The organism is Moorena sp. SIO3A2 (assembly GCF_010672265.1).
In the GTDB taxonomy this organism is placed as follows: Bacteria; Cyanobacteriota; Cyanobacteriia; order Cyanobacteriales; family Coleofasciculaceae; genus Moorena; species Moorena producens.
Map to the genome: position 1 here is coordinate 230,686 of NZ_JAAHHC010000015.1, position 115,343 is coordinate 346,028.

88 protein-coding genes and 5 pseudogenes (1 of these 93 running past the window's edge) are annotated in these 115,343 nt (G+C 43.8%); 40 read left to right on the top strand and 53 right to left on the bottom strand.

Annotation, left to right across the window (positions count from 1 at the left end):
* The 3 genes from F6K64_RS18465 to F6K64_RS18475 all read left to right on the top strand — a co-directional run.
* A protein-coding gene (locus F6K64_RS18465) for a GAF domain-containing protein (protein ID WP_229414716.1) crosses the window boundary here: on the top strand, window positions 1-2,867 show its 3' portion. The gene continues 2,527 nt to the left of window position 1, outside the view; only the last 2,867 of its 5,394 coding nucleotides appear in the window; the start codon falls outside the window, past its left edge; it ends in the stop codon at window positions 2,865-2,867.
* 249 nt (window positions 2,868-3,116) lie between these two features.
* Window positions 3,117-3,266, top strand: coding sequence for a hypothetical protein (locus F6K64_RS18470; RefSeq protein ID WP_287250249.1), 150 nt, complete (start codon window positions 3,117-3,119; stop codon window positions 3,264-3,266).
* Between the two features lie 40 nt (window positions 3,267-3,306).
* Complete coding sequence (locus F6K64_RS18475) at window positions 3,307-6,894, top strand: hybrid sensor histidine kinase/response regulator (protein ID WP_008188414.1); 3,588 nt, start codon at window positions 3,307-3,309, stop codon at window positions 6,892-6,894.
* A 192-nt stretch (window positions 6,895-7,086) separates the two neighbouring features.
* Here F6K64_RS18475 and F6K64_RS18480 read toward each other — a convergent pair whose 3' ends face one another.
* Window positions 7,087-7,260, bottom strand: a complete 174-nt coding sequence (locus tag F6K64_RS18480; protein ID WP_154659919.1) for a hypothetical protein — start codon at window positions 7,258-7,260, stop codon at window positions 7,087-7,089.
* Window positions 7,261-7,488: 228 nt separating this feature from the next.
* Here F6K64_RS18480 and F6K64_RS18485 point away from each other — a divergent pair, with 228 nt between their 5' ends.
* From F6K64_RS18485 to F6K64_RS18495, 3 genes are all read left to right on the top strand, one after another.
* Entirely contained in the window at window positions 7,489-7,947 is a 459-nt protein-coding gene (locus tag F6K64_RS18485) for a chemotaxis protein CheW (protein ID WP_008188412.1), read from the top strand.
* Between the two features lie 195 nt (window positions 7,948-8,142).
* Window positions 8,143-8,739 (top strand): urease accessory protein UreG, encoded by a 597-nt coding sequence (gene ureG / locus F6K64_RS18490; protein ID WP_008188409.1) that lies wholly within the window; start codon window positions 8,143-8,145, stop codon window positions 8,737-8,739.
* A gap of 535 nt (window positions 8,740-9,274) precedes the next feature.
* Complete coding sequence (locus F6K64_RS18495; RefSeq protein WP_008188405.1) at window positions 9,275-10,348, top strand: heterocyst master regulator PatR; 1,074 nt, start codon at window positions 9,275-9,277, stop codon at window positions 10,346-10,348.
* Window positions 10,349-10,775: 427 nt separating this feature from the next.
* On the opposite strand, the pseudogene F6K64_RS38280 reads toward F6K64_RS18495, so the two are convergent.
* The 8 genes and pseudogenes from F6K64_RS38280 to F6K64_RS18540 all read right to left on the bottom strand — a co-directional run bounded on the left by F6K64_RS38280 (window position 10,776) and on the right by F6K64_RS18540 (window position 17,832).
* Window positions 10,776-11,620 (bottom strand): annotated as a pseudogene (locus F6K64_RS38280) (ISAs1 family transposase).
* Window positions 11,541-11,867 carry an ISAs1 family transposase gene (locus F6K64_RS18510; protein WP_008188398.1) on the bottom strand — a complete coding sequence of 109 codons (327 nt, stop codon included), beginning with the start codon at window positions 11,865-11,867 and terminating at the stop codon, window positions 11,541-11,543. Before F6K64_RS18510 ends, F6K64_RS38280 begins: the two are co-directional and overlap by 80 nt.
* A 200-nt stretch (window positions 11,868-12,067) precedes the next feature.
* A complete protein-coding gene (locus F6K64_RS18515) occupies window positions 12,068-12,397 on the bottom strand; it encodes a hypothetical protein (RefSeq protein WP_071986944.1) in 330 nt (109 codons plus the stop codon).
* A 101-nt stretch (window positions 12,398-12,498) separates the two neighbouring features.
* The gene (locus tag F6K64_RS18520; RefSeq protein ID WP_008188395.1) at window positions 12,499-13,236 is read right to left on the bottom strand and encodes an alpha/beta fold hydrolase; all 738 of its coding nucleotides are present in this window, start codon (window positions 13,234-13,236) and stop codon (window positions 12,499-12,501) included.
* 419 nt (window positions 13,237-13,655) lie between these two features.
* Entirely contained in the window at window positions 13,656-14,171 is a 516-nt protein-coding gene (gene fldA / locus F6K64_RS18525) for a flavodoxin FldA (protein WP_008188393.1), read from the bottom strand.
* A 571-nt stretch (window positions 14,172-14,742) separates the two neighbouring features.
* Window positions 14,743-14,883, bottom strand: coding sequence for a hypothetical protein (locus tag F6K64_RS18530; protein ID WP_154659918.1), 141 nt, complete (start codon window positions 14,881-14,883; stop codon window positions 14,743-14,745).
* Window positions 14,884-15,193: 310 nt separating this feature from the next.
* Window positions 15,194-16,696 (bottom strand): chlorophyll a/b binding light-harvesting protein, encoded by a 1,503-nt coding sequence (locus tag F6K64_RS18535; RefSeq protein ID WP_287250770.1) that lies wholly within the window; start codon window positions 16,694-16,696, stop codon window positions 15,194-15,196.
* 95 nt (window positions 16,697-16,791) lie between these two features.
* Window positions 16,792-17,832, bottom strand: a complete 1,041-nt coding sequence (locus tag F6K64_RS18540; RefSeq protein ID WP_008185420.1) for a chlorophyll a/b binding light-harvesting protein — start codon at window positions 17,830-17,832, stop codon at window positions 16,792-16,794.
* Between the two features lie 104 nt (window positions 17,833-17,936).
* Here F6K64_RS18540 and F6K64_RS18545 point away from each other — a divergent pair, with 104 nt between their 5' ends.
* From F6K64_RS18545 to F6K64_RS18560, 4 genes are all read left to right on the top strand, one after another.
* Window positions 17,937-18,134 (top strand): hypothetical protein, encoded by a 198-nt coding sequence (locus F6K64_RS18545; RefSeq protein WP_287265971.1) that lies wholly within the window; start codon window positions 17,937-17,939, stop codon window positions 18,132-18,134.
* 66 nt (window positions 18,135-18,200) lie between these two features.
* Window positions 18,201-19,394: an RNA-guided endonuclease InsQ/TnpB family protein gene (locus F6K64_RS18550; protein ID WP_008185416.1), complete on the top strand. Its 1,194-nt coding sequence runs from the start codon at window positions 18,201-18,203 to the stop codon at window positions 19,392-19,394.
* 58 nt (window positions 19,395-19,452) lie between these two features.
* Window positions 19,453-19,767, top strand: coding sequence for a Crp/Fnr family transcriptional regulator (locus F6K64_RS18555; RefSeq protein WP_052308449.1), 315 nt, complete (start codon window positions 19,453-19,455; stop codon window positions 19,765-19,767).
* A 104-nt stretch (window positions 19,768-19,871) separates the two neighbouring features.
* Entirely contained in the window at window positions 19,872-20,024 is a 153-nt protein-coding gene (locus tag F6K64_RS18560; RefSeq protein ID WP_287265972.1) for a hypothetical protein, read from the top strand.
* Here F6K64_RS18560 and F6K64_RS18565 read toward each other — a convergent pair.
* The 12 genes from F6K64_RS18565 to F6K64_RS18620 all read right to left on the bottom strand — a co-directional run bounded on the left by F6K64_RS18565 (window position 19,990) and on the right by F6K64_RS18620 (window position 32,410).
* Window positions 19,990-20,583 (bottom strand): glutathione S-transferase family protein, encoded by a 594-nt coding sequence (locus F6K64_RS18565; protein ID WP_008185414.1) that lies wholly within the window; start codon window positions 20,581-20,583, stop codon window positions 19,990-19,992. The genes F6K64_RS18560 and F6K64_RS18565 overlap by 35 nt on opposite strands.
* 193 nt (window positions 20,584-20,776) lie before the next feature.
* Window positions 20,777-22,663: an aspartate kinase gene (locus tag F6K64_RS18570; protein WP_081431862.1), complete on the bottom strand. Its 1,887-nt coding sequence runs from the start codon at window positions 22,661-22,663 to the stop codon at window positions 20,777-20,779.
* 268 nt (window positions 22,664-22,931) lie between these two features.
* On the bottom strand, window positions 22,932-23,762 hold the full coding sequence (locus F6K64_RS18575) for a DUF3050 domain-containing protein (RefSeq protein ID WP_008185409.1): 831 nt from the start codon (window positions 23,760-23,762) through the stop codon (window positions 22,932-22,934).
* 370 nt (window positions 23,763-24,132) lie between these two features.
* Window positions 24,133-25,335 (bottom strand): 4-hydroxybenzoate 3-monooxygenase, encoded by a 1,203-nt coding sequence (locus F6K64_RS18580; RefSeq protein ID WP_008185407.1) that lies wholly within the window; start codon window positions 25,333-25,335, stop codon window positions 24,133-24,135.
* 198 nt (window positions 25,336-25,533) lie between these two features.
* The gene (locus F6K64_RS18585; protein WP_008185405.1) at window positions 25,534-25,977 is read right to left on the bottom strand and encodes a carboxymuconolactone decarboxylase family protein; all 444 of its coding nucleotides are present in this window, start codon (window positions 25,975-25,977) and stop codon (window positions 25,534-25,536) included.
* Between the two features lie 57 nt (window positions 25,978-26,034).
* Window positions 26,035-26,661 (bottom strand): FMN-dependent NADH-azoreductase, encoded by a 627-nt coding sequence (locus tag F6K64_RS18590; protein WP_008185403.1) that lies wholly within the window; start codon window positions 26,659-26,661, stop codon window positions 26,035-26,037.
* 312 nt (window positions 26,662-26,973) lie between these two features.
* On the bottom strand, window positions 26,974-27,993 hold the full coding sequence (locus F6K64_RS18595; RefSeq protein ID WP_008185401.1) for a methyltransferase: 1,020 nt from the start codon (window positions 27,991-27,993) through the stop codon (window positions 26,974-26,976).
* A 57-nt stretch (window positions 27,994-28,050) separates the two neighbouring features.
* Window positions 28,051-29,748: a class I adenylate-forming enzyme family protein gene (locus F6K64_RS18600; protein WP_008185399.1), complete on the bottom strand. Its 1,698-nt coding sequence runs from the start codon at window positions 29,746-29,748 to the stop codon at window positions 28,051-28,053.
* A 77-nt stretch (window positions 29,749-29,825) separates the two neighbouring features.
* Window positions 29,826-30,119, bottom strand: a complete 294-nt coding sequence (locus F6K64_RS18605; protein WP_008185397.1) for a hypothetical protein — start codon at window positions 30,117-30,119, stop codon at window positions 29,826-29,828.
* A gap of 390 nt (window positions 30,120-30,509) precedes the next feature.
* Complete coding sequence (locus tag F6K64_RS18610; RefSeq protein ID WP_202799210.1) at window positions 30,510-31,274, bottom strand: 3-dehydroquinate synthase II family protein; 765 nt, start codon at window positions 31,272-31,274, stop codon at window positions 30,510-30,512.
* Window positions 31,275-31,286: 12 nt separating this feature from the next.
* Complete coding sequence (locus F6K64_RS18615) at window positions 31,287-31,622, bottom strand: hypothetical protein (RefSeq protein ID WP_008185393.1); 336 nt, start codon at window positions 31,620-31,622, stop codon at window positions 31,287-31,289.
* Complete coding sequence (locus F6K64_RS18620) at window positions 31,622-32,410, bottom strand: 2-amino-3,7-dideoxy-D-threo-hept-6-ulosonate synthase (protein WP_008185392.1); 789 nt, start codon at window positions 32,408-32,410, stop codon at window positions 31,622-31,624. Before F6K64_RS18620 ends, F6K64_RS18615 begins: the two co-directional genes overlap by 1 nt.
* An 816-nt stretch (window positions 32,411-33,226) precedes the next feature.
* Between F6K64_RS18620 and F6K64_RS18625 the strand changes: the two genes are divergently transcribed.
* The gene (locus F6K64_RS18625) at window positions 33,227-36,778 is read left to right on the top strand and encodes a WD40 domain-containing protein (RefSeq protein ID WP_008185389.1); all 3,552 of its coding nucleotides are present in this window, start codon (window positions 33,227-33,229) and stop codon (window positions 36,776-36,778) included.
* Window positions 36,779-36,918: 140 nt separating this feature from the next.
* Here the strand turns inward: F6K64_RS18625 and F6K64_RS18630 are convergent, their stop codons facing one another.
* The gene (locus F6K64_RS18630; RefSeq protein WP_008185387.1) at window positions 36,919-37,857 is read right to left on the bottom strand and encodes a CBM96 family carbohydrate-binding protein; all 939 of its coding nucleotides are present in this window, start codon (window positions 37,855-37,857) and stop codon (window positions 36,919-36,921) included.
* 227 nt (window positions 37,858-38,084) lie between these two features.
* On the opposite strand from F6K64_RS18630, the gene F6K64_RS18635 reads away from it, so the two are divergent.
* Together F6K64_RS18635 and F6K64_RS38965 are read left to right on the top strand one after the other, a co-directional pair.
* Window positions 38,085-38,852: a DUF4058 family protein gene (locus F6K64_RS18635; protein ID WP_008185385.1), complete on the top strand. Its 768-nt coding sequence runs from the start codon at window positions 38,085-38,087 to the stop codon at window positions 38,850-38,852.
* Between the two features lie 285 nt (window positions 38,853-39,137).
* A pseudogene (locus tag F6K64_RS38965) lies at window positions 39,138-39,416 on the top strand (IS630 transposase-related protein); the annotation flags it as partial.
* A 119-nt stretch (window positions 39,417-39,535) separates the two neighbouring features.
* Here the strand turns inward: F6K64_RS38965 and F6K64_RS18640 are convergent.
* A complete protein-coding gene (locus F6K64_RS18640; protein WP_154659821.1) occupies window positions 39,536-39,703 on the bottom strand; it encodes a hypothetical protein in 168 nt (55 codons plus the stop codon).
* Between the two features lie 71 nt (window positions 39,704-39,774).
* On the opposite strand from F6K64_RS18640, the pseudogene F6K64_RS18645 reads away from it, so the two are divergent.
* Window positions 39,775-39,928 (top strand): annotated as a pseudogene (locus F6K64_RS18645) (IS630 family transposase); the annotation flags it as partial.
* 515 nt (window positions 39,929-40,443) lie between these two features.
* Here the strand turns inward: F6K64_RS18645 and F6K64_RS18650 are convergent.
* Window positions 40,444-41,079: a response regulator gene (locus F6K64_RS18650; protein WP_008185384.1), complete on the bottom strand. Its 636-nt coding sequence runs from the start codon at window positions 41,077-41,079 to the stop codon at window positions 40,444-40,446.
* Window positions 41,076-42,320 (bottom strand): sensor histidine kinase, encoded by a 1,245-nt coding sequence (locus F6K64_RS18655; protein ID WP_044493487.1) that lies wholly within the window; start codon window positions 42,318-42,320, stop codon window positions 41,076-41,078. Before F6K64_RS18655 ends, F6K64_RS18650 begins: the two co-directional genes overlap by 4 nt.
* A gap of 161 nt (window positions 42,321-42,481) precedes the next feature.
* On the opposite strand from F6K64_RS18655, the gene F6K64_RS18660 reads away from it, so the two are divergent.
* The 4 genes and pseudogenes from F6K64_RS18660 to F6K64_RS18675 all read left to right on the top strand — a co-directional run bounded on the left by F6K64_RS18660 (window position 42,482) and on the right by F6K64_RS18675 (window position 46,301).
* Window positions 42,482-44,821, top strand: coding sequence for an alpha/beta fold hydrolase (locus F6K64_RS18660; protein ID WP_008185381.1), 2,340 nt, complete (start codon window positions 42,482-42,484; stop codon window positions 44,819-44,821).
* An 80-nt stretch (window positions 44,822-44,901) separates the two neighbouring features.
* Window positions 44,902-45,150: a hypothetical protein gene (locus F6K64_RS18665; protein WP_008185379.1), complete on the top strand. Its 249-nt coding sequence runs from the start codon at window positions 44,902-44,904 to the stop codon at window positions 45,148-45,150.
* A gap of 108 nt (window positions 45,151-45,258) precedes the next feature.
* Window positions 45,259-45,453, top strand: a pseudogene (locus tag F6K64_RS18670) (DUF4058 family protein); the annotation flags it as partial.
* A gap of 193 nt (window positions 45,454-45,646) precedes the next feature.
* A pseudogene (locus tag F6K64_RS18675) lies at window positions 45,647-46,301 on the top strand (Uma2 family endonuclease).
* 154 nt (window positions 46,302-46,455) lie between these two features.
* Here F6K64_RS18675 and F6K64_RS18680 read toward each other — a convergent pair.
* Complete coding sequence (locus F6K64_RS18680; protein WP_287252222.1) at window positions 46,456-46,908, bottom strand: hypothetical protein; 453 nt, start codon at window positions 46,906-46,908, stop codon at window positions 46,456-46,458.
* A gap of 827 nt (window positions 46,909-47,735) precedes the next feature.
* On the opposite strand from F6K64_RS18680, the gene F6K64_RS18685 reads away from it, so the two are divergent.
* The gene (locus F6K64_RS18685; protein ID WP_131826996.1) at window positions 47,736-47,963 is read left to right on the top strand and encodes a hypothetical protein; all 228 of its coding nucleotides are present in this window, start codon (window positions 47,736-47,738) and stop codon (window positions 47,961-47,963) included.
* Here F6K64_RS18685 and rpiA read toward each other — a convergent pair.
* Entirely contained in the window at window positions 47,916-48,626 is a 711-nt protein-coding gene (gene rpiA / locus F6K64_RS18690; RefSeq protein WP_287263188.1) for a ribose-5-phosphate isomerase RpiA, read from the bottom strand. The genes F6K64_RS18685 and rpiA overlap by 48 nt on opposite strands.
* Window positions 48,627-49,009: 383 nt before the next feature.
* Window positions 49,010-49,492, bottom strand: a complete 483-nt coding sequence (locus F6K64_RS18695; protein WP_287263187.1) for an RNA recognition motif domain-containing protein — start codon at window positions 49,490-49,492, stop codon at window positions 49,010-49,012.
* A 384-nt stretch (window positions 49,493-49,876) separates the two neighbouring features.
* On the opposite strand from F6K64_RS18695, the gene F6K64_RS18700 reads away from it, so the two are divergent.
* Entirely contained in the window at window positions 49,877-51,238 is a 1,362-nt protein-coding gene (locus tag F6K64_RS18700) for a DUF2157 domain-containing protein (protein ID WP_008184419.1), read from the top strand.
* Between the two features lie 24 nt (window positions 51,239-51,262).
* Window positions 51,263-51,931 (top strand): GDYXXLXY domain-containing protein, encoded by a 669-nt coding sequence (locus F6K64_RS18705; RefSeq protein WP_008184416.1) that lies wholly within the window; start codon window positions 51,263-51,265, stop codon window positions 51,929-51,931.
* Here the strand turns inward: F6K64_RS18705 and F6K64_RS18710 are convergent.
* Complete coding sequence (locus tag F6K64_RS18710; RefSeq protein WP_287252230.1) at window positions 51,837-52,112, bottom strand: hypothetical protein; 276 nt, start codon at window positions 52,110-52,112, stop codon at window positions 51,837-51,839. The two genes, F6K64_RS18705 and F6K64_RS18710, sit on opposite strands and share 95 nt — an antisense overlap.
* A gap of 251 nt (window positions 52,113-52,363) precedes the next feature.
* On the opposite strand from F6K64_RS18710, the gene F6K64_RS18715 reads away from it, so the two are divergent.
* Window positions 52,364-53,260 (top strand): hypothetical protein, encoded by an 897-nt coding sequence (locus F6K64_RS18715; RefSeq protein WP_008184414.1) that lies wholly within the window; start codon window positions 52,364-52,366, stop codon window positions 53,258-53,260.
* Window positions 53,260-54,156: an ATP-grasp domain-containing protein gene (locus F6K64_RS18720; protein WP_008184413.1), complete on the top strand. Its 897-nt coding sequence runs from the start codon at window positions 53,260-53,262 to the stop codon at window positions 54,154-54,156. The genes F6K64_RS18715 and F6K64_RS18720 overlap by 1 nt, the downstream gene beginning before the upstream one ends.
* Before the next feature lie 219 nt (window positions 54,157-54,375).
* Here the strand turns inward: F6K64_RS18720 and sppA are convergent, their stop codons facing one another.
* The 5 genes from sppA to F6K64_RS18745 all read right to left on the bottom strand — a co-directional run bounded on the left by sppA (window position 54,376) and on the right by F6K64_RS18745 (window position 60,409).
* Window positions 54,376-56,193 (bottom strand): signal peptide peptidase SppA, encoded by a 1,818-nt coding sequence (sppA, locus tag F6K64_RS18725; RefSeq protein WP_008184412.1) that lies wholly within the window; start codon window positions 56,191-56,193, stop codon window positions 54,376-54,378.
* Between the two features lie 160 nt (window positions 56,194-56,353).
* Complete coding sequence (gene fni, locus F6K64_RS18730) at window positions 56,354-57,382, bottom strand: type 2 isopentenyl-diphosphate Delta-isomerase (protein WP_008184411.1); 1,029 nt, start codon at window positions 57,380-57,382, stop codon at window positions 56,354-56,356.
* 35 nt (window positions 57,383-57,417) lie between these two features.
* Entirely contained in the window at window positions 57,418-57,963 is a 546-nt protein-coding gene (gene pyrR / locus F6K64_RS18735) for a bifunctional pyr operon transcriptional regulator/uracil phosphoribosyltransferase PyrR (protein ID WP_008184410.1), read from the bottom strand.
* A 102-nt stretch (window positions 57,964-58,065) separates the two neighbouring features.
* Window positions 58,066-59,373 carry a peptidoglycan-binding domain-containing protein gene (locus tag F6K64_RS18740; protein WP_008184409.1) on the bottom strand — a complete coding sequence of 436 codons (1,308 nt, stop codon included), beginning with the start codon at window positions 59,371-59,373 and terminating at the stop codon, window positions 58,066-58,068.
* Window positions 59,374-60,235: 862 nt separating this feature from the next.
* Window positions 60,236-60,409: a hypothetical protein gene (locus F6K64_RS18745; RefSeq protein WP_154659792.1), complete on the bottom strand. Its 174-nt coding sequence runs from the start codon at window positions 60,407-60,409 to the stop codon at window positions 60,236-60,238.
* Between the two features lie 323 nt (window positions 60,410-60,732).
* On the opposite strand from F6K64_RS18745, the gene F6K64_RS18750 reads away from it, so the two are divergent.
* Window positions 60,733-61,476 (top strand): DUF2927 domain-containing protein, encoded by a 744-nt coding sequence (locus F6K64_RS18750; protein ID WP_008184401.1) that lies wholly within the window; start codon window positions 60,733-60,735, stop codon window positions 61,474-61,476.
* A gap of 77 nt (window positions 61,477-61,553) precedes the next feature.
* On the opposite strand, the gene F6K64_RS18755 is transcribed toward F6K64_RS18750, so the two are convergent.
* The 4 genes from F6K64_RS18755 to F6K64_RS18770 all read right to left on the bottom strand — a co-directional run bounded on the left by F6K64_RS18755 (window position 61,554) and on the right by F6K64_RS18770 (window position 64,527).
* Window positions 61,554-62,399, bottom strand: coding sequence for a hypothetical protein (locus tag F6K64_RS18755; protein WP_008184400.1), 846 nt, complete (start codon window positions 62,397-62,399; stop codon window positions 61,554-61,556).
* 264 nt (window positions 62,400-62,663) lie between these two features.
* The gene (gene cbiB, locus F6K64_RS18760; RefSeq protein WP_008184399.1) at window positions 62,664-63,677 is read right to left on the bottom strand and encodes an adenosylcobinamide-phosphate synthase CbiB; all 1,014 of its coding nucleotides are present in this window, start codon (window positions 63,675-63,677) and stop codon (window positions 62,664-62,666) included.
* Window positions 63,677-64,066, bottom strand: a complete 390-nt coding sequence (locus F6K64_RS18765) for a GFA family protein (RefSeq protein ID WP_008184398.1) — start codon at window positions 64,064-64,066, stop codon at window positions 63,677-63,679. The genes cbiB and F6K64_RS18765 overlap by 1 nt, the downstream gene beginning before the upstream one ends.
* Window positions 64,067-64,083: 17 nt before the next feature.
* Window positions 64,084-64,527, bottom strand: a complete 444-nt coding sequence (locus F6K64_RS18770) for an Rrf2 family transcriptional regulator (RefSeq protein WP_008184397.1) — start codon at window positions 64,525-64,527, stop codon at window positions 64,084-64,086.
* A gap of 889 nt (window positions 64,528-65,416) precedes the next feature.
* Between F6K64_RS18770 and F6K64_RS18775 the strand changes: the two genes are divergently transcribed.
* On the top strand, window positions 65,417-65,830 hold the full coding sequence (locus F6K64_RS18775) for an AbrB family transcriptional regulator (RefSeq protein ID WP_008184396.1): 414 nt from the start codon (window positions 65,417-65,419) through the stop codon (window positions 65,828-65,830).
* A 474-nt stretch (window positions 65,831-66,304) separates the two neighbouring features.
* Here F6K64_RS18775 and F6K64_RS18780 read toward each other — a convergent pair whose 3' ends face one another.
* Entirely contained in the window at window positions 66,305-67,654 is a 1,350-nt protein-coding gene (locus F6K64_RS18780) for an ArnT family glycosyltransferase (RefSeq protein ID WP_008184393.1), read from the bottom strand.
* 1,033 nt (window positions 67,655-68,687) lie between these two features.
* Here F6K64_RS18780 and F6K64_RS18785 point away from each other — a divergent pair.
* The gene (locus F6K64_RS18785; RefSeq protein WP_008184392.1) at window positions 68,688-70,613 is read left to right on the top strand and encodes a cation:proton antiporter; all 1,926 of its coding nucleotides are present in this window, start codon (window positions 68,688-68,690) and stop codon (window positions 70,611-70,613) included.
* A gap of 406 nt (window positions 70,614-71,019) precedes the next feature.
* Here F6K64_RS18785 and F6K64_RS18790 read toward each other — a convergent pair whose 3' ends face one another.
* The 5 genes from F6K64_RS18790 to F6K64_RS18810 all read right to left on the bottom strand — a co-directional run bounded on the left by F6K64_RS18790 (window position 71,020) and on the right by F6K64_RS18810 (window position 74,115).
* On the bottom strand, window positions 71,020-71,169 hold the full coding sequence (locus F6K64_RS18790) for a hypothetical protein (protein ID WP_154659791.1): 150 nt from the start codon (window positions 71,167-71,169) through the stop codon (window positions 71,020-71,022).
* Window positions 71,170-71,341: 172 nt separating this feature from the next.
* Window positions 71,342-71,617: a hypothetical protein gene (locus tag F6K64_RS18795; protein WP_008184390.1), complete on the bottom strand. Its 276-nt coding sequence runs from the start codon at window positions 71,615-71,617 to the stop codon at window positions 71,342-71,344.
* A gap of 624 nt (window positions 71,618-72,241) precedes the next feature.
* Window positions 72,242-72,406: a hypothetical protein gene (locus F6K64_RS18800; RefSeq protein WP_287251188.1), complete on the bottom strand. Its 165-nt coding sequence runs from the start codon at window positions 72,404-72,406 to the stop codon at window positions 72,242-72,244.
* Window positions 72,407-72,595: 189 nt separating this feature from the next.
* Window positions 72,596-73,171 carry an RNA polymerase sigma factor gene (locus F6K64_RS18805; RefSeq protein WP_287263184.1) on the bottom strand — a complete coding sequence of 192 codons (576 nt, stop codon included), beginning with the start codon at window positions 73,169-73,171 and terminating at the stop codon, window positions 72,596-72,598.
* Window positions 73,172-73,311: 140 nt separating this feature from the next.
* A complete protein-coding gene (locus F6K64_RS18810; RefSeq protein ID WP_287251190.1) occupies window positions 73,312-74,115 on the bottom strand; it encodes a cupin domain-containing protein in 804 nt (267 codons plus the stop codon).
* Window positions 74,116-74,471: 356 nt separating this feature from the next.
* On the opposite strand from F6K64_RS18810, the gene F6K64_RS18815 reads away from it, so the two are divergent.
* Entirely contained in the window at window positions 74,472-74,720 is a 249-nt protein-coding gene (locus F6K64_RS18815) for a hypothetical protein (protein WP_287263183.1), read from the top strand.
* 87 nt (window positions 74,721-74,807) lie between these two features.
* Here F6K64_RS18815 and F6K64_RS18820 read toward each other — a convergent pair whose 3' ends face one another.
* The 6 genes from F6K64_RS18820 to bicA form a co-directional block, all read right to left on the bottom strand.
* Window positions 74,808-75,488: a calcium-binding protein gene (locus F6K64_RS18820; protein WP_287263182.1), complete on the bottom strand. Its 681-nt coding sequence runs from the start codon at window positions 75,486-75,488 to the stop codon at window positions 74,808-74,810.
* Between the two features lie 52 nt (window positions 75,489-75,540).
* Window positions 75,541-75,987 (bottom strand): hypothetical protein, encoded by a 447-nt coding sequence (locus F6K64_RS18825; RefSeq protein ID WP_008182654.1) that lies wholly within the window; start codon window positions 75,985-75,987, stop codon window positions 75,541-75,543.
* A 128-nt stretch (window positions 75,988-76,115) separates the two neighbouring features.
* Entirely contained in the window at window positions 76,116-76,295 is a 180-nt protein-coding gene (locus tag F6K64_RS18830) for a hypothetical protein (protein ID WP_008182657.1), read from the bottom strand.
* A 171-nt stretch (window positions 76,296-76,466) separates the two neighbouring features.
* Complete coding sequence (locus F6K64_RS18835) at window positions 76,467-80,015, bottom strand: WD40 domain-containing protein (RefSeq protein WP_008182660.1); 3,549 nt, start codon at window positions 80,013-80,015, stop codon at window positions 76,467-76,469.
* A 63-nt stretch (window positions 80,016-80,078) separates the two neighbouring features.
* Window positions 80,079-81,458: an AAA-like domain-containing protein gene (locus F6K64_RS18840; RefSeq protein WP_044492734.1), complete on the bottom strand. Its 1,380-nt coding sequence runs from the start codon at window positions 81,456-81,458 to the stop codon at window positions 80,079-80,081.
* Window positions 81,459-82,211: 753 nt separating this feature from the next.
* The gene (bicA, locus tag F6K64_RS18845) at window positions 82,212-83,915 is read right to left on the bottom strand and encodes a bicarbonate transporter BicA (RefSeq protein ID WP_008182665.1); all 1,704 of its coding nucleotides are present in this window, start codon (window positions 83,913-83,915) and stop codon (window positions 82,212-82,214) included.
* A gap of 278 nt (window positions 83,916-84,193) precedes the next feature.
* Here bicA and F6K64_RS18850 point away from each other — a divergent pair, with 278 nt between their 5' ends.
* From F6K64_RS18850 to F6K64_RS18880, 7 genes are all read left to right on the top strand, one after another.
* Window positions 84,194-84,355 (top strand): hypothetical protein, encoded by a 162-nt coding sequence (locus tag F6K64_RS18850; protein WP_287265974.1) that lies wholly within the window; start codon window positions 84,194-84,196, stop codon window positions 84,353-84,355.
* 539 nt (window positions 84,356-84,894) lie between these two features.
* Window positions 84,895-85,107 (top strand): hypothetical protein, encoded by a 213-nt coding sequence (locus F6K64_RS18855; RefSeq protein WP_287252323.1) that lies wholly within the window; start codon window positions 84,895-84,897, stop codon window positions 85,105-85,107.
* A gap of 146 nt (window positions 85,108-85,253) precedes the next feature.
* Entirely contained in the window at window positions 85,254-85,412 is a 159-nt protein-coding gene (locus tag F6K64_RS18860) for a hypothetical protein (protein WP_154659947.1), read from the top strand.
* Window positions 85,413-85,751: 339 nt separating this feature from the next.
* Window positions 85,752-87,020, top strand: a complete 1,269-nt coding sequence (locus tag F6K64_RS18865; RefSeq protein ID WP_008189714.1) for a tetratricopeptide repeat protein — start codon at window positions 85,752-85,754, stop codon at window positions 87,018-87,020.
* Window positions 86,993-88,078: a hypothetical protein gene (locus tag F6K64_RS18870; RefSeq protein ID WP_287265975.1), complete on the top strand. Its 1,086-nt coding sequence runs from the start codon at window positions 86,993-86,995 to the stop codon at window positions 88,076-88,078. The genes F6K64_RS18865 and F6K64_RS18870 overlap by 28 nt, the downstream gene beginning before the upstream one ends.
* Window positions 88,079-88,113: 35 nt before the next feature.
* Window positions 88,114-91,113 (top strand): CHAT domain-containing tetratricopeptide repeat protein, encoded by a 3,000-nt coding sequence (locus F6K64_RS18875; RefSeq protein ID WP_287265977.1) that lies wholly within the window; start codon window positions 88,114-88,116, stop codon window positions 91,111-91,113.
* A gap of 85 nt (window positions 91,114-91,198) precedes the next feature.
* Window positions 91,199-91,348, top strand: coding sequence for a hypothetical protein (locus tag F6K64_RS18880; RefSeq protein WP_287265978.1), 150 nt, complete (start codon window positions 91,199-91,201; stop codon window positions 91,346-91,348).
* A 15-nt stretch (window positions 91,349-91,363) separates the two neighbouring features.
* Here F6K64_RS18880 and F6K64_RS18885 read toward each other — a convergent pair whose 3' ends face one another.
* Both F6K64_RS18885 and F6K64_RS18890 read right to left on the bottom strand, forming a co-directional pair.
* Window positions 91,364-92,149: a Uma2 family endonuclease gene (locus F6K64_RS18885; protein ID WP_287265980.1), complete on the bottom strand. Its 786-nt coding sequence runs from the start codon at window positions 92,147-92,149 to the stop codon at window positions 91,364-91,366.
* A gap of 144 nt (window positions 92,150-92,293) precedes the next feature.
* Entirely contained in the window at window positions 92,294-93,121 is an 828-nt protein-coding gene (locus tag F6K64_RS18890; protein ID WP_287265982.1) for a Uma2 family endonuclease, read from the bottom strand.
* A 146-nt stretch (window positions 93,122-93,267) separates the two neighbouring features.
* Here F6K64_RS18890 and F6K64_RS18895 point away from each other — a divergent pair, with 146 nt between their 5' ends.
* From F6K64_RS18895 to F6K64_RS18905, 3 genes are all read left to right on the top strand, one after another.
* A complete protein-coding gene (locus F6K64_RS18895; RefSeq protein ID WP_008189721.1) occupies window positions 93,268-95,007 on the top strand; it encodes a VWA domain-containing protein in 1,740 nt (579 codons plus the stop codon).
* A 163-nt stretch (window positions 95,008-95,170) separates the two neighbouring features.
* Window positions 95,171-95,896, top strand: coding sequence for a hypothetical protein (locus F6K64_RS18900; RefSeq protein ID WP_008189722.1), 726 nt, complete (start codon window positions 95,171-95,173; stop codon window positions 95,894-95,896).
* Window positions 95,897-96,135: 239 nt separating this feature from the next.
* A complete protein-coding gene (locus F6K64_RS18905; protein ID WP_287265984.1) occupies window positions 96,136-97,242 on the top strand; it encodes a substrate-binding domain-containing protein in 1,107 nt (368 codons plus the stop codon).
* On the opposite strand, the gene F6K64_RS18910 is transcribed toward F6K64_RS18905, so the two are convergent.
* The gene (locus F6K64_RS18910; protein ID WP_271969197.1) at window positions 97,180-97,548 is read right to left on the bottom strand and encodes a hypothetical protein; all 369 of its coding nucleotides are present in this window, start codon (window positions 97,546-97,548) and stop codon (window positions 97,180-97,182) included. The two genes, F6K64_RS18905 and F6K64_RS18910, sit on opposite strands and share 63 nt — an antisense overlap.
* Before the next feature lie 239 nt (window positions 97,549-97,787).
* On the opposite strand from F6K64_RS18910, the gene F6K64_RS18915 reads away from it, so the two are divergent.
* The 3 genes from F6K64_RS18915 (at window position 97,788) to F6K64_RS18925 (ending at window position 115,231) form a co-directional block, all read left to right on the top strand.
* A complete protein-coding gene (locus F6K64_RS18915) occupies window positions 97,788-112,427 on the top strand; it encodes a hemopexin repeat-containing protein (protein ID WP_287265985.1) in 14,640 nt (4,879 codons plus the stop codon).
* Between the two features lie 53 nt (window positions 112,428-112,480).
* A complete protein-coding gene (locus F6K64_RS18920; protein WP_287265986.1) occupies window positions 112,481-114,151 on the top strand; it encodes a coiled-coil domain-containing protein in 1,671 nt (556 codons plus the stop codon).
* Window positions 114,152-114,286: 135 nt separating this feature from the next.
* Complete coding sequence (locus F6K64_RS18925) at window positions 114,287-115,231, top strand: hypothetical protein (RefSeq protein WP_287265987.1); 945 nt, start codon at window positions 114,287-114,289, stop codon at window positions 115,229-115,231.
* Window positions 115,232-115,343 lie beyond the last annotated feature (112 nt).

The following is a 115,343-nucleotide window of genomic DNA, read 5'->3' on the forward strand; positions in this document are numbered from 1 at the left end:
GCAGTAAGCCCCGTCAATGGCAGGAGTATGAGATTGATTTTGCCAAGCAGATTGCCCTACACTTTGAAGTTGCCCTACAACAAACAGAGTACCTGGCCCAAGTAGAGGCAAAATCTACCCAGGTAGCTAAAATCGCACGGATGGAGCGAGCGGTAGTTGGAATCATCAACAAGATCCGTCAGTCTCGAAACCTGGATACCATTTTCAAGACAACCGCTATCGAAATTCGCAAGCTTCTTCAGGTTGACCGGGTGGGTGTATTTCGGTTTTACCCTAACTCTGGCTTTGATGATGGGGAATTGGTATCTGAGGATGTGGCATCAGGCTACGATGCCATGCTAGGAACCAAAGTTACCGACCACTGCTTTGGTGAACAGTATGCCCCTCACTATACCGAAGGACGTGTGCAAGCGGTTGCTGATGTCTACAATGCCGGACTGAGCGATTGCCATATTGAGCTGCTGGCTCAGTTCCAAGTCCGGGCTAATCTGGTTGTGCCCCTACTTCAAGGACCTGATTTGTGGGGATTGTTGTGCATTAACCAATGCAGTCAGCCCCGTCAATGGCAGGAGTATGAGATTGATTTTGCCAAGCAGATTGCCCTGCACTTTGGGGTAGCCCTACAGCAATTGAGCTACCTGAATCAAGTAGAAGCCAAATCCCACCAGCTTGGCCAAGCTGCTGTGCGGGAGCGAGTAGTAGCAAGCCTTAGCAACCATTTGTCCCAGTCTGTAGATGTTTACAGTGTCTTCCAGAGCATTACCAAAGAGTTGCGGCAAGTGTTGGGAGCTGACCGGGTAGTGATCTATCGCTTCAACTCCGACTGGAGTGGTGAGTTTGTGGCGGAATCCGTTGCCCCTGGCTGGCTTTCCCTAATCACTGAACAAGAAAGAGACGACCGCCTGAAGGTGGATACAACGGCTTCTGAGCGCTGCACAGTTACAGTCCTGAGTGTTAATTCTCTGTCTAATGTTGATACCTGCTTGCAAGAAACCCAGGGTGGGGACTTCGCCCGAGGTGACCGCTTCAAGCAGGTTGATGACATCTATGCCATTGGTTTCTCTCCTTGCTACATCAACACTCTGGAACAATACCAAGCCAGGGCATATCTGATTATGCCGATTTTCCAAGGTGAAAAGCTCTGGGGGCTGCTGGCGGCTTACCAAAATACGGGACCCCGTCAGTGGCAAGATACTGATGTCACCCTCATGCTCCAGATTAGTAATTCCCTGGGATTAGCCTTGCAGCGATCCCATTACCTAGATCAGTTGCGAGCCCAATCTAGCCAACTCACCAAAGCGGCTTTTATTGCTCAGGGGGTAACCAAAATAGTCGGTAAGCTATTCCAGTCTCGGGAGGTAACTAAAATCTATGGTATCACAACCCAAGAAGTCCGGCAGTTGCTCAAATGCGATCGCGTAGCCCTCTATCAATTCAATCCTGATTGGACTGGTGAGTTTGTGGCTGAGGCAGTTGCCACCGGTTGGTTACCATGGGTGGGAGCGGATATCCAAGCCTTCTGGCCCGATACTTATCTACAAGACACCCAGGGAGGTCGGTATCGCAATCGTGAAAGCGTGGCAGTTGATGACATTTACACCTTTGGTTATTCTGACGGTTACCTGGAAACCTTGGAGCAATATGAGGTTAAGGCTTATATGCTGGCACCAATTTTTCTAGAAGGAACCTTATGGGGTTTACTGGCTACCTACCAAAATACTGGTGCTCGTAACTGGCAAGAGTTTGAACTCAACGCCCTGGCTCAGATTGGGGTGCAAGTGGGGGCAGCCCTGCAACAGGCTGAGTATCTGGCACAAATCCAGAACCAGTCCCAGCAGCTGACCAATGCCGCACAACGGGAGAAAGCCGACAAAGAAGCGGTACAGCGGGAGGTAATGCAGTTGCTCTCAGCAGTGCGGCCAGCTCTAGAAGGAGACCTCACTGTCCGAGCTCCGGTAACCAACAATGAAGTAGGTACCATTGCTGATGCCTACAACAACACCTTACAAAGCCTGCGCCGGATCGTGACTCAAGTCCAGCAAGCCTCCAGGAAAGTTGCCCAAACGTCTGTTGACAGGGAATCCTCCATTGCTTTGCTCACAGCCCAAGCCCAGCAACAATTTATGGCTCTCGGTGAAGTCTTAGAGCACATCCAGACCATGGTTAATTCTACAGAAGCTGTAGGTCAGAGTGCTCAACAGGTAGAAGTGGCAGTCCAAACCGCTAACCAAACCCTCCAAGCAGGGGATGCCGCCATGAACCGTACCGTAGATGGAATTCTGGAAATCCGGGAGACAGTGGCAGAAACCAGCAAACGGCTCAAGCGCCTGAGCGAATCCTCCCAGAAGGTTTCGAGGGTAGTGAACCTGATTAGCAACTTTACTAATCAGACCCAATTGCTAGCGTTGAATGCAGCCATTGAAGCCACAAGAGCCGGTGAGTATGGACGGGGTTTTGTAGTTGTTGCCGATGAGGTGCGTTCTCTAGCCCGTCAGTCAGCGGAAGCCACCACTGAGATCGAGCAGTTGGTGCAGGAGATCCAGAAGAGTACTGCTGAGGTATCTACAGCCATGGATAAAGGTATTCAACAGGTTGCCCAAGGAACCGCAATGGTACAAGATACCCGTCTAACTCTCAATGCCATTGTTGAAGCCACCAGCCAAATCAGCCAGCTCGTAGACGGTATTACCCAAGCAACCCAGGTACAGACCGAAGAGTTCCAATCAGTGACCCAAACCATGACTGAGGTTGCAGGAATTGCCAACAAGACTTCTGAGGATGCCATAGAAATTTCTACCTCTTTCCAAGAACTCCTCGCCATGGCTCAGAATCTTCAAGCCAGTGCTGACCAGTTCAAGGTTGAGTAGTTATTTGCCTTGCTAAGATTAATTTTAGCAAGGCAAAAGGCAAAAGGCAAAAGGCAAAAGGCAAAAGGCAAAAATAGACTAGAATATATATTTTTGATTGGATTTTATGATGATAACTAACTTTTAAACAAAAACTTAGTTAATATTGGCAATTATTGTTTAAACAAAAACCAATTAAATAGAGGGTTTAATTAAAACACTAATCACTAATGATCCGAGCATTTTTTAGTCTAATCCGGTAGAGATATTTTGTTTTATACCGATTCCCGATTCCCGATTCCCGATTCCCGATTCCCGATTCCCGATTCCCGATTCCCGATTCCCGATTCCCGATTCCCGATTCCCGATTCCCGATTCCCGATTCCCGATTCCCGATTCCCGATTCCCTACTCCGATTAACCATTGACAAAAATACGTCACCCACTTGACAACTTCTCTAATGACTAATGACCCAAAAATTCGTGAGCAAAGCTATCGCTACTTTCTCCAGGAAGCACCGGAACTGCTGCAAGTCTTGGAAAACGATTTGCTGAGTTTGTCAGAACACTATAGCATCAATAAAGTCAACAACTTGATGCGCACTACCCATACCCTCAAAGGCGCAGCAGCTAGCATTGGCTTGGAAACAATTGCCACGGTAGCTCACTCCTTGGAGGATGTTTTTAAAGCTCTGTTTAACCCGGACTTGTCCATTAATCCAGAAATTGAAGCCTTACTGTTTCAAGCTTATGAGTGTCTCCGCCTACCTCTGACCGCTGAACTCACAGGGGGGCAAATCGATGACACCGAAATCAAGAATCGAACTGCTGCTGTTGTTGCCCAACTCCAAGAGAAGCTGGGGGACTGTTTTGGTCTCGAATCCTATCTGCCCACCTCAGTAGAATTGGGCTTCGACGTCACCCAGTCCATTTTTGAAGTGGGGGTTAGCCAAGGATTAGACTTAATCCAAGCTGCCCTAAATAGTGACAATCCCACTGAAATCAGCATCACAGTTCGCAACCAAGCAGACATTTTCTTGGGGTTAGGGCAATCTCTTAATTTACCAGGGTTTGCCGCTATTGCCAAAAATGCGATCGCAGCCCTAGACAACCATCCCGAACAGGTGGTAACTATTGCCAAGACGGCTTTGTGTGATTTCGTTGCAGCACAAGCAGCAGTGCTAGAAGGGGATAGGACTCAAGGTGGTCAACCTTCTATGGCTCTGCAACAACTAGCTGACCTGAGGTCTTCAATTCCAAATTCACAATTGATAATTCACAATCAATCTTCTGTCTTGGACAACGGAAAAGAACAAGACCTTAATCCGGTTGAGCCGGGAGTAAAACAAGAAGAAGGTATTGTTAATAATTCTTCCGTTACTCATCCAGAATCTAAAACAAGCAAACAGTCCCAGCTTGTGGAAATGATCTGGGGAGGGTCAACTACACTAGATGACCAAACCTCTGATCAAAGTAAAGAATTGCAGAGGTCGGAGCAAACAGAAATAGATGTCTTGGATGGAGAGATAGCCTCCCCTGAGCAAGAAGTTGGCACAGAAAAAAATTTTGTTTTGCACAACATGGGGATGATTGATGGAGATAATGAAAACAAAGAAGAAGCACAAGAGCCCGAAGTGATCACAGACGAGATCATCCCGCCCATAGGCAACACTATAAATTCTCCTCTAAACTCTTCCCATCTCGCCATAACTCCCTCCAACCAACATCCAAGCACGCCATCATCTAGGGATAAATCTGGTACTGTGCGGATAAATATTGAGCATCTAGAATACCTGAATTACACAATTGGGGAATTACTAACCAACCAAAACCGCCAGTTGCTTGAAAATGAACAACTGCTGGCGGCAGTGCGAGTACTCCAAGATCGTGTCCACCAACATCAGCAAGTGCTCGACCAACTGCAAGATTGGTACGACCGCCTGTTTATTTTGATGCAACAAAAGCAGATTAGGCAAAGGTTGCAGGTTAGCAAGTTTCAGGTTGAAGGTTTAAACAAAAACTTTGCTACCGACTCAAATCCTAGCTTTTCCTCCTACCCTTGGGCAGAAAAAACCTTGCAGGTTAGCAAGTTTCATGTTGAAGGTTTAAAGGAAAACTTTGCTACCAACCCCAATCCTACTGCCAACCTTGACCAAAAGGCCACGCTACGCTCTCAACCCACTAACCTTCAACCCACTAACCTTCAACCCACTAACCTTCAACCCACTAACCTTCAACCCACTAACCTTCAACCCACTAACCTTCAACCCACTAACCTTCAACCCACTAACCTTCTTGATACAGACTATTTCGATGACCTGGAACTAAAGCGTTATAGTACACCCGAGCTTCTGATTCAGTCAGTTCTAGAAGACGCTATACAATTAACAGAAGCTGCCTATGACATTGAGCTGTTCACCACCCAATCCAGTAAGACTCTCGAACAACAACGTCGGTTGTTAACCAACCATCGTGATGTCTTGATGGAGGCTCGGATGTTGCCTTTAGGGGAAATATTTAGTCGTTTCCCCCCTGTCCTCAAGCAGTTGTCAGCCTCCCACCATAAGCTGGTAGAGCTAAAAATCTCTGGTAATGATGTTTTAGTGGATAAAGTTGTTGCCCAGAAACTGTACGACCCCCTGCTGCATCTTGTGCGTAATGCTTTTGACCACGGCATTGAGACTCCTGCTCTACGGCAACAACAGGGCAAACCAGAAAACGGATTAATTGAAATCACTGCTTGCCATCGGGGCAGACATTTGGTGATTGAAGTCAAAGATGATGGGCCAGGGTTGAATTTTAAACGGATTCGCCAACTAGCCGTAGAACGTGAACTGATCGACCTCGAACAGAGTAATAGTCTCAGTGAGGCTCAGCTGAGGAATTTGTTGTTTGAACCAGGCTTTTCCACTGTCTCTGGGGTGAATAACCTCTCTGGACGAGGTGTTGGTCTTGATGTTGTCCTAAACCAGGTCAAAGCTCTGAGGGGTTCCGTCCAGGTTGATTCTTCTCCCGACCTTGGCACCAGATTTAGACTACAAATTCCCCTGAGTTTAACCATAGGTAAGTTACTCCTGTGCCAGGCTGGGAAGCAAGTTTATGGGTTGATCACTGATCAAGTCAAGCAAATTATTATTCCTCAGGAACACCAGCTCCGAAGTTGGGAAGATGGTAAAGTGCTTCACTTGGGTACCGGGAGTGATCAGCAACTGGTTAAAGTCTACCAACTTGGGCAAATCCTAGATTATTCCTCTCTGGCTTCTCCATTCTCAGTAACCCATCCCCATCAGCCTGTTGTTCCTAAACAGACGATTAGACCAATCATTCTGATCCATTACCAGGATCAGCTTGTCGGTCTGGAAGTAGAGCAACTGCTCGGAGACCAGGAGTTGGTGATTCGTCCTTTGGGGACAATGATTGTGCCACCCCCCTATGTCAATGGGGGCAGTATTCTAGCGGATGGTCGGTTAACACTGGTGCTGGATGGGACTGAATTGATCCAGTACCTATCTGACCAGCGGACCGATGGCAGTCAAAGGTTAAAGGTTAGCACATTGAAGGTTGAAAGCAAAAGCGATGACCAAGCCACCCAAGCAATGGAAACCCTTTCACGAAAGCAGCTTCCACCTTCATTGGTTGAACCGTTCTGGGTCAGACATAAGCCAAAGGTACTCCTGGTAGATGACTCGATCACCCTGCGCCAAACTCTAGCCATGACCTTGGGAAAGAATGGCTATCAAGTGTTTCAAGCCCAGGATGGTTATGAAGCCATTGAGCAACTACAGCATCAGAAAGATATACAGTTAGTGATCTGTGATATTGAGATGCCTCGCATGAATGGGTTTGAATTTCTCAAACACTGCCAGCAAGACCCGGCTTTGGTAGATATTCCTGTAGTCATCCTCACCTCCCGCAGTAACGATAAACACCGCTTGATTGCTGCACAGTTGGGGGCAAAGGCTTATATCACTAAGCCCTATTTGGAACACAAATTGTTGACAACAGTAACCGATGTTGTTGAGCCCATTTCACCCTCAATAACGGAGTAGGGAGTAGGGAGTAGGGAGTAGGGAGTAGGGGGAATAAAGACTATAGCAATTCTCATAGCTATGAGGTACACAATTTCGGGATTTTAGGTAATAGGTAATAGCTAATAGCTAATAGGTAATAGCTAATAGGTAATAGCTAATAGGTAATATAGCAGTCGCCAGGGCAGTTAGTACATGACAAAAGTCTCAAACCTAAGTAAGCGCAAGAGTTTGACTTCTGACTTCTGACTTCTGACTTCTGACTTCTGCTATAGCTAATAGGTAATAGCTAATAGGTAATAGGTAATAGCTAATAGGTAATAGTTCATGTAGGGTGGGCAGTGCATCAGACAGATAATGAAGCTTGCAAACCACGTTGGTAGGCACTGCCCACCCTACGATTAATGACAATGGTGCAAGATATCAGATAAACGCTATATACTGCCTAAGTATTATCAACAGTATATTCAACCCTATATCCTGGAATGATTTGGTAATTTTTAATTATTAATTTATCATTAATACGTAAAATTTTTTAGCCTAACAAATTATCAAAAAAATAAAAGTTTCCCTTTTCCTAAATATTAATAGCTATAATAAGGTTAAATAAAGGCGATGTTAGACAATAATTCAAAGCCAGACAAATTCATGGTTTTTAAGATTGCTGACTATTCCCTATGTCTTGGGATTAGGGATGTCCTGAAAGTGGTAAATTTTACCACTGAAATCAGCCGGGAGATGAAAACCATGGGATTAGTTCAGCTAGGCAAGCATACGATTAAAGTTTGGGATTTACATCAGCAGTTGGGCGATGGTAGTTTACCTCACCGAAGCCCTAACCAAAGGTTCTTAGTAATTATTCGTCCTAGGGACTCCGAACTTTGGGGAATTTTTGTGGATGATCTGCCCAATTTGGTGGAGTTACCCCAAGACATGATGCGACCTATCCCGAAGTCTTACCGTCAGGCCAGTGTTCTGGAGATGATATCTCATGCAGCTGTTATATCAAACGAAGCATCTACTCAGAAAATTTTTCTTTTGGATTTACAGCAAGTCGGTGCCTTGACCCCTTAATCGTCAATAGTTATAGCGCTGCGCGCTTCATCCCTTAAATTTGCCAACACCATTACAGCCATTGCTATAATAAAAATCTAAAATTGCCAATTGCCAATTGTTAATTGTTAATTTATCATTAGCAATTAACAATTTTTTTATGGCTAATGACCATAAATAAACTACACTATTAAAATTAACTCTAAGTTAGTTAACATGAGTACTTTTCGTGTTGGGATTGCTGGTCCAGTTGGTTCAGGGAAAACTGCTCTATTAGATGCATTGTGTAAAGCGCTGCGAGACTCTTATCAAATCGCTGTGGTCACCAATGATATATATACTCAGGAAGATGCCCAGTTTTTAGTTAGGAGTCAGGCCCTAGAAAGCGATCGCATTCTGGGTGTGGAAACAGGGGGTTGTCCCCATACTGCCATTCGGGAAGATGCCTCAATGAACTTGGCAGCCATTGAACAGCTGGAAAATCGGTTTACTGATTTAGACTTGGTGTTCCTAGAAAGTGGAGGGGATAACCTAGCAGCAACCTTCAGTCCAGAACTAGTAGATTTCACTATTTACGTTATTGATGTGGCTGCTGGGGATAAGATTCCTCGTAAAGGAGGACCAGGAATCACCAAGTCTGACTTGCTGGTGATTAACAAAATTGATCTGGCACCTCAGGTGGGAGCAGATTTGGGGGTGATGGAACGGGATGCTAAAAAGATGCGAGGAGATAAACCCTTTGTGTTTGCGAATTTGAAAACTAAAGAGGGAATCTCTACGGTGATTGAGGTGATAAAACTTGACATGGGCTAGATTAAGTCGGTTGAGAAGGGAGTAATAAAAGTGTGGGAATCAAACCTAATCTGATCATGGGAGCATGGGTGGTGATGATAATGTTTTTTTTGTTTGTGTTATAGCATTTATCACTTAGTTGAAAAATGCTATATAATTAATTATTATTCCATAGTTTAGCAATTTTAATCTACTCAACTATAGGACTAAACCAGAAATAGTTATTGAAAAGTGCTGTAAGTTTTGCTTCCATGGCAAAAAATGTATCAAATTATACATAAACCTAGCAGAGCTGGTAGAGCCAACGTTATCCTGGTTGAATACCAAAAAGGCGATCGCACACCCTCGTCACCCCCATTCCTAGACAGATTCAATCACTGGGACCCCTTGCTTTCCAGGGTTTCCCTTTCCTGCTGAAAACAGGGAGTAAGCTCTTCTTCCTCAACAATATCCACAGCCTTAGTAAATTATCGGAAGTAAAACTCAACCAGTTAAGTCCATCTGATTGCTGTGATTTGATAGTCTAAAATATAATGGCTCCTTAATTACCAATCCAATGGAAGTTGTTGTCCCCTTTACCCCTCCTAGTCGTCCAACCGAGTTTTCGGCTCTGGGCTATCTGTTTGGGCGATTTGACCCAAACCCATCTCAAGAGCCTAATAGGTCAGTTAAAGGAACTCTTGTTCTCAAACAAGGAATCAGCTTCAGTGCCTATATGCACCAACCCTTGTGGAAGAAATTAAGTACCAACCCCTCTTTTGGTGAGAAAAAAGTCTATCTCTGGCGAGTATATTTCCGCATCACCAAGGCAGGAAAACTGGCTCAAATTCAAATCAAAAAATTTATTCCCCTAGAGGGGAAAACTACTCTACGTCATTCTCCCAGTGATGAAAGAGTCGATCAGTTTCGAGTTCGTGGTTTAATTCACGATGTCAAGCCAGAAGCAGTGGTGATGTATGTAGAACGCAATCACCTGCCTCCTAGAGGAAAAGCCAAAAGTTATCCATGGCAGCCTTTTTTGTTAAGTCTCCAGGGGTCTTTGCCACAACCAGCAGAAAAGGATGATTTCTGGGAATTATTTTGTAGACGAGTAGGAGAGCAACTCTACATAGAAGAAGCTCATCCAGTTAACGTAAATCTAGAAGACTCAAATTTCTATTCCCATTACTCCGAAGAAAAAACTGACTATCAACCTCAACCAAGCCCTAAAACTAAACCCAATGAAGTTATCATGATTCAAGGAAGAAAACCCGAAATCACCATCAAGTTTACCGAAAGACCCAATTTACCGGAGCAAGGCAAGAAAGTTACCTTACTCCTGACTGGGGACAATGGCATAACCGTTCAGGCAGAACTCAATCGCAAGACCCTTAAAAAGCAAGTAGAAAAGATGGATAGCTTTGCTGATTGGGTAGCCGCTTTGAGTGGAAAGATTGCCAGGGTCTCTCCAGAAGGGGTAATTGAGTTAGAAGGTGCAGGAGTTAATGTATTTGAGAAAAAACCAAAAGTTAGCGAATCAACTGAGCCAAAAGAGTCTCAGAAGCCCTCTAGCAACCCAGAAACAATTAAGCAAGAACAATCACAACAACCTGCTCAAAAGCAGAAGAAAGTGTTTCGTCTGATTGATTAGGATAGGTGTTGGTTTTAGGGAGCAGGGAGTAGCCCACAGGGGTAGGTTTTTTACCTGAGGGTCAAACGGGTAGTGTGGGAGGTGTGGGACGTGTGGGGAGATCGGGAGATCGGGCGATGGGGAGATCGGGCGATGGGGAGATGGGGAGATGGGGAGATCGGGCGATGGGGAGATCGGGAGATGGGGAGATTAAATTGATGGGTAGCCGTAGTTTCCAGAATTGGGATCAGTAACACTAGTGTGACTTGCCACTTTTTTTTTGGGCGTTGCTGAATTAAGGAATGAATGCGCGATCATCTGGTGAAAGTTAAAGCCCCCCTAGCCCCCCAAGCGAGGGATTGCTCGCTTGGGGGGCTAGGGCGTGTTTTCAAAGTTTTCCGCAAGATATTAGATCCCCCCCAGCCCCAGGGCTGTTTCATTCCCAAAATTATTGCAAAAGTGCCAAAAGTGTGGGGATGTTGTTGCTAATTAATCTTTGAGCAATAGTCACAGATGAAAAACCGTTACTACGTAGGAGATTAATAACAATGCTACGAATAATGGACATATTGGCAGGAGCGTGGGCTGCTTTGATGGAGGAACGGTCTTCTTTAAAAACCACATCTTTTGACCAATGCAAGCGATTTTCAATTCCCCAATGTCCACGAATGCCTTGTGCGAAAATCTCAGCATCAGCGACCAAACTACTGATGTAGTAAGCAACCATTACATATGCTTGTCTACCTCGCTGTCCTGTTCTTTCAACCTTAATTAGGGTTTTCAAGCCAATCCATTGGTTAGTGATACCAGTCAAATCATCAAACACACTGATACGTCTTTTGGTGAGGCGACCATGTTTTTTCTCGATGCTAGTATGAGTTGTCAGGGGCACTGCTGATTGTGTATTGACTTGAATCTGTTGATAGAGCTTGGGCTGATTATTTTTTACCGCGATGGCATAATGATTCCCACTGTTGATAATTAAGTCGCAGGTTTTTTTTGGCAGTGTAGAGAATCCAAGCTCAATACTGCTTGTTCTAAGTGAAGTGTCTTAATCAAAGCTTGAACTGTACTGATTTCACTGCCATGTTTGTTCTCGAACTGATTTTGAGTTAATACTAAACCCTGATCATGAGTGAATACCGACACCACGCAAATAAAATTCTGATATTTGGTGTTGCTATTGCTCACTGTGCCTCTGATCCTTTTGCCATCAATGCTTAACCATTCTCCAGGACTGATTTGGATATACTCTGATGCCCAACGCAAGAAAGACCTTGGCAAAGTTATCAAAATCTATACCCATCATGACACGACGTATGGTGGAGTAAGATGGCACACGCCCTTTTGGTATTTTCAAGGCTTCGATTAAATCTTCTCGGTGACGTTGTGCAAAATCTCCCAGGGCACGGTAACCCAAGTATCCACTCATTGTTCCCATGATGACTATTAGCAGTACCACCCACAACGGATGTCGTCTGCCGTCAGTAGTACGAAAATCCCTTACTTCACCGAGTCTTTCAATCAAAGAAGAGCTCATTGTTTTGATTATCTTACAACATTCTCTTAGTATATGGGCTTAATGAGGGAATGAAACAGCCCTGGGGCTAGGGGGGCGAAATCAACTTAACGACGTAAATCCTGTGATAACTGATAGCTGATAGCTTACCGAACTTGCACCTCAAGTAGCGTGGCCTACGGCCAATCGCCTTTGGCGCGCCAGAGCCGAACGCATTATCGTCACACAACTTTAGACGTAGCTTGATGACTACACTTACACCGTCGTGAGTTAACTCTAGCAGGATTGAGAGTTGCCTCATAGTCATAACAATTGATTGCTTCTTCTGTTAGCGCCTTTGAGGGATGTACTGTACATTTGAGGCGATAATCTCCAGTAAAAAAGGCGCAGCGACTACAGGGAATTTGATGCAATTGTCTCAGATGAGCGACACCGTCTCGAAACGTCGCCCGAATTCGCCATAAAGCTATTCCGATTAATGTCCAAGCAGCTATGCAGCACAGAAACGTTGCCAAATGTTGAATAACCTGAGAAATAAGTATCTGGAACATGGTTAACTACTAACTAATAGGATTTCAATTTATGGATGCTACAGATAGTTTAAGTATTCAGCCATCAGCTATCAGCTGATGGCTGATAGCTGAATGCTTACCTAAGTACTAATTGCTAATGGCTCAGGGACTGGTGATGATAGGGATTCCCAAAACCGGATGATTTGCCGTCCTACTCGATTGGGATGGAAATAGTGGCAAAAGTGACCTCCTTCCGGATATTCCCATAAGCGATCGCATTCTTTTAACCAAGGTTTCCATCCTTGCAAAGCATTAGAATCAACAATAATGTCATCCTTGCAACCACATACCATTAATGGCACTTGCACTGCTGTTGGTGGTACACTAACCCGTTTATATAGGGAGTGAGGAGAGGGAGAATAAGCTAAATCTTGCTCTAGGATGGTTACTAAACCTTTAGTGATATGGTGATTGTGATGACCAAAGAGGCTCTTAACCATTTGGGTAAGCAACACTTGGCGAGTGCAGGGTAAAAGTTGGAGCTGCACATAGTAGTGGGCTTGCCAGTCAACTGCGGGATTAACACCTACTGATAATAGAGTTAAAGACTGGACTTTTTCAGGATATTTACGGCTATAGAGTAGTCCTACCAAACCAGCAGTGCTGTGGCCCACCAGATGGATAGGATGATCGCAGGTTTTGAGATAGTCATGAAGTAAGGTAAGGGCGATATCAAGAGAAGTTGGTTCATCTTGGTTTTGGCGATACTCCCACTGGCCAACTCGCTTTTGTTTAGACAAATAACGAATTAAAGGCTGATCAAAACGTAGAAAACTTGGACTAACATTCAACCAAAGGATATCAGGCAGAGTAGACATATAGCAAAGGGAGTAGGGAGTAGGGAGTAGGTATCAAAAATTATCACAATTACTAAACGGATACCTATAGCAATTTTTTAATCACAAATCTTCAATAGGGGTGAAGCAATTTTTTATCTGTTGGCAAGTCATTAATGTTGACCGTTAACGATCAACTGTCAGTGGTCAATAGTCAACGATCAACGTAGCTAGCTTTATAAAAGAGAGACGGTTTTCAGGTGTAAGCATTCAGCTATCAGCTATCAGCTATCAGCTATGAGCCAAAGGCCTATGGCCAGGCTACGGTAACAGTTTATGCCCATAGCGCACACTACTTGAGCTGCTTTTGAATAAAATAAGCACCTCAAGCAGCGTGAGCCAAAAGCTCACGGCTGACGGCTGATGGCTGAATGCTTACCAGCTTACAACGGTTGTAAAAACTAAACTCCAAACTCTTGTTTGAGTTGCGCTACCCAAGTTTTTATCCGTTTTTCAGTCAGTTCAGACTGGTTATCGTCATCCAGGGCAAGACCAATAAACTTACCATTTTTGAGAGCTTTTGATTCATTAAAGTCGTACTCTTCAGTCTTCGGCCACTGTCCAACGGTGGTACCCCCCAATTCGGAAATTTTGGCTTCTAGAATACCAATGGCATCCATAAAATTATCAGGATAGCCCTCCTGGTCTCCAGTCCCAAAATAGGCAACTTTCTTACCACTGAAGTTGATATTATCTAACTCTTCAAAGTAGCCATCCCAGTCAGCTTGTAATTCCCCAATATCCCAAGTAGGACAGCCGATGATGAGATTTTCGTACTTTTCAAAATCGCTATTTTCAGCCTCTTCTATTTTATGTATAGTGACGACATCATCACCGCCAAGTCCTGTTTGAATTTCCTCAGCTGCCGCCTCGGTTTTACCGGTTTGAGAGCCGACGAAAAGACCAATTTTTGACATTTTTATTTACTCCTGATTGATTAGGTGCGCTTTCCGTTTGCGAATTAAATTCGCCACGGGTCGCACCTGTTGATTAGATGGTGTAAGAGGAGCATATCAATTTTGTTAATTCCTGATTTCGATCCCCCTAAATCCCCCTTAATAAGGGGGACTTTTGAATCTAATTCCCCCCTTTTTTAAGGGGGGCTAGGGGGGATCTATGTACAGAATTACAAAGATGACATGCTCCTTGGTGTAAGCAATCAGCGATAAGGTATTTTTAATCAGCCTTTAGTTAAAGACAAAGTACTCTTTAACTAAATGCCTAAGTTTGATTTGATTAAAAATCTTGCTTAGTGCTGATCGCTGAATACTTACTAGATGGTTGAGAAACTGGGGTTGCTTAATAATGGAATGATTGTAAGAGTTTTTTAGAATGGGCATCAGGCGTGGAACTGGCATCTTGTGTAGAACTGGTATCTTGCCAGTTTCATGCTTATTTTCGCGCGGGCAGGATGCCCACTCTACTTATATTCATTCGAAGATTCAGCAACGCCGAGAAACTAAGTAGTATGCTTGCTGTGCTTAGTGGTTAGCCAGGTAGTACAGAAGCAGTTACGTCTTCGATATCCCCACAGGATACTGACTCAGTCAGTATGGTTTCCTCCAGCATTGGCATCTGTTGCCGACAGTGGCAGCAATACCAGTAAATGCTAGTGGCAGGTGGAGACATCCATCTAGGTTATGGCATCCATCTTTATGAACGCCCTCTAGGTCGTTTCAAGTTTATCACTAAAATTTATCAATAAACTGAGACCAAAAGGAGGGCATATTGTCTGTTCCAATAGTTTCGGTCAAGGTTGCATTTAACCTGGCTGTCACTATGGGACGGATGAACCGTTAGTTATATCTAAGCTAGGGAAAAGAAATAATGGGGTTAGGGTTGACATGGCTTCCTAGCCCCAGACAGCTCCTGTTTTAAGAAGCCTATAGAATGCTCCATCAATTACCTTAGCATTTGTTGAAACTTTTTAGCAACTAATTTAACCCATCAATCCCTGAATCATACTGAAGTTATTGACCAGCAGATAGGCAAAAATCGCTCCTCCAGCGCCACCAACTAGAAAAGCTCCAGCAAACTGACTCCATCCGTCAGCAGTTTGGATAGTTTCTGGTACCTCGGGTACCCTAGTAACGAATGTGGGTCGAGGTACAGTTTGTAGCTCTTTCTTAAAGGTGACTGTACCGTAGATTGATAGGCCGATGGTCGCGATGACAATCAGAGCAATGGCTGCTGTTACACCAGCTAAGTTTGCCGTCTGTGAATCCCGCAACGGTCCTAATTTGGCAAACGGACCAAAGATAAAATACCCATGAGCCATGCCAATTTCTAGACCCCTGGACAGGGGAGAAAGACCGGGACGGTAAATAGGTAGGTTTTTGAGGAAGTTAAGGCTAATATCTGAGGAGTTTATTGGGGTTGCCAAGTCACCAACTTGGGGATTACTCCGAGGGATAATCAGCTCACCTTTTTTGAAGTCAAAACCAGCTTCTGCTCCTCGCGCCCGGATAGCATGCCAGATATGACCGAACAGAAACAACACGGCAAAGACAAAGTGGAATGCTGCCAACCAACCGCGAGCAGACACGATGCCATCACTGGCTTCTAAAGTCCCTACTGGACCATAGAACACTTCCGGATAAACGGTGTCATTGACCATGACAAAGTAGGCGGCAAAAATTCCCATGTAGGCGAGCGCCCCTAAGCTATAGGAGAGATAAGCTTCCCCGGAATAAACCAAAACCTCACGTGCCCAGTTAAATGGCTTAGTCAAGATGTGCCAGAAACCACCAGCAATGCAGATCGAACCAATCCAGATGTGACCGCCAACCACATCTTCTAAATTATTCACGGCTGCCATGCCTTCTGAACCGGATGCACCAATTAAGTAGCCAAAAATTTTGACAGGGCTAAGGGTGGGATCGGTAATCACTCGTACATTGCCACCGCCACTCGCCCAGGGGTCAAATAGTCCACCCCAAAACATGGCTTTAGCTACCAAGAGCCAAGCACCAACCCCCAAAAGGATTAGGTGAATCCCGATAATGGTGGTCATCTTGTCGGAGTCTTCCCAGTCATAGCCAAAGAAACCAGCAAAGGTGCTATCTTTGGTTAATTTATCTGGGGTAAGCAGGGAATGGTAAAGTCCTCCAGCTGCCAGCACTGCTGAGGAAATCAAATGCAAGACCCCAACCACAAAATAGGGATAGGTGTCGATAATTTGACCACCAGACCCAACACCCAACCCTAAGGAAGCCAGGTGGGGCAACAAGATTAATCCCTGGTCATACATCGGCACGTCAGGGGTGTAGCGAGATAGTTCAAACAGGGTCATTGCTCCCGCCCACAGGACTATCAAACCAGCATGGGCAATATGAGCGCCTAGCAACTTACCGGATAATTCAATAAAACGAGCATTACCAGCCCACCAGCCTACTTTTGAGATTTGGCCTTGCTTGGGACTATCAGCAATTACTGCTGTCATTGATGTACCTCTTTGAGAATTATTTGCATTTTGATTTGGTCAATAAAATGCCATTATATCGACACTTTATTAGAATTAATTGCATTAAGCTGAATTTAGGTAGTAGCTTCTGAAGCTACTACCTTACCCCGGCCAAAATCAAAGCCAGCTGCTCGCAAAGCATGCCAAATATGACCTTGGAGGAAGAAAAACCCAAGGAAGAAGTGAGCATTAGCTAACCAACTCCGGCAAGAAGGGAAGCTAGAGTTAGGATCGGCAAAGTAGGGGAAAACACCCAGCTTAATTGATAAGGCAGGACCATAGAAAACTTCTGGGTAGACTACGGTGTTAACAGCGCAGAAGTACGCGGCGATAAACCCCATCAGCGCTAAAGCGCCCAAGCTGTAAGAAAGATAGGCTTCTCCAGACCAAATAAAAAGACCGCGCGTCCATTCAGATGGCTGAGTCTTGATGTGCCAAAAGCCACCGCCAATACACAGCAAACCAACCCAAATATGACCACCAACTACATCTTCTAGGTTACTCACTCCAGCAATCCAGTTCTTGCCCACAGTACCAAACAGATAGCCGAAAATCACTGCTGGATTGAGAGTAGGGTTATTAATCACTCGCACATTCTCCACTGCTGGATCGTACAACCCCCCAAAAGCGATCGCTTTAGCCACCAGTAGAAAAGCTCCAAATCCCAGTAGAATCAGGTGAATGCCGATGATAGTGGTCATTTTGTCACCATCTGCCCAGCTATACCCAAAGAAGCCAGACTGTTCTTCCAAAGTTTCCGGACCACGGAGGGCGTGGAAGATACCACCAAAGCCGAGAAATGCTGAAGAGATCAGGTGCAAAACACCAATCACAAAGTAGGGGTAAGTATCGACTATAGCTCCCCCAGCACCAACGCCCCAGCCTTGAGCTGCTAAGTGGGGCAGCAGGATTAAGCCTTGTTCGTACATGGGTTTGGCAGGATTGAAGCAGGATAGTTCAAACAGGGTTATTGCTCCAGCCCAGAAGACGATTAGACCAGCATGGGCAACATGAGCCCCCAATAATTTCCCGGATAACTCCGTCAGGCGAGCGTTACCTGCCCACCAACCATACTCTCCCTCTACTAATCGGGAACTCTCAGCAGTGTTTGCCACTATCTACACCTCCTAGGCTCAGTATTGCAAAATATATTCAATAGCTACTTGGAATAGCTTACACTACTGCTTAAGTGAAATGAAAGCTATTTTTATTAAGAATCATGACAATTCCCAGATTTGGTAAGGCATCAGAGCAATCGTTAGTGAATCAGAACCCTGTCACCACTAGGTTCAAGCCATCTGTTCATCTCTTTAAGCGCCGTGACTTGATTGCTCTAGAACCTGATCAACTATGGGTAGTTCAACAGGGTGTGGTTAAAAGCTTGACCAAAAATTTTGGGTCAATAGCCCCGTCCTAGAAGGACGGGGCTATTGACAGTCTTTTTATTTTGAGTTATAGTTTACGTAGAGTTTTTTCACGTCAAATGATCGTCTTAGAGTTCAAAGTCAAAGGGAATAAAACTCAATATACCGCCATCGACGATGCGATAAGGACGGGTCAATTTGTACGCAATAAGTGTCTCCGATACTGGATGGACAATAAAGGCGTAGGACAAAAAGACCTATATCGCTATAACACATGGCTCAGAGCTGAGTTTTCTTTTGTCAAAGACTTGAACTCCCATGCCTGCCAGGCTTCCGTGGAACGAGCTTATAATTCGATTTCGAGGTTCTATAGTAACTGCAATAAGCAAATTCCTGGAAAGAAAGGTTATCCCAAGTTCAAGAAGTTTTCCAGATCAGTTGAATACAAAACATCTGGCTGGAAGCTTTCCCCTGATGCCAAGTCAATTTCATTTATTGATAAAAAAGGTATAGGAAAACTAAAACTCAAGGGAACTTGGGACTTGTGGCGTTACGACCAAAAGCTGATTAAGCGAGTTAGGCTAGTTCGTCGCGCGGATGGTTATTATGTTCAATTCTGCGTAAAAGTCAATGTAGAAGAACCTTTAGAACCCTCTCATTCCAATATTGGTTTAGATGTGGGATTAAAGGAATTTTACACCGATTCTAGAGGCGGTACAGAACCTAACCCAAGATTTTATCGTAAGGGAGAGAAGCGTTTAAAGTTTTATCAACGCAGAGTTTCTCGCAAAAAGAAAGGCTCTTCCAATCGCAAAAAAGCCATTAATAGACTAGGTAGGACACACCTCAAAATAAGTAGGCAGCGTGAAGAACACGCCAAGAGACTGGCGGGTTGCGTAATCCACTCTAACGATGTGGTCGCTTACGAAGACTTGAGGGTTAAAAACCTAGTTAAAAACCATTGTCTTGCCAAATCTATTAATGATGCAGGTTGGTATCAATTTAGAAAGTGGCTAGAGCATTTTGGGCAAAAGTTTGGCAGGCAAACAGTAGCTGTCAATCCTGCCTATACCAGTCAAAAATGCTCTAATTGTGGCGAAGTTGTCAAAAAATCTTTATCAACCAGAACCCACGTCTGTGAGTGTGGCTGTGAATTAGACCGCGACCACAATGCTGCGATCAATATTCTAAAAAGAGCCTTAGGTACGGTGGGGCACACCGGAACTTGGGTCATAGACCCCAACGCTCATGGAGAATCGACCTCTACTCTTCCTGATTCCGGTCTGGTTGAGCAAGTTGGCTCGTTGAAGTGAGAATCCCCGTTCTTATAGGACGGGGAGTGTCAATAGGGTTAAAGCGCAATGTCTGTCTTTGTCTCAGTCTTACCGCTTATCCGAGGCTATTGTTTGCCATCTGCGACAGACAGAAGAGTTGCTGTCTATCATTAGAACACCAAGAGTCTCTCAGCGTTTGCAACAGTTTTTGAGTTGGTTAGCCCGGAAGTTTGGTCGTCCCGTATGTAGTGGGCAACTGATTGATATACCAGTGACCCATCAAGAACTAGCTGAGATGATTGGTACCACACGAGTAACCATCACCAGGCTGATCAAGCAGTTTGAGGAAGAAGGGATAATCAGTCGTCCTCGTCGATACTGTATTGTGTTGCGCGATTGTTCTGAAATATAAATGAAAATGCTATCAATGGCGCTAGATTCATCATACTACCTGAAAAGGATACCGCTAGCGCCAGTGACGTGATTCAGTTAGGGGCTGATGGTGGGGACGAAATTATGGGATTGACCGTAGGCCACACTAAGGGATTGACCGTAGGTAACGCTAAGGGATTGACTGTAGGTCACGCTACGGGATTGACTGTAGGTCACGCTATGGGATTGACCGTAGGCCACGCTACGCGATCGCAATGTAGCCTGGTAATTGTTTAATCCGCTCCATCCAAGACACCACATTGGGGTAAGCATCTAGAGAAATCTTAGCGTCTGGTGAGAGACTAACATAGGGGAAGCAAGCAATATCGGCAATTGTGGGGTGATCCAGTTCCAGCCATGCCCGATCACTGAGGTGGTTGTCGAGCAATGTCAGGATAGTTGCCGACTTTTGTGTTGCTACCTCGATGTTAACGGTTTTTACATTAAACTTGTAATAAAGTCTGGCAAACTCTGGACCCTGGCGAATCTCTCCTGCAGTTGTAGATAGCCAGCGCATCACTCGACTCATGGCTTCAGCTTCCAAAGGCAGCCAGTCTTCGCTACCATAGCGCCGTGCTAGATAGACTAAAATAGCTTGGGCATCCTGAAAGACTAAATCTCCATCGGTGAGAACTGGCACTTGTCCGAAGGAATTCAATTCCAGAAACTCGGGAGATTTGTGTTCACCATTGTCCAGGTCAACCCAGACAGTCTCATGTTCTAACCCAAGTAGTGAAAGCATTAGCCGCACTTTGTAGCAATTGCCAGATAGCTGGTAATCATAAAGTTTGATCATGATTTTATTGTCCTAATTTTTGCCTAATTTTTGCCTAATTTTTGCCTGATTTTTTGAAGTATAGCACTACCAATTAAGGTGTTTGACATTGATAAAAGCTGAAACGCTGTTTTATTGAACTTTTGCCTTTTGCCTCTTGCCTAAAGCCCTTGCGCGTAGCGCTATAATTGTGTCCGACTAATTAGCGTGCTGATTAACCTGCGTAGGTCGGCTTTGCTGGTGTAGCCAAACCCTTGGGGGTTTGGGCATAGTTTTTAACCACCGGGATGCTCCCCTTATGCACTGCATTTAAAGCCTTAACTCCTTCTTCTTGAGCAACCACACAACTAATTTTAGTGTCCGAACTTGTAATCATCTGAATAGTTATTTGCTGTTGTGCTAATGCCTCAAAAAACTGAGCCACAACCAGGGGTTGTGCCACCATACCACCCCCAACTAGACTAACTTTAGCGATGTCTGTATCCACTATAATCTCCCCACAAGCAATACTTAGTGCTAAAGCTTTTAAAGCCATGGATGCTGCTTCAGCATCAGCTTGGGCCACCGTAAACGCAATATCACAAGTGGGGATACCATTAAGCCTCTGACAGCGTTGAGACTGAATAATCATATCAACACTAATATTTTCCTGTGCCAGTTGTCCAAAGAGTTTTGCTGCCATTCCCGGTTGATCTCGGACATGGCGAATTGTGATACAAGCTTGGTTGAGATCAAGAACAGCACCGCATACTGGGGATGGGCTTGAATCGGTAGAAAACTCCTGAATTGAATCAGGTCCGAGCACTACAGAACGATCAATCTCAAAAGCCTGACACAGAGCAGCAACAGCGCGATCGCATACCTCAGCATTAATCACACAGGTGATCTTCAACTCAGAGGTAGAAATCATCTCAATATTAACTCCCGCCTCTGCTAGAGTAGAGAACATTTTAGCTGCAACCCCAGGACGCCCAATCATACCAGTCCCAGTAATTGCCACTGTTGCCATGTTCTGCTCTACCATCATTTCTACCTCTTCTGACCCTTGCCAAGTCGCCCCGTATAAAGCAGAAGTAATCAACTCTTTGAGTTTAGTTTCACTCACTGCAGCTCCTAAAGTCTCACCTTGTTCAAAACCTCTGTTCACTACCGTCAACGCAATATCCTTAGCATCGTCCTCCTGAATTGACTGAATAATCAGATTAACATCCAGATTGTCACGAGCAATCTCACCAAATAACTTTGCCACTACCCCTAAACGATCCCGCCCTTGCCATCGGGCTACTTTTACCTGATTTGTCTCCAATTCCACCCCATATACTGCCTTGTTAATCTCCAAGCCTTTCAGAGAACGAGGTTTAGCTATCGGAGAAATTATCCTAGTTCCTGGTGCATTGTTCCAGCTTGAACGTACAACCAAAGGTACGCCATAATTGCGAGCAATCTCTACCGCCCTAGGATGTAGCACCTTTGCCCCTAAACTGGCTAACTCTAGCATTTCATCACAAGTAATTTCTGGGATTAATTGTGCCTCTGGTACAATCCGAGGATCAGTTGTAAAAATGCCTGGAACATCAGTATAAATTTCACACAAATTTGCTTTTAAAGCAGCCCCTAACGCCACAGCTGATATATCTGAACCGCCACGTCCTAGAGTAGTAATTTCAAAATTATCACCACTGCTCATACCCTGAAATCCAGCTACAACTACCACTGTTCCTTGATTGAGATAGTGCTGAATTCGCTTTGGCTGAATTTCCAAAATCCTGGCACGACCGTGTTCAGCATCAGTGATAATTCCTACTTGTGCCCCAGTTAAAGAAATAGCCGGTTGTCCCAATTCCTGCAATGCCATACTCAGCAAAGCAATTGATACTTGTTCTCCAGTAGACAGAAGCATATCCATCTCCCGAGCACTGGGATTCGTCGAGACTGCCTTCGATAAACTGAGCAAGTCATCAGTGGTTTTACCCATCGCCGAAACCACTACCACCACAGTATTATTATTTTGGACTGTTTGCTTCACCCGCTGGGCAACTGCTTTAATTCTTTCAACTGATCCAACCGAAGTACCACCATACTTTTGGATAATTAGCATTATCTAGCCTCAGATAAAGTATTAATTTTAAATTGAAGTTAATTAAAAATTAAATAGTGATCATTTTTGTTGCTTTAGCAATGGCTAATCGAAGGATTTAATCTGAAAATAGGATTAAGATAAACAAGTAACAGGAAACTTCTGGGGAACAGTATGAAAGAGCGATTGAGCCCTATAATACCACGGAATTTCGATGACCCTTCCCTGTTCCCTGTTCCCTGTTCCCTAAAAACCCAGAACTTTGTACCTCACTAAATTGCAAACCGCCGTATTACATCTCAAGCAGCGCTATATCATTCTCTTTGTTGAGCTGAATCAACTCAGCTACACCATCCCATAGAGCATAGCGTGCTTTGAGAGCATTCTCAGCAGAATTGAAAGCTTGCTCCCATTTCACAGGATCATCACCACAAAGATTTTTTAAGAGTTTTTTACCCATCGGAACATGCTGATCCTCATCCAGAAAATTATGCCTGTCTAGATAGAGACGCAAAGAATCCCAAGTAAATCCATAGAGACTATCTAAAGTAGCAATAACCTGTCTGAACATAGCAGGAATGATATCTTCTCGACCTAGTAGAAAAGCGGCAGCTACTTCATGGGTTGACTTAGTCGTAGTTTCCAACGTGAATTTAACAAACGTTTTGGTTAATTCAGGTATCGAAATAGAAGCTAGAGTTTGGTTAGCTGGAATACCTTTTCTAAGAGAAGAGATAAACGTTTTAATTGGATTAGTATCAGCACCTATCTCTGTCATAGCCACCAGATAGAGATCATAGTGACTGATGTAATTTCCTGGTGAGACTTCATCAGTCTCTTCAGCTAAAACAATCTCATTCACCATCCTGGCAGAATTAATATCTGTTGGTGGCACCCAAGGTACATCCAAGCAAGTGACTCGGTGTTGAAGAGTCTTAATCAGAGACATAAAATCCCAAACAGCAAACACGTGAGACTCCATAAATATCTGTAGAGATACCAAGTCATTTAACTGTTGGTAAAGGGGGTGGTTTATCAGAGCCATACGGCTTGGTTTAAGTTGTTCTTCCAGCTGAGTGTAATAGTCGAAACTCTTATAATTTTGCATTTCGATAATCTTCATGATTTGTCTCCTTAATAACCTATAGAGTTGTTTAATTTTGTGAGGCACAAAGTCCTCGGTTTTAGGGAACAGGAAACAGGGAGGTGTATCTCACTTTTGTAAATTTTGCGTAGGGTGCGTTAGGGGTGGGCTCGCCCTGATTTTCTGCCTCTTCGCCACCATTGAAATAGCCCACCCCGTAACGCACCACCGAGTCAAACAGCTTTTAGGAGATGCACCCGAACAGGGAAGATAGAAGAGGGAATAGCAAGGAAATTGCATCAAGACAGGAAAAAAATTCTGTGTACCTCTCAGATAGGGCTCTTTAATGAATTGTGATAATTTTGTTCCCTAATCCCTACTCCCTACTCCCTACTCCCTATTCCCTTTCCTAGATAATACCGACATAATTTCTGGCAAAATCCCTAGCAAATGTCACCGATGTAGACAATTGCTTCAATTTCGATTCACTCAACTTATTGAAGAAACGGACATTGTCTACATCCTTCTCTTCAGACTTATGGAGCATATGCAACATCGAACAAGAGAATTCTTGAGCACGCCAAATATAGGGCAAACGAACTTCCGAGTAGCGTTTTAGGTAAGACATATCCCGTTTTTCCTGGTAGTAACTTACCAATACTTCTCCGAGAACACCCGCATCCTGTACCGCCAGATTTAAACCTTTCCCACCGCAAGGTGTAATAATGTGACCCGCATCACCAGCTATCAATAACCGTTGGTACTGTAAAGGTTCCATAACATAACTGCGCATGGATAAAATCCGCTTGTCAAAGATTTCCCCTTCTTTCAACCTCCATTCTTTTTTCGCCAGACGCTTTGCCAAGGTACTCCAGATCCGTTGATCAGGCCAATTTTTAAGCTCATCATCAAGTGAAACTTGTAAGTAATAACGAGAAATCTTGGCATTGCGCGGCATGTGAGCTCCAAAGCCATCATGATCCAAGCCATAGATGACATGTTTTGCAGAAGGTGGTGCGTAAGCTAAAATTGCCAGCCAGCCGTAGGGATGCTGTTTTGTGTAGATGTCTACCGCTCCGTCTGGAATTGATTGGCGCGAGAGTCCATGATACCCATCACACCCTGCTACAAAATCAGCATGAATCGTGATCGTGGTGTCACCATCCTTGTCGTAACACTCAACAATGACGCCGTCATCGGTTTGAGTAATTTTTTTCCCCTCATGGCGTAACAGTAACTTACCACCTGCATCCAGATATCTTTGGATCAGATCGTCATTGAGATCGCTTTGGGGATAAATGTAATGGACATCCCCATCAGCTAACTTTCCGTAATCAAAGACAACGCTGTAATCAGGGTAACGAAATTCACAGGTATCATGGGTATACCCCTTTTGGAAAATTGTATCCGCTAGACCATGTTTTTTGAGTAGGTCAACTGTCGTGCTTTCCAGGACACCTGCACGCGCCCTCGTATATATTTCCTCGCGGTTGTATCTATCCGCAATGATACAATCAATCCCATTTTGTAGCAGGATATTACCAACTACAATGCCAGCTGGACCTGAACCTAAAATACAAACTGATGTTTTCAATGCTGTACTATTAGTCATGGTTTAAGCTACCTCTTTAGTTAGATTTGAATAAAAGGAAAGCAAATTTTATTAACAAACACCTTCTGTAAGCAGTCAGCGGTCAGCATTCAGCAGTCAGCATTAAGCAGTCAGCGGTCAGCTTAAAATAAACTTCTTTGGCCATAGGCTGATAGCTGTTCGCGTAGCGTGCGCGTAGCGCTTAAGCTTACACATCCTCTAATAGGTACCTGGAATCATTTTTGTAGTAATAGCAATACGATTCCAAGCATTGATCGTTACAATAGCCATCAAAAGTTTAGCTATTTCAGTTTCCGAAAAATAGCGACTTACCTCTTCATAAACTGAATTCGGTACCTGATTCTCTGAAATCAGAGTCACTGCTTCAGTTAGCTCTAATACAGCTCGATCTTCCGGACTAAAAAACGGCGTTTCTCGCCAAGCATTTAGAACATAAATTCGTTGTTCTGTTTCTCCATTACTTCTGGCTTCTTTTGTATGCATATCGATACAAAACGCACATTTATTCAGTTGAGAAGCACGAATTTTAATTAACTTTATCAGTGTTTTGTCTAACCCACTTTTATTCACATAATTTTCCAAGGAATTCATGGCTAAATAAGCTGCTGGTTCAACTTTTTTTAATTCCAATCTTGCTTCCATTTAAATACCTCAATTGGTTGGTAAAATTACAAATTTAACTTTTGACGTTTTACGTGATTACCACATTCCTACTGCTTGATCAAGCTCAGCACGGGCATTGGCCAAAGATTCCTGACGGGCTTCTTCCCCTAAATCTAGTTTCTCGGCATGAATAAAGGTGATATCTGTAATGCCAATAACTCCAAAGATAGCCCTTAAAAAAGGTTCCTGATAATCGTAATCAGCACTAGGGTTTCCTGGAGAGAAACTACCACCACGAGCTGTAAAAATTAGCATTTTCTTTCCCTTAGGAACTAAACCCCGATATTGACCAGCTTCGTCAAAGGTAAAGGTGCGATTAAATCGGACAATTTGATCGATATAAGCTTTGAAGGTAGATGGAACATTGAAGTTGTACATGGGAATGCCAAAAACATAGCGATCGGCTGCTATAAATTCATCCACCAAAGTATCTGATACTTTAATTGCGTCTACCAATTCAGGATTGCGTTTTTCGGGAGGACAAAATGCTGCAGCAATCCACTTTTCATCCACATGGGGGACAGGATTATGACCTAAATCTCGATAGGTTACAGTGTCGTCTGGATAGAAAGACTTCCAAGTTTGAATAAACCGATTAGACAATTGCCGAGAAATAGAGCGATCGCCACGGGGACTAGCATCAATGTGAAGAATATGGGTCATAATTAAGTTGAAGGTTGTTCGCGAAGCGTGGCCAATAGGCCAAGGTGGTTTAGTTGTTCGCGAAGCGTGGCCGAAAGGCCAAGGTTGTTCGCGAAGCGTGGCCAATAGGCCAAGGTGGTTTGGTTGAAGGTGGTTTGGTTTAAGGGTTAAGGTGGTTTGCTTTAAGGTTCAGAATATAACCTGTAACCTGGTAACCTAGTAACCTAGTAAGCTGTAACCTGTAAACTCTAACCTGTAACCTTCAACCTGCTAACCTTCAACCTGCTAACCTCCTAACCTGTAACCGCGTCACCGCGTCACCTGTAATTGGGATTATTTGATGCCTACTGCCATTGAGTAAGCTCCTACAAGAGGTTTAGTGTAAGTATCTTTGAATCCTACTTTGTCCATCCAAGCACAGCAGTCTGCTCCTGTATAGTCGAAACCCCCAAAGGTTTCGATCAGCATATTTAGGCTCATCAGTAACCCAAACCTGTTCTGGCAGCGCTGATCGTCGATTAGTGCGTCGTAGACAATCAATGCACCACCGGTCGGGAGTGCTTCGTAGGCTTTGGCAATTAACAGGTGCTTTTGTTCTAGATTCCAGTCATGCAGGATGTGTCCCATTACCAAAACATCAGCACTAGGCAGCATATCCTGGAAAAAGTCACCACCATGGAAGTCTAATCGCTGGCTAAGTCCTCTGGAAGCAACATATTCCTCGTAAATTGGGCGAACCACTGGCAAGTCGAACCCACCTCCATGTAAATGGTCGTGACTTAGGGCAACTGTTACTGGTAACTGCCCTTGAGCCGTACCGATATCGATAAAGGTCTGAAACTTCTCCCATGGAAATTTCTCAGCGATCGCCTTAGCTACTCCCATACTGATCCCAGACATCGCTTCCAGAAAGATTTTTAGGCGGGCGGGGTCCCCGTAAAGGGTGCCGAAGAAGTCTTCTCCATTTTTGGCTTCATTCTGGGGTTGACCGGTTCGTAACCCTTCTGTTAATGAACCCCAAAATCCATAGAGACGGCTGTTGCACATCTCTAGGCAACCACCGATATAGGAAGGCTTGGAGCGGTCAAGAAACAAATCACTTTCAGGCGTGTTACTGTAACGGTCATTACAACGCTCTAAAACGTTTAAAGCAACTAGTGCATCCAAAAAATCTCGCGCACTACGGGGATGAAGTGCTAGTTTTTCAGTCAATTCAGCAGCAGTCATAGAACTCTGAGCCAGTTCAGTAAACACTCCCAGTTCGACTGCACTTAAGAATGTCTTAGATGCTGAGAAAGCAAACCCCAATTCCAGTAGTTTGTCTGGTACCAGCTGTTTAGTAATTTCTTGCATTGACTAGTATCCTTCTAGTTTAATTTAGTAAAAAATGTTCAGTTAATTATCAACAATCTAAGACCTAACTTGAACTTTACTTTGCTGTGCATAAGCAAAATCATGAAGCCCTTTACCCTCTAAGTTATGCTCAGCACAAATTAGGATGTCCTGATATTGCTCGCGAAGCTTCCTTTTCAGTACTTTTCCTGTTGATCCTACAGGAAGATTAATGACAATTTTTAAAAAAGATAAGGGTTCAAACTTATTATCCAATAGCTGCTTATTGATAGCAGTAATCAGAGCTGATGGTGTAATATTTTCTGGCGCTTTCAGCTTGATAAAAGCAACCAAACCATCCAAGCCTTTTTCCTTAGGTACACCAATTATTGTACAATCAGCAACAGCTGAGTTGTTCTTCAAAATTAATTCCTCGATTGGTAAGGTATTGACTAAGCCGCTAGCGCACTGAATAGCATCAACGGCACGATCCACGTGAAAAAATTTATTCTCCTGATCATAATAAGCCAAATCCCCACTAATCCAGTACCCTTGTTTATAACTTTTGAGGGTGCGGTTAGAATCATTCCAATAGCCTGGTGTAATAGTTGGAGATTTAATACCCAGGAAACCTACCTGATAGGGTGGCAGTAGATTTCCCTCCTCATCTAATACTACAGCTTTTACAAAACTGCGTGGCTTACCCATATATCGATTATACAAGCTCGTCTGGCGACTAGAGACTTTATTAAACAAAGCCATTCCGAGTTCAGAAGCACCTAGACCATCAATAAAGACTGATTTAGAATTCCCGGCATTTACCAGAGTCCTAATATGAGCTTCATGGGCAGCATCTCCGGTATTAATCCACATTTTTACAGAACTCAATTGGTCTTTTTCTAAAGCCTGGGAAGCCATGTCGGCATAGGTTTGTGGAAAAGCTGCTACTATAGTCGCTTTAAGTTCTTTAGCTTGAGTAATAGCATTATTTCCAGATAAATCTGACAAAACCATAGTGGGTAACCCCAGTAATGTTACTGTCATAAAGTAGCTAATTCCAGCCGAATGTGAACTAGGTAAGGCAAACAAAAACTTATCGGATTGACTAGCTGGAAAATTTAGCAGCCGAATGCGTTTGCCAAAGAAAAACTGTTGATGCCCAAATATTACTGGCTTAGGCTTTCCAGTAGTACCAGAGGAATGACAGATCATAATTGGATGAGAATCTGTAGGAGAATATGGATACCACTGGGGAAGCTGTATCTCTGAGCTCTGAACAGCTGTATTGTTGATATCTGTGGCAATAAACTTTAATAAGTCATTAGTTTTGAGGTAGCCACTAATAGTATCCAGGTGCTTCTGATCAGAATATAAACCAATGGCACCAACACGACTGATAAAGTCAGCAGCAATATCAGCATCCATACGACCGTTTACCAAAACTGGAATAGCACCGAGGTTGTTTAGTGCTAAGTAATGGATAAAGTAACCGATTCCATCGTCTAAATAGATAGCAACAGGATCATTCTCACGAACGCCAGATTTCCTGTACCAAGAGGCATAGTTATCCACAACATCTTTTAAGGAAGATAAACTAAACCTGTTGATGGTCTCCCCTGTGAATGTTTGAAAAGGTTTTTCTAAAAACAAAAAATCATTGTTTCGATAAGGGTTATTAGCAACAGAGTACTGGAGAAAGTTACCACATCCTAATGGCTTGGTAAGGAATAACTTAAGTCTTTGGTACAATGGCAAAATAGTTGGGTTAATGTTCATGAGGTTAAATCCAAGTTCGTGTTGCAAGATAATTGATAATACCTAACAGATAATATAATGCCGATTTTTTTGACAATTTAAATCAAATTTGCAAGTTCACTATCAGACAAGATAATCTCCCCATAATCGGGAATCCAAGCTAGCCAGGTATTCTCAGATTCCCGACCTAAAATAAGAGCTTCTTCACAATGAATCGAGTTAGGGATATCAGGGGCTTTAACCCAAACTTGAGAGTCGGATTCTGCCTCAAGGTTACTTGAGTTAATCTCAATGGATTTGTCTTTAAAACCTAAGGTCGATTCAGTCTGCCTATTTTGTTTGGGCTTATAGTCTTTTGGCTTATAGCCATTTAAGCTAAGTAATTTACTCATTCTTAAATCCCCTCTTACTTGCTAATACATGTTGACTGTTTCCAAGGAAAGGAAATGATATCGTGTCCGGTTGTGCGCGATAGTGGTAAGCATTCAGCCGTCAGCTGTCAGCTGTCAGCTTAAAATAAACCTTTTTAGGGAGAATTTAATAGTTCGAGATTAATGAGAATTGAAAGTCTGGGGATTTGCCCATTAGCTTTGTGGCACAGGCTTTGGCCTTTGGCCACGCTGTGCGAACGACGCTGTGACGTAACTCAGATTAATCGAATGCTTACCTCTTTTATTCAAAAGCTGTTCGCAAAGCGTGCGCGTAGCGCATAGGCTGATGGCTGATAGCTGAATACTGACCGTTGTTTCTTTGGTAATCGATACTCCCGGACATGATATTATTTACTTTTCCAGACAAGACTCTTTAACTGGAAGCCCAACATGGCGTCCACTGGGCGCAGTATGACCAAGCAGCTTATCTCCAGGCTTTAATTCTGTGACATTCAGGACTTTACCACCAGGTCCAAGAACTCTTACATGCCAATCGTCTTGGACAATCACATTTACCGGAATTCCAGATTGAGACACTGCATCGATACTGAGTAGGGGACGAACTTCTATCTTCATCCTGCCTACAACTATTTCTCGTGCCTTGCCATCACAATTTACTCCTAATACTTTGTGTCCTGAACTGAGCTCACTAAGATAATTAGTTTGGCTAACACTAGACACTAAATAAGAATGTATAGCACCAGCATTGACTCGGAAAGGACGAGTTGGCATGTAGGGGAGTGGATGGGTTTCGCTGCTAACTAAAATCATTCCTTGGGAATAAGAACCAATGAGTATACCTTCATCTTTGGCAAAGTTAGAACAAGTATCTACACAAGCCCGCTCTCCCATTCCAATATGAGAAATTTTTGTTACTTCAAGTTCTTCCAGTGAAACTTCCAAATTGTTGGCCTTACGACACAGTTGCCCAAGCTCCCTGGCATCGATAATCCCGTTAGGGGTTAGCATGACCCCATGTGACCCTTTTTCTAAGACCCCCAGGACAATTTCTGCTTCCTGAATATCTTTGACAACGGTAATTATTTGGCCATCCGTGTTGTCCGCTGATGCTAAAACAATCTCCAGAGGAATTTTTGTGGGGTCTTTAAAATAGATGACAGCCCATTTTTACTGTCTAGCTATCTTACAAGCAGTTTGTAAGGTTTCGTCGTCGATAACATGAATAAAAAATCCAATTTCTGCTTTAGATTTGTAGGTTTCTGGTTGAGTAGTTATTTCAGAATACCAGGAATGATCAAACAGTAATATATCGGCGTTATCGATACATCCTTCTGCTTCTTCTGGGCTGTCTACAAAAGCAATGCGAGAGACAGAATCATGACAATCCATGACTGGACTTGATGAATCAACTACCACTCCATTGATATCAGAATTTAGAGACCCACACAGTGCTTTATAGTCAACATCATTAAAGCTTCTTAGGTCTAACCAAGATAATTTCATTACGCTACCTCCTTGATGGCAAACTGATAGGGATTACTGATAACTTTGGCAATTTCTTGAGAAATGAATGAGGGATTACTGTGTTGAAATATATTTCTACCAACAGCAACGCCTTTACCGCCAGCCTTGATGGCATCTTTGATCATCGATAAGATCGAGCTATCTGCATTGCTCTTTGCTCCTCCGGCAACGATAACAGGGATGTCAACGGCATTAACAACTTGTTTAAACGATTGAACATCGCCAGTGTAGTTAACCTTGACAATATCTGCTCCTAGCTCCCAGGCCAATCGGGTTGAGTGAGCGATCGCATCTGCATCGTACTCATTTTTAATCTTCTCTCCTCGTGCATAAACCATTGCTAGCAATGGCATACCCCATTGATGACAGGCGGCTGAGATTTGGCTGAAATCTTTGAGCATACGGTATTCATCGTTTGCCCCAAGATTAACGTGAATTGAAACTCCATCTGCACCAAGCTTAATGGCTTGTTCAACACTACTGACTAGATGTTTGGAAGATGGATCGGGAGATAGGTTCGTTGACCCAGAAAGATGCAAAATTAACGATATATCTTTCTGAATTAAACCTGGATGAATTGCCCGAGCTATCCCTTGATGAGCAACAATTGCACTAATGGTTTTCTCCGGTAACGATCTGATAAATTGATGAACTTTTGCCAGACCACTAACCGGACCCAGTGTAAACCCATGGTCAATTGGGACTATAAAATAGTTGTCTAATCCTTTGAGAATTCTTGCCAAACGATAATTTTTACCAAGAGACATAACAGACTCCTTTTGAATCGATTACAGGATGTTGTGTTTTCCAAAATCGTCAGCTGTCAGCCGTTGGCCGTTGGCCACGCTACGCGAACAGCTGTCAGCCGTTAGCTTAAAATAAACCTGTTTGGCCTATGGCCACGCTACGCGAATAGCTTTCCGTAACAGAGATTAAACGAATGCTTACCTCTTTTATTCAAAACAGTTTCCTCCTCAATAACCGTGCGCATAAGCTGATAGCTGATAGCTGATAGCTGATAGCTGCATGCTTACTGGAAAACTAACTTTTAGTGTTTCATGGCACTTAGCTCAATCTCGATATTTCTATCGTGCCTGACACTGACAAACCGAAAGTCTCAGTTTTTGCCTCAGTTTTTGTCTTAGTAACTGAAACTCAGGTGAGCTGCCTGGTTTTTTTTTGAGTAATCTCAGGAATTTCTTAGATTTGGCTCAGGTTTAACTTAACAGGATAACTTATATAGCCAAGGGAATAGGGAGTCGGGAGTCAAGGGCACCGAGGGAGTAGGGAGTGGGGAACTGTATTTTTACAACCAGCTCTGCTAGTCTAGAACTTAAACCGGTTTGTCTCAGTTTTTGTCTCAGTGGTTTCAGTTATGCTGTGTTTCTGAGATTTTTCTCATGTTTCCCTCAGATTTCCTCTTCCCTAACTAATTCCATAACTTTCCATAACATTTCTACATTGCGCGGCTTTTTGGTCACCCATACATTAAAGAGTTAGGTATAGTGATGGCTGGATTAGGGATGGTGCCATAGCGATCGACCCCATGGATTGGGGGTTAAGCAAAGCAAGATAGTGGAGTTATGATGAATTCCGTGCGAGCATCTGAATCAGGACTTAAATTAGTAGACCAAGCTAGACGTCAGAAAAGATGGAACAAAACAGCGGTAGCTTGGTATACCAGTGCATTTACCTCTAGGGCAACCTTAAACCGATTTTGGGGCAGACAGTCAATTCGTACTGACACCTTCATGGCCATTTGTAGTGCTGTAGGTCTTGATTGGGAAAAGGTAGTTGAGCCGGATGAGATTGAGATAGATCAGATGGAGCTAACAGCGCTATCGACAACTGCTCTGGCTGGAATTGGACATCTTGATTGGGGTGGAGCTCCAGAACCGAGGAGTTTCTACGGTCGGATGCAGGAACTGAATACCCTACAGGAATGGATTCTACAGGACAACTGCTGCCTGGTGGCACTTCTAGGGATGGGGGGAATTGGCAAAACCACCTTGGCTGTGAAGTTAGCCCATCTGCTACAGGATAAATTTGAGTTTGTGATGTGGCGCAGTCTACGGAATGCTCCGCCCCTAGAGGAAGTCCTGGCAGACATGATTCAATTTCTGTCTGTGCAGCAGGAAACGAATTTACCATCGTCTGTGGATGGCAAAATTTTGCGATTGATTCAGTATTTACAGACGGCGCGTTGCCTGCTGGTTCTTGATAATACCGAATCGATCCTCGAAAGTGGTTCTCGCACCGGTGGCTATCGAGAGGGATATGCTGGATACGGTGAGCTACTCAGAACTATTGGGGAAACTTCCCACAATAGCTGCCTAGTGATGACCTCCCGGGAGCCACCTCAAGACTTGAACATTCTGGAGGGGGAAGCCTTACCGGTTCGCTGCTTCCCACTCAAAGGTTTACCAGAAACCCACGGACAGGAAATCTTTAAGGAAAAAGGACATTTTATTGGGGATGACACCCAATGGATGACCCTAATTGAGCGTTATGCCGGAAATCCTTTAGCCTTAAAGATGGTAGCCTGTGCAGTCAGAGACTTTTTTGATAGCAATATTGCTCAGTTTCTGGATTTTTTAAAGGAAGGCTCATTCATTTTTGATGATATTCGGGATTTACTAGATCGGCACTTTCAGCGCCTTACCTCCACAGAAAAGGAACTGATGTACTGGCTAGCTATCAATCGGGAACCCATTTCTCTTGAAGAACTGCAAGAAGACTTTGTATGCTACCTATGCGCTACGGATATTTTAGAAGCTGTAGGGTCTCTACAACGGCGGTCATTGATTGAGAAAACCTCAACTGGGTTTACCCAACAACCTGTAGTCATGGAATACATGATTAATCGACTGATCGAGCAGATTCCTGAAGAGATTATTAGTCAAAATATCACTATCTTCCGCACTCACTCCCTACTCAAAGCCAGCGCCCCTGACTATGTTCGGGATGCTCAAGTCTGTCTGATTCTCGAACCGATTATTGAGAAATTACTCTCTAGTTTTGGTTCTACAAAACAGCTGGAAAACCATCTCCTGGAAATCCTATCAATGCTGCGCGCCCCGACTCCTGGGGTTAAAAAATCTACTCTCCAGATGGGATATGTCAGTGGTAATACTATTAATTTACTTAGTCAATTACAGATTGATTTAAACGGCTATGACTTTTATGGTCTGACAGTTTGGCAAGCCAACCTACAGGGACTGAAATTACACAATGTCAATTTCGCTGGCTGTGACTTGGCTGGCTCAGTGTTTACTGAAACCCTAGGGAATATGTTATCAGCAGCATTTAGTCCAGATGGGAGGATGTTGGCAATTTGTGATACAGATTTTCAGATTCGCCTATGGCATGTGCAAACTGGTAAACTACTGGTAATCTGTGAGGGTCACACTAATTGGGTACGCTCTGTTGCGTTTAGTCGGGATGGTAAAACCTTAGCCAGTGGTAGTGCTGACCATACCGTCAAGTTATGGCAAGTCAGTGATGGCAGCTGCTTGCAAACTTGTACTGGACATACTGATGAAGTGTTCTCAGTTGCTTTTAATCCTCAAGGTAATACCCTGATTAGTGGTAGTAGCGACCACACCGTAATACTCTGGGATGGTGACACGGGTCAATGCCTCAACAGGTTTACTGGACATACCGGTTGTGTGAGATCAGTTGCGTTTAGTACTGATGGCAAAACCCTAGCCAGTGGCAGTGATGACCACACTGTAATACTCTGGGATGCTAGCACTGGTAGTTGGGTTAGAACTTGTACTGGACATACCAGTGGAGTACGCTCAGTGGCTTTTAGCACTGACGGCAACACCCTAGCCAGTGGCAGTAATGACCACACTGTCAGACTTTGGGATGCTAGGACTGGTAGCTGTGTTAGTACTCACACCGGACATAGTAGTGGAGTCTACTCAGTGGCTTTTAGCACTGATGGCAAAACCCTAGCTACTGGTAGTGGTGACCATACTGTCAGGCTATGGGATTACCACACTGGTATTTGCCTGAAAACCTTGCATGGACATACTAATCAGATCTTTTCTGTGGCGTTTAGTCCTGAAGGTAACACCCTAGTCTGTGTGAGTTTAGATCAAACTGTCAGACTTTGGGATTGGGGCACTGGTCAATGCTTGAAAACTTGGCAGGGACATACTGATTGGGTATTTCCAGTGGCTTTCAGTCCTGATGGTAAAACCTTGGCAAGTGGCAGTAACGACAATACAGTCAGACTATGGGATTATCATAGCGATCGCTGTATCAGTATTTTGCACGGACATACTGCTCACGTGTGTTCAGTGGCCTTTAGTACTGACGGTAAAACCGTAGCTAGTAGCAGTAGAGACGAAACTATCAGGCTTTGGGATATCAAGACGGGAAAATGCTTAAGGATTTTGCACGGACATACTGATTGGATCTATTCCGTCACTTTCAGCGGTGATGGGAAAACCCTAGCCAGTGGCAGTGCTGACCAAACGGTGAGGCTTTGGGATCAGCGTACTGGTGACTGCGTCAGCACTTTGGAAGGACATACTAATCAGATCTGGTCAGTGGCTTTCAGTAGTGATGGTAAAACCTTGGCCAGTAGCAATACTGACCAAACGGTGAGGCTGTGGGATGTTAGCACAGGGGAATGCTTGAAAACGTTACAGGGACATGGTAATCGGGTCAAATCCGTCGCTTTCAGTCCTAAGGATAATATCCTGGCCAGTTGTAGTACAGACGAAACGATACGCCTCTGGGATTTGAGTACGGGTGAATGCTCTAAACTATTACGGGGACACAACAATTGGGTCTTTTCCGTGGCATTCAGTCCCGATGGCAACACTATCGCTAGCGGCTCTCACGACCAAACTGTCAAGGTGTGGGATGTTTCGACAGGGGAGTGCCGCCACACTTGCACCGGACATACCCATCTAATCTCTTCTGTTGCCTTTAGTGGGGATGGTCAAATTGTAGCTAGTGGCTCTCAAGACCAAACGGTGAGGCTTTGGGACACTAAGACGGGCAAGTGCCTGAAAATTCTCAGAGCTCCCAGACTCTACGAAGCGATGAATATCACTGGAGTGACAGGATTAACTGAGGCACAGAAAGCAACTCTGAAACAGTTGGGTGCGATCGCATAAGTCGGCAATGCCATTAATTGTGCCTAGGTACTTACTTTGAAATGGGGAATGTGAGCCGAAACCCAATCCTCCTGCTGAGAATTGGGATTGGTTTCAATAAGAGCGATCTAGAACATTGGTAAGTCGTGGAGGACTAAAGGTTATGGAGCTTTGGCATGGGGCAGACTTGTGCAAGCAAGACCATCTTTGTTCCCATCTAGACGGAAACGATCATCCCCAAAGTAGTTAAACACAGCCTGTGCCTCTTCCTGAGTCTTAAAATCCGAGCAGTTACAATCGGAATTCACACAATCGGGAAGCTCAAAAAGATTGGCTGTATCAGTTTCAGGCTTGCTTTGAACAGCAGGTTTCAGAGTAGCCATTAGTGTAGGAGGGCTATACTCAGTGCTTTCTTTAGACGCAAAAACGATATAGGCATCTGGGGCTTTATATTCTGCACGATTAATCAGAATAGTCACTATGTCATCAGTATCACCTTTGATGAAATCTAGTAACTCAGGTGAGTTAAAGCTAAAAGAATCTCCTGTCGCTATAGAAGCTGCAGGGAGTTTCCCTAAGTAAGTTGTTTGGTTTGAGATAAATAAATTGGTAGAGTAAGTATCATTACCCGGCGCGTTATTCCAAGTGGTTTTGGTTTCAGACCAATTTTCGTCTACTCCATCATTCAAGCCATAAAACTCAATAGATCCTTTGGTGTTGGGAAGGTTGATCGTACTCAAATTCAGGCTCACATCATCAATACCATCATTCAGCTCACTGAGATCAAATCGGAGGTAAGTTTTGCGGCTATAAGAGACGGTGTTATCAAGCTTGACGACTAATTTACCGTTTGTTCCATTATTCTTACTAGAGTAGGAACCACCTCGGATAAAGGTGTCTGCTCCATTGCCCGCTGCTGTAGTAATTAGTTGAAGATTGCCAGTGATTGGTGCTACTTGGGGGTTTTCTACATTTTGTATGCTCCCGCTTTCAGCGTTAACCATGGCTTGGCTTGGAGCGGGGAAGAGCATCACGGCAGGAATTATCAAAACCGCGCTCAGCAGAAAAGCCCATAGACTTCTGAGAGATAATGGTACCATGTTACGTTGTTGTAATTGCGTTAACAATAATGGTGCATCTATACTATAGAGCAATCCTGGGGGGCGACATGTAAGCTGAAATCCTTAGAGCTAATTTATAGCGTAAATCTTAAGAGCTCAAATCCTTACCCAAAATCCCTCTGTACTTGATTAACTCTTGCCTCTAGCATGCATGCCTCTTGCCTTTCCTTAAGGAAGTATGTTCACAACTCAAATCAAAATGCTATATGCCTAACCCATTTCCAGGGATGAATCCCTACCTTGAACAACCGGAATATTGGTCGGATTTCCACAACCAATTGCTGGCAGCTTTGGCTAGAGCATTAATTCCTAAACTGCTACCTAAATATCGGGTGGTTACCGATAAGTGGGTTTATAAGATTGCTGGCTCAACGAAGATTGCCATTGGTAGACCAGATGTTACGGTTCAACAAAGCCGAGATGCTTCAGTCGCAATGGCTACAGCAGTTGCGGTATCTGAACCGTCAGTTCAACCGATTAAGGTAGCTGTTCCTTTACGAGAAGAAGTGCGACAATCCTACATCGAGGTTAAAGATGTAGCCACCAAGGAAGTGGTAACAGCGATTGAAGTGATCTCCCCTGCCAATAAACGAGGAGAAGGGCGTCTTAAATACGAAGCCAAACGCCAGCAGATTTTGGAGAGTATGACTCATCTGGTAGAAATTGACCTGTTGCGAGATGGGGAACCCTTGCCTGTTTCTAACAGCAGTAATCCGAGTCATTATCGGATATTAGTCAGTCGTTCTAATACCCGTCCCACTGCTGACTTGTACCTTTTTAATTTAAGCGATCGCATTCCCTCTTTTCGGCTTCCCCTGCTTCCTGGGGATAGGGAACCAATGGTAGAATTACAGACATTGGTGGATCAGCTGTATGACCAGTTAGGCTACGAGTATTTTATTGACTATAGCACCAGTCCGCCATTCCCTTGGTCGGAGGATGATGTGGCATCTTGGGCAAGAGATCGTCGATAAAATTTGTGAATCAGGACAAAAATAAGTTCTCGACTGTATCAAGCCATAGCTCATTAGCCTCAAAATATAGTAAGCTTTTTAGAGCCCATGTCGCCCCTAAAGCTATCTAAGTCTTAAAAGCGCTTCCCCAACATAAGAATCTGTTGGGTATTTCTTGCTAGTTCAGTGGCATCACCATTACGCCAGTATAGATCTTCTCCAACATATGATATAGCAGTCGAAGCAAAGCTTAGGACATAATAGTCAAAAAGCCAAATAGCCAGGACTTGTTAATAAATTAATAAAATGGCAGTTCCTTACAGTTACGATTTAAGAAAAAAAGTGATTAGTGCTATCGACGATGGCATGGTAAAAACTCAAGCTAGTCGTTTATTGAAAATTAGCCGAAATACAATTGATATCTGGTTAAAAAAGAGAAATTAAACAGGAGATTATAGGCCAAAAGAGGGTTATCAAAAGGGATATAATCCGAAAATAGCTGATTTGGAGAGATTTAGTAAATTTGTCCAATCTCATGGTAGCTCAACTCAGAATGAAATGGCAGAAGCATGGTCAGAAAAGATGTAAGTATTCAGCTATCAGCTATCAGCTATCAGCTATCAGCTAATGCGCACGCTACTTGAGGTGCTACAGATGGTGCTTTTGAATAAGCGATGCAGAGGTGCGACCCGTGGCGAATTTAATTACGGGTCAAACGCACCATTACGGTCTTGGGGAGGCAGAGGTGCGACCCGTGGCGAATTAAATTCGCCTACGGAAAACGCACCATTACGGTCTTGGGGGTTCCCCCCATGACCGCGCTGCCGTGGTTTCCCCCACTCGCGCTTGGGATCAAGACAACAGGTAAGCATTGGAATAATGCTGAGTTACTTTAGCTGACGGCTGACGGCTGACGGCTGACGGCTGACGGCTGAATGCTTACGAAAAGATTAGTGATAGGACTTTTGGTATTGCCTTAAAAAAAATCGGTTATACCCGAAAAAAAAACTTACGGTTATCGAGAAAGGGATGAATAAAAAAGGCAAGAGTTTCTAGAAAAAATTTCTAAAAAGAAGCCAGACAAGCTAGTTTACATAGCGGTGCGACCGTGAGGTTTCCAACTCCTAGGTCGCCGCTCCGCGAACGCCTAGGTCACGCGCACCAAGAGAGGATAAAAAATTCGATAATTAGTTGAATCAGCCGGTTGTTAACTTCAGGTGCTACCCAAGGGCGCGAGGAATTGCTCGCGCCCTTGGAGGCGCGCACCTTACTATTTGCCCCCCTATTCTCCTGATTTAAAGAAAATAGAACATTATTGATTTTCGATTAAAAATCGAGTGATAAAATAAATAATTACTATCGAAAAATTTCGTATTAAGAGTTGATTTGGCTGTTTATTTAACGTCCTAATCTATACTTATACGGCTATAAAATATGATAGTTTAATTCAGAAAATATTTGTCCAAATTCCGGAATTATTGCTATTTTTATTACGTCAAACTCAGGTAATCATCCCGTGGGTTGGTTGTTGCAGTTTAGTTTTTACCAAAAAAGCTCTGCTATGATGATTTTCCAGATAAAATAGTGATAAAATAGTTTAATTTAATGCACATTAAAGATGCTGATGAGCCCAGAGGGCAGCCTGAGTGCGATCGCGAACATCCAACTCACAGAAAATATTAGTTAGATGATTTTTAATCGTGCCTTCGGTCAGATTAAGGGCGGCTGCAATTTCTCGATTGCTTTTACCTTGTCCCAACAGCTTCAGGATCTGTAGTTCCCTCTGATTGAATTGAGCATGATAATCTGTTTTTTCCCGTTCAGGTTGGGTATTATTCAGTTGAGAAAACACCTTTGGAGCGATGGTAGGACCTAATTGGCTGTATCCCTGATGCAAACTACGAATGGCCGCTGCCACCTTAGGTGCTGGAGTACTTTTAAGCAAATATCCCAACGCCCCAGCCTGAAGAGACTGGAACACATAGTCATCATTGTCAAAGGTGGTTAAGACCAGAATCCGAATCCAGGGGTAGCGGGTATGGATTTCTCGGGTTGCTTGCACGCCATCGCAGATGGGCATCCGCACATCCATCAAGATAATGTCAGGCTGTAACCTCTCCGTGAGGGCAATGGCCTCTTCACCGTGATTGGCTTCACCCACCACCTCGAGATCATCCTCCAGGGACAACAGTGCCGCCAGTCCCTGACGAAAGATGGGTTGATCATCAGCCAATAGAAGTCGAATCATCGTGGTATCCTAATCTGAATACAGCTGCCTTGTCCCGGTGTGCTATCTAATTGTATCGATCCGCCTATCAGCTGAACTCTCTCCTGCATACCCCTGAGGCCAAAACCCTGGGTGGGTTTAGCAATATCAAAGCCAATACCGTCGTCCTTTAGCTCAAGGATAACCGCATCAGCCGAAGCATATCCCTTGAGGTGAATAACCTGGGCTTGACTGTGTTTGCGGATATTTTCCAATCCTTCCTTAACCACACAGTAAAGCTGATGATTGGTTTGTAACGGCAGCTGGGGCAAATCTATTTTGCTTTTAACCGTTATGGATGGGTTGGATGTAAAAGATTCCAGCAGCTGTGGCAGGGCCTTATTGAGATCAAAGGTCTCTTCTCGCATGGTGGTCACTGCCCGACGCACTTCTTGTAAGGATTGGCTGGCCAGCAGTTTGGCCGTGTCTAACGCTGGTTGAAGCTGATTAGAGTTTCGTTCGTAGAGTCGTTGTGCTAATTCTAGCTGCACATCAAGGGAGGTCAAAGTATGCCCCAATGAATCATGAATATCGCGAGCAATGCGGGTGCGTTCTAAATCTGCGGCTAGCAATTCAACTTCCTGAGTTAAAGCGATTGCTTGCTGACGACTCCTGTACTCAGCCACTAAGCTTAAACAAAGCAGCGTAATTAGCACACTCAGAGAAATATAGACTACAAGTTCAGTGAAAATCAGTTGCGCAATAAATACTTGGGGAGTCTCTTGAAGGGTTTGTAGGTTTTTTTCAAAGCGAGCTTGCTGCTCTGCAATCGGTTTTGAGAGATCAGTTAGTAAATCATTCGTTAACCGCCACGCAAAACCTACATGCCAGGTAATGCCGACTAAAACAACCGTGATGATCACGTCCCGACGACGCAACAGAAAACAGCTTTTGGCTAAGTATAGAAAGACAAAGAGACCGAGACCGGCATCACTAAAGATTATTGTCACCAACACACAGGAAATTCCGGCAAAGACATAAACTCGTCGCTGCCACATGGGGCGACGGATTGGAAAGAAAAAGCTCAGAATGGCCAAAACTCCCAATACACAAAAGCTTATTAGGTAGTCACTGCCCTTGGTCTCGTTGGACAATGATTTATTCAGGATGAGGAACAGCAATAGCAGGATGGTCATGATCAAACATGCCCATTCCAGATAGCGCAGGATTTTAGGAATTGAAGGATTAATGGTGGAAACCTGAGGAGTTGTCCGAGCTGACATCAGCTTACCTAATGCTTATGACTGCTTCTACAGCTTATGAAACTTATGGATAAATTTCCATGACAAACGTCATGTATCCATATGACCTTTCGCTATAGTCAGTTTGAAATGGCCTGTTTAATATTGAATTATAAGCAACTCTTCAGAGGATACGGTTTGTCATGAAACAATTTCAATTTGGTGCAGGTTTGATGATGTCTATTAGTTTGATGGGTTTTAGCCTTGGCAATCCACCGCTGCCCCTAACGGCAAAAACTGCTAGCGCTGCTGAAAGTCAGACCGCTGTAGCACCGTTACTTCAGCGGGAACTATTCTTTGGCGATCCAGAGATTACGGGTGCCCAGCTTTCCCCCGACGGTCAGTTTCTGGCCTTTCAAAAACCTCTAGACGGCGTGATCAATGTGTGGGTTAAGGGCATCAATGAACCGATGGAAGCTGCTCGTCCAGTCACGGCTGATGCTGAAAGCCCAATTATAATTTACTTTTGGAGCGCCGATGGTCGTTACATTCTCTACGGCCAGGATAAAGGGGGCAATGAGAATTTTCACATTTATGCGGTTGAAGCTAAATCTTTAGGTGAGACTAGCCCGGTAACCCGCGATTTAACCCCTGTAGAGGGGATTACGGCCAGTATATATAGCGTTCCTAAACGGACTCCCAACCACATCATTATCGGTCTTAACGAGCGCAATCCCCAGTTTCATGATGTCTATCGTTTGGATTTGACAACAGGCGAGCGGACGCTGTTGATTCAAAATGACGATAATATTGCCCTCTGGACAACGGATTTAGACGGTAATGTGCGCATCGGCTATCGCCAAACCCTGGAAGGGGGGCATGAGATTCTGGCGGTGCAAAAAGATGGATTAACACCTGTTTACACCTGTCGAATTGAAGAAACCTGTGTCCCCATTCGCTTTCATAAAGATGGCCAACGGGTGTATCTGATCAGCAATCGGGATGGGAATTTAATCCAGTTAGAGCTGCTTAATCTCGAAAGCCAACAGAGTCAGGTCGTGGAAGTTGATCCTGAAAACCAGGTGGATTTTGGGGGTGCAGTGTTTTCACAAGCGACTGATGAGTTGATTGCTACCTCCTATATTGGCGATCGCATCCGCATCTATCCTCAAAACGACAAGATAGCGGCTGATCTAGCCTTTCTGAAACAACAACTGCCCGACGTTGATATTGTGTTGCAATCCCTTACCCTGGATGATCGCTTTGCGTTGATTGGAACCCGGAGCGATGTGAATCCCGGGTCTACTTATCTATTTGATCGTAGTACTCAAACCCTGGAAAAACTCTACGATGATCGGCCAGAGCTGCCCAGGGAACATTTGGCCACCATGCAGCCGATCCGCTATACAGCCCGTGATGGTCTAGAGATTCCAGCCTATCTGACCCTGCCCCAGGGGGTAGACCCAGTGAACTTACCGGTGATTGTCATGCCCCACGGTGGACCTTGGGGACGAGATATGTGGGGGTACAAGCGGTTTACCCAGTTTCTGGCTAATCGCGGTTACGCCGTTCTCCAACCCAACTTTCGAGGGTCTACTGGCTATGGTAAAGCTTTTCTCAATGCCGGTAACAACGAATGGGGCACGGGTGCGATGCAGCATGACCTGACGGATGGCGTGCAGTATCTGATTGATGCAGGGATTGCCGATCCCGAGCGTGTGGGAATTTTTGGTGTCTCCTATGGAGGCTATGCCACCCTAGCTGGTTTGGCATTTACACCAGATATCTATGCCGTTGGCGTATCCTATGTGGGGCCATCGAATCTGATTACCTTGCTCAAGTCAATTCCCCCCTATTGGGAATCGATGAAGGCTACCTTTGCTCTGCGGCTGGGAGATCCGGATGATCCGAGCGATCGCTCCCGTCTAAAAGCCCAGTCACCCCTGTTTTCCGCCGACCAAATTCAGGCCCCACTAATGGTAATTCAAGGAGCCAAGGATCCCCGGGTTAAGCAAGCGGAATCGGACCAAATTGTGGCCGCATTGCGAGATTTAGGCCGACCGGTGGAATATTTGATTGCCCCCGATGAAGGCCATGGTTTCCGTAAGGAGATCAACTCGCTGGCCATGACAGCTGCATTAGAGAAGTTTTTAGCTGAACACCTGGGCGGACGTTACCAGGCTGAGATGTCTGAAGACGTACAAGCTCAACTAGAAAAATTAACTGTTGATATTGACACTGTCACAGTTAATGAATCCGGTGAGCCTGAGATTGTTGAGCTTGACCCAGCAATTTACAACCGCTATGTGGGAACCTACCAGTTACTCCCTAATATGCAGATCGCTATTCGAGTCGAGGAAGAACAACTACTCGCCCAAGCCACAGGGCAGGAAGCGTTTAGCCTTTATGCTGTTTCAGAAACTAAATTCTTGGCTCAGGTTGCAGATATCACGATTCAATTCAATTTGTCAGCAGATGAAACGGTTGACGGATTAACACTTTATCAAGGGGGTCAGGAATTGATTGCATCCAAGGTGAAGTAATTGAATAGATTGAGATTGGGGGCACACTCCTGTGTGTCCCGTGCAGGATTGCTGACGATACTAACGAGGAGCCTCTAGTTATGGAAACAGAAACGATTCAACGTACTACAAGACAAGTATTAACTCAGGCGGCAGCAGGTGCGGCTGCCGGATTACTGGCGGGCATCGCTATCATGTCTATCTATCGATGGCTTTGGCATGTAGAGATATCTTTGAATACAATAATGCTTTTAAGCATAGGCTTCTCCATTTACTGTGGAGTTTTATCTGCTTGGCTAGGGAAAAGATTCTGGAATTTACTCGGTACCTTTATCAGCTCTATCAGCTGATATTTGGTGTGAGGCAAGGCTCCCTTAGAGGAAACGGTTAAGGGACTCACCCTTGATCAGGCGGGTCAGGAATTGATTGCCCCTAAGGTGAATTAGTGCTATCCATTTAGTTTAAGCGATCGCATTCCCTCTTTTCCGCTTCCCCTGCTTCCTGGGGATACCGAACCAATGGTACAATTACAGACATTGGTGGATCAGCTTTATGACCAGTTAGGCTACGACTATTTTATTGACTATAGCAGCAATCCACCATTGCCTTGGTCGGAGGATGATGTAGAATCTTGGGCAGGATGTCGCCGATAAAATTTTTGAATCAGGACAAAAATTAACAGAAAGATAAATGTTCGCAGATTGCCCAACCTTTTTTATCCTTACTCAATTATCCATTAAGCGATCGCGACTTATATAAACTCCCCAAAATCCCAATGTAATTACCCGAAGTGACTTCTTTATCTTCTGCTCCCTCGTTATATCTCAATTGCCAGGATTAACGGTTATGTCAAGTCAACTAGACCCCCTACTGAAGCTAATAGTTCCACCATCTTTGGACCTCAAAGTAAATCACCAACAGTTTGAACAATTAGCCACTGCTAACCGAGACCTGAGATTAGAAAGAACTGCCCAAGGAAAATTGATTGTGAATCCACCAACAGGATGGGAAACCGGTAAAAGAAATCTTAGTATTACCAGGCAATTAGGAAATTGGTATGAGGAAAACCCAGAAAAAGGAGAAGCATTTGACTCTTCTACCGGATTTGAACTTCCCAGTGGCTCGAATCGTTCCCCTGATAGCTCTTGGGTGTCACGTCACCGCTGGGATGCACTCACCGAGGAACAAAAACAAACGTTGTCTTGATGCAGTCGCTCATGGGGGAAACCCCCAAGACCGCGCTGCATCGCTCCCTAAAGTTTGTCCTGATTTCGTAATTGAGTTGCGATCAAAGTCTGACAGTCTCAAGGAGCTACAAGCAAAAATGCAAGAATACATTGACAATGGCTTGCGCTTAGGTTGGCTGATTGACCCTCAGAATCGACGGGTTGAAATCTATCGGTCAGGACAAAAAACTGAGGTTATAGATAATCCCAACGAGTTATCTGGAGAAGCGGTGCTTCCCGGTTTCAAACTTAAATTACAAGGAATTATAACCTGATTTGTTGGGAGCATGTCCTGGAGGTGCGCCAAAGGCGATCGCAGCAGTTTGATTAGGTGCGATTCTCCTAGGAGAATCGCAAACCAAAATCGTTTTATAATGTAGAATTATACATTCTAAATTCTAAATTCTAAATTCTACATTCTGCCCTCCTTCAAGCACAATCGTTGTCTTGATGCAGTCGCTCCAATAACTCCTTCGGAATAGTCTCAAAATCCTCCAACAAAAAATCCATAATCGCCAGATGGCGCAAGTGACCAGCAGTGGGAGGGTAACAGCGACGACTGGTGGAAAACCAGCCATTAACCGTGTGAACGGAACAAGAGCAGATCAAAGCTATATCTTCGTGAGTCAAGTCCCACTTTTGGTAAAACCGTTGGGGTGTCATACCCAATTGGCAGTAACTGTACAGTAGAATCAAGATTTGCTCTCGCTTCTTGATGCAGTCGCTCATGGGGGAAACCCCCAAGACCGCGCTGCATCGCTCCGTGATCGGATAGGGATAGATATTTTCATCCCTCGGCTCCGTCTGTTGTCGAAGCTGTTCAAGACGCTCCATCGCTTCGTGATAATCGATGGGATGATGAACGAATTGTTTTTTTGGCATTATTATAGAATTACCTAAACTGTGGTTTGGGAAAGAGCCGCGCTTGTCGTTGACACCCGCAAAGCGCGGCTCTTTTTGGTATGTTTATATTATAAACATTGGCTATGGTTGTTGTCAAGTATAAAATAAAAAAAATCAGGATAATTTATATTTTTTTAATAAATATTTACAATTTTATAGTTATAATAGTAACAAGTTTAGCTAATAGCTGAAATCGGTAATAAAGCAAAAGTAAAGGTAAGCTATCAACTATTATTTATCAGTTATAAGCTAATGCGCTAGGCGCACGCTACGCGAACAGCTTTTGAATCAAAGAGGTAAGCATTCGTTTAATGCTGAGTTAAATCCCAGCGTCGTTCGCACAGCGTGGCCATTCGCGTAGCGTGGCCGTTCGCGTAGCGTGGCCAAAAGGCCAAAAGGCCAAGGCCAAAGCCTGTGCCACACGCGAACGAGGTTTTTTTGAAGCTGACCGCTGACCGCTGACCGCTGACCGCTGACCGCTGACCGCTGACCGCTTACGAATTCTTGATAAATTCTTGATTTTCCGGGATTAGCATTTCTCCCAGGTTAGGGTAGTAAAGAAGCAGTTAGGAGAGTTTACGATTATGGAATCCCATGATTTTTTGATGTTAGTTCTGTTACTAAGTCCTGGTATGTTGCTTTCAGCAGTTATTATGCTCACCTTTGCCGCTGGTGGCTAAGCTCGACAAAGTCTAATCAACGACTCTCTAGCTCAAATAGCTAAAAAATTGGCGTTGCTGAATCTTTGAATCAATAGGAGTAGAGTGGGCATCCTGCCCGCCCCAAAAGATCGCCGAACAGGCAAGATGCCTATTCCACAAAACTCTTACAATCCTTCTATTATTAAGCAACATCCAAAAATGAGTCAAGCCGTGGGAGATACAGTTAATTGCCTTGGCTTGGGAGAAATATCTGAGTATTTCTATCAAGAGTATTCCTATCAAGCAATAATCCCACGGCACCTTCAAGCTTTAGTGCTGGAGTTGTTAAATTTCCCGGATCACGGTCTGACCATCCTTAACTTCTCCAACTAGAACCAGATCGGTAACCCCAACAAATAAACCATTTTCCAGAACACCAGGAATATTATTGATAGTTTTTTCTAGCTCAGCTGGGTTATCAATGGCGTCAAATTTAACATCAACGACCATATTCCCTTGATCCGTAATCACTGGTCCAGCTTTTTTGACCCCCATGCGCAGTTCCGGTTTACCCCCTAGCTTTTGAATAGCATTCATAACTGGTGTGATTGCCATCGGGATAACTTCTACAGGCAATAGGAAGGTAGACCCCAAGTTTTCAACTATTTTAGTGCTATCCACCACTACGATAAATTGTTTGGCCAGGGAATCTACAATTTTCTCACGGGTGTGGGCAGCGCCACCCCCCTTAATCAAATTTTTCTGGGGATCAACTTCGTCAGCACCATCAATCGCTACATCAATGTGATCCACTGCATCGAGGGTAGTCAAAGGAATGCCGTACTGTTTCGCCAAGACTTCTGCCTGGAAAGAGGTGGGGATCCCTACAATATCCTTAATTTCTCCAGAGTTTAAGCGATCGCCTAAAAACTGAATTGCATAGGCAGTCGTTGAACCAGTGCCTAGCCCCACAATCATTCCCGACTGCACCCGCTTGGCAGCTGCTTTGCCAACTTCCTGTTTCATTAGCTTAATGGGGTCAATTTCTGCACTCATAACAACGTTAGTGGTTAGTGGTTAGTGGTTGTTAGTGGTTAAAACTTAAGTTTTAGTTCACAACTGATAATTGTAAATCGATTGGGTAACAGACGATCCAAAATTACCTGATCTCCCTTTTAAATGACCATAAACCTATCGGGATTTGGCACTGATCATGAACCAAAAAAAATAAAAGACTCTCTGTCTGCCAGAATGAGTCAGATATCGAACTATTGAAGTAGTATTATCAGCAGTACTATCAGCAGACTGGTCAAACCCAGGCACTTGGTGATTAGATCTTTTATTGAGAAATTATAATAAGCCCACGCCTCCCTGACGGGTAGGACGTAGGGCTAATCTTACCAGAATTGGTAATGGAAATCAGTTAGATGTATCCCAACTTAAGAGTTAGTGGTTTGAGCCGATAACAGTTCTTTCAGCTTTGCCAATTCCTTAGCCCAACGGGGATCGGGTTGAATTCCACCGGGGTCAGATGTAGTCTGTTGATGCTTACGCTTATTAGACTTATTCTTGTTGTTGTTACGGCGAGGGGGAGGATTGTTGCTGGTAGATGAGGTTGATGCCTGATTGGGTTTTTCTTTCTCCTTAGATGGTTCTTTCTCTTGATTCTTAGATCGTGGCAGGGCTTTTTCAATTTTCAAGGCAGTATCCTTGAACATAAGACCATTGAACTTTTCAATGAATTGATCAGCCTCCTCATCCGTTGACACTGTGACGAAGCCAAAGCCCCGACATTTACCAGTTTTACGATCTTTAATCACTTTTGTGCTAAAGTTGTCACCGGCTTCAGCAAAAATAGCTTGCAGCTCATCACGGTTTACTTCTTCTTTAGGTAAGTTACCTATGTACAGACGAATAGACATTTAGAGATACCTCCGGGCTATAACAAAAAAAAAGGAAAAAATTGTTGACACCAGTCACTAGGGTGGATAAGGAGAAATTTGAGCGACGAACACTTACCACGTCTAGACAATCTTCTGACGTACCTTACCAACCTCAACTGAACAGACGGATGCAGTAAAATCAAAACTCCTATATACCACATGTTCGGAGCTACTACGACCCACACGTTGACCTCTGGTTTACCATTAGCTCCGATTCTAGTTAACAGTTTTTTACTTACTCTAATCTAATTATTACAGAATGTTTACACCATATCATGGACATAATCAAACATTCAGTCGGTTAGTGATTATAACATTGTATATTCCCAGATGAAAGTCTTAAGCTCTAAAAAATAGGTTGTGATGCCTTCCGATAAATTTCGTCACCAGTTACGTCTTGAAGCACAACAATGGCAAACAGAAGGGTTGATTGATGCTGGCCTATACGCTCAATTAGCGGAACGCTATCAATTTAGTGACCTGGAAGTAGCGGCCCGTAATCGATTCGTCGTAATTTTGCTAGTACTAGGCAGTCTTCTCTTAGGCTTGGGCATGATCACCTTTGTGGCAGCCAACTGGCAAGCCTGGTCTCGGTGGTTGAAAGTGACCTTGCTTCTGAGTGTCTTCTTCGGGATCAACATTGCTGGCTTTTATCTATGGCGAGACCCAACCCAAGGTAGGCATTGCCGTTTGGGACAGGGTTTATTACTTTTAGGAGCCCTGACTTTAGGAGCCAATATAGCACTGATGTCCCAAATGTTCCACCACAGTGGACCACTCTATCAGTTATACCTGATTTGGGGATTAGGAGTCTTAGCCATGGCTTATAGCCTACGCTTGACCCGATTAGGGATGCTGGCAATGGTCTTGATTGGGTTAGGGTATGTGCGAGGAATCTCCCAGCCAGAATTTCTAGCAATCACAGAGTTGTCTTGGCTAAGGCTAATCATACAACATATGCCAGTGTTTGCGGGTTTACTGTTTATTCCCCTGGCTTACTGGTGCCGTTCACGATGGATGTTTCGCTTAAGTGCGATCGCAGTAGTTGCTGGCCTGGAATGGAACTTGATCAACTTCGAGCTATGGCCTTATCCCGGTTGGATTGCTGCGATCGCATGCGCCCTACCACCAGCCTTGTTATGGTCATACGGGGATTTCCTGGGAACAATTCAGCCCAACCTCCAGGAATTTAATTGCACAGCCCGCACCCTTGGGATCACTTTCCTCAGCCTATCATTTTATTTTTTGTCTTTCCACGTGTTATGGGATAGTTCACCATCAGTCAAACCCCTAGTTGACGTCACCTCAATACTCTTGGAACCTGCGGTGATTGATAGTGTCATTTTAGGTAGCTTAACGATCTGGGCGTGGATAAAACTGTTGCGTCGAGTGGACTCAACAACTAAGGTTGTGGCTACTATGATTGTGATCAGCGCCCTAGTTCCCTATTGGCATCTCAGTATTGGTATTCTACCCATATTAGCCGTATTCATCTTCAATCTGCTTTTATTCCTAATCGTCATCGGTTTAATCCGCGCCGGACTAGCAGAGGGGAAACGAGGTTTATTCTGGGGTGGCATGGTGCTACTGACGCTGCAAATTTTGACCCGGATGCTGGAGTACGATACTGGTTTATTAGTCAAATCCATAGTCTTATTCCTCTGTGGGCTAGGTATTATTGGTGCTGGACTATGGTTTGAGCGCTATTTGAAGTCTGAATTATGATTTATGAATTATAAATTATGACTTATGAGCATTAATTCTGAGTATTCCCGTCCTATACCAAGCTGGCGATTCTGGGTACCTCTTTTATTTCAAACCGCACTAATTATTACTGTTCCCACCCAGGCAATTTACACTACACTAACTGGCATTACTGTCATTCTCCAGACAGCGCCAGTAGACCCTTACGAACTTTTGCGAGGCTATTCCCAAACTCTAAGATACGATATCTCTAATCAGGACAACTTACGCAATCTTCCTGGCTGGCAAAAATTACCTAAGCAACAACCTAATGGCAACAAGGTAACCTTTATCAAGCCTGGTACCCGTTTTTACGTAATTTTAGAAGCACCAGACTCATCCAACTCCACTGAACTACCAATAGCCTGGAAACCAGTAGCCTTAAGTGCCAAATTCCCTTCCCGACTACCAGCTAATCAGATTCCCCTCAAAGGTGTTGCTAAATATGGCTCGATTGAATACGGATTGGAAACTTATTATATGCCAGAAGACCAACGGGAACAAATTAATGAAGAATTAAATAGTGCTAGGCAAGAGAACTCTAACCTACCGATATCACCACCACCAATTGTGATGGAAATTAAGGTGGATGCTCAAGGGAATGCTTTACCAATCGGAATCTGGGCGCTAGTAAGTAAAGATTCTCAACAGCAGATTCGCAAGTATCGGTTTTAAGAGGGAATCGGGAATCGGGAATCGGGAATCGGGAATCGGGAATCGGGAATCGGAAACAGGGAATCGGGAACAGGGAATCGGGAACGGGGGAAAGAGTGTAATTCACATTTAACCCTACCCTACACCGAATCGCTTTGGGCAAACAACCTTCACCCCTGACTGCCTGACACAAGTGCTTCAAAGCTAGATTATGCCGAGGTTATGGGATGCAGGTTGTGAGGGGACGGCTCCAGACAAGTAGTGGAAAAGAGCGATCGCAAGATTTGAGTATAATGCTTAAATTTTTATAACGCCTCATCTTATTTAGAAACAAAAAGGATATAAATTCCTATGGATACTTGAGTCAAATGTACTTTGCATCAAACGATATAAGGTTACTTATGACTCATGATCAATAATTTTTAGATATATCTGGATAAAATAGGTAGCAGGATGAAAGTTTTCCGTGTTTCGCAAGTTTCTGTAATTAAGGTAAGTGAGTCTCCCCTTGTACTCAGTATTCAAGCAGATGGGCTTGCTGCCACTTCTGGCTGGACAAATCCCCGGTTAGACAACTCAGCAGACCCCAATCCAGATGATTCTGTCCTAGAATTCAGTTTTGATGCTGATAAACCGTCAGGTATTAGTCTTCCAAGACTGACGCCAATCACGGCTTGTGTTGACTTTAAACCTACCAATGGTGCAGATGCGGTAATTGTTTCTGCCCGAATCAATGGTATTACGGTTCACGCTGCTGAGTTCCTCAAGCCTGGCGAGTCAAGCCCTCGACCGACGACATTGGCAGTAGGAGAAGAGGAACCTACGACACTAGCATTGGGAGAGGAAAACCCTCAAGTTACTACACAGGCACTAGGAGAGGAAGAACCTCAACCGACTACACGGGCATACGGAGAGGAAGATCCTCGATTTACTACACAAGCTCAACCAACTACACAGGCACTAGGAGAGGAAGAACCTCAACCAACTACACGGGCATACGGAGAGGAAGACCCTCGATTTACTACACAGGCAATAGGAGAGGAAGGACCAACAACTCTAGCATTGGGTGAGGAAGATCCTCGATTTACTACACAAGCTCAACCGACTACACAGGCAGTAGGAGAGGAAGACCCTCAAGTTACGACACTAGCAGTAGGAGAGGAAGTTCAACCGACTACACAGGCATTAGGAGAGGAAGCTCAACCGACTACACAGGCAGTAGGAGAGGAAGCTCAACCGACTACAAAGGCAGTAGGAGAGGAAGCTCAACCGACTACACAGGCAATAGGAGAGGAAGGACCAACAACTCTAGCACTGGGTGAAGAGAGTAGTCCATTTGGTTGGTACTAATGATTAAATCAGCAGATGGTGGATGTTTGCTTGTTGCAGGTGGGGAGTTAGATCCAAATCTGACTCGGTTGATTGAAGTTGCTCAAGGTCAACAAGTCCCGATTTGCGATTTACGCCATGGGCAAGAAGAAAGTCCGAAATTTTCATGGCATCTTACCCAAAGGCATCCCAGAGTTGAGGCTCCAGTTCTGTCTGTAACCGGAGCTTTTATTCGGTATGACGTTTTTGGTAATATTAACGCTCCGAAGTCTGGGGCATCACAACGGGCATCGGGTTGGTATCAAACCTTCTATGGTTGGTTGCTATCCCAAAACCATATCCGGTTGTTCAATCGTCACCATGTTCCTGCAGTTGGCAATAAGCCAGCAATGCTGATCCTAGCGCAACAGTTAGGTTTGCAAACCCCTGATACTTGGATCACTAACGAAGCTGAGGAATTGGGAAAATATTCTGCGGGGAGTGCGATTGCTAAACCCGTTGCTGGGGGTGATTTTTGTTATTCCCTAGAGCAATTGTACTCCTCTATCCAGTTTCGTAATGGTTGTGCTGCGATGCCAGCCATTGTCCAAAATCGTTTAGTAGCGCCAGAAGTACGGATCTATGTGGTAGGGAATCATGCCTTTGCTTTTGAAATCCGTAGTCAGCATCTAGATTATCGGGTTAAACCAGATGCTGAGGTGATTCCACTCGAAACAGTTCCCCAAGAAGTAGAGTTGCTACGCAAATTAATGGTCGCTTTACAGATGGATTTTGGGGCGGCTGACTTCAAAACCGATCCACACACCAAACAACTTGTATTTTTGGAACTCAATAGTTCTCCAATGTTTGTTAGGTTCGATCAAGTTTTGAATGGAGCGCTATGTGAAGCAATGATTGAGACTTTAGTAGTTTCTTGACGATTAGGTCAGCGAAGTTTTGCTTTCGATTTCTAGCTGAATCTTAAAAAACTTTAAAGAAGCTCAATTTCCAATAGTTTTGAATTAAGAATGTAGAATGCAGAATGTAGAATTTGGAATTCTACATTCTTAATTCTACATTCTGCATTCTGACAGACAACCTTGGCCTAAAGGCCACGCGTTCGCTGAAAGCGGGACTTCGTCCATCGCGTTCAACCCTTAATCTACCCGCCAGTTAAACGGTAAAATAGAATAAATCCCCTTCGGGTCATTCAAGGTTGTTAAAATTGCCAAATCCTCTTTTAGCTTCAGCAATTCTGTAGTTAGTGGCTCAGGTAATTGTCGGCTTGTGAGCCTAACATCATTACTCAGGGTCTTCAGAATCATTTCCTCGAAACTAGGAATTTTTGGATACTCTTCTACTTTCCAATCATCCTTTAACTTAGCTTGCTTAGCTGCATGCTTAATAGCATCATTAATACCCCCAATCTCATCAACTAAACCGATCTGCTTGGCGTCTATACCTGACCAAACCCGTCCCTGAGCAATGTCTTTAACCTTGCCCTTAGGCAATTTACGTGACTCTGCTACCTTGTCAATGAACTGGTCATAAATCTGATTAACCATGGTTTGGTAGATTGCCAACTCTTGGTCTGTTTTGGGACGGACAGTACTTTGAATATCGGCTAAAGAACCTGTTTGTACAATATCCCAGGTCAGACCATTGTTGTTAGCTAATTCTTGGATATTAAAAAGTACACCAAAGACACCAATAGAACCAGTGATAGTATTTGGCTCAGCAAAAATTCGGTCGCTATAGGTAGAAATCCAGTAGCCACCAGAAGCTGCCACATTGCCCATCGACACAATCACTGGCTTTTCCTCACGGATAAGCCGCACTTCCCGTTGAATAATCTCAGAGGCTGTAGCACTGCCACCAGGACTATTAACCCTTAGCACTACTGCTTTAATATCTTTATCCAGCCGTAGCTCGCGCAGCTGTTTAGCAAAGCGTTCACCCCCCACTTGCTCAAAGTTTCCCTGACCGTCAACAATGCTACCCTCGGCATAAATTATGGCAATTTTATGCTTAGACTTGCGATTTTTAGAGTAAGGACTTTTCGCTCTAGCGTAAGTAGCCAGCTTAATTTTCCGGAACGATTTATCCTTTTTCTTTTCTCCAGTAAGCTCCTTGAGAGTAGCAATCACCTCATCGAAGTATCCAACTTGATCCACCAAACCTTGAGTTTTGGCCTCTGATGCGATCAACATCCCTTTAGTATTAGCGATCGCTTGCAAGGTCTTGGGAGTAATCTCACGACTTTTCCCCACTGTTGTCAAAAATTCATCCCAAAGATCATCTAACAATTCTCGAGTCTGTTCCCGACTTTCAGGACTCAGCTGTTTGAGCAAGAACGGTTCAACTGCGGACTTGTACTTGCCAACTCGAACCACCTGAACACCAATACCATACTTCTGGAGAGCTCCGGTCAGAAAAAGTTGGGCAGAGTTCAAGCCATTGATTTCTACAACTCCCATCGGGTTAAGAATTATCGTATCCGCAACCGAGCTAAGATAGTATTCCCGTTCTCCCAAATCTACGTCATAGGCAATAATTTTTTTCCCAGCAGCTCGGAAACGCTCCAGAGCCTCCCTTACCTCCTTGAGATTTGCCAAGCCAGTGTTACCAACAGTTTTAGATGCGGATCCATCCAGGTAGAGGGCAACAATGCGCTTATCCTTAGTTGCCTTATCCAGAGTATCGAGCACCTTGCGCAAAGGGATGATATTGGTTTGTTGACCCGATAACACCTCTTCAATCACTTCACTGGTGCTTGAGGTAGGATTGGTATCGCTGATATTGACCGATAAATCAAACACCAGCACTGATTTATCTTGAACCTGTGGCCCTGTATCTTTGGATGCTACTGCAATTAGTAGAAACAGGAATCCACTAGTAGCTAAACTAAAAAATAGAATTAAACCGGCAAGACTTCCTACTAGGCTCGCAAAAGTTTGTTGGAGAAATTGACGCATTTGGTAAAGGATTCAGGATTCAGGATAAAGTATTAAGGATTAGGGATAAAGTATTAAGGATTAGGGATAAAGTATTAAGGATTAAGGGCGTTGAGCCATTCCCTATTCCCTATTCCCTATTCCCTACTCCCTACTCCCTATTCCCTATTCCCTATTACGACTATCCTAACTTTTTCAAAGTGTCGGATTGCTTGAGATCAGACAACGTAGCATTACCGGTGCAGAATAGAGCGGTAGTGATTTCTGCCATCAACAGTTGCACTAAGGCATCAACGGCATCTACTGACTCAGCGGCTGCTTGCAGGAATGGTAATGCTAGACCAGCAATATCGGCTCCTAATGCGATCGCTTTTGCCACATCCAAACCATTGCGCAATCCCCCAGATGCAATTAGGGGAATGTCGGGGGCAATGGCTCGAATACTGGTAATGCACTCAGCGGTTGGTAAACCCCAGTCACCAAAGGTCTGTCCTAACCGACGCTGATGAGCGGTTAATCCTCGCTCACTTTCTACCTTTGCCCAAGAGGTGCCCCCCGCACCAGCGACATCAATAGCGGTAACACCAGCCTCCAGCAACCTTTGGGCCATACCGGCTGAGATGCCATTACCCACTTCTTTAGCAATCACTGGTACCGTTAACTTACTGCATAAACCATTAATTTTGTCAAGTAAACCCTTGAAATTAGTATCCCCGTTAGCTTGAATGCACTCCTGCAAGGGATTGATGTGCAAAATCAGCCCATCTGCTGTTAACAGGTCAACCACCTTTTGGCATTCTTCTAGTCCATAACTGTAGTTCAGCTGAACCGCACCGATGTTGGCAAATAGGATAATATCTGGAGCTTGGGAGCGCACCGCAAAGGTATGACCAACCTCGGGTTTTTCCACAGCTACTCGCTGAGAACCAACCCCCATGGCTAGTTTGTAATGTTGGGCAACCTCAGCCAGACGAAAATTAATCGTTTTTGCCTGTTCAGTACCACCAGTCATAGAGGAAATCAACAATGGTGCTCCCAAGGATTTCCCGAGAAATGTGGTAGATATGTCAATCTCACTGCGGTTTAGTTCTGGTAAGCAACAGTGAGTGAAGCGGTACCTTTCAAGTCCATTGGTATTGGCACGAAATTGAACATCTTCATCGAGACAAATCCTGATGTGGTCAGCCTTTCGCTGTTGGGTTTGGGTCATAATAATTTGGAAAATAAGAGCAATCTGATCATGATTCAGGCGCTAATTACTTTAATTAATTCCACTCCATCCCGACCATCATTATCGTTTAGATAAACCTTTACCTGTTCTTCGGCGGATGTGGGGAGTAGCTTGCCGGTAAAATCTGGACTAATCGGCAGTTCCCGATGTCCTCGGTCTACTAGCACTAATAATTTAATCGTTTGGGGTCTACCATACTCAAGCACCGCATTTAGAGCAGCACGAATGGTACGTCCTCTATAAATGACATCATCCACCAACACCACTATCTTACGATCAAGATCGAAGGGAATATCTGTTTTTGCTGGGGTGCGAATGCCAATTCGATCGAGATCATCCCGATAAAAGGTGATATCCAACGCTCCCACTGGCACACTGACCTGCTCTAGGGTTTCAATCTGACGTCCTAGCAACTGAGCTAAAGGAACACCTCTGGTATATATACCAACCAGTGCTAGTTTGGACAAATCACTCACTTGTTCGATCACTTGAGATGCCAAACGATTGACTGTACGGCGCAGTTCTTCAGCTGATAGGATTTCAATGGTTTGAGTAGGCATCCTGGTTAATTAAAAATTTCAGCAGGATACCCTGCCCACACTCCTATAGTTAGGCGGGGACAGGGCTGTCAAGGTTTTGAGATTATACCAGACGTTCAGCGATTACCGTGGAGCAAGAGATGAAAAGGTTCTAGCATCAGCAATTCCATTGGGAAATAAGCCTTTGTCCTGTTGATATCGCTTCAGGGCTGCCTCTGTGGCTGGTCCAAATACGCCATCTTTTAATCCTTTATAGTAGCCTAGGTAAATCAAGCGATTCTGAAGGCTATTCACTCTTGTGCCACGACTACCTCGTTTTAATGGAGTAATGATGGCAGCAGCAACAGCAATACCAGAATTGCCCCGTAGTGCTGATAAGGTACGAGAGTCAGCAATGCCATTTGCTGGCAGTTCCCGAGAAAGCTGATAATCTTTGACTGCGGTCTCAGTTAGTTTACCATAGTATCCTGTGACTGGCCCTTTGTAGAATCCCAACTGTGCAAGGCGATTTTGCAGTTTTGTCACCGATTCGCCATTGCTGCCTGGTCGCAACTCAGTGACGTTGGTAAGATTATCCTTATCATTAGGATTTTTGGCTAGGTCTGACAATGTACGAGAGTCAGCAATACCAGTGACTGGTAGTCCCCTCAATCGCTGAAATTTTACGACCCCTGCCTCAGTCAAACGACCGTAGAATCCAGTTACTGGACCGTTGTAGACTTTCAACTCCCTCATGCGCTGTTGCAGTTTGGTCACAGCAGTTCCTCTGTTACCTCGCCGTAACTGAGTGGCGTTCTTGATCGAACCACCATTGATTACGAACAATGTGTTTGGTCCAGCCACACCATCCACAGGTAATCCCTTGGCTTGCTGAAATTTAATTACCGCTGCTTGGGTGATGCGCCCGTAATAGCCAGTGATCGGACCATTAAAAAATCCCAAGGTTGTCAACTTCTTTTGTAGATCGCTGACTACCGTTCCTCTACTACCGCGTTTGAGCTGTGTGTTTGTTGGTAGACGAATATCAGTACCAGCAGTTTTATATAAGGCTGCTAGGGTTTTTGGTCCAGCCACACCATCTATTGGTAGTCCCTTCTTTTGCTGAAAGATAGCAACATAAGACTGGGTTAACATGTCATAGTTGCCAGTAATCCGACCTTTATAAAAGCCAGCCGCTGCCAACTCTTTCTGAAGAGAAGTCACCTGTGATCCACGGCTGCCTTTTTGAAGCACTTTAGCACTGGCATTAGCAGCGGTACTGAGGATGGTTAGGGCAATTGCGATCGCACTAATCTTGATCCAAGCTGAACTAGGAATAGTGGGACTGTTTAGCCCATCCAACCATCGAATTAAACCATTATCATCTTGCCACTGAAAATTATCCGCGTCTTCATAGGACTCGGCAAGATTAACGCAGACTAAGCTTTCCATCGCTTTCCTACCAAATTTTTTTTTATGATAGCCAGTTATCTAGCAATATTTGTATTGTGTTCATAACACTACCATCTTAATAGACATCACTCTTGCCCAAGTCATCCCCAGTTGCCTTCATCGGTCATAACTGCTGATCCGATCATCCCTTTACCCGATCACCCCTTGAGATGATCACTCCTTCACCAATTCCCAGGTAATATCTTTGATCCCAACAATGATCAATCTTTAAGGAGCAATCTTTTAGCAATTTTTCCGGATGTAGTCAATTTCATCCTGGATTTAAGAGTTATAACGGATGTGGTAAAGGTAAATATCCAGGAGAATTACCTTCAAAAGGTAAATCTCCTGGATATTTCCCCCAGCAGTAAGCTGGGGGTTTTTATTGTAATCGCGTCGCACAGTGATCGGATCGCCTCAGAAGTTTTAAACAAGGAATAGGTAAAAAGTAGTTTTCGAGGCTTAAGAGTATTATTAACTACATTTTTTAGCCTGGTCTTGATGCAGGCGTGAGCGACTGCATCAAGACCGGAAGAGAAAAGCAAAGTTTGACAAAGCTTTTAGGAATTTATCCCTCACCATTATTTGTAAATACCCGCGCGCTTATTGCTATAGAGCAACCCAATTCTCTAGATTAATTCCAAAGGGGATGACCATGCCTAATTGTTGTTGGCCCATCCTCAAGTCTGTTATTTTGAGTCTCTTCGGTTTTTTGAGCCCAACCATGAAATCTTTCCGGAGCTAGTCAATTTCCTGCTGGATTTAAGAGTTATAACGGATGTGATCAAAGTAAATCTACTCGATAATTACCCTAAAAAGGTAAATCTCCTGGATATTGCCCCCAGCTGACTGCTGGGGGTTTTTATTGTGATCGCGTCGCACAGTGATGCGATCGCGGATCATAACTGTGCCAAAACCGCCTCTGAGCAACCTGACTCTCTAGATTAATTCCAAAGGGGATGACCATGCCTAATTTTTGTTTGCCAATCCTCAAATCATATATTCTGAGTTTCTTCGGTTTTTTGAGCCCAACCATGACCAATCTTTCCGGATGTAGTCAATTTCGGGCTGGATTTAAGAGTTATAACGGATGTGATCAAAGTAAATCTCCTGGATAATTGCCCCCAGCTGACTGCTGGGGTTTTTTTTGTGATCGGCGCTCCACAGTGATGCGATCGCTGATCATCACTGTGCCAAAACCCCCTCGCTTATGAACCTAAGGATACAAGCCCCTGAATTCATTTATGGAAAAAGACTATTTGAATTGGAGCGAAGCGATGTTTCAATGCCTCGAATTAATTCCTGGGGTATTTTTGAATTTTGAATTGATAATTTTGAATTGGAGCGAAGCGAGTGACCATGCGTAATTTTTGTTTGCCAATCGTCAAGTCTGTTATTCTGAGTTTCTTAGGTTTTTTGATCCCATCTACCTATCAACCACCCACTTATGGGAATAATTATGAGCTAAGTAGCACACAACCGACTCTCCAATCAATTGACAACCGAAACTATACTCAAGCTCAAATTGATTATTTTTTAGAAATTGCCTTAGGCTCGGAATACGGCTCCTCCAATCCTACTATCAAAAAATGGGACAAAAATCTGAGGATTAAGGTTATCGGCTTGCCAACCCCTGAAGATTGGCAGACTTTGTCAACCGTTATTGATGAAATAAATACGATTACCCAAGGTTCAATTCAAATAAATTTTGATGATAATAATCCCAATCTCAAGATTTATTTTGTTCCCGAATACGAGTTTCGTCGCTATGAGCCATACTATCGACCGGTCAATTTTGGGTTTGTTCGCACTTGGTGGAATAACCAAGTTATTTATAAGTCAAGAATTATGATTTCTACAACTAGTATTACCCAAAAGGCACGGTCTCACCTAATCCGAGAAGAGCTCACCCAATCTATAGGACTGATGAGGGATTCCTATAAATACAGAAATAGTGTATTTTTCCAAGGCTGGACTGATACGACCGAATATGCTGAGATTGATCAAGCTGTCATAGAAATGCTATATAGACCAGAAATTCGTCCCGGAATGACTAAAGCAGAAGTGATCAATGTTCTCAATAGCCTCCGGTTTGAGAGGTAATTATACTTGTAAGGTGCGTTAATAACGCACCTTACAAGTAGAGTTACTGGGTAGGTTCTGTGGTATCAAGATTAAGATTAAAAGAATTTAGAGGTAGTGTAAGGACCATAGACCCAATTGCCGCTGCTCAGCTGTAGCCAATTCCCATTTTTAGCAACCACAGGTTTGAGTACAGAGCCACTGCTTACACAGGTAACAGCCTGACCAGTACCAGGACCAGGGAGTGCTTTTAAACAGCCACCATTGGGAGTCTTGACTTTGATTCCTGATTCCAAAGTCGGACTACCGCCACCCCCTTCACTACTTTCATCAAATAATTTAGAGGTAGTGTAAGGACCATAAACCCAATTGCCACTGCTGAGCTGCAACCAATTCCCATTTGTAGCAACCACAGGTTTGAGTGCAGATCCACTGCGGACACAAGCAACAAGCTGACCAGTGCCAGGACCAGTGAGTGCTTTCAAACACCCACCATTGGGAGTCTTGACTTTGATTCCTGATTCCAAAATCGGACTACCGCCACCCCCTTGATCACTGCCATTAAAGTATCGAGAGGTAGTGTAAGGACCATAAACCCAATTGCCACTGCTGAGCTGCAACCAATTCCCATTTGTAGCAACCACAGGTTTGAGTACAGCTCCATTGCTAACACAGACAACAGCTGCGGAAGTATCGCTAGGACCTTTGCGTGCAGTCAAGCAACCACCACTTGTCTTGACTTTGATCCCTGTTTCCAAAGCCGCAAACACTGGAGCCGTTACACTCAGACTCGCTAACCAGACCGCACATCCTACCAAACCGAGCCAAGCAGTGTTGGGAATTTTAAACCAGTTGAGGTTGAGTTCTCTTAGATCTAGATCACAATCAATACCTACTGCTTCTTCATAGGATTCATAGGAATGAGTGTAAGCAAGTACTTCCACGTTTTTCTCCTTTTTTAAGTTTTATTAAGTTTTGAGGCAATTATGATCACAATTCCCCCTAAAGTTGGGGGAAAACTGATGGCTTTGCTATCAGCTGGAAGACCCAAGGGTAATCAGTAATCGGTAATCGGTAATCGGTAACTGACCCAACTATACTTGATGTCATTCTTTTGTTCAGCAACGCCAAATAGATGGCTGGAAAAAGGTTATAATACAATTTCCTACCATAGGGGAAAATTTAAGCAAAAAAAAATAATTGCCTGATTAAACGATCAGGTTGTGTAAAGCGATCGCATATTGGACTAGACAAAAAACCAACCCTATCCCCAGCCAAATTAAAAAGCAATAACGTGTCAGCTCTAAGGCTTGGTCAATTTTGCCTGGTGTGATCTCGTAGGTAGGTTTCCCTAATAAGGGTTTTTGCTTGACAACACCACTGTAAAAATTAGTCCCCCCCAGCTGAACCTCCAAAATCACAGCAAAAGCCGATTCACTCCAGCCAGAGTTAGGACTGGGATCAGCAATAGCATCACGGCGACACAGATGCCAGACCTGCTGAGGTTTTCCAGACATCAAGGCTAGGGTCAATACGGTTAATCGACAGGGTATCCAGGTTAGTAAATCTTCAAATTTAGCACTAAACCAACCTAAATTCGTGTAAGGCTCTCGCCGGTAACCGACCATCGAATCTAAAGTACTGGCAGCTTTATAAGCTAAGGCAAGAGGAACACTACCAACCCCAGGAATCAACGCTCCAACAATGGCATAAAACAGAGGGGCTGTGACCCCATCGGTAGTGTTTTCCGCCACCGTTTCTAGGACAGCTCGTAGGATTTCCGACTCACAAAGATTTTCTGTATCACGACCAACATATTGACTTAATCGAGAACGGGCTAATTTTAATTCTCCAGCAGTTAAAGGCTGTAATACATCCATTGCTGCTGCTCGAAGAGAGCGACCCGCAAAACAACTGGCTAGCAAGATAGTTCCTATGCCTATACCCAAAAAGGGATTGAGCCAGATTCCTAGGAGGACAATAAACCATCCAGCTACTCCACTCCCAATAATTAGTCCAATACCCAACCCAATTCCTGCTAAGCGTCGTTGCCAAGGCTGCTGCCAGAGGTGAATTGCTAACTGAGTGAAGTGAGAGATTACCCAGCCCATAACCTGCACTGGATGGACCCAACCCCAAGGATCACCGATCAGATAATCCAGACTAGCCGCCAGCAGCAAAATGACACCATTAGTATGGTTATTACCCAGGATTTGAACCACTACTTTCTAATTTTATCGACATTCTCTTCCCAGTTAGCCCCATCGAAAGGGACAATGCTAAATTGAGATAGAACATCACCGTCAAGGCAACGTAGGTTGACAGAAATCCCATTGGGATGAGAACGGGGTCGATAGAAAGGATGAATCCCACAGATTTGGCAGAATGTGTGCTTCGCTGTGTGAGTGTTGAAGGTATAACTAGTCAACACTTGATATCCCTTAAGTAAGCTAAATTGCTCAGGGGAGACAATCAGGTGTAAGATGCCCTTTTTTTTACACATCGAACAATTGCAATCAATTGCCTCATGCTTGTTGACAATTACCCGGAAGCGGACAGCGCCACAATGACAGCCTCCCTCATAAGTAATCGGTTCGTTACTCTTTTTCATGCTGACGAAAAATTGATTCAAACAACGAAACTGGTTTCTTCTCCCATAGCGGCTTGCCAACTACGGGCATCATAATAAAGATCGGCAAGAGTTATAGTGTACAATGCTTCTTTAAGCTTTTGATGCAAACGATGCCAAAGTGTAAATGTAACCCAGTCTTCGGCTTGACCAGCGTCTGGGGTATGGTGGGGTAGTGGTTCGATGGTTTCACCCACTGCTTCTAGGATTTTGCCGAGGGAAATTTGTGTGGGTTCATGGGCTAATTGATAGCCTCCTTGAGCTCCACGAACTGACTTGACTAAGCCAGCACGGCGCATCTCAATCAGTAGTTTTTCTAGATATGGAGCTGGTAGACCTTGCCGTTTAGCGATCGCTCTAACCGATGTCGGTCCATACCCTGGTCTTAGGCTCAGATCTAGTAGTGCCTTAACACTGTAGTGTCCACGAGTGGTGAGCTTCATAATAAAATAGCAATCCAATCGGAAAGTGGACGTGGGAGTTAACGGGACAATTTCTTTGAAAGACTAAAGTCGGAGTAAGCATTCAGCGGTCAGCTAATGCGCTACGCGCACGCGTGCGCGTTCAGCTATCAGCTATTAGCATTAAGCTAAGGTGCTTTTGAATAGGCGTTGCAGCACCGCCAAAGGGGGTTCTCCCCATGAGCAACTGCATCAATAAAACAGGTAACCATGTGTTAAATCTGAGTTACATCTGCTGACGGCTGACGGCTGACCGCTGATAGCTGAATGCTTACAAGTCGGAAACGATTTTATGACCTGTTTAAAGATCACGCTCGTTTAAAGATCACGCTCGTTTAATGCACTCAGCTATCAGCATCAAGAGCAGGGGGAACCAAGGAACCCTCTCATCCTGAAGACTATACTTTGAGCGGTATGCTTTTAGCTATCGGCTTCAAGCCAGAAGCTTATATCTTAGACTATCAATGGCTGATAGCTGATAGCCTGTTGGCTGAATGCAACAGCTCAAAGAAACTATAAAATAGTGTCACCCAATGGAGATAGCCATTGACTTGTGACAGGGATGGAAAGTACAGGTGGCTGGTGGGAAAATTGCCTACAAGAGTAGCCCATACTCTTTTAGCAAATTTTCCCGTGACCCTAGGCAATTTTCCTGTGACCCAGATGATCGGAGTTGTTCACGACCTATTCACAACCTATTGCTGTAGTTGAACGGTAGTTAAAAACTGACTATTAACGAACACAGTTGACACTCTGGGTGTAAGATAGTCTCATATACTGATATTAAACTAAGATTTTGTTATCTTAGTTGACAGTCAGTCCAGTAGAAATGCTGGATACCACTTAAGTCCTTAGTATTAGATTCAAGTTGATGGCTAAAAAGAAAAACATGGCTGCTCCGATCGTTCCTCTGCAGGGTCAAGCATTGGTGGCGAAAGTCAAAGACCTAGGTAGCCTGAGCAAAGAACAAAAAGCTAGAGCCTGTGGCTACTACACCGTGACAAAAAACGGAGTAGAGCGAGTCAATATGATGAAGTTCCTCAATGCCCTTATTGATGCCGAGGGGATTGAATTAGACAGCAAAACCAATGGCAATGGTCGTGGCGGACGCAGTGCCAGCTATCGGATTAGTGTGCAGTCTAACGGCAATCTTCTGATTGGCTCGGCTTACACGAAACAAATGGGTTTACAACCAGGGGACGAGTTTGAAATCACCCTGGGACGCAAGCACATTCACCTTAAACAACTTGATCCAACAGAAGAAGAAGCACTTGAGGCATCCTGAGCCGAATAGACAAGGCTTAGAACGCCGTAACCGGTAAATGTGCTGTCGCTCAAAATGTCAGCATTCCGCCGTCAGTTATCAGCATTAGCGCTACTTGAAACGCTGTGCTTGCCAGCCATTCATGATGCCCTCAAGAGAACCAATCCACGAGGCTTTAAACGGTAAGCCTGGTTTGAAAAGGAGCCCATAAGCTTACTCTCTTGATAAACCCAGGCTCCCAAAACATTAGCTGTTTGCAAAGCCGGAAAGTAGCGCGTCAGCTGACTGCTGATAGCTCAATGCCAACCCGATCACTGTCTGTTAAGAAAGCGGTGTATCAATTTCCATCCCCATTTATGGAAACTTCCCAATCTAGCTTTTAATCACTCAATTGGGATATTGTTTAAATAACATCCAGTCAGGGGCATCATCAATTCTTCTGGCTGGCTTCAATTTCCATTACTCAAGGAGACCAGTATTAAGCAATAAGTTGAACTAGATCGGAAATTGCCAAATCTCATGGTCAGAAGACATCAAAATCAGTAGTGAAATATAGGTTCCCCAGAATAAAATTACCATAAATTGTCTATCCCGTCGGGCAACCAGCATCCCTGCTATAACCATGGTTAAAGGGACACAAGCGAAGAACAGCCAGGAGCTGAGGTCAAAAGCTTTTCTAATCCCTAAGTGAAGCATCACAGTAATGGTAGCAACACCTAGCAGACTTAAACCAATACTCCAAAAACGGGGATAAGATTTGCCAGAAGGCCAATGCCAAATGTCTGTGAGTTGGGCTCCACCAGCAAGGGCTAATGCTGGGTAAACTGGCAACACATACCCAGGCAATTTAGTGGCAAGAAGGGAAATGGCGATCAAGTAACCGCCAGCCCATACCAGTACCAATTTAGCCCAGCCCCAATGGCGATTCTGCCAAGCCTGCTGTAACCAGTAGGAAAAGAACAGTAACCAAGGTGCGGAAAATTTTAAGATTTCCCCCAGGTAATACCAAGGCAGGCGATTTTGCCCATCCACTGCTGTCCAGATCGGGCGTAGGGACTGGTAGATAATGGCTGTAGTTGTAGTAACGGCTCTTTGATCCTGTAGCAGCAATGGCACAGTGTACCAAGCAAGAGCAGGACTATAGCCTAGGAGCAATCCCAACCACCAATAAGTAGACGTCAGGAGTCTGGGCGTATCCCATGCTAGAAACAACAGAGCGATCGCTGTGATCAACAATGCCACCAGGATCCCCTTAGTGAGGAAAATCAAGCTTAATCCGATCCCCGCTGCCAGTGACCAGCGTGAGTCCCGACGCGATCGCAACACACACCACATCATCAACACCACAAAGCACAGATTAGCTCCATCCAGGATTGCCATACGCCCATAATGGGCTATTGGTAAGAAAGTTAGGTAAATCAAGCTAGAGAAAATACCCTTCTGACGGCAGGGGAAGATTTCTGTAGCAAGACCATAGACTAGCAGTACCGACAGCACACTGAGCATGGCACTAGGTAAGCGCGTAGTCCACTCGTTGACACCACCAAACTGATAAGCCACCGCAATTAGCCAGGCTAGTAGGGGGGGGTATTCAATTAGGGTTAGGGTTTCACCTTCGAGAGTTGGGTAAAGCCACTGCCCAAATTCCCCCTTTGCTGAAAGTAGTTGAGTCGCAAGATGACTTATGCTTTGCTCTACCCCTTGCAACGAGCCACTGCCCAAATTGATGCTAAACAACAATAGTGCTGCCAGGAATAACCCTAACAGCGACAATCTCTCAATCCAGCGTTGAGTTCTACGTATCCGGTTTCCCGAGCCACCCCAAGTAAACGTTTTATGATCCATAAATTTACCTTTACCTTTACCTTTACCAATAATTCATAATTAAAGCTAGAAGTTTAACAAAAAACCATGAACGAAGCTAATTTTACCGTTCCCCACCAGACCACGAGCCATCATCCAATTTTTCGGTTCTACTTGGGGGATTATCCCAATGCTGCTAGCCATCTTATCTACTCTACTAACCCCGTTGTCTGGTGTTCTTAACCACAGCAGTATACTTTTTACCTTTAACCTTTCAATTATGTCGGAAAACTAATCGTCTCTAACTAATCGTCTCGCGCGAGCGTGAACAGGCAATTCTGTTGAAGCTGTTTACGGTCAGTGATGGAATGTCCGTTGTTGAAGTGACGGTGCTAAACTATCCAGCATGAATTAAAACTGAATTTTTTTTGAAATTACCAATCAACGTATAAAAACCTTTGAGCTATCATTAGTGTGAGCTATGAGTCCAATTAATAATTAGATTGGTGACCAATGGCAAAGTCTGACAACTATACACAATATCAACACAATATAAACAAAACTAATTAGACAAATAGGAGGATGACATGGTAACAGACACTCTCAAACCTCCCCATGACTATTTACAGTGGCTCAATCTTATCTCCGGGAGGAACTGTTGCTCAGCAATCGTTTAAGTAAGGCACAACAGCAAACAGCTTTGCTTATAGTCTTGAGTAATTCAAACTTGAGTTTTTTTCAAGACCTGTTGCCAAAGTTCACGCACTAATCTCCAGAATCCTTACCTGTTCACTGTTCCGAAGTTCCGAAGTTGCCTACTTCTGTAATAAGTCCTATGAAAGTGATACACTACCAGGACACAAAGGGCATGCTTAAGATAGGCTATAGACGGTTTTATTACTGTGACCTATAGCTCAGTCATTGACCATCGACTGCTACGAGCAATGTTCTAGAACTTACCTCAAGTTCAGATTCACTGCTAACCGATCACTTGTTGACCAAGCCAGCCCATGGAGTTGAACACAGAATAATGAGGAATTTCTACCTAAGTTGATCACTTGCGACACTTACGCATATGGAAAGCTCATTTGAACTAACCCTACAGATGGTTATCGCCATCTTCGCTGGGATCAGTGCCCAGGTAATGGGTGAGTATTTAAAAATTCCCAGCATTGTCTTTTTGCTGATGTTTGGCACTCTACTCGGACCAGATGGCTTCGGTCTTTTGCACCCACAGAAGCTAGGGGTTGGTCTAGAGGTAATTGTTGCCCTCTCAGTGGCAGTTATTCTGTTTGAAGGAGGGCTCAACCTAGATCTGCGGGATCTGGGCAAAGTTTCTGGTAGCCTGAGAAATCTAGTTACCATAGGAACACTGATTACCCTGTTAGGAGGTGGCATGGCGGCTCACTGGCTAGGGGAGTTTCCTTGGCCAATTGCTTTTCTCTATGCCTCTCTAGTGGTGGTCACCGGACCAACGGTGATTAGTCCTCTGCTAAAACAGGTGAAAGTGGATCGACGTGTAGAAACCCTTCTAGAAGGGGAAGGGGTTCTCATTGATCCAGTCGGGGCAATTCTGGCAGTGGTTGTCCTGGACACAATTTTAAATAGTGATGCTGGTGCAAATGCAGCATTTGTCGGTCTAGGTCTTCGTTTGAGCATCGGTGCTGTGATTGGGGGCTTAGGGGGCTGGTTAATGGGGTTTCTTCTCAAGCAAGCACGCTTCATCTCAGAAGAACTCAAAAACTTAGTCGTACTGGCTGGCATGTGGGGTTTGTTTGGCTTGGCTCAGATGGTTCGCTCTGAATCCGGTTTGATGGCAACTGTAGTCGCTGGAGTAGTTTTGGGAGCCTCTGACCTGCCTGAAGAGCGCTTGTTGCGACGCTTCAAGGGACAATTAACTGTCCTTGGGGTTTCCATGTTATTCGTACTGCTCTCCGCTGACCTCTCCATCGCCAGTGTGTTTGCCCTAGGCTGGGGCAGTATCTTTACCGTCTTGGTGTTGATGTTGGTGGTGCGCCCCATCAGTGTGGTGGTTTGTACTTGGAATAGTGATCTCAATTGGCGGCAAAAGTTATTTGTGTCCTGGATTGGTCCTAAGGGAATTGTCAGTGCTTCTGTGGCTTCCTTGTTTGCGATTCTCCTAACGGAACGGGGGGTTAATGGTGGTGACTCGATTAAAGCCTTGGTATTCCTGACAATTATGTTGACGGTAGTTTTACAGGGTTTGACCGCTCGCTGGGTCGCCAAATGGCTAAAACTTAACCCAGAGGAGGAGGCAACTGGTGCTGTAATCATCGGTTGTAATCCGATGAGCCGTCTGATTGCTCGTTTGTTTCAAGAGCGAGGAGAGTCTGTTGTCCTTATTGATACAGACCCAGAAGCGTGCCAAAAAGCAAGGGACGAAAATCTGCGGGTTTTCCAAAGCAGTGGTTTGGATGTGGATGTTCTAGAAGAAGCTGGCATCGAATCGGTGGGAACGTTCCTAGCAATGACCAAGAATGGTGAGATTAACTTGGTATTGGCTCAACGAGCAGTGGAGGAGTTTAATCCACCGCGAGTCTTAGCTGTGTTTCCTCGTGACCCCCAAGTCAATAGCAACAACAATAAAACTAAGGTTAATCAGGCGTTCATGCCACAACTACCTATCAAAACTTGGATCCAGTACATTAATGATGGGCAAATCAAGTTGGGCAAAACCACTCTCAAGGAAGCTGGATTTGGTTTTCAGCGAGCTCATCTACAAGCCTTAATTCGCTCTGGAGAACTGGTACCCTTGCTAGTGGAGAGGGAAAAGAGTTTTCAAGTGGCGAGTGGGAATGAAGATTTGCAAGCGGGAGATAATATTATTTACTTGCTCCATGACCCTAGACCAAAACTTCTGAAGCGTTTATCCGGTGGGACTTCTTCCTCTCGTCTGGCTCTGGAGAAGCTACCCAAAGTCGAGGAATTGCCAATTTCTACAGGGGCATCGAATTCAACAGTAGATGAAAGTGTGAATTAGCTGTATAGCAAAGGGAACAGGGAACAGCGGATCTGGGACTAAGCAATATGGCATAACAAATTATCACAATTCCTACACGGATACCTGTTGCACCTAGAAGCCAAATAATGGTATTAAAGGATAATGGTATTATTTGGTTGATAATCCAATAAAATTCCCAAAATATATCAGGTTAAGTCCGTTGCAAGTTAATTTCATAACTTGCTTTTTTTTTGCCATAAAAGAGATTGACTTTACTAGAAATGGAGACGGGTTTAGTCCTAAATCCCAAGACTTGAGGTTTTGGTGCTTTTTCTAAAAAGTTAACTCCAATTACCCTAGACCAATGATCACGTAAAACTTTAATCAATTTCTACCCTTTTGAAGAGTTTTTATCTAAGTTGCTAGTCTACCTTCTGGTAAGTTTTTAACGATTATAAATGCGATGCTCCTTTTGAGCCGCTACGCGATTGGCCGTAGGCCACGCTAAAAGCGATGCTCCTTTTGAGCCGCTACGCGATCGCAAAAAATCCCCACCAGATTCTGGTAATCTCAGAACCATGGATGAAAATTGCATCGCTACTATAGCACTAGTTATAGTAGCGATGCTGTCCCTAATGGGGAGGGGCTGTGTGCGGAACACCGCGACGCACCTCGTAAGCCCCGTGGAAACCACAACCGTTCTTCCCCACACTTCCCACACTTCCCACCCTCCCTGTTCCCAGAGCCCTGGGAATTTTGCAGAGGTACTAGAGGTTAGCCGTCGGCGACAAGTCCCGGTATCGGACTTGATTTTTTCGACCCATCTCTATTTGAGTTGCTCGGTGTTGATTTTCTGGATGTTGAATCTCGCCATCATTGCTGAGCAGAGCAATAACTATGAAAGCTATTGCTACGCAAACAAAGATTACTGATCCAGGACGACTTTCGTTGATATAGCGTTCACGATTGCACTTTAGGCAGACGTAATGATCTGCGTTTTGAGAATCCTGAATCCAGGCACAATAAATCTGATCGCATTTCATGATTATAACCCTGCACTCCAGACTAGAATAAAGAGAATATCTCGCAAAGTTAACCAAAGCTTGACAGTAACCTATCAGCTATCAGCCGTCAGCCGTGAGCTAAAGGCTCACGCTACTTGAGGTGCTTATTTTATTCAAAACCACCTCAAGTAGCACCTCAAGTAGCGCATAAACTGTTCGCGTAGAGTGGCCTACGGCCAATGGCTGATAGCTGATAGCTTACGTCACAATTGCCAGATTTTATGTCAGGTTATTGTTGACTTTGCGCTGCTGAATATGCACCCTTTAATAATGATAAAATCAGAACGTAAAATCAGTAGCAAATCGAAAAAAGTAAACTTAATGCACTTTTTTCGCTTCTAATAGTTAGATGCGTATATCTTGATTATGTGACAAAAAGTTTGGCTGTAAGCATTCAGCCGTCAGCGGTCAGCTGACGGCTGAATGCTTATTTTATTCAAAAGCACCTCAAGTAGGGTGGCAAAGACTTCGACGCTGGGACGTAAGGCATAAGCTGATAGCTGTTCGCGCAGCACCTCAAGTAGCGCATTAGCACCTCAAGTAGCACCTCAAGTAGCGCATTAGCTGTTCGCGAAGCGTGCGCGTAGCGCATTAGCTGATAGCTTAGCTGATGGCTGTTCGCGAAGCGTGCGCGTAGCGCATTAGCTGATGGCTGATAGCTGATGGCTGTTCGCGTAGCGTGCGCGTAGCGCTTAAGCTAATAGCTGAATGCTTACGTTTTGCTTCCAAAGATAAGTTTGACGTACTTATAGCAATTCTAAGACTCATGAGGTACACAGGATTTTTTCTCACTCCCCCCGTTACCCGCGCCCTGGTTAAGCACTCCCCACACTCTTAACCCTACTCCGATTAACCCAGGACGAAGTACCTCACCCAATTGATAACTTGATAACTGCTATATTTGCCTTTAATGTGCCCCCAAAAATAGCCTTATTTCGGGTCGCTACATCCAGAAAATTATAACGTCTCAAGGTTTCTAAAGAAAATTTTCCTCAGTTTTTTCAAAGCGCGACTTCCCCTCTGACGCACCCTGTTAATAGTTTTTCTGCTAATGGCAGTGTCTGGGTACAACTCTAACGATATCTGCTCCCAGCTCATATCACCAAAGAAGCGCATCACCACTAGTTGGTGAAAGTCCGGCTTGGTTTGCTTGAGTTCCTTGAGGGCTAAAGCTAGCATCTGTCCTAGTGTGCCATCACAGTCAAGGTCGTCCCTTGGGCTAGCAAAAATTTGGCTTTGCATCATGTACCTGAGATTCTGAATAAACTTTTTTTCCGATAGTTCCCTCCTTTTCTTTTGCAAAATAATGCGCTCCCCAACTTTCTTCGCCCACGCCTCGGGGTTTTCAATCCGGCGTTCTAAGCGCTCGACTTCCGCTGCCTTCTCCCATACCTGGCTGAGGATGTCGTCCGAGTCACACCGATGCTGCAATTTGCACCTGCACAAGAGGTTGTAATAGTAGCCTTTGAGATACTGGACTTGTTGAGGACCTAAGGGCGTTAATCCCCAGTTTTTTGGTGTTAGAGGACTCATGCATTTACCTCAGTATTACATAGTGTTGATTGGGTGCATCTTTTTGTTGTAAATTTATAACGAGGACGATGCAGCCCCTCCCCATGAGCGACTGCATCAAGACAGTGAGATGCACCCTGTTTATTTGGCTTGTCTAGACTCTAAGCAATCATTAAGCGACAGATCTCTTCCATGTGCGCGTTTGAATTGCTCCAAATAGCTGCTGGCTTGCACTCACTGATCTTGGTTACCCAATTAATATTGTCTGGTGGGGTACCAAATCTAAAGTGCAGGGTGACCAGATCTTTGGAGGAATTATTAGCCATTAGGTGACGTTGCTTGCGGTCAATGCAAACCAGTTGATTCTCCCCAAACAGCTCGCCAGGTCTGGAGGGCATTTTGTCAGGCTCTAGGCACTCGTCCTGGTTAGGGAAGCGATGGGTCATTTCTCCTTTGTAGACGAGGATGGCATCTAGGGACTGACCGTGGTGGTGGGCAATGGTACCTTGCCCCGGTCTCCAGCCAATCATATAAATGGTCAGGGCTGTGGTTTGAAAAATGGCTTTGCGCGAGAAGTGTTGTTCATCAAAGCTGATATATTGGTCGAGAAATCTGTGCTTCAGTTTGGTTTGGGTTACTAGTTCCTTAAAAGTTTCAAACGTCACTTGATGGGAGGGAACCCGCGTAAGATTATAAGCAAGATTCTTGATGGAAAGGGAACTCACCACCAAGTCGTAATCAGGTATTGCCCCGGTGCTGAGTTGGTAGTCAATTAACTGATCTGCTTGGCATAGCCAATAGTTTAGTTCTTGGTCGTACCTGCTATAGCTTAGGATCTCTGTGATGCTTTGAGCATCTTCTGATGACAACTCAGGTTGGGTCACTAGGCGACAGTACTCTTTGAGCAGCTTGGCTAGCTGTTGGTCGCAGCTGCCAAAAAGGTTTACGTGGTAGTTAGTTTCCATAAGTTTTCAATTTGTCATTTTCTTTCCCTCCATAAACTAAAGATGCACAAACAGGCAATGTGTGACACCAGCCTCTGAATGCAGATCGCCAGGGTGCATCTCATATTTGTAAAAAAGAAGGTAACTGTAGAGAGTGTGGGGCCCGGGCGCGGGGAGTGTGGGGAGCGTGGGGCCCGGGCGCGGGAAGTGTGGGGTGCATCTGACACTGATTACAAGCTGATTTTATCGGTCTAAATCACTGCCCACCCTACGATTAATTTTCTTAAAAATCTAGACAAATAAAAACTAGTTGATAGTAATTTGATGTCGGTGGGCAGGGGTGCATCTCATTAAAGCTTTTTGACCCAGTGGGTGCCATGGGCATCTTGGTGGAATGGGCATCTTGGTGGAACGGGCATCTTGGTGGAACGGGCATCTTGGTGGAACGGGCATCTTGCTGTGGAATGGGCATCTTGCTGTGGAATGGGCATCTTGGTGGAACGGGCATCTTGGTGGAACGGGCATCTTGCCCGTTTCATTCCCAGTCGGGCTGTCCTTACACTGCCAAAGAAGCGGAAAATGAGTGCGAGCCCTTGGGTGGTGCGTTACGGGGCGGGCTGTCCTAACACTGGCGCTCGGTGTTGAACATGAGGCCAATCCCGCCCCTAACCCACCCTACGCAACTCCCCCAAAACCCCTCATTTTGATAAAAACTAAACGAAATTAAATACAGAATCGTTCAAATCCAGACCCATGGGCGAGTTTTCTATCAAACCAATCAAATCATTTGAACCGGAACTTTCCTGGATAGCGTAAATTCCTAGTCCCTGAACCACATCCCCAGAATCAAGGGTGACAAGGGTTTCTTCCAACTCATAGCCAGCAGGATTTGCGTTGAGTTGAATACTATCCTGAAAGAGATTCAAATCTGTGATGATAGCAAAATCACTCTCGCCTAGATCGTCATAGTATGCTTGATTAGCATCACCAAGCACAAATAGATCTCCTCCAGAACCACCAGTTAACGAGTCAATTTCGTCCAAACCGGGTCTTATCGCAAGGGGATTAACACCAACGAGAATATCATTGCCATCACCCCCAAGGAGAGTATCATTACCTATGCCACCCTCAAGGGAGTCATCGTCATTGCCACCATCTAGTAAGTCATTACCAGCATCGCCAAACAGTTCGTCAGTGCCGCCACCCCCCCAAAGGGTGTCATTTCCGGGGATAATAATTATAGGCTGCTCTCCTGGAGCATTGCGATCGCCAAATAGCCGATCGTATCCACCTCCACCACGCAGTTGATCATCATCACCCAAACCAAAGATTCTGTCGCTGTTGTTTGTGCCAGGTAGCACATTAGGATTGCTATTACCAAAAATATCTGCCATTTTATTGTCCTCCAAATTTAATTTGATTGTTTAGTTCATCAAGGGTTTAGGGTCACATCAAGTAGATGACACCAAACTGGTTGTCAGTAACTTCTCCCTCTGCACCGACGGTAAAGTTAGAAGTAATAAAGCCCCTAGCGTTTTCAAACACACCAGTTCCCTTCATAAGACGCCAACTCACGACTCCATGACTCACCCCTTCCTCTGGGCTAGGGCCAATAGCTCCCTGACCCACTGTTCCAAATCTGAGGCTATTTCCCTGACCGAAGGTAATCGTTCCACTCTCGGTGAAAGTGTTGTCAGTGAGAAACTCCACTGTGGAAGAGAATTGTGCAACACCTCCTTCCACAGTCTGGATCTGTGCATCAACACCTTGCTTAACGACAGATGTGATCTTGGAACTGGGTGCGTGGGTTGTAGCTTTGAGAACTGTTCCTTGATCGTTCTGGGGGACAGCTTGCCCAGAGAACTGAAGTGCATAGATAATTTGTTGTGGCATTTTTGGTTACCTTGATAAGTGATTAATTGGTCGAAAAAGTTGAGTTACTACTTAGGAAATTCTGGGTTGCCTAAGTCATGTAGATCTTGGGAAATATTGAGCAATCAGTAATTGGTAAGATTTGGGAATTACAAACTACCAATCTGACCATCAGGCCTGTCACCTGGATTGCTAGGATTATTGCTCGGTAAATTGTTGTTACCACCACTAATATTTGCTAGTAATTTTTCAGGAATTTTCTGCAAAATTTGTTCAGTTTTTTGTGACTTTTGGCTAGATGGATTAGTATTTTTTGTGTTGCGTTTCATGATGGAAATACTCCTGTTTGCTTTCACTGCAATTACTTACTCATTCAGTATGGCGTTGCCCTCAAACTATTGACCATAGGAAAAAATCAGGTATTTCAACACCTGATAAAAATCTTGCGGATAATAATTTATAGTAAAAAGTCAGCTTAAATCAGGTCTCGGGACATCAATTTAGCTATCCCTATCTCCCTGCCTAGGATGGTTGCAAATCTCGCGTATTTCCTCTTGTTCGGGATGAATCGCCAGATAATCCCCCAGCCACTCACAACCTAGTTGCATCAAATCATCTAATTCTAAATCTAGGTTCCAAAGCTTGACTGTGCCATCCCTACTAGCAGAAGCCAGGAGTTTTCCATCTGCGCTAAAACTAACATCCTCTACCCGACCAAGATGACCTTCTAGAATTCTCAATAAAGAACCATCTTCCACACGCCAAAGTTTTACTGTGCGGTCAAAACTACCAGAAGCCAGCAATTTGCCATTGGGGCTGAAACGCAAACTTCTGATCCAAATGCCATGACCGGGAAGTTCCTTAACGATAGTACCATCTGAGTTATTCCACAGCTTAATTCCCCTATAGCCACCCCCAGAAGCTAACAATTTGCCATTGGGACTAATACTGATAGTGGCTAACCAACTGTCAATATTATCAAAAACTTTGACCATCCTACCATCTTCTACTTGCCAAAATAGGATGCGACCATCAAAACTAGCAGTGGCAATATTTTGACCATCGGGGGTGAAACTCAAATCCCGAATGGAATGAAGATGACCTTTAAACGTTCGCAATAATTCCCCATCTTGCACGCGCCAGAGTTTGATGGTTCTGTCGTCACTACCGGAAGCTAAAATCCTACCATCGGAGCGAAAGGTAATACTTCTGACATTACTAGTATGACCAGTCAACGTGTATATTTCTTTACCATTGTCAACATCCCAAAGCTTTACCGTATTGTCTAAACTGGCAGAAGCAAGAAGCTTACCATCGGCACTGAATTTAACTCGCCAGACATCGTCGGTATGACCTGTTAGGGTTTTGTTTAAACTGCCATCTGAGGTGTTCCACAGTTTTATCCTATGGTCATCGTGACCCGAAGCTAGTAATTGATTATCAGGACTAATAGTTACTCCCCATACTTTGGTGCTACCAAAACCAAAACGTTTGGGTTCAAGGCCATCTATATTCCAGAGAGTGATTGTACTAGGGTAGCTACCAGAAACAAGTATTTTTTGATTATTAGGGTGGAAACTTACGGTGGTAACACGACCTTGTGGACCAACAAACGTTTGGGGTTCTGCCTCCAAGTTTTCCAGATTCCAAAGTTTGATTGTACCATCATCAGCACAAGAGACTAGCAGCTTACCATCTCGACTGAAATTTACTCCCCAAGTTGTTCCTTTGTGTCCCTTAAGAGTAGTGATTTCTGTGCCATCTTCTAGATTCCAGAGTTTGATCGTAGTGTCCTCACTGCTAGAGGCAAGGGTTTTACCATCCGCATTAAAATCAACGTTTCTGACACCAGACTGATGACCTGTTAGGGTTCTAATTAAGCTACCATCTTCTACATTCCAAAGCTTAATGGTGTTATCTGAATTCGTGGAAGCTAGTATGGTTCCATCAGGACTAAATTTCACCGAGGTAACCCAGGAATTATGAGCCCGAATACTGGTTACTAGGGCTTTTGTTTCTACATCCCAAAACTTAACCCAACCCCTAGAATCAGAGGAAGCAAGCAGTTTACTATCGGGACTAAAACTAAGACCCCTAACCCAGGTGTTATTGTGGGCAAGGATGGTTTTAGCTAAGCTTCCCGTTGCTACGTTCCATAATTTGACCGTACCGTCTTTACTGCCAGAAGCAACTAATTTTCCATCGGGGCTAAACTGGACATTGACGATCTGTTCGCTATGACCCCTAAGAGTATGCATTAATTGACCTTGGGAATTCCAAAGTTTGACCAGTGTATCTCCCCCTCCAGAAACCAGTAGTTGACCATCGGGACTCCAACTGACCATGGAAATTGGACCATTATGGGCTTCCCAGCGATTATATGCTTTTACCTTTGTGATTGCTTGTCGCAAGGTATCTATAACCTGTGCTTGTGCTGGTTTAGTAACTGGAGCTAATTTATGGAATTGTTGTAACTCTTTTAATTGTTGTCCTGCTTTGATCGCTTCAATTAGCCCATCTAGAGGGCTTGATACTAGGGAAATTTGGGCTTTGGCACTGGTTAGTAACACTTGTGCTTCTAAGCGATCGCGTCTTGCTTTCCCCAATTGTAATCCGGCAATTCCTGCTGCTACTAAAGAAATTGCTAAAATTGCTCCCCCAATACCTATTGTTTTCTTGGCTTTCTTTTGGGCTAACGTTAAAGTATCATTGGCTTTAGCTAAGATGCGACTTTCTTCTGCTTTAACCGCTAAACTAGCTTCTACTTCTCGTTTCTCGAAATCCTGAGAAGCAGCGAGGAAACGATAATCAAGGGGACTCAAATTTTGGCGTTCTGCCCAGCCTAGGGCATCTTGCAGGGCTTGACCTTGCAGTAAGCGGGATTCATCCTGATAATCAGACTTCACCCAAGCCTTGAAGTCTTCAGAGTAGGGGCGCAGTTTCTCTAATTGTTTCTCAACCCACTCTCTATTAAAAATATGCTGATAAATACGGTTGTAACCTTTTAATTGTCCCTGCTGCTGAACCACTAACCCCGACAGTCGCAACTCGGTTTGCTCGGAACTGCCATCAGCAACAATTTCTCCTTGCTGTAAAATTTGCTGATATACTCCCAAAAGCTGACCAACACGCTGCTGGTTACGGAGAATGCGATCGCGTATAGTTCGCAAATGCTCTGGTTCGTCCTGGGCTTCCCAATTTTCAATGATGCGCCTTTGAACGATCTGCTCAATGGATTGGGAACTGAGAATACTCCTACTGTTGGTACTTTGAGCCACCAGCTGACATAACTTTTGGGTCAGAAATGGTTGCCCTCCTGTCCAGTTCAATAGTTCCTGAACCACTGCTTGGGGATTATCTACCTTACCCTCTAATCCTTGAGCTAATGGCTGTGTTTCGGGGAGTTCAAATCCACGCAGTTCAATCGCCTTACCAATATTAAAGGGGGTTTGAGTTTTATCAGTAATTAAATCACTAGGAGTTGCCACCCCTAACAGGGCAAATGTGAGCCGTTGGTAGGCGAGATTATCTACTCGTTGATTGTAGAAGAATCGAATCAGAGCAAAAAAATCATCTACGGAAAAATTCTGGCTCAGAACTCGGTCAATTTCATCGACGAAAATGACAATTTTGTGCTCAACCAGAACCAGCAGCACTTCCTCAATGAATAGATTCAACCGTTGCACAGGGGAAAGCAAATCCCGCTGCTCCCGCCACCAGCTGCGCCATTTAAATTGTTTGCTGAGCTGGCAACTACTCACGATAGAATTGACAATCCCAGCATACCACTTTTCTGGGGTTACATCCTCTTTGCCAATCCCGGTCAGGTCAATAAAACCACAGAGGATTCCTTCTGCTTGCAGCCTTTTCATTGTCCGCACCCGCAAGCTGGATTTACCCATCTGTCGCGAGTTGAGTACATAACAAAACTGACCCGCTTTCAAGCTTTGGTAAAAGTCTTCGTCGGCTTGTCGCGTTACGTAGCTGGTGGCATTAACTGGGAGACTGCCACCAACTTGATAGTTAGAGTTTGATTTTGCTTCTGTCATGTTTGCTGTTTCATTAGCTGATAGCTGACAGCTGTTCGCGCAGCGTGCGCGTAGCGCAGATGCTTACCTAAAAGCTAGAACTTGGTAGAAATATTCCCGGTACAAATTGCAGCGAGGCACAACATAGTTACCCTGTCGCTCTACCAAGCCCATACTGTGTAGTTTGTAAATCTCGATCGGATTGAGTTCCACTGGCTCAGATGAGGTGACAACTTTCTTGAGGGCCTGAAGCAACTCTGGTGATTGTTGCAGTGTTTCTAAATGTCGCCGCAAATGGTTGCTATAAATACCTGCTTCTGTGGGTGCATCTTGCCACAACTGCTGGAATGTTACCTTGCCAGAGCCAATTTCATACATCGCCAACCGTACCAGATAGGGATGACCAGATCCCATTGTCATTAATTTTTCTATCTGGGTATCATTCCAATTTAGTCCATGGAGCTGAGCCAAATTTTTTACCTGCTGTTGGTCAAACTCTCGCAACTCCACTGGAATTCCGGCGTTAAAGGGAGATTGATTTAAGTCTAAGGGAATATAAACTTCTGTAGAATGTGCTATCACTAGCCGCAGTTGCTTCCAGATATCTGAAATCTTGGCTTTTTCATGCCAGCTGCGCAGCATCCCTAAAAAGTCTTCTATCACTTCGGGGTAGGGAAAAACTCGATCGACTTCATCCAATGCTAAGACTAGGGGACAATCTATTTCTGCCAGTAAATACTCCTCAAAATAGACTGTGCAGTTATCATTACTACCCAAAATTTCTGTATCCCAATAATCATTTAATTGATTTTCTAACTTTAACTGCCGACCAACTTTCAAACAGAGCCAGCGGAGGAATTTATCTAAATCGGTTAAAATTGCTCGGTCTACACTGCTCAAATCTAAATACACCGTTTGACAATCCTGGGATTGAGCATGAGCTAGAATCCTCATCATTAAGGAGGTTTTTCCCATTAGCTTTGGTGCTTTAATCCGAATCAGGGAACCAGGCATAATCACCGTATCGTAACCGAGAGATTCGATGCTGTCTCGCTCCACATAAAGAGGTGAATCCAGCGCCACCCAACCCGACGGAAATGGTAGCTTTGTTAGGGGCTCAGATGCTTGCTGCTCTCCATTGGTGCTAAGTGATCTACCTTGACACTTTTTCCATGCTCTTTTCAGTGCTTGTTTGAAACTCTTTTTGGTAACCCTTTCTCCTAATGCTTCTGAGAGCTTATTCCATAATTTGTTGCCGATATCTTTGTTAAGATACTCAGCACTGTAGCCATACATATTGGCGATCTGATCATAGGTTTTCCCTTCCCAGGAACCCTGAAGTACTGTGGTTTCAATGTCACTGAGATGTTTGCCTGTATTTTTGAAGACAACTTGATCAGCAGACTCTTTTGCTTGTATCCAAGCTAACTCTGATTCTGAGTCTACTCCAGAGACTACACTCATAACTGGATGGGAGGGGTAAAACTCATCAAATGCTTGAGCAATCATGTAACTAACAATTTTGTAGATGTATACTTAGCTACCAACTACAGCCCCAGCATTCCAGATTTTTGGAGAAACTGATATAGCGCTACGGGCAAGGCAAGAAGCAAAAGTTGAGGTAGGGTGGGCAGTGCTTAGCAAAACGATTGTCAGCTTTTCAATTGGTCTGATCCACTGCCCACCCTACGGCTCACTACGGCTCACTGATAGAGGTAGGGTGGGCAGTGGCTAGCAAAACGATTGTCAGCTTTTCAATTGGTCTGATCCACTGCCCACCCTACGGCTCACTACGGCTCACTGATAGAGGTAGGGTGGGCAGTGGCTAGCAAAACGATTGTCAGCTTTTCAATTGGTCTGATCCACTGCCCACCCTACGGCTGATAGCTGATGGCTGAATGCTTACGTTTTTGCGATGTAGTTATAGTACTTATCACCCTGTTGTTGGCTATTTATGCAAGACGTCGAGATTTTAAGTTAGTTTAAATTAATTTAATTTTTTTTAACTCAACAACTATCAAAAGGTATCAAAAAGTCAGAAGCGTTGAACGTTTTAAACATTCAACGCTTCTATGCTATATAGCAAAGGGAACAGCGGATCTGGGAGGCTTATTAAAAATCTAGAAGTAGATGTAGGGTGGGCAGTGCGTACCAAAAGGATTGTCAGCTTTTAAATTGGTATTAGGCACTGCCCACCCTACGGCTCTTAAATAAAACTTATATATCAGCTGACAAATCAAAATTAGCTTTTCCCTGACTTGGTGCATAATTTTGATAGTTATTCACCATGGTACGAGACAACCGCAGTGCTTCTAAACGAGTCAATTCTAGGTTTTGGGGTGGAATCTGCTGCCAGATATCCAAGGTTTGTAACCGCTTTCTGGTTTTGCCTGTTGCCCCTACAATAAATACTTCACGACCTTTATCTAAGGCTTCTTGAATGGCATTTTCCAAAGCTAGGGAAGCGGTAACACCTAAAATAGGTACATCACTGAAATCCAGAATCAGCACATCAAAACCTTCAATGGCATTGTGTTGACGGGAAATTGCTTTTGCAACCCCAAAAATCATCGGTCCACTGAGATGAAAGAGTACAATACGACCGTCACCTTGATCCAATAGTACTTTTTCCTCCTGGGAAAGCTGAATTTCCTCATCGTCATAGGTAATCGCCTTAACACTGTCTGCTCTATGAGCACTAAGACGCTCAATGGTGAGGATATTGGCAATAAATACTCCTACTCCCACCGCCACAATCAAGTCAACAAAAACAGTCAGTAAAATCACCCCGTACATAATCAGGGATGCTTTCCAAGAAATTTTATGGGCACGCTTGAGGAAACCCCAGTCAATAATATCAATACCTACCTTGAGGGCGATACCAGCCAAAACAGCAAGGGGAATCGTTTTGGTGAGGGGGGCGGCCCAAAGCACAACTACTAGTAATGCTAAAGCACGGGCGATTCCAGAAAGGGCACTCCTACCCCCGGATTGGATATTAACCACAGTTCCCATGGTTGCGCCAGCTCCAGGAATACCGCCAAATAAACCGGATACTAAATTACCTAAACCCTGGCCCATTAACTCTTTGTTAGAATCATGTTCGGTACGGGTTAAACTATCAGCAACCAGGGAGGTTAGTAATGCATCAATGCAGCCCAATGTAGCTAGCACCAAAGCATCAACCACCATTAACTGTAACTGTTCAGTGCTAAACACCGGTAGACGCAAACTAGGCAAACCAACAGCAATTTCCCCAATACGGCGAATATCTACCCCAGAGAAAAATACCAAAGACAAAACTGTTCCCAGAATTAATGCTAGCAACTGGGGTGGTAAGATGCGTTTCCATTTGCGGGGCATTAAAACAATAATTGCTACGGTCAAAACAGCTAAAACAGTTTCAACCGGGTTGATGTTTGCTATCAGTGTGGGCAAACTAGTAACTGTGCCAATGACGCCACCCTTAGGGCTACCTTGACCCAAAAAAGGAGCCGTTTGCAAAATAATTAGTATGATTCCAATACCCGACATAAAACCGGAAATGACGGTGTAGGGCATCAAAGTAATGTATTTGCCTAGGCGCAGAAAACCAAACAGAATTTGAAAAATTCCGGCTAACATGACCACGGTAAAAGCCATAGCCATGCCGTTTTCTGGATTAGCAGCCGTAAGGTTAGCAATTACCGCTGTCATCACCACTGTCATGGGGCCAGTGGGTTCAGAAATTAGGGTGGGAGTACCTCCAAATACCGCAGCAAAAAAGCCAATTAATACAGCACCCCACAAACCAGCTTCTGCTCCAGCACCGGAGGCGACACCGAAGGTAAGAGCCATGGGGAGGGCGATAACGGCGGCGGTTAGTCCACCAAAAATATCCCCCCTAATGTTACGAAAGTGAATTTGGTTAGTTAGTTGCACAGTTAAATTAGATGTAGGTAATTGTTACATTACATGTAGGTAATTACTTTTTACTGTACTGCAAATACATCCATTATATTTATTGAAGTATTTTACTAAAATCATTTACTTTACTCTATGGTAAAGGCACAAGCCCCAGAAACATAAGCCGTTAACTTAATATTAATAATTTATTAATAAGTACCTTAACTTAAGAAAAACTCATGGCAATTATCGATTTGCTTTATGGCCAGGGGAGATAGGGAGATGGGGAGATAGGGAGATGGGGAGATAGGGAGATGGGGAGATGGGGGAGATGGGGAGATGGGGAGAGATGTAGGGTGGGCAGTGCTTACCAAAAGCATTGTCAGGTTTTGCATTGGTCTGAAGCACTGCCCACCAGATCAGTATATGTAGATGTAGGGTGGGCAGTGCTTACCAACAGGATTGTGAGGTTTTGAATTGGTATTAGGCACTGCCCACCAGATCAGTATATGTAGATGTAGGGTGGGCAGTGGATACCAACAGGATTGTGAGGTTTTGAATTGGTATTAGGCACTGCCCACCAGACCAGTAATTTTATTAAAAATCTAGACAAATAAATTCTATTTTATAGTTGATTTGATGTCGGTGGGCAGTGTTGAAAACCGATTAAAAACTGATTTATCCGTCTAAACCACTGCCCACCCTACGATTAATATAGGTGGGCAGTGTTGAAAACCGATTAAAAACTGATTTATCCGTCTAAACCACTGCCCACCCTACGAGTAATATAGTTGATTTGATGTCGGTGGGCAGTGCTTAAAATACCGATTATAAGCTAATATTATCGCTCTGAAACACTGCCCACCCTACGAGTAATTTTATTACTATTCCCGATTCCCGATTCCCGATTCCCGATTCCCGATTTCCTAATAAAAAAAAATTTCTAAAATCCCTTGACAATATATTGATTTATTGATAAATTAATAGTGTCAACAAACTCAAGAGATAATTTCAGATGAGTAACAATTTTCCTCCTTCCGACAACCAAGGTGCCTTACCCAAGAAAGCCAAGCTCTTTTTGATCGGTTCTCCTGAAAAGGTTCGGAATACAATTAATGCCATTTATTCCCTTAAGTATGCGGAGCCGGACGAGTGGAGCACTCCGGAGCCTACGGGAAATCCTGGTGAGGTTATGACCTTTTTGATTCGATACTTTTACGTAGATTAAGATAGGAGTTTGCCAGGGTTGCCCCCTGGCAAATCAGGAATTGTGAAGGATGTTTGGTGAAGGAGGATGAAGCAACATGAAGCAAAATGAGTTGGAATGTTATTGCTTTTCAGCAGTTGCTGACTAACTCGGGAATCATGCCATAATTGAGATCTGAAATTATCCATTTTGAGCTGTACTTGTGGAACCTTCAAGTACAGATTCGGTCAAGGATTGGGGTTAACCCAAACTTGACCGATTTTTTTTTAGGGAGTCGGGAGTCGGGAGTCGGGAGCGGTGCGACCCGTGGCGAATTTAATTCTTAATGGGTCAAGGGCACCGAGGGAGTCGGGAGTGTGGGGAGGGTGGGAAGTGTAACGTCTATGTTAACGGTTGTTATTACTTAGCCTGCGCCCTACAATAAAAAGCGGGAACAAAAAAATGTGAGCCAGCTGCAATTACCCCTAGATCAGGTAATCAGCTATCAGCTATCAGCGTGTCGCGTATCAGCTGATGCCCTTGGCTGACGGCTGACGGCTGACTGCTGAATGCTTACAGTCAAGCTTTTCGAGCTTAGTAGTACAAATCTATAAAATCAACTATATAACTATATAAGCTGCAATAACAATTAAGTTTAATTTTTGCTTCTTTGACCCACAAAGTAAATGACTAATCCTCCCTTAGATGAGGCTCTCAAGACTTACGAAATAGCCCTTGAACACCTTGAAGATTCAGCATCACCGATGTCTGAAAAGCAAATTATCGTGGTTTTAAATGCTAGGGATTTTGTTCAGGCTGTTGGTCAGGCACAAGTTTACCCTTCTTATCACCAACAAAAAAAGCTTGTTGCCTTGGATGTGCGCCTCAAACAAAATGCTTGGCAGATCAGCAAAGTTATTGATTTTGCCAGCTGGCGAACTAGTTTGGAACCCCCAGACACAGCTTGGTGGTGGCATTTAGAAACAGAAGCGGAGCTTGCCCGCTGGCAATGGTGGGATTGGTTATGGCGAGGATTGAGCATTGCTGGCTGGACGGCGAATCTTGGCTTGTTAATCGACCTTCTGCCTCGTTTTTTGATAGCAGGCACTGGATTTGCGGGAGCAGTAGCAATTGCTTTTCCCAGTCTTTTGACCGTATTACAAGGGATCAGCGAACTAACGGAAACCGGACAAGAAGGATTTGATAAATTATTAATCCGACTGGGTATTCCCAAGCATTTTCATGCGGAAGCCCAGCTCGGGGCGACGGAGTTATTACTGGTAATCTTACTAGGTTTTCACTTTTATCTGCCCAATTTTTCTAATTTCTCCAATAAAAGAGGTTTTGAAAAGTATAACCAAGGTCAACTAGCCAGTGCTGAAGCCCACTATCAGCAAGCGTTAGCCCTTAATCCTGATAATGTCAAAGCTCACTACAACTTAGCTTTTGTTTACGAAGATTTACAACAGTTTGATAAAGCCAGAACTCAATACCAATTCGCCGTAAAAGGCGGTTTTGTCAAAGCCTATAACAACTTAGGTCGCTTGCATATTCTGAACAACAAACCATCTTTAGCTATACCCCTACTCTTAAAAGGTTTAGCCAAGGCTGAGCAAGCCAGTATCAAAGTTAAATACGACCTGATGAAAAACTTGGGTTGGGCAAGGCTTAAGCAACAGCGCTGGTATGAAGCGGAGAAATTTATCCTGGGTGCTGTTTCTCTAGGAAGTAGTCAAGAAGGTAGTAAACGAATCTCTAATCGCGGTTCAGCCCACTGCTTATTAGCTCAGGTTTATCAAGGACAAAACCAGAAAACCAAAGCCCTGAACCAGTGGCAAAAATGTTGTCAATTCGGCTCAAGTGCTAATCCTGATGAGGATCTGTGGCTGGGCTTAGCTCATAAAAAATTAAAGGAGGACAATCAATCATGTGGTCAAAACAATCGAAAACCTTAATTGCCTTTGCACTGGGGCTAGGTGTGGCAGTTACTTTCATCAAACCTGCCCTGCCTCAAATACCAAGGTTTAACCTAATTATCGCCTTGGGTCCTCCAGGTGAAGTCAAATTCCAGAAGCCCAATTGGTCAAATTTTCAACCAGCTTCTATTGGTTCTGTACTCAGGGGGGATTATCAGCTGTTGGTAGGCTCAAATGCTACGGTTGAAGTGCTGTGTTCCAACTGGACAACCTGGAAACCTGAACCGGGAAGAACTTCCACCGTTAATGAAGGCTGTCCTGCCACCAGAGATAATAGAATAATTCACTCAGAGGATGATACCCCTCCTACTAGGGCAGCAAATAATCAAAACATTCCTTATCTATTAAGTCCGAGGAACACATCCTTACTCGACAACCGACCCACCCTACGCTGGCATCAGGTTGAAGGTGCAGAAAGTTACTCTGTTAGGATTCGTGGACAAGGATTAGATCTAGACTGGAAAACCCACAGTAGGGAGACAGAAATTCTTTATTCAGGGGAACAACCTCTACCACCTGGTTATTATTGGTTAATTGTTGAGACTGACAACGGTCAACGTTCTATAGACGAAGGGGTATTTGGTTTTCGGGTACTTGATAAAAAGAAAGCTACCACCCTATTAAAAGAAGTAGAGGAACTCCAGCAAAAACAGTTAAGTGAAGAAGCAAAAACCTTAGCCATAGCCCATTTTTACCTCAGCGAAGATTTGAAATATGATGCGATTGATATCCTCGAACAAAGCATCAAAGATGGGAATACTTTGGTAGCAACCTATCAACTGCTAGGGAATACCTACACACAAGTGGGGTTAAATCGACTGGCAAAGGAGCGTTACCTCAAAGGTTTAGAACTGGCTAAAGCAGCATCAGATTTAAACAGTCAAGCGGAAATACAAAAGAGTTTAGTAACTATCAGCTTAATTATTGACAGTAAAGAAGAAGCGTTACAATGGTTGGAAAAAGCCCAAGTTAGTTATCGGGCTTTAGGGGATGAATCAGAGGTGCGTCAACTAGAAGCGAAGAAAAGTAAAATTTGACAGGCGGTTCTGGATTTAAGGTATGGGGTATCGGTATGGTTTCAACTAAATCAAAAAGGCCAACAATTTGGGCAACAGCTCTAGTTAGTTTGATCTCAGTAGGGGTAATTACGCCCCTGACCACGGTGGGACAAACTACCATTGCCCAACAACAGGAGTCAGGACAAGAACAACTAGCGAAAGCTAAGCAACTGAATCAACAAGTCATTGAGCTTTATAAGCAAGGGAAATACTCCGAAGCGATTCCCCTCGCCCAGGACGCTTTGAGAATTCGAAAGCAACTGCTGGGGGAGGAACACCCAGATATAGCTACCAGCCTGAATGATCTGGGGTTACTCTACGATGCAATGGGAAGGTACGAACAGGCGGAACCCTTGTTAAATCAAGCTTTGGAGATGAGGAGACGGTTGCTGGGAAAAGAACACCCATCTGTAGCATTAAGCCTCAATAATCTGGCGGGACTCTACTATTCAATGGCAAGGTACTCAGAAGCAGAACCGTTGTATACCCAAGCCTTAGAGATGAGGAGACGGTTGCTAGGGGACGAACACCCTGATGTGGCGATCAGCCTCAATAATCTGGCGGGACTCTACTATTCAATGGGAAGGTACGAACAGGCGGAACCCTTGTATACCCAAGCCTTGAAGATGTATAGACAGTTGCTGAGGGACGAACACCCATTGGTGGCTACCAGCCTCAGTAATCTGGCTTTACTCTACAAATCCATGGGAAGGTACGAACAGGCGGAACCCTTGTATACCCAAGCTCTAGAGATGAGCAAACGCTTGCTGGGAGACGAACACCCTGATGTAGCAACTAGACTGAATAATCTGGCGGGACTCTATCGTGCCATGGGAAGGTACCAACAGGCGGAACCCTTGTATACCAAAGCTTTGGAGATGAGGAAACGGTTGCTGGGGGATGACCACCCATTGGTGGCTACCAGCCTCAATAATCTGGCTTTATTCTACGATTCAATGGGAAGGTACTCAGAAGCGGAACCATATTATAACCAAGCTCTAGAGATGAGCAAACGCTTGCTGGGAGACGAACACCCTGATGTAGCAACTAGCCGGAATAATTTGGCAGCACTCTATTATTCAATGGGAAGGTATGAAAAGGCGGAACCCTTGTTAAAGGAAGCCTTGGAGATGGACAGAAAGTTGCTGGGGGACGAACACCCATATGTGGCAACCAGTCTGAATAATCTGGCGGGACTCTACAAATCCATGGGAAGGTACGAACAGGCGGAACCTAAATATACCCAAGCTTTGGAGATGAGGAGACGGTTGCTGGGTAACGAACACCCATATGTGGCTACCAGTCTGGATAATCTGGCTGTTTTACATCACAGTCAAGGAAACATTGACCAAGCCCTAGAGTTTCTGGAAGCAGGATTAGACATCCAAGAAGTTAATCTAGAACGTAATCTCGTTTCTGGTGCTGAAAAGCAAAAACGAGACTACATGAAAACTATCTCTGGCACAAGAAATAGAGCTATTTCTCTACACCTAAACTCAGCTCCCGATAATGAAAGAGCAGCTCGTCTGGCTTTAACAACCATCCTGCATCGCAAAGGTCGTTTACTTGATTTCTTGACCCATAGTCAGCAACTGTTGCGTCAACGCTTAGATTTCCAAAGCCAAAAATTACTAGACCAACTAAACAATACTCGCACCCAACTCGCTAACCTCACCTACAACCGATCCGATAAGCTTTCCCTTGAAGAATATCGTGCTCAAGTCAAGAAACTAACTAATAAAGAACAGGAACTAGTCGTAAAAATTAGTCGGCGCAGTCGTGAATTTGCCCAAATCAATCAACCAGTCACCATCGAAACTATTCAACAACTGATTCCTGAGGATACGGCACTGGTAGAATTTGTAGAGTACAAACCCTACAATCCCGAAGAGGATAGTTTTGGTAATCCCCGTTATGGGGTCTATGTACTCCGTTCTCAAGGCGCACCCCAAGGCATTGATTTAGGGGAGGTAGATGCTTTGAAATCTCTATGGGAGATACTTGAATTATCCCTTAAAACCGAGGCTCTTACCATCCCTGAGGTAAAACAAGCAGCCCGCAAGGTGGATGAGAAGCTGATGGCGAAAGTCCGTCCTTTGTTGGGAGATAGCCGCAGGATTTTACTGTCTCCAGACAGCGACCTCAACCTCATCCCTTTTGAAGCTTTAGTGGATGAAGACAACCGTTATTTAGTAGAAAGCTATGGTTTTACCTACCTCACCTCCGGTAGGGATTTACTGAGATTATCGAATCCTGATTCCAAGCTCACCCAACCAGTACTTTTGGGAGCACCAGATTTTGAGAATTCGGCTCAAATTAGTGCCCTTGGGGAGGAAAACCAGATAGTAGCAACCCGCAGCTTACGTTACTCGCATCCTTCTGAGTTGGGCTTACCGCCTTTACCAGGTACTGCTGATGAAGTAAACGCGATCGCCCAGATGCTTGGTGTGGAGCCGTTGTTGGGTGCTCAAGCTAATGAAGCAGTATTAAAACAGGTTACTCGTCCGAGAATACTACATATTGCTACCCATGGTTTTTTCCAACAGAAACCGAATTCCGAAGATGAGGTAATTTTAGGGGATAATTTCCTACTTTGGTCAGGGTTAGCATTAGCAGGAATTAAGACTGATAAGCCAGAAAATGATCTAGAAGATGGCATCTTTACAGCTTTAGAAGCAACTGGATTAAATTTATCAGGTACAAAACTGGTGGTATTATCAGCCTGTGATACAGGCTTAGGCAATATCAGTGCTGGGGAGGGAATCTATGGGTTGCGTCGAGCGTTGGTGATTGCCGGGTCAGAAAGCCAGGTGATTAGTTTGTGGAAAGTAAATGATGAGGCTACCAAGGATTTAATGGTTTCTTATTATCAAGGATTGCAGGATAACCAAGGGCGTTCTGAGGCTTTGCGAAGGATTCAGTTGCAAATGTTAGGGGGTGGAGATTATCACCATCCCTATTATTGGGCGAGTTTTATTCCTTCTGGGAATTGGGGTTCTATGGGTGGGGAGTAGGGAGTAGGGAGTAGGGAACAGGGGTAAGTATTCAGCCGTCAGCTGTCAGCCGTCAGCTTTATGAATGGCGTTGCTGAAGAATGGAATGATTTTAAGAGTGTTGTGGAACGGGCATCTTGCTGTGGAATGGGCATCTTGCCCGTTATCAATATTTTCGGGCGGGCAGGATGCCCATCCCACTCATATTCATCCGAAGATTCAGCAATACCAAAAACCCTGTCTACCTGATTACTAGGATAATGGCTAGAGATTATAGGTTAAAATCATCGGGATTTATCCCTTTCGCTCTTAATTGCTCTAGCAATGCCTTCATGCGAATTCGTTCAAGCTCTAAAGCTTGCTGTGCTTGCTCTGCTCGTTTTGATGCCTGTTGTTTTTCGAGCCTTTCAAGCTCTAAAGCTTCCTGTGTTTGTTCTAAAGCTTCTTCGGCTTGCTCTGCCCGTTGACGTTGTTGTTCTCTCTGCTCACTAATTTCCAAATAGCTAGCAAAAGGCTCACCATTGGGATAATAGAGCACCAATTGAGATGCTACTAACTCAAAGGTAATTCCTAAACGGGGACTAACCCAACCAAGCATCTGAGGGATTGGTTCTAGTTTTTCGGCTGAACGCAACCAGCCTTTTAGTTTGGCTCTATTTGGATCATAGAGATAGTACTCTTCTACTCCATGGGTCCGGTAAAACTTGAGTTTATCGTCTTCTAATTCTTTGATGGTGTTGGTTAATGATGCAATTTCAAAGGTGACTTGGGGATTAAGGTTATCTTCAACCCAGGTTTTATAAGAACGCCGATGCCCTTTGGGTCTACCGATAACTACCATCACATCCGGGGCTTGATTGATTTTGGGTTGTCCTTGTATTGGATACCACAACAAATCCCCAGCAACGAATACATTGGGGTCATCTTTGAAGTGGACTTCCAGGCCATACTTAATGGTGGTAATTAGTTCAAATTGAAGGGTATTGTCGGCCATTGGTTTGCCGTCACTTTCGGGATAGAAGATGTCATCGGTTGTGGGAGTAATTTGCTGAACCATAGGAAAAATTGTTTGGGTTGTAGGGAGTAGGGAGGATCCCCCCTAGCCCCCCTTAATAAGGGGGGAACCTTAATAAGGGGGGAATGGAGTAGGGAAGAGGGAAAAAATTATTTGTATCTCACTCGTGATCAGAATTGCTAGAGATTATAGGTTAAAATCCTCGGGATTTATCCCTTTGGCTTTTAATTGTTCCAGTAATGCTTTCATACGAGTTCGTTCAAGCTCTAAAGCTTGCTGTGCTTGCTCTGCTCGTTGTGATGCCTGTTGTTTTTCCAGCCTTTCAAGCTCTAAAGCTTGCTCCGTTTGCTCTAAAGCTTCCTGCGCTTGCTCTGCCCGTTGGCGTTCTTGTTCTTTTGCCAGCCTTTCGAGCTCTGCCTGTTGTTGAGCCATATCTCTTTGCTCACTAATTTCCAAATAGCTAGCAAAAGGCTCACCATTGGGATAATAGAGCACCAATTGAGATGCTACTAACTCAAAGGTAATTCCTAAAAGGGGACTAACCCAACCTCGCATCTGAGGGATGGGTTCTAGTTTTTTTCCTGAACGCAACCAGCCTTTCAGTTTTGTCCGATCTGGGTCATAGAGATAGTACTCTTCTACCCCATGGGTCTGATAAAACTTGAGTTTCTTTTCTTCTAATTCTTTGATGGTATTGGTTTCGGAGGCAATCTCAAAGGTGACTTGGGGATTAAGGTTATCTTCAACCCAAGTTTTATAAGAACGCCGATGCCCTTTCGGTCTACCGATAACTACCATTACATCGGGGGCTTGGTTGATTTTGGGTTGTCCTTGTATTGGATACCACAACAAATCCCCAGCAACGAATACATTGGGTTCATCTTTGAAGTGGACTTCCAGGCCATACTTAATGGTGGTAATTAGTTCAAATTGAAGGGTATTGTCGGCCATGGGTTTCCCGTCACTTTCGGGATAGAAGATATCATCGGTGGTGGGAGTAATTTGCTGAATCATAGGAAAAATTTTCACCAAATACTGGAAGCCTATTCTATCTTATCACACCCTATAAAAAACTACCATTTTAACAGATTTTTTGTAAAGCAAACGTGTTATTATTTAATTGGTGCTTGATCTTAGATTCAACAACTAAGGGATGTGTGATGTTTAATTATAGCAATCTCCCCAAGATTTTCTCTTCAATCTCTTGGAAACTATCTTTGGTACCGGTCTCTTCTGTTCTCTTGCTCCTTGGTGCTTGTCAGAATAGTCAAACGATCAACCAAACAGTCAACCGAGGTTTAGAAATTCGCTTTCTGGCAGGGAGTGACTTAAAAGATTTTTGCGATCGCGCTGCGACCAAACTCAATAACTCCCAGCCTAAACTAGAGGATGGTACTCCCTTTTATCTAACCTGCGATACTAAAGGAAGTGGGGATGTGGTCGATGAAGTTCTTAATCTTACGCAACAATTGCAATCCGGTGCGATCGCTCCTGAAGATTCCCAATTTCCTACTTTAATTTCTGTGGATGGGGAAATTTACCAGAGTCAGCTGATCTTCCAGATTAATAAAATTTTTCCAGGACAGAACTATATCCCAGATTTAACTGAATCACCTCTGCTTGCTTACAGTCCGATGGTTTTTATGACCCAAGCTGATTTAGCCGGAGGTTTAGCAGCAGTGGACGATCTCTATGTTTCCTTGGTAGAGGCGAAAAATCACCAGGATCTAGACTCCAAAGCGGCTCCTTTACCAATAACTTACGTTCACACTGCTCCAACCCGTTCCAATTCTGGCTTGCAAACCCTAGTGGCTCAATTTGCTTCGGTTTCCGGTAAGCGTCCTCAAGAACTCACCATAGCCGATGTTAAAAAATACCAAGATCGGGTTCAGAAAATCCAAAACAAAATCACCCGTTACGGCAAATCCACCGGATCTTTAGCGAAATCGATGGTAAAAAACGGTCCGTTTTGGGCTTCTGTGGGCTCTGTCTATGAATCTTTAGTGATTTCTGCCAACAGCCAAGGTAATAATACGGTTAACTATCAAGCGGTTTATCCTTCCGCTACCTTCAGTTCCAACATCCGCGCCATCCTCCCCAATGCCCCATGGGTGAGTGAAAAAGAGAAAGCAGCAGGGGAAAAAGTTATTGAATTCCTACGGCAACCAGAAACCCAAAAAATTGCGGTAGACTTGGGCTTACGTCCGGGGATTCCAGGGGTGCCCCTTGGCAGTAAGTTTTCCCCTCAATTTGGGGTACAAGCTAATCCTCAATACGATTCCTACCGTCCTCCTAAACCGGAAGTGGTAGAAGCGATGTTGCAAAGTTGGCAAAGCTACGCCAAAAAACCTTCCCAAGTTGCTTTAGTCGTAGATGTTTCCGGTTCTATGAGAGGTGAGAAACTCTCGGGTGTGCAGAATACGTTACTGAACTACGTGCAGAATCTCGGTTCAAGGGAAAAGATAGCAATTATTCCTTTCAGTAATGAGATTAAGCAGCCATTTATGGTGGAAGGAACACCCCAAGGAAAAGCTGAGGGGATAAAATTTATCGGTAGTCTGAAAGCTGGGGGAGGAACTCGATTATATGATAGTGCTATTTTTGCTCGGAACTGGTTAAAACAAAATTTTAAAACAGACGCGATTAATGCGGTGTTGATTTTGACCGATGGTCAGGATTCTGGCTCAGAAATCACTCTCGATAACCTCTCAAAACAATTACAAAGCAGTAACTTTGAAGCGGAGGAAAGTATTGCTTTTTTCACCGTCGGTTACGGCAAACAAGGAGAATTTAGTCCTAAAGTCCTGCAAACAATTGCTGAACTAAATGGGGGCTATTATCGTCAGGGCAATCCCGAAACAATTTCTAATTTAATCGCAGATTTACAAGTTGAGTTTTAAGTACAGCAGTTTTCAATTGGGTGAGGTACAGATTCTTGGGTTTTAGGGAACAGGGAACAGGGAACAGGGAACAGGGAAAAAAATTTAGATGTACCTCATTAAAATAGTTAACCATATATAGTTAAAGTAAATTATCAGTCGCTGATTACCGATTACTAAACCCATGTTAACCTTTGCAAATCCTCTTCATTATCCCCTAGCGGTCTTAGCAGGAGGTGTAGTCCTGGCGATCGCAGTACGAGTTGCTCGACTTCCGAGCCCCATTGCTATTCCCCTAGCAGGAGTGGTCACGGTGGCTAGTGCCACTGTTCTTAAGCAAAAGGAAAGTCAACCACGCCCGACCCTACAAAACCCTGCTTTGGAAAGGGAATTACAACAGGTACGACAACAGGCTCAACTGATTGCTCAAAAAGCAGAAAGCCTGCGCTCAGAATCGGAAAAACTTGCCCTTGCTACCACCGAAATGGAGCTACTTTCTACTATTCAATTCGCATGCGATCGCGCTTTGGAATTACCCAGCAAAATTGATCAATTCTCCCAACGTCTCCATGGTACAGACTCCCTGCTTTCAGTAACCGATTTACAGCAGCAGTTGCAAGAGGTAGAAGCCAAACAAAATAATAGTTCTGGAGTCGCTAGGCAACAATTACAACAATTAGCGACCAGCTTAAACCACAACATTACCCTTGCCCGACAAGGGGAAGATGCCAGACAAGCCCAGGTGATTGCTCTAGCTACTTTGATTACCGATACAGCAGGAGTTCTACAACAGTTGCAGAATAGCCTGCGGACAAGCAATTTACAAGATGCCCAAACAGTGGAAGAATTGCGCTCCCTCAGTACGGAATTGGCAGGTTTTCAAGACAATATGGCTCTTTTCCTATCTTAACTTGATAGTAAGCTATCAGCTATCAGCTATCAGCTATTAGCTATCAGCTATCAGCTATAGCGGTTTTCAATACCCAATTGCAAACTGCTTTAAATAACTTAAGTTTAATACCAACTGATCTATTCCCTGTTCCCTGTTCTCTGTTCCCTATTCCCTCTTCCCTCTTCTCTGTTCCCTATTCCCTGTTCCCTAAAAAACCAGAAATATGTACTCAATAAAGTCGCAAATCGTTATAAATCATGGATAATAAAACCACTAAAACAATTACCTCCCTGGGGATTATCGCTGTTTCCCTAGGCATTGCCTACGCTCCTTTACCAGGGGGAAATCAAACCCTTTATGTGGTAAGTGGAACAGAATTGCAAGAACCCCTGGCTGTTCTCGAACAACGTTTTGAAGAAACCCATTCTACTATTAACATCGAATTGAAATTCCAAGGCTCCCAGGAATTAGTCAATCGCTATCTCGATGAAAAGAATGATTTTAAACCCACAATTTTAATTCCCGCTAATGGGGTTTTGTTGAATGAGTTAAGCGTCCGCTGGCAAGCCCAAAACACTACTACCCCCTTTTATGATAACCCCCAACCCATTGCCAAAACCCTATTAGTAGGTATTGCTTGGCCAGAACGGGGACAAGTTCTGTTTCCCGATGGTCGTTTTCAATGGTTAAGACTGGAAAATGCCATGAAAAAGCGCAATTGGCAGGAGATTGGAGGCAATCCTAACTGGGGTAGTTTTGACTTTGTCACTACGGATCCTAATCGTTCCAATAGCGGACAACTGACCTTAAGTCTTTGGACACAGAGTAATTCTGGGGGCGCAACCTTATCCCCAAGTAATTTTAATGGCCCGGAAATTCAATCTCTGTTCGGTTTAGTAAAGCGGTCTATCTATCAACCGCCACGGTCAACGGACACTCTATTGCAAGAGTTTATTACCCGTGGCCCCAATGAGGCAGATGTTGCTACTGTCTATGAAAGCATTGCCCTGTACCGTTGGCAACAGGCAGCCCAGACTCAAAGCAAGCCCTATCAGATTTATTATTTTAATCCCACCATTGAAACGGTTTCCACCGCAGCCATTGTGCGCAGAGATGTAAACTCGCAACAGGTAAAAGCAGCACGGAAATTCATCCAATTCCTGACAGCTCCAGAACAACAAAAAACCTTTGTGCAATACGGTTTTCGTCCTGTGCTTGGGGGTATTGATTTGCAATCTGTCTCCGGCAGTCCTTGGACAAAAGGTATACCCGGTGCAAAAACTGACCCTAATTTAAAAACCTTAGCACCACCAAATTCTGAGGTGATTGGGGAAATTCAACGGATGTGGAATCGGGTGGAGTAGGGAGTCGGGAGTAGGGAGTCGGCAAGAGGCAAGAGGCAAGAGGCAAGAGGAACCCACCCCTAACCCCTCCCAGGAGGGGAAGGCAAAAGGCAAGAGGCAAGAGGAACCCACCCCTAACCCCTCCCAGGAGGGGAAGGCAAGAGGCAAGAGGCAAGAGGAACCCACCCCTAACCCCTCCCAGGAGGGGAAGGCAAGAGGCAAGAGGCAAGAGGAACCCACCCCTAACCCCTCCCAGGAGGGGAAGGCAAGAGGCAAGAGGCAAGAGGCAAGAGGGGTGTGGGAAACCCCCTGATGAAGGCGCTGCATCGCTATTCCCTATTCCCTGTTCCCTATTCCCTGTTCCCTGTTCCCTGTTCCCTGCTCCCTGCTCCCTGTTCCCTGTTCCCTATTCCCTGTTCCCTGTTCCCTTTCCTATATATCGATTAATCTTTCTTAACAAAAAAGGTACCCGCAAGGGTACTGTGAAACCTGTATCAGGTCCAATAGTATATAAAGACGCACCAGTACAGAGTTGGTATAAATGCTCTGAATAAGTAGAGGGAAATATGGCTAAACAATTACCAAGCTATGAACGGATTTTTGGAGAAATTGATTTCAAAAAAGGCGATGAAGCCCGTTCAGTTTATTCTCCTGCTGCTTATTTAGCTGATTTATTACAACTGTTGGATGATGAGTTTAAGGAACACGGGTTTGACCAGCGTCGCAGTGATATCAAGGAAATACTGCTGGATGCTAAAAATACCTTTGAGATGCTACCTTACCTGGATCGAGTCAATGAGATCCTAGCCTCTAAAATCAAGAACAATGGAAATGGTGAGGCTTTTGAACAGATCCGTAAAGCGATTTATCCCTTTAACCTGCCCCAAGATATTGACTACGCAACAGTCAAGGTCTATCTTCAGCATCTTGGTGTAAAAGCAGAGGAACTTTATAGATTACTTGATGAGATGCCACAGCAAGAGCTGTTGGCAAAAGCCTATTTAGGGATCTTAGAACAAGAGTGGGCGACTCTGATCGAAACCGCCCGAACAGGCAATGCGATCGCACTGTGTTACGGTGTTACTAATTTATCAGACCTCAAGGTAAAGTCAAAGGATGATCAAGGTAAAGAGGTAATCGAAAATCATCTTGTAAGTGTAGATAAGTTTCTTACAGCTACCGGCATCAGTGAACTAGAACTTCGAGAAGTTTTATTTCAAAATCTTAATAAAAGTCAAGAAATTAAGAACGATAATTTAGCTAAATTTTTCTGTAATAGCTCTCAAATAGGGGCTGCTGATCTAACTGAGGATGAACAAGCCATTGGGTGGAAAATTCAAGATTCTAGATCACAGGGTGAAGAAATTGATTTCTGGCTAGACCGTGCCAACCGCTTCATCCGTCTCGCTAAGAAAACCGGGTTCACGTTTACCGAACTGGATATTATCCTACGTACCTGCTGTAACAATCAGTTAAACGCAAAAGCTATTACCCGTATCGCAGTTGTTCACTGGCTAAAGGCTAAGCTGGAACTGGAAGTTGATGAGATTTGTGCCTTGTTTGCTCCGATGAATATCCTCGGGCAAGGTAATGAGGAGATGCCGATTGACCTGTTTAACCGCGTTTACAATAACCCCTGTGCGATCGCTGATAAACAGTATATCTGGAATCACGCCAATATTCCTGAACAATTTTCTGAGCTAGGACTTTCCAAGATTGAATTCAAACTAGATATTCTCGATACATCCAATGATGGTTATCGAAAAAGGGTTGCCCACTCTTTGGATTTACCTACCAAGCAACTGACCTACTTAATTAAAAAGTTTCGTAGCCACTTGGATAACGATGAGCTTTGGAGCAAGGCGGATGAAGAAAGGTCAATGCTTACCACTTTCTACCGTGTAAGTAAGCTAGCCAATATCTGTGAGATTTCCCTGGAAGAGCTATTTATTATTTTCGATATCTTAGAAAAAGACCCCGCTGTTCGGCAATTTCAAAATTGCAACGTTTTAATAGACTTTAAGATAGATGAGCGGGATTGTTACCAAATCATCTCCAAGGATAATGTTGAAAACTCCATGTGGTTGATTCAAGTCGTTTATGGATTGACCCAATGGATGCAAAAGAACGACTTTTCTGCCCATGACTTGTTAAAAATAACCAGTGGTGCTTATGTCGATAAAATCGAATTGAAGAAAATTGATGACACCATGCCGGTTAAGAAAGTCAAAACCCAAAAGGAGATTGACGAGGAAGAGCAACTGGCGTTATTCAATAGTTGGCATCAAGCTTTTAAACCCTTACATTTTAAAGAATCATTACTAAAAGAAGCTGGGCTGGACAGCCGGACATCACGGCTGGTTTACGAAACCTTAAGCGATCGCAACTATCATCTGACGAAGAAAGAGCCTAGGCTGATTTCCTTTGATGCGAATCTTGTCAAAAAAGCAGCCATCGACGCTGTTAATAAAATTGACACCATTACCGAGAAAGATTTCTTGGGCTTGGGGATTGGGGAAAAAATAGCCGATAAAATCTATGACAATTTGATTCATAAAGGTCACTTGACTACTCAAGGCAGGCTGATTGAAGACCAACTCACTACCGATGTCAATAAATTCCACATTGATACAGATTTTATCCCTATTCGGTCTGAGCTGTTCAATCAAATTAGCAAGCTCCATCAAGACCATGATGATGTTTCTATTTATCCTTCTGATCTCAAACCCTTGGGGTTACAAGAATTTGAATCTAGAGAGCTCTACCATAATCTAATTTTTAACGGTTATATCGATGATCAAGGTGCCCTAGTTGAAAAGTCATTCTTCGAAGATTCTGATAATGAAGATAATTTTGAAGTTAATGCCAATATCGGTACCCAGTCAAAAGATGTATTCGAGATTCTGTCTAAGCGTAGTCAGGAGATAAAACTACACAAGATTGCGGTTAACAAAGGGATATTTTCTGAGTTAGGACTAACCGAGCTCGAAGTGGATGATTTGATTGAAAATCTCAAGTTTAACGACTATATCGATGAAAACGGGCATTTTGTCCATAACCTTAAACTAACTCAGCTCCCACTAAACGATTTTTCCCTGGCGTTGCAATTCTATCCCCATAGAACAGCCATATTATCAGCGTTAAAGCAACATATTGAAAAAAATCTGTCTAGTTATCTTCAGTTTAGCCGAGAGCATTTTATTGAAGTTGCCGATAAAATTGTGGCCAGATGGTGTTTCCAGGCGGTAAACTACCACTTTCTAGAAGGGGGTAAAATAGCCGAAAAACATAAAGCATTTTTCAGAGAAGAAGAAAATTCCGATAACTTCGATATTTGGTGGTCATTCGAGCCCACTGATAACCGGGTTGTGTTTAATACTTTGCGCAACATCGTACTGCTATCAGACAAGCTACAGTTAGTAGACCATCCACTAGATCAGCTGGGCTTCAGTAGCAGCGAAAAAGAGGAATTATTTGACCTTCTGATCAGTTTAGAGCACATCACCGATGACCGGAAAATCCCAGAGGATAAGCTTGACTATTTCCTAAATATCGACAATGCCCTGGCCATATCCCTAGAAGCATTTGAAGATTACCATAAAGATGTATTCTTTTTATTGCATGCCATTGCTAAAGAGCAATCGGCGATGGTTAATAAGGTGGTTGGCCTGGTTAAAACCCTAGCTGAGAAACAAGAAACCTTTATCTATAAACAGTTAAAGCAGACGTTTAACCTGAATGTGGATAGTATGCGAGTGATCTCTGCTGAGATGTTTAAAGGCAGTGATCATATTGCATCTGAATGGTTGTTACCCTTATTAAAGGCTGAAGATATTCTGGGCAATATTACCAAACTGCCCAAAGAACAACGGTTCAATACTGCCTATCGCCGAACTCAACAGTTTGCCTTGCTGGCCAATAAACTCAAACTGACGAAAGAAGATATTGAGCTGGTCTTTCATGATCAGAGTTTAGTCGAGAAGTTTCCTGAAAAGCTGGAACTTCCCCAAAAATCTAAACAAGAATCTACACCCATTACCACATTTGATGCCCTCCTGGAGAGCACCGATGGCAAGATCTACTTGTTCGCAGGTGACCGATATTGGATTTATGATGGCGTAACCTATGAATTAGAAGAAGAAGACGGAAAGGAACTTAAAGAACTTTCAGTTCACTTTGCCGGTAAAACCATTGATGCGGCTTTTGTGGACAATGAAGGTCGAAACGTGATTATCGCAGGCGGAAAATACTATCAGCAAGCCAAAGATAGTAAAGTTTGGGAACTAAAAGAACGAGAATGGGGTAAGCTCCATAATAACTTCCAGAACCTTGATAAAATCGATGCCGCTTATACCGATAGTAGTGGATACACCTATCTCTTTTCAGGGGAAGAATATGTTCGCAAATCAAATGGCAGCGAATATATCGACGAAGGCTATCCTAAAACTATTGCCCAAGACTGGAAAAATGAACCAGGCAACGAACAACTACCAAAACCATTTCAAGAATCCATAGATGCTGCCTTTGTCGGACATGATGGTAAGACCTACTTATTTAAGCAAGATCAATTTGTTAGTTCAGAGGACCTGACTAAAGCCGAGAGTATTATGGCTAAGTGGGGGCGGACGCAAAATAATCTGAAAACTACTGGCAAAGTGGATGCAGCTTATATCGATGGTAGTCAGATCATGATCTTCTGCGGCGATCAGATATTTAGCTTTAAGGATTGCCTGGAAAATGATGGGGTGATGCCCACGGAAGGGTTCCCTAAACTCATTAAAGAACACTTTAACAATCTTCCTGCTGAGTTCCACCAAGATATTGATGCGGCTTTTAAAGATAACAATCAAGTAGTTTACCTATTTAAAGACAAAAAATATATAACTATTGATTCAAGCAATAGTCAGATTACCCCCCATGAAATTAAAGAGCATTGGGGTAAAACCTTAAACCCCCTGACCGATGGTTCCGTAGATGCCGCCTTTGTTGGTCTTGATGGCAAAACCTATCTCTTCAGCGGCAATCAGTATTTCCGTTATTCCAGTGATGACTATTCCGAAGTCGATGCAGGGTATCCGAGAACGATCGCATCTGACTGGGGGGGATTAGAACAAGTTAATGCAGCCTTTGTCTTGGATGGAAAGACTTATTTATTCGATAAGTCTACTTCAAAACCGAAGTATGTTCGCTATTCAACTAATGACTACAAAGAAGCAGATGAAGGGTATCGGGAGCCAAAACTTGTCAATGATAACTGGTGGAATCTGCCTCAGCATTTAATTAATGCTGGTTTTGCAGCAGTTGATGCGGTTTTCACAGATTATAATGGCAGCCACTATCTATTTTCTGGCAACCAATTTATCCACTCTGATGCTATGCACCGTTGGTGGTCAGAGCCGCAAACTATTTCCGAAAAATGGGACGACATCCCCTTTACTAAAATACATGCAGCCTTTACTGGCAAAGATGGAAAAACCTATTTCTTTTCTGGCAATGAGTATGTTCGTTTTTCAGACAAAGAGTTTTGTCATTTGGACAACGGCTATCCCAGAAAAACTGAGAAATTCTGGGGCAACATCAAAAATAATATTTTAGAAACTGGAAAAATTGATGCGGCGGTGCGACTGCATTCTGAATGGGAGGAGGAAGTTAAAGGTCAAACTGAGACTCAGAAGCAAAGCGCAATTCATACTTATCTATTTTCCGGTTCACAATTCTTCCGATACACAGATGACAATTACGAGAATGTTGAATCTGGTTATCCGAAGTCAATCAAAGATGCTTTAGCCGATGAGCCTCGCTTTAAACAGCTAAAGGAAGATAAAGAGAGTCTCGCCTTAGTCGAAAAATTGACTGCCGCGTTTGCTGATCAGCGTAATGTTTATCTTTTTGCTGATCAACAGCTTCGCGTCATTTCCAATAGCAGATCAAAAACCTACAAAGACTACACTAATGCAACCTATGTAATTCAATGTGCCTTTATTCAAGACGGCTCGGTTTACATTGAGAGCCAAAACAGAGGTTGGGAGCATAGTACTAGCTTAGAAGGCGTAAAGTGGGACCGACTTAACAAACAGCCTGAATGGTTCACTAAACTCCCTAATGATTTCAAATCGGGTATAGACGCTGTACTCAAAGGCACAGATGGCAATACCTATCTATTCAAAGACAAGCATGTTTACAACCTATTGTTAGATGAAACCAGGGATATAGAACAGGAATGGGGTCGCGTAGCCAACCGCATCTATGAATCTGGACAGCTTGATGCTGGACTCGTGGGCCGGGATGGAAAAACTTATCTGTTTTCACAGGATCAGTTTTTTACCTATGAAAATAATAAACCCATGGATAACCCAGCGTCGGAACTACCGGAAATGATCAAAGATCATTGGGGTGGGTTAACTCGTGTGGCTCATGCTTATGTTCTCGATGGTAAGACCTATCTACTAGAACCCCCTAATGAAGATGGCGAGTTCCGATATGTTTGTTACTCATCCAACGACTACACAAAACCTGATAACGAAAACCCGATGCAGGCCGACCAGAGTTTTTGGAAAATTCCCCAGGAACATCAAGAAGAGGGTTTTGACCAGGTTGATGCTGTATATGTTGATGGTGACAATCTGATCTTGATCCATGATGGTAAATTCCTGGAACATCATCCCGATCCCGATCCCGAAAAGGATTATTGGTCTTATCCGAAGTCCCTAGAGCAGTTGTGGAAGGGGATTGCTTGTGATAATCACGTCATTGAAGAGTTAACCACTGTCTTCGTTGATAAAACCGGTGCTATGCACTGTTTCAACCCTGAGTGTTTCTTAACCATTACCCCTGATTCAAGTAATCCAGGGTCGTTTAAGATCGGTGATATCCACAGAACACGCTATCATTGGGGACTGGTTAAGAATATTTTAACCGAAAAAGTAGATGCTGCGGTTGTTGATACTAAAGGGATAACGTATCTATTCTCAGGTGACCAATACGTCCGTTATTCCAGTGATGACTATCGACAGATTGATAAAGATTACCCCAAATCTATCGCTATCAACTTACGGAAAGAAGCCAGCTTTAAACATCTACCGGATGAATTTGAAGAGAAGATAGCCAAAGACAAAGCCAAGCTAGCAGCAGTGGTGATCAATCAACGGAATGTGTATCTCGTGATCGATACCACCTTGTTTGTTGCCTCCATGGAACTGGCGGCTAATTACGACCTGACTAAACTGGCTTGCGGTGAACAACCCTTTTTAGCCAACGGTAAAATTGATGCTGCGATCGCATTTATTGATTCATCGGACAAGAAGAGCTATACCTACTTGTTCTCCGGTAACCGTTTTATTCGCTATTCCGGTGACGAATACGAATATATCGACAGCGGCTATCCCAAAACCATTGCCTCGGGCTTACTGGATGAGCCGATATTACCTCAATCTACTTTCTCTACAGTTCCGGTTGAGTTAATTGATGGCATCGATGCTGCCCTAAAAGACAAAGATGGGAAAGTTCATCTGATTAAGGATAGACATCTTTGGGTTAACGATAGCAACACTCAACTTAAGGTAACAGAGACCTGGTTAAAGACCAATAACAATTTTGAGGAACCCGTTACATCAATCGATGCTGCCATTATTGACCAGGAAGGTGGTTTACTGGTCTTTAAAGGCAATCAATATATCCGCTATGGTGGCCCATTACAGAAATATGTTGACCCAGGTTATCCTAAGTCCATTGCCAATAACTGGGGTAATCTGCCCAATCACTTTGAAAGTGGTATTGATGCAGCATTCCAGTTTGAAGGTCATAGCTACTTTGTTAAGGCTGACCACTATGTTCGGTTCATCAATAACAGCCATGAATGTCCTAAGATTATGGGGCCTTATCAGTTTAAGCTGCGATGGGGAGACTGGGCTGATTACCTGATCTCCGATATTAAAGTAATCACCGAGTTTAAACAGCTTAACGATACCTATGCTAGCGGTGATTCCACCTTGACCGATATCCTTCATCCGAAACAAGGCTATACCAAATTGCCCTATTTTGATTTAGCAGAGCTATTTGATTGGGATATCAATCAGCTCAAGTGGCTCAAGAAAAATAATGGCTTTATCCAAAAGCATAATCAATTTGAGAATCGGTTTAATATTGAGCTTATCCTACGGATATTCGATTTCTTCCAGGTTGCTCATAAAATTTCCACAGAGCCTAAGACGCTTTATTCACAACTACTGGTTAAACTCTTTGTAACCAAGGCCCAGTTCAATAGCGGTCAGCAGTATCCCAGTCATAGTAATATCGTTGCTGCCAAAGAGGAGTTAAACAAACTGCTGACCACAACCCACTGTGGTGCAAAAGGGGTGGAGTTGCTACACAACGAAATCCGGGATGAATTGAATCTGATCAAGCGTGATGCACTCTTACCTTATGCTATTCATAAAGATCAAGAGGTAAATAATGCTCGTGAACTTTATCAGAAATTATTAATTGATGTGGAAATGGGCAGCGAGGCATCCACTTCTAAGATCAAAGAAGCGATCGCAGCAGTTCAACTGTTTATGCATCGTTACTTTATTAATCTCGAATCCGCCGAGCTAAAACCAGATCAGGCTCAACGCCGTCAAGACTTGCTGAACCGATGGGAATGGATGAAGAACTATCGGGTTTGGGAAGCCAACCGTAAAGTCTTCTTGTATCCAGAAAACTATATTCGAGCGGAACTCAGAGATACCAAAACCCCAGAATTTAAAGCCTTAGAGCAAGAACTCCTGCAAGGGGAACTGAATGAGGCCAATGTCACCCAAGCCTTTAATCGGTTTATCGACCAATATACCGAGCTATCACAGCTCAAGGTGGCTGGGGGCTATGTGTATGATCATCCCGACAATCCTGATGATAAAAACATAGTTCTGTTTGGTCATACCATCAGTGAGCCTCGACGCTATTATTATCGAAGCGCTACCTTTATCAATGGCGAAACCGACTCAGTTAATTGGCAACCCTGGGAAGAGGTTAATATTCAAATTAATTCCGAGCGGGTTTACCCAGTATATACCCTGAATCGGGTTTATGTTTTCTGGGCTGAAATCGAACAGAAAAGCAGTATAGGTTCAGATACAGGGGTCAATATCAGTTCAGAAAATAACAACACTAAGGTCGAGTCTAACGCTGTCACCGAATCTGTTTTGCAGATTTATTACTCCTATTATGATTTGAACAAAACTTGGGTTCCTGCCCAGAAACTAAATCATCAGATGACATCCAATTACACCATTACTAACTATTTTATAGATTTTAGTGGTTCAGAAAGGAGTAAGGCACTCAATCTGGATAGTATTCTAGTACACTGTCACTATGTGACCGAAAAACAGATTAAACCGAAATTGAATGCAGATGGGTTCGCAGAAAGGGAAGAACTTATTAAGGCGATTGAAAAAGCGTCTGTGGATGGTGACAGTAAAGTCTATCTGAAGGCAACCAACACTGATAGGCTTCATCTGGTCAATTATGAAAAGGATCTTCTAAGTTACGTTAAACGGATTCTTCCTGGAGATGCATTTGAAGCACCAGAAAACCAGTTTAAAATAGTTGAATCTACCCTCGATAAAAATCGCAATGATCTTATTTCTATCAAGTCCACTGCAACAGATAAGCCGGATTTCTATCTCAGGCATCAGGGAGATCGAATCAAGCTTCACGAACAAGCAGACGATAATTTATATAAAAATGATTCCAGTTTTCAAATCGTTAAAGGCTTAATTGGTGACGGTTACACCTTCGTATCAGTCAATTATTCCTACGATGTATTGTACTTTGATAATGATGGTGCGATGTGGAAGAAAGACTGGCGAACACTTACGTCTCAGCAAGAAAAACGCCATGCCACCTTCCAAATTATTGCTGATCGCAGAAACGAGGTTAGCAGTTTTAACTTCTATCCCGAAACCAGAGATGTAAAAATTAAGGCAAGTCAGTCTAATACTGCTGGTGTCAACCGTTCTGGTATTGATACCTTTAAAGAATTATTTCCTACTGAAAAAGTGAATAAACTTGAACCCCCTGTACTGTTGCATGTTCCAGAAAACAAAAACTCACTCACCTGGGCATGCTTCTATTACAAAGGGGCGAGCTTCCTGTGTAAACCAGCTTCGGGAGCAACGGATACTTATACGAACGGAGACGTTAAAACACTAGATACTACAAAAGTGTTTACTATGAACGCGGCCTTTGTTGCTAATAATCAGTTGTACGCATTTTCAAAGGAAGGCGAATATACGACAACTAGTATTCCATCAGAGTCAGAGAATAAGAAGATGGAGGATCTTGTTATTTCTTCTGTAGAAGCGACGAAAGATAAGTGGGGTAAGGTCAATAATAATATTCAACAAAATAACCATGTAGACGCTGCAATGGTTAAAGGAGGAAAGACCATATTGTTCAGCGGAGACCAGTACTTCGTCTATTCTACTTCCTTTGAACAGGTTGATGATGGTTATCCAATAAAACTAAGTGAAAATAAAGATAACCTACCCCAGTGGGAATCCATGGACGCTGCCTTTGAATATGGCAATAAGTCGTATTTTATCAAAGGAAATCAGTATGTCACATCCGATGATCTTAACAACCCATTAAAGATTTCGGATAAGCTCTGGCCACCGACTGATGACGCAAAAAGTATTAGAAACGCATTTGATTATGGACAAGATACTTATTTGCATGATACCAGCGGAACTCTCAAGAAGGCGTCAAGTAAAGAAGAGTTACTTAGTAAGCTTGATGGATTATATACTGCTAATATAGAACAACTGAACTTAAGTCAGGTTACCGAAGCGTTTGTGGTTAATGAGGATGCTTTCTTTATCGCCGACAATCAGTTCTACAAAAATAGCTCTACTAGTGATGCCTATCTACTACACTATATTGCTGAAATAAAAAGTTCACGGAGTAAATCCCTCGTCGGGTTATCCATATATGGGGAGCACTTTATTTTAGCGGTTAATGATCCTCAACCGAAACTATTTGTATTTCATAAGGACTTTGCCAGAAATGTTGATGGAAGAAATCAACCCACAAGGTCACCTATGAAAACTATTCATGTTAACGGAGTGCCTTCTAACCAGTTAACAGGAATGTATATTGACTCCCAGGGTCAACTAATGCTTCTTTCTGCGCAAAATTACATAATGGGTCCTAGCTTTAATAAGGTAATGAGTTCATTGCTTATTCCATGGTCTCAACCCAAGAATATTGCAAATTATACATCTAGGGCAGATACTGCCGTTTCATCCATTGACTATGCCTTAACCAAGAGGGATTCCACCGGTAGCCAAATCTTGTATTTGGTGTCTGGCAACCAATACATTAAGTTTGTTGGCGACCCATCATTGTCTCAGCCTGTTACGGGATATCCAAAGAAAATTTCCCAAGGCGGAGAAGATGGTATTCCCAACGAAAATGGAATTAATGCTGCTTTCTTTAGCTCTGATAATAAAATCCGATTTTTCCAAGGAAATATTTATTTCACATCTGATAATGCCTCGGATACAAAGACCATTAAGAAGGATTGGGGAAAAGTAAAAAATAACATCCAAGATGGTAAAGGTGTGGTTGATGCAGCTTTTACTCACAACGAAAAAACATACCTCTTTTCCGGGGACCAGTATTATCGTTACCAGGGTACTGAGTTCGATAATGTCGAACCGGGATATCCTCGACTATTGAGGAATAATACGGAAGGGTTGCCTCGATGGAATGGACCGGTTCGAGCGGTATTTGAATTGGATAATAAGGTTTATCTCTTCGACCATAGTCAATACGCAATTTTCGATCCCGAATCCAAAGCCACCAAAGAAATTAACAATATCCAAGGTAACTGGGTATGGCCCGAGGGATTCGATAAGTTCGACGCTGCCTTTCAACAGGGTAGTCATGCCTACCTAGTATCAGGAAAGGAATATGTGAGGGTGGAGGAATTTGTCACTAAGCAAAATGCTAAGTATGACATCATTCGTTTGTCCTCGATGACGGGAAGTAAATTGAGTCAAAAATTGTTTGCCCATGGCATCGATGACCTATTTAGCCTACAGAATCAGGAAATCGATGAACTCCCGATGTTTAAAAAAGTAGACTATGACCCTAATAAACCAGCAAAAGAAAGCCCTGATACTATTATTGAAGTGAATCCCAAGAGGGTCGAAACCCTTCCCTTGCATTCACACTTGGAATTTCGGGGTGCGAATGGCCTTCACTATTGGGAACTTTTCTTCCACGCGCCATTGCTGATTGCTCAATCTCTGAATACTCAACAGAAGTTTGAAGAGGCGAAGAAATGGTTTGAGTTCATCTTTGACCCGACCGATGAAGTGGAATATTGGAAATTCTTGCCGTTCTTATCAGTGGATATTGAGGCTTTGATTACTCGGATCACGTCTTATGCTAGGGCATTAAACCTGAATGCATCCGCAGTCATTGGCTTGCTTCAACCCGAAAAGGACAAGAAAAAGTTTGAAGAAGCGTTTGAAGGAAAACGCGAGCTTTCCAGTGCAGAAAGGACTCAGTTGGCAAACTTGCCTACAGAACCAGCAATTACCAATCTGAAAGATACAGTTGATGCTCTAGCGAAAGTTGACCCTAATGCCAAAGCTTTAGCGGAAACTTTAGAGATAGTTAAACGACTTCCGATCCGGTATGGATTTATGGTTCCCGATGAAACCAGCAGTATGCCGCAAATCCAAGCCTACCTGAAAGACCCCTTCGACCCTCATGCCATTGCCCGACTCAGACGCATTGCCTATCGACGCACCACAGTGATGGCCTATATCGATAATCTGATCGACTGGGGGGATCAACTGTTCCGTCAGTACACCAGGGAGAGTATCAACGAAGCCCGGATGCACTATATCTTAGCTTACGATCTCCTCGGACAAAAACCCGAAAATACGGGTACCAGACTATTGTCTGATTCAAAACCCTTTGGGCGTAATGGCAACAATGGGATTGAAGGCATTCATGATAAAGGCGCGGAGGCAGATAGTAGTCAATATGACTTTTTGTTTGATGTGAGTAGGAAAGACCCAGATGAAAAGAGTCTAACCTTCGCGGCTAATATTCATAGCTCGGTCACTCAACCCTACTTCTATATACCCGAAAATCAAAATTTAATTGACTATTGGGATCGGATTGAAGACCGGCTGTATAAAATTCGCCATAGCCTAAACATTATGGGGATTAAGCAACCCTTGCCCTTGTTCCAACCTCCCATTGACCCGATGGCTTTAGTTCGCGCAGTAGCAGGTGGCGGTGGCATCGGTGGCGCGATCGCAGGATTGTCAGTTGCTGTACCTCATTATCGATTCAACTTTATGTTGAATAAAGCGCGAGAGTTGGTAGGTAAACTCAATCAATTCGGTGGGGATTTGTTGGGAGCGATCGAAAAGAAAGATAGCGAAGCCCTGAGCTTGTTACAAAATCGTCATGAGAAGGAAATTCTCGAAGTTACGAGCCGGATTAAGGAAGCGCAATTAAATGATGCACTTGAAAACTTGAAATCCCTTGAAGAAAACAAGAGAAGTGCTGAAGGGCAACTTGAGCATTATAACGAGTTAATTAATTCAGGCTTATTATCATCAGAACAAGCCCAAATCGGTGCGATGGAAACAGCTAAAGATTTACATTTAGCATCGGCTATTCTGAAAACATCCGCCTCAGTTGCTAGCTTAATTCCAACATTCTATGTAGGCCCTCCATTTGCCTCGACAGTTGAGCCACCGGCATTCAATGACTTCTTGTCCTCTGCTGGTGATACTGTTTCTGGGTGGGCAGAAATGTTTAGTCTTGGCGGAGAAATTGCAGGTATATATGCCCAATTTGAACGAAGTTTGGAGGATTGGATACTACAACAAGCAATGGCTGAAAGTGAAATCAAGCAACTGGAAGCCCAAATAGAAGGGGCAAAATTTCAAATCAATGTCGCAAGGCTTGAGATACAGTCAACCGAAAAGGAGATCAAACAAAATGAATCAATGAAACGCTTTATGACCAGCAAATTCTCAAACGAACAGTTGTATCAATGGATGACCAGCAAGCTCTCAGGTTTGTTCTTCCAAACCTATAAGCTCGCCCATGATATGGCCAAATCAGCCGAAAAAGCTTATCAATTCGAGCGCGGTCTAAAAGAGAGTGAGGTCTCGTTCATTGGCGGTATGTATTGGGACAGCTTGCGGAAAGGTTTACTCAGTGGTGATTCCCTAGGGCATGACCTAGACCGCATGGAGAAGGCTTATATTGATACCAATAGCCGTTCTTTAGAAATCGGGAAACATATTTCCTTGGCGGAGCTGGACCCGATGGCCTTTATTCAATTGAAAACAAAAGGCACTTGTGAGTTCAACCTCTCGGAAGCCTTATTCGATTACGACTTCCAAGGGCATTACCGCCGTCAGGTTAAAACGATTGCCATAGAAATCGATGCGGGTGAAGGAAAAACCGTGAATGCCACCTTAACTCAACTCCGTCATAAAACAGTGATGGAACCAGACGTGAAAGCGGTGAAATACTTACTGAATCCCAAAGGTAAGGAACCGATGTCAATCCGCAGCGATTGGCGCACCACTCAGCAAATAGCCTTGGGTGACATAGGAGAATATGACGAACCGAACGGTTTATTTGAACTGCGATTAGATGATGAACGTTTCCTTCCCTTTGAAGGAACAGGTGCGGTATCAACCTGGCGATTAGAGTTAAGCGGTAAGCGTGGCAGCTACAACTTGAACGAACTGAATAAGGTGACTATCAAGTTGAAGTACACTGCCCTTAATGGCGGTAACTCATTCGCCAGTGCGGTGAAGGGGATGTTAAAGCCCTATCCCACAGCTGTTTATATAAATATGGCGGAAACATTTCCTCAAGAATGGCAGGCGTTTATTAGTGACGAAACTGAAGAACTCGACATTATGGTCAAGCGGGAGATGTTGCCAAATTTATCGGGAAGTAAAATTACTGGGTTGGTGCCTCATTATGAAATGCAAGGGGAAGGGCAGGTGAGTTTGATTATGAATGATGATGATGACCTGACATTGAAGCATGGCAAGTTTAATGAAGGGAATGGCTTGATGATCCGAAACTCAGGAGCGAGTTGGAACTTTAAAGCCAAAGGGGATAAGAAGAGTTTGAGTAATTTGGGGTTGGTTGTGATGTATAAGGCGGTTGTTTAGACAACCAATACATCCAAGATTTAGTTGAATAATAGTAAAGAGGAAATAGTGACATGGGTAAGTCAAGACGTAAAGAAGCTGAACTCGCAAGAAAAAAAGCAAGAGAAAGAAAATATGCTCATGTAGATGATAGCTCGGATATAGCTATCCGCCAGCAAGCAATGGAGAAATATGAAGCGGAGAAAAAACACGAATCAAAAAACAATAAATTATTCCAAAACGAGAATGTGAGAAGAGGAGCTATCCAAAAGGAAGAGGATGAAGCGATAGAAGCCCTAAAAAGACAGGAGTTAAATCAACAAGAACAAAGGCAACGCCAAGAAATTGAAAGGGAAGAGGATGAAGCGATAGAAGCCCTAAGAAGACAGGAGTTAAATCAACAAGAACAAAGGCAACGCCAAGAAATTGAAAGGGAAGAGGATGAAGCGATAAAAGCCCTAAGAAGACAGGAGTTAAATCAACAAGAACAAAGGCAACGCCAAGAAATTGAAAGGGAAGAGGATGAAGCGATAGAAGCCCTAAGAAGACAGGAGTTAAATCAACAAGAACAAAGGCAACGCCAAGAAATTGAAAGGGAATATGAGGAGGGGATAGAAGCCCTAAAAAGACAGGAGTTAAATCAACAAGAACAAAGGCAACGCCAAGAAATTGAAAGAGAATATGAGGAGGGGATAGAAGCTTTTAAAATACAGCAAACTCAAGAGCGCAATAGGAAAAAGATAACCCAATTAATTGAAAAGGAAATTGATACGTTGGTGAACAATCAGAGGGATAACTTACAAGTTCATCCAGATAATGGGGCTCAGGTAATGGAAGGTTTCGCCAAACTTGCAAAGCAGGATAAGCAATATCTTCTTGAAAAGGTTTCTGGTGACGTTATAGAATATCTCAACTCAGATTTAGCACGGGATAACAATTTGCAGGATGAGAACTTATCTAGCTTCATCAACGAAAGAATAGGAATTATAAAAAAAAATGCCTGGAAAATAGGGCTTGTTAGATTACGACAAAAAGGCACAAGAGATAATGGAACAGGAAACAGCCCCGGATTTCTACTAGGGGCCAACCTAGAGAAAGACAAGCAAAAATTTCCTAAAACCAAACATGATGCCAAGGAAGTAAGGAATGAAAATGGGCTCTATATTCCAGATAACAATGAGATATCAAACCCAACAGCCGCTGTCGTAAGAGGCCATCAAATTGCGGACAATTTTGGGGGTGCAGCACACCACATTAATGCAGTATCAAACACATATTGGCAAGAAGAAAAACAAACGGCTATCGAGAAAGCAATCAAACAATCTATCGCCAATAATATAATAGATAGTTCCAAAGTCGTCATCAAACACACAGCATACGCCTACCCCGGAACCACAACGGACAGTATTCAGGCGGCAAAATATATAAGTTATAAGGTGTTGATAAAAAACGGGGACAAAGTGGACACCGTGATTCGAGAGGTGATCGATGATCGCACCTACGTAGGGCAGGAAGTGGAAACAAGTCGAATAGAGATCAATAATTATCAGAAGCAAATGGAGACAAAGCTCAAGCAATATAGCGAAGATCGCGAGAAAAGACTCTCGGCCAAAAACGAAACAACAGGCATTTCCCAAAAGCTCACCATTTCAACTTTAACAGGATCGCAAAATCAGGTATTCCCCCGAACGGAACCTAGGCAAACGCCCCCGCACCAAAAGCAGTCTCAACATAAGATTGATTAGAGCGATCATTTTGATCGCTCTAGGTTGGGTGAAACGTTTTCCAACTGTTGACCGAAATCTATCTTGCCAAACCCAAAGTGGAACCTAACCTACTTTTCTATCATAAACAAAAGTAAAAGAGTAAAAGGAGGAAATATGAAGAAACAATCGCGTCAAATTCTATTACGAAAAGCCGACAACATTGCCGAACTGTTGCAAGGTGAAGCACGGGTAAAAAGCAATCTGAACACAAAAGAAGGTGGAGAGTCCCAAGTTGAAAAAACAGGTACAGGTAAGCAAAAGGGCGTGTTAGGGGATATGCCGGATACTGTTTCGTTCAAGGACTTAAACCAAGAAGCGCAGCCGCAGACGATGACCAAAATAGTCGTTCAGCTTAACAAAGATGAGAAAGACATGAGGGAAAATTTAGAAAAAAATTTGCGGGCAAAGCCGCAAGCCATGCTCACAAAGAGAGAAGAGCTTGTGCAGAAAATGCAAATAAAAGAAAACTTCAATGCGTTTAAAGAAGATGCACAAAGTTACGATCAGATGAGAAACTTTATCACAACAGCTAAATCCTTGGATCAATTAAACGAGAAAAGCGTGAAATCTAAAGGGTATAAAGGAATTATACATTTTGGAAACAATAATACGATCAAGAAACCAGGATCATTGGAGCCGGTCGTGGTAGCTGCAAAAGGGCAAGCGAAGTCGGTATATGGAGGTGCCGAACTAAATTGGCAGAACACACAAGCAGAGCTCAAAATCTTAAACAACACAAAGAATGAAATAACCAAAAAGGTGCAATACGCCAGGAAAGTCAATAATGCACAAATTTCGCTCGTGCGCCTAGAGAGGGCATTGGCTAATAACGAAGTAATCTATTTCCATCTTAATATGTTTAATAAAGACATAATCAAGGCGATATTGACCCAAAATGAGAATTACCAAGTCGATAAATTCAATCCGGTGAAAGAATCCGTAACTGCACAGGAGCTGTATCACATCTATAAGCACTGGGATCTTTTTCAAGGAAATGTGGTCTTCTTTCGCAACCTTGAGCCCGTTGTCCCCCCATGGTACATCATGGCAACATTTTGATTTCCGCTCTTCTAGGAAGCGTTAATAACGCACCAAAGCAACTGAGAAGGAAGGCGAGAGAGCATATAAACAGAACAATCTCTCACGTTCTTCTGATTCAATAATAATAAAT

What these genes read in the sequence shown, in the direction of transcription:
- F6K64_RS18580 (WP_008185407.1), bottom strand. Translation starts at nt 25,335, where the DNA reads ATGACTAATAGTACAGCATTGAAAACATCAGTTTGTATTTTAGGTTCA.
- pyrR (WP_008184410.1), bottom strand. Translation starts at nt 57,963, where the DNA reads ATGCCTACTCAAACCATTGAAATCCTATCAGCTGAAGAACTGCGCCGT.
- F6K64_RS18835 (WP_008182660.1), bottom strand. Translation starts at nt 80,015, where the DNA reads ATGACAGAAGCAAAATCAAACTCTAACTATCAAGTTGGTGGCAGTCTC.
- F6K64_RS18560 (WP_287265972.1), top strand. Translation starts at nt 19,872, where the DNA reads ATGGGATTGACCGTAGGCCACACTAAGGGATTGACCGTAGGTAACGCT.
- F6K64_RS18620 (WP_008185392.1), bottom strand. Translation starts at nt 32,410, where the DNA reads ATGTCTCTTGGTAAAAATTATCGTTTGGCAAGAATTCTCAAAGGATTA.
- F6K64_RS18805 (WP_287263184.1), bottom strand. Translation starts at nt 73,171, where the DNA reads ATGAGTCCTCTAACACCAAAAAACTGGGGATTAACGCCCTTAGGTCCT.
- F6K64_RS18530 (WP_154659918.1), bottom strand. Translation starts at nt 14,883, where the DNA reads ATGTCTCCACCTGCCACTAGCATTTACTGGTATTGCTGCCACTGTCGG.
- F6K64_RS18740 (WP_008184409.1), bottom strand. Translation starts at nt 59,373, where the DNA reads ATGGAAAGCTTAGTCTGCGTTAATCTTGCCGAGTCCTATGAAGACGCG.
- F6K64_RS18840 (WP_044492734.1), bottom strand. Translation starts at nt 81,458, where the DNA reads ATGAGTGTAGTCTCTGGAGTAGACTCAGAATCAGAGTTAGCTTGGATA.
- F6K64_RS18905 (WP_287265984.1), top strand. Translation starts at nt 96,136, where the DNA reads ATGGATAATAAAACCACTAAAACAATTACCTCCCTGGGGATTATCGCT.
- rpiA (WP_287263188.1), bottom strand. Translation starts at nt 48,626, where the DNA reads ATGAGTGCAGAAATTGACCCCATTAAGCTAATGAAACAGGAAGTTGGC.
- F6K64_RS18855 (WP_287252323.1), top strand. Translation starts at nt 84,895, where the DNA reads ATGAGTAACAATTTTCCTCCTTCCGACAACCAAGGTGCCTTACCCAAG.
- ureG (WP_008188409.1), top strand. Translation starts at nt 8,143, where the DNA reads ATGAGTACTTTTCGTGTTGGGATTGCTGGTCCAGTTGGTTCAGGGAAA.
- F6K64_RS18510 (WP_008188398.1), bottom strand. Translation starts at nt 11,867, where the DNA reads ATGAGCTCTTCTTTGATTGAAAGACTCGGTGAAGTAAGGGATTTTCGT.
- F6K64_RS18915 (WP_287265985.1), top strand. Translation starts at nt 97,788, where the DNA reads ATGGCTAAACAATTACCAAGCTATGAACGGATTTTTGGAGAAATTGAT.
- F6K64_RS18910 (WP_271969197.1), bottom strand. Translation starts at nt 97,548, where the DNA reads ATGCAGCGCCTTCATCAGGGGGTTTCCCACACCCCTCTTGCCTCTTGC.
- F6K64_RS18750 (WP_008184401.1), top strand. Translation starts at nt 60,733, where the DNA reads ATGCGTAATTTTTGTTTGCCAATCGTCAAGTCTGTTATTCTGAGTTTC.
- F6K64_RS18715 (WP_008184414.1), top strand. Translation starts at nt 52,364, where the DNA reads ATGAAAGTTTTCCGTGTTTCGCAAGTTTCTGTAATTAAGGTAAGTGAG.
- F6K64_RS18800 (WP_287251188.1), bottom strand. Translation starts at nt 72,406, where the DNA reads ATGAGTCTTAGAATTGCTATAAGTACGTCAAACTTATCTTTGGAAGCA.
- F6K64_RS18770 (WP_008184397.1), bottom strand. Translation starts at nt 64,527, where the DNA reads ATGAAGCTCACCACTCGTGGACACTACAGTGTTAAGGCACTACTAGAT.
- F6K64_RS18595 (WP_008185401.1), bottom strand. Translation starts at nt 27,993, where the DNA reads ATGCAAGAAATTACTAAACAGCTGGTACCAGACAAACTACTGGAATTG.
- F6K64_RS18545 (WP_287265971.1), top strand. Translation starts at nt 17,937, where the DNA reads ATGACAATTCCCAGATTTGGTAAGGCATCAGAGCAATCGTTAGTGAAT.
- F6K64_RS18655 (WP_044493487.1), bottom strand. Translation starts at nt 42,320, where the DNA reads ATGTCAGCTCGGACAACTCCTCAGGTTTCCACCATTAATCCTTCAATT.
- F6K64_RS18635 (WP_008185385.1), top strand. Translation starts at nt 38,085, where the DNA reads ATGCCTAACCCATTTCCAGGGATGAATCCCTACCTTGAACAACCGGAA.
- F6K64_RS18625 (WP_008185389.1), top strand. Translation starts at nt 33,227, where the DNA reads ATGATGAATTCCGTGCGAGCATCTGAATCAGGACTTAAATTAGTAGAC.
- F6K64_RS18605 (WP_008185397.1), bottom strand. Translation starts at nt 30,119, where the DNA reads ATGAGTAAATTACTTAGCTTAAATGGCTATAAGCCAAAAGACTATAAG.
- F6K64_RS18765 (WP_008184398.1), bottom strand. Translation starts at nt 64,066, where the DNA reads ATGAAAAAGAGTAACGAACCGATTACTTATGAGGGAGGCTGTCATTGT.
- F6K64_RS18790 (WP_154659791.1), bottom strand. Translation starts at nt 71,169, where the DNA reads ATGCAATTTTCATCCATGGTTCTGAGATTACCAGAATCTGGTGGGGAT.
- fldA (WP_008188393.1), bottom strand. Translation starts at nt 14,171, where the DNA reads ATGTCAAAAATTGGTCTTTTCGTCGGCTCTCAAACCGGTAAAACCGAG.
- F6K64_RS18780 (WP_008184393.1), bottom strand. Translation starts at nt 67,654, where the DNA reads ATGGATCATAAAACGTTTACTTGGGGTGGCTCGGGAAACCGGATACGT.
- F6K64_RS18810 (WP_287251190.1), bottom strand. Translation starts at nt 74,115, where the DNA reads ATGGAAACTAACTACCACGTAAACCTTTTTGGCAGCTGCGACCAACAG.
- F6K64_RS18700 (WP_008184419.1), top strand. Translation starts at nt 49,877, where the DNA reads ATGCCTTCCGATAAATTTCGTCACCAGTTACGTCTTGAAGCACAACAA.
- F6K64_RS18590 (WP_008185403.1), bottom strand. Translation starts at nt 26,661, where the DNA reads ATGACCCATATTCTTCACATTGATGCTAGTCCCCGTGGCGATCGCTCT.
- F6K64_RS18795 (WP_008184390.1), bottom strand. Translation starts at nt 71,617, where the DNA reads ATGAAATGCGATCAGATTTATTGTGCCTGGATTCAGGATTCTCAAAAC.
- F6K64_RS18785 (WP_008184392.1), top strand. Translation starts at nt 68,688, where the DNA reads ATGGAAAGCTCATTTGAACTAACCCTACAGATGGTTATCGCCATCTTC.
- F6K64_RS18870 (WP_287265975.1), top strand. Translation starts at nt 86,993, where the DNA reads ATGTGGTCAAAACAATCGAAAACCTTAATTGCCTTTGCACTGGGGCTA.
- F6K64_RS18875 (WP_287265977.1), top strand. Translation starts at nt 88,114, where the DNA reads ATGGTTTCAACTAAATCAAAAAGGCCAACAATTTGGGCAACAGCTCTA.
- fni (WP_008184411.1), bottom strand. Translation starts at nt 57,382, where the DNA reads ATGACCCAAACCCAACAGCGAAAGGCTGACCACATCAGGATTTGTCTC.
- F6K64_RS18820 (WP_287263182.1), bottom strand. Translation starts at nt 75,488, where the DNA reads ATGGCAGATATTTTTGGTAATAGCAATCCTAATGTGCTACCTGGCACA.
- F6K64_RS18865 (WP_008189714.1), top strand. Translation starts at nt 85,752, where the DNA reads ATGACTAATCCTCCCTTAGATGAGGCTCTCAAGACTTACGAAATAGCC.
- F6K64_RS18660 (WP_008185381.1), top strand. Translation starts at nt 42,482, where the DNA reads ATGAAACAATTTCAATTTGGTGCAGGTTTGATGATGTCTATTAGTTTG.
- F6K64_RS18565 (WP_008185414.1), bottom strand. Translation starts at nt 20,583, where the DNA reads ATGATCAAACTTTATGATTACCAGCTATCTGGCAATTGCTACAAAGTG.
- F6K64_RS18665 (WP_008185379.1), top strand. Translation starts at nt 44,902, where the DNA reads ATGGAAACAGAAACGATTCAACGTACTACAAGACAAGTATTAACTCAG.
- F6K64_RS18520 (WP_008188395.1), bottom strand. Translation starts at nt 13,236, where the DNA reads ATGTCTACTCTGCCTGATATCCTTTGGTTGAATGTTAGTCCAAGTTTT.
- F6K64_RS18680 (WP_287252222.1), bottom strand. Translation starts at nt 46,908, where the DNA reads ATGCCAAAAAAACAATTCGTTCATCATCCCATCGATTATCACGAAGCG.
- F6K64_RS18640 (WP_154659821.1), bottom strand. Translation starts at nt 39,703, where the DNA reads ATGCTTACCTGTTGTCTTGATCCCAAGCGCGAGTGGGGGAAACCACGG.
- F6K64_RS18600 (WP_008185399.1), bottom strand. Translation starts at nt 29,748, where the DNA reads ATGAACATTAACCCAACTATTTTGCCATTGTACCAAAGACTTAAGTTA.
- F6K64_RS18650 (WP_008185384.1), bottom strand. Translation starts at nt 41,079, where the DNA reads ATGATTCGACTTCTATTGGCTGATGATCAACCCATCTTTCGTCAGGGA.
- F6K64_RS18900 (WP_008189722.1), top strand. Translation starts at nt 95,171, where the DNA reads ATGTTAACCTTTGCAAATCCTCTTCATTATCCCCTAGCGGTCTTAGCA.
- F6K64_RS18695 (WP_287263187.1), bottom strand. Translation starts at nt 49,492, where the DNA reads ATGTCTATTCGTCTGTACATAGGTAACTTACCTAAAGAAGAAGTAAAC.
- F6K64_RS18880 (WP_287265978.1), top strand. Translation starts at nt 91,199, where the DNA reads ATGATTTTAAGAGTGTTGTGGAACGGGCATCTTGCTGTGGAATGGGCA.
- F6K64_RS18575 (WP_008185409.1), bottom strand. Translation starts at nt 23,762, where the DNA reads ATGAAGATTATCGAAATGCAAAATTATAAGAGTTTCGACTATTACACT.
- F6K64_RS18925 (WP_287265987.1), top strand. Translation starts at nt 114,287, where the DNA reads ATGAAGAAACAATCGCGTCAAATTCTATTACGAAAAGCCGACAACATT.
- F6K64_RS18815 (WP_287263183.1), top strand. Translation starts at nt 74,472, where the DNA reads ATGGGCATCTTGGTGGAATGGGCATCTTGGTGGAACGGGCATCTTGGT.
- F6K64_RS18850 (WP_287265974.1), top strand. Translation starts at nt 84,194, where the DNA reads ATGGGGAGATGGGGGAGATGGGGAGATGGGGAGAGATGTAGGGTGGGC.
- F6K64_RS18830 (WP_008182657.1), bottom strand. Translation starts at nt 76,295, where the DNA reads ATGAAACGCAACACAAAAAATACTAATCCATCTAGCCAAAAGTCACAA.
- F6K64_RS18685 (WP_131826996.1), top strand. Translation starts at nt 47,736, where the DNA reads ATGCCTATTCCACAAAACTCTTACAATCCTTCTATTATTAAGCAACAT.
- F6K64_RS18895 (WP_008189721.1), top strand. Translation starts at nt 93,268, where the DNA reads ATGTTTAATTATAGCAATCTCCCCAAGATTTTCTCTTCAATCTCTTGG.
- F6K64_RS18720 (WP_008184413.1), top strand. Translation starts at nt 53,260, where the DNA reads ATGATTAAATCAGCAGATGGTGGATGTTTGCTTGTTGCAGGTGGGGAG.
- F6K64_RS18585 (WP_008185405.1), bottom strand. Translation starts at nt 25,977, where the DNA reads ATGGAAGCAAGATTGGAATTAAAAAAAGTTGAACCAGCAGCTTATTTA.
- F6K64_RS18705 (WP_008184416.1), top strand. Translation starts at nt 51,263, where the DNA reads ATGAGCATTAATTCTGAGTATTCCCGTCCTATACCAAGCTGGCGATTC.
- F6K64_RS18615 (WP_008185393.1), bottom strand. Translation starts at nt 31,622, where the DNA reads ATGAAATTATCTTGGTTAGACCTAAGAAGCTTTAATGATGTTGACTAT.
- F6K64_RS18775 (WP_008184396.1), top strand. Translation starts at nt 65,417, where the DNA reads ATGGCTAAAAAGAAAAACATGGCTGCTCCGATCGTTCCTCTGCAGGGT.
- F6K64_RS18535 (WP_287250770.1), bottom strand. Translation starts at nt 16,696, where the DNA reads ATGACAGCAGTAATTGCTGATAGTCCCAAGCAAGGCCAAATCTCAAAA.
- sppA (WP_008184412.1), bottom strand. Translation starts at nt 56,193, where the DNA reads ATGCGTCAATTTCTCCAACAAACTTTTGCGAGCCTAGTAGGAAGTCTT.
- F6K64_RS18475 (WP_008188414.1), top strand. Translation starts at nt 3,307, where the DNA reads ATGACTAATGACCCAAAAATTCGTGAGCAAAGCTATCGCTACTTTCTC.
- F6K64_RS18495 (WP_008188405.1), top strand. Translation starts at nt 9,275, where the DNA reads ATGGAAGTTGTTGTCCCCTTTACCCCTCCTAGTCGTCCAACCGAGTTT.
- F6K64_RS18485 (WP_008188412.1), top strand. Translation starts at nt 7,489, where the DNA reads ATGTTAGACAATAATTCAAAGCCAGACAAATTCATGGTTTTTAAGATT.
- F6K64_RS18745 (WP_154659792.1), bottom strand. Translation starts at nt 60,409, where the DNA reads ATGGTTGGGCTCAAAAAACCGAAGAAACTCAGAATATATGATTTGAGG.
- F6K64_RS18515 (WP_071986944.1), bottom strand. Translation starts at nt 12,397, where the DNA reads ATGTTCCAGATACTTATTTCTCAGGTTATTCAACATTTGGCAACGTTT.
- F6K64_RS18630 (WP_008185387.1), bottom strand. Translation starts at nt 37,857, where the DNA reads ATGGTACCATTATCTCTCAGAAGTCTATGGGCTTTTCTGCTGAGCGCG.
- F6K64_RS18920 (WP_287265986.1), top strand. Translation starts at nt 112,481, where the DNA reads ATGGGTAAGTCAAGACGTAAAGAAGCTGAACTCGCAAGAAAAAAAGCA.
- F6K64_RS18550 (WP_008185416.1), top strand. Translation starts at nt 18,201, where the DNA reads ATGATCGTCTTAGAGTTCAAAGTCAAAGGGAATAAAACTCAATATACC.
- F6K64_RS18890 (WP_287265982.1), bottom strand. Translation starts at nt 93,121, where the DNA reads ATGATTCAGCAAATTACTCCCACCACCGATGATATCTTCTATCCCGAA.
- F6K64_RS18825 (WP_008182654.1), bottom strand. Translation starts at nt 75,987, where the DNA reads ATGCCACAACAAATTATCTATGCACTTCAGTTCTCTGGGCAAGCTGTC.
- F6K64_RS18885 (WP_287265980.1), bottom strand. Translation starts at nt 92,149, where the DNA reads ATGGTTCAGCAAATTACTCCCACAACCGATGACATCTTCTATCCCGAA.